This is a genomic window from Chryseobacterium ginsengisoli, from assembly GCF_039542325.1.
Classification (GTDB): domain Bacteria; phylum Bacteroidota; class Bacteroidia; order Flavobacteriales; family Weeksellaceae; genus Chryseobacterium; species Chryseobacterium ginsengisoli.
Genome location: NZ_BAABHX010000010.1, coordinates 1 through 115,343 on the forward strand (window position 1 = coordinate 1; position 115,343 = coordinate 115,343).

The following is a 115,343-nucleotide window of genomic DNA, read 5'->3' on the forward strand; positions in this document are numbered from 1 at the left end:
TGGTGACAGGCTCTAAATAAGTCCTGCTTTGGATATAATTTTCTGTGGAACTCAGCTGAGCGTGAACCAAACCTGATATAAGCAAAGTTCCTATGGGGATTAATATCTTTTTCATCGTTTTTAGTTTATAGGGAAAATGATTTCATAATTATAAGAGGTATTATTAGCTGGAGCTGTTGACTGTGACCTTAAAATAATATCTCCATTTGTTTTAATTGTATAGTATACCTGTCCATTATAGCCAGAATATTCTGTTGTCGGTAAACAACTTCCGTTTATAGTGGCTATTTTAACTCCTGTTGTCGTCCAAGGTAGGTTAGTTGAGTTTGATCCAGAAGAAAAACCAAAAGTTATTTTATAATAAGGGTTGGATTGAACTGAAACATTTCCTCCTCCACTTATGCCAATTGATGTATTGAAAGAAAGATTACAAGTAAAAGGAGTACAGGTTCCATATATATTCGCTGCATTTTGCCCATTAATAGTAATATCATTAAGCGCTTGCTGTTCAGCATCTACCATACTGATCGTAGAAGTATATTGCTCCGCAGGCACAGTGTATGTATAAGCTCCACCTATAGCACCTGAACCACAATTATTTCTAACAAACGGTTGGCTTTGGGTCGAATTCTTAAATACCATAGGCGTGTAATTATATTTAAATTCTTTCAACAAAGTATTATTAACGTCAATAATCTTCTCAAGTCTATTTGAGGAATCATACTTGTAATTTTCTCTTATCCCCGAAGGAGGTGTAATACTTCTTACTCCTATTAATGGATCATAAGTATACGTAGTTATTAAATATTTTGATAAAGAAGTATCTTTTCTAAAATTATCTAAGATTAATAAGAATAAAGATTCATCTGATAAAAGAGGTGCCGAATTATCAACATCTGAAGCATTAACAATATCCGTAATTAAAGAAGTTGAAATATCAGTCAATTGTGCTCCTTCTATTTTGGCTATGGGTTTAGTTTGGTTATAGCCCCAAATTATCGTAGTAGCAACACCATCTTTTGAAGTATACTGTTGAATATTTCCTTTTGTATCATATTTATCAAAAGTTACTTCTGTTGAAGCATTACCACTTTGAAGATCATATATAGATTTTGATGTAGGATTGAAATGGCTTATATTATCAAATTGAGTGCTTTCATGGAAAATTTCTTTACCGTTTTTATAAATCTTTTTATCAATATTATTTGATAAGATATTAGCTTGTGAAAATCTAGGAATAAGTGACGAATAAGAATAAGATTCCGATATTTGAGTGGCTGTTGGCATTAAAGTTGACTTCTGACTTAAGAAATTATATCCGTTATAAGCATAATCTGTATTAGTAAACATCTCTGCTCCATTAAAGTATTCTTTAGTCTGAGTATTAGCAAGTAAACTTTCCTTTGAATAAATGGGATAATACCCAAAAACTGCAATTGGGTGATCTGCTAATATTTTATTAGTACAATCACCAGGAAAGGCACATGGATTTCCTTTTCTCGCGGAATTACTTAGGATCACTGATGATCCATAAAAGAATTTAGAATATTTATAATCGTATGTATTTATTGTTTCTTTAATTAAATTATCGGAGGAATCATATATTTTAACATTTTTAATTAAACCATTCTCCGGAGCCTTAGAAGCTCTATTGGGCATGTATAAAGGAATATTATCATCTTTATATTGAAAACTAATATCTGGATTATTATAAAATGTGGTAATTATTTTTCCTGTTGAATTATTTATATTATCTAATTTCTTTTTGGTTACCATCGAATAACCTATAAAATTTCCAGAGGATAATGGAGATGCGGTAATATCAGAAACAGCCAGAGTTGATAATACTAAATTAAAACGATTAATACTCGCAGTACCACCTATTCCTGATGCAAATTTATATTGATACTTTTTAAAAAGGTCGAGTGGGTTTATGGCTATTCCCCCTCCATATTCGTAGACTGTTTTATCACTAATATTATCATTATTGTCATAATTAATTTGCTCCTTAATTCTTAGCCCATTACCACTATTGATTGTAGTAGAAAAATCATTATTATAGAAAAGGTTCTCCCCCCCATTAAGTTCATAATTAAAAACCGAATACCCTTTTGTAGGATATATTATTTTTTCTAGAATACCTGCTTTCATGTAGTTAATGTTTGCCGTTTTTAAATTATTATTTTTATCGTTTAGAGGAATTCCTGTATTATTAAAATCATTAGGATTTGCAAAAAGTGTCTTATTTGTAATACCACCATTATAATACCCCCAATAATCTACAGCAAATGAATCTTTATCAACTATTGGTGTGGAATTATATTTAAAAAAATATTGCTCATTACCATCAATTATCACGGCATCTAATTTTAATCTTTTAGATAAATAATCTTGTGTAATTGAGGTGGGATAGCTGTTGATTATATTTAATAATGGTTTTTGATCACGCAGGGTAATACTATTTTGAGAATTAAAATATGAGTAATTGAAGACAATATTTTTTACTACATTCGATAAAGGAGCTGTGACAGTAACATTGTCTAGTTTCTTGTTATCAGTGTAATCTACTCTACTCGAATAATTAAAGTTTACTTTCCCAAAATCTCCACTTATTTCTTTTATTATCAGTAATTTATCATATGTGAAACCATTCGTGTAGGCACTTGGTACAAAAAAAGTATTTGCAGGGATATTTGCTCCATAAGGAGCCAAACTTTGAGTACCATCTCCTAATTTAAATTCATCTCCCTGACTCCCAGTATAAAGGTTACATGTGGAAGGGTCAATACTGTTGGGAGGGAAACTATTAAAACTTGTATTGTAGCTATCATATGATTGAGTATAATTCAAACTTTGTGCATAAAATGGAATAGTTGACACGTTTGTCACTTCATCATAGGTGAAGTTTACATTTCTATTGTTTTTATCAACGATTTTGGTTATTACATAATTTCTGCTACTTGCATTGCTTCCAAAAACCGTTCCTGTACCAGAAGTGCTATAAGTTTCAGTTTTGCCAAAGTAATACTTGATACCCCGAGTATCTGTGATCACAAAAAAGTCTGTAGTATTAAAACTAATTTTATATCCTTTTTTATTTAAACATTCAAATGTTGGATTAAATGTTTGAGTCGGATTAATTGTTTGAAAATTAGAGGTTACGAAAATTAATTTTTCACCAAACAGATTACATGTAAAAATATCTGGGGATGTATCATAATCTGTAATACTGGTATTATAATTTTTGAAAGATCCATCTACTGGTAATAGATTCCAATTTATTTTGAAAAATGTAAGTTTATCTTCATTAGGTTCTGTCATATACTGTGAAGGAACAGCAGTATTCTCACAGACAGCAAACCAATTTCTGATTACCGGAGGCGTAGAATCATATAAAAAATTAAGTTTAACTTTTCTATCAAAAAATAAATCATCATAACCGCCTAATACTTCTTGTGAAATATTCGCCAAAGGCATTCCCCACCCTAATCCAACATTTGAGGCTTCATCTCTAACCTTAATTCCATTTCCTGAAATATATTTTAATATTAGAGGGACTTTTATATCTCCTTCTTCTAAGTTAAATAATGGTATTAGTGGGCTATTTGCTCCTGTATATTCAGAATTATTATCATCTCCATATTTCATAAAAAGTTTCGCCGAAGGTGATTTAGGCAAACCTTCAAAATAATAAGAACTATTTTGATTTTGTTGTGCTTTACTACTGATTACAATTAGTGTAAATAGAAGTAAAATTTTTTTATTAATCATGATATATTTGTTTATTTCTTAATCAATTTCGCATTCGCAGTTTTATTCGTATCCGTTTTAATAACAATCAGATAAGCTCCCTGAATCAAATTTTGGGTATTCATCTTTATTATCTTATTCTTGGTTTTCAAACTCTGCAGCTGCCTTCCTCCCATGTCATACATTATAATTTCAGCATCCTTAAAATCAAAACCAATTTCTACGTAAGTATAATCCGATACCGGATTCGGATAGATCTTAATATCCTGTTTCTCGATCAGCTGATCGAGTTGTTTATCTCCCAGTTTTACAATCTTCCAGTTCTCTTTTCCGAGTTCTTCTGTACTTGTTCCGGCAAGAATAATCGAACCGTCTCTGTTCAGTTTAATATCAGAAAGCCTTTCTTCACGTTTCCTTGATTCTCCTTTCACATGTTTTCTCCACTGTTCATTACCATTCTGATCCAGATAAAGCATCCAGAAAGTTTCATCATCAGTCTCAATTCTTCCTTCTGCCTGAGTGTAACCACCCAGTAAAATGCCTTTGGTTGATGGTTGATTGTTGTTGGTTGACGGATTGTGAATCACACTCATTCCCATTAAAACGTCCCTGTTTTTGAAGTTATAAGATTTCTGCCAGATTTCTTCACCTCTTTCATTCAAAGAAATTAACCAAAGATCAGTACCTTCTTCAATGCCAGCGGTTTTGTTTCCCGATCTTTCCGATCTTGATTCTCCTCCGATTAAATATCCCGTTGAAGTTAAAGCCAGTGTTCTCAAATGATCATCTCCTTTACCTCCAAAGTTCTTTTCCCATTCTACTTTGCCGTCTTTAGAAAGCTTGATGATCCAGTAATCGCCTTCTCCGTAATTGTCAGTTTTCTTTGAACCATCTGCATTGCTTCTTGAATAAACTCCCAATAAAGCTCCTCCGTCTTTTGTAGGGATCATTTTCTCAACTTCATCGAGTCCTTTTCCACCTAAAACAATCTGAGATAATTCTTTCCCGTTCTTATCCAGTCTTACAATCAAAACATCTTTGGAACCAAATCCTTTTGAACCCTGAGGCTCTCGAAGGGTGGTGTTTCCCGCAACAAAATATCCGAAATCGGTCGTTTGGATCACGCTTCTTGCTTCTTCATCACCTGTAGAGCCAATCGTTTTCTGCCACAGTTCATCCCCGAATTCGTTAATTCTGATGAGCCAAATGTCAGAACCGCCTTTGGATTCTTCCTTTTTATCCAATCCTTTCCCCGAATAGGAAGTTCCGGCAAGTAAAAATCCTCCTTCCTGTGTATTTATCGTTGCCGAAAGAAAATCATGGTTCTTTCCCGAGAAGTATTTCTCCCAGACTTCATCGCCTTGTTGATTCAGTTTGACCAAATGGAAATCGTAACCATTATTCTGCTTACTGCCTGCTGCCTGAAGCGTACTGCTTTGAATACTGCTGCCTGTAATTAAATACTGTCCGTCAATTGTTGTGGTGACCTGGGAAAGGAAATCCTGCGTTGAGGATTTGATGTCCTTTTGCCAGACCACCTGTGTTTCCTGAGCGTGAATACTCAGAACCGTGCACATGGAAAGTGCAGTTACATAGAGTCTTTTCATTCTTAGTGTTAAGTTTTTAGTTATTATTTGTGTCCGAAATTATGAAGAGTTTTTCGTTAGAAAATAGGGGAGACCCCATTCTTAAAGAATTGTTATTGTTGCTGATGGAAATTATCCGAAAATCATTTGTGTTGATCATGGTTTTGTTTTTTTAGTTTTTATTATTAAAAAATATTACCGTTAATTTTTTCCCCTATTTGGCAAAATTAATCCGCATAGACGACAAACTGTGTCGTATTATATACAGATGCAGTTTTTTTACTTTAGGTTGGAAAAATTATTTAAAAAATAAGAAAGCGTGGAACTATATCTACTGTCTTGGAGGTACTGGTATACCTAGCAACAAATAAACAAGCCCACGCCAAGCGTAGACATTGATTATTCTTGTTGCTATGAAAATTACCAGTTTACCAAGACAAGAAAGCCAATGCTTTATATTTTTTCGTTAAAATCTTCGGCGAAGATATATAAAATTATAATCTTCTCTTATATTTTCTACAAATTTTTAAACATAGAAAATATTAAATTCTATTAAGAAGGCGTTCCTCCTTTAGAATCTTCTTTACCGTTTCCTCGCGTTACATGCACCATTGCAATAAGGTTGTCAATTGTATATTCCGAAGCTTTCTGCTCCCCCTGAAATATAATTTTTCCCATTTTTGCAACTTCACTTACATAAACATACAGCTCCTTATACAGATCTTTATTGGCAGAAGTAAATGCTTTACGCTGCTGTTGGAAACCTGTCTGCTCATTGCTTTTAGCCGTTATATTATTAAATGCATTTTCCAGCATTGTTTCGGTATCTGCTTTCATACCGTTTGCAATCAATAAGGCAGATTGTGCAGAAATTACCTGTTTCAATGACTTAAGTGACAGTAAAGCTCCTTCGAAATTTCGTTTCCTGATTTTCCTTAGAACATCACTTGCCAAGGTAGTTTTTACATTCGCTTTACTTAATACCAAATTCAGAAGCTTTATTGGTTTATTCAATTCATTTCCCAATAAATAGAGATCCTGAGTGGTCTGTTTTTGCTGTACAAGCACGGCATCCCCGGTTTCTTTTGCTCTTACCTCATCTGTTTTATTTTGCATTGCTGACAGATAAGCAGAATTGAACAAATGATTTTCTGATTGGAAGATGTCCAGATCTCTAGTTAGACTTCTTAGTAATGCATCCGCGATCGGTACATACTCTTCTTTTTGTATTCCCATAGTGTTTTATTTTAAAAAATAACGGGGATAAATATATAATATTGTTTTTATTTATTTCACTTTTTAACATTTTTATCTATTGTATTAGGGATTTGTTTTACTTTCCTAAGTGTCTATCAGAGTACACTATATTTTAGGTCTACTGTACTACAATTTCATAATAGTACAGTCTGTTTTTGTCTCAGTGCAGTAGTTTTTTATTGTAGTTTACTGCATTTTTACTTTAGTACTCTTGGTTTTTATTCCAGTGCACTACATTTTTGCTCTAGTACACTGGATTCAAAATAATAAAATGTGATTATTTGTCCAAAATTCCTCTTATTTTATTCGCATTAGAAATCAGCTCTCCCAAATATTCAAAATTTTCTTTTTCCAAAGCTGCTTTGAATTTTCTTAACTGCGCGATATGTTCATTCAAAACATCCAGAACGTTTTCTTTATTTTGTTTAAAGATCGGAACCCACATTTCGGGATGAGACTTTGCCAAACGAACAGTGCTTGAAAAACCCGAACTCGCCAATTGGAAAATCGTTTCTTCTTCGCGCTCTTTTTCCAGAACTGTGTTGGCTAAAGCGTAAGATGTAATATGTGAAATATGCGAAATGTAAGCCGTGTGAACATCATGATCTTCTGCATTCATGTAAATCAAATGCATGTCTAAACTTTCAACGATTTTCTCAACCAATTGTAAGGCATCGTCTGCAGATTCTTCTTTATTGCAGATCACTCCAGCTTTTCCTGAAAAACTTTCTGAAACAGCCGATTTCGGACCATTGTTTTCGGTTCCCCACATCGGGTGGAAAGCTACAAATCTTGATCTTTTCGGATGATCTTTTACCGCATTTACGATTCCTGCTTTCGTAGATCCTGCATCCATTACAGTTTGATTGTCTGAAATTAAATCCAATACATTTGGTAATAATTTTCTCGCGGCATCTACAGGAATGGCAAGAATAATTAAATCAGAATTTTTGATTCCGTATTCGAGATCTACTTTTGCGTCGATTATTTTTAATTCTAATGCTTCGTTCAGATGTTCATTGCTGTTATCAATTCCATAGATGAAATCTGCGATTCCTTTTTTTCTTAATTTTAATGCAATCGAACCACCAATTAATCCTACACCTATAATACTTATTTTCATCTTCTTAATTTTTAAAATAAAAAACCCCGCCCAAGGACGAGGTTGATGTTATCTATATAAGAAATCCTTATCCCATTTTTGAGTTAAAAATTCCGTAATAATATGCTTTGTTGTTTGTAATCACCAAACGAAGGTATGAATTTTTTTTTAATTGAAATAAAAAGTGAAAAGTGAATTTCGCAGCCAGGTTTAATTTTTTTGAATGTGAAATTAACGTATTGTCGAATAAAATTTGATGTTTCACCTGATTTACAAAATTCACAATCCACTCTTTCTAAAAACAAATTTCATTATGGGTTTGAGATAATCAATGTCGAAGGAATATCCGATAACCAAAGGCTTTTCGTGTCGATCAGGTTTTTCCAGCTTTTGCTGCTGATCAACATTAAATCCTGAGAATTAAGAAATTCTTTCTCGATTTTTTTCTCGTTATATAGGGTGATATGGTTTGGTGCAACTTGTTCGATACTTCTGATGAGTTCTTTTACCTCAATATTATTTCTGATCTGTCCTGCAACGTCCAGAATTATGATTTGAGAATTGTTATTATTGATCAGTCTTTTCGCATATTCAAGCAAATAAAAATCACTTAAATTAAATATAGGAACAAAAACTCTGTCCGCAGAAGTAAAGTTTTTTTCGACCAAAACTCCGACAGGAATCGTTGCTTTATCTAAAACCTGCAACGTCGCATCGTCGAAAGGAGAGTTGTTGAAAATATTTCCTTTTCCTTTTACGGTGTTTAACAGTTTTTCAGGATTAATGATCTTTGTGGTAAAACCTAATAATCTTCCCAATAAACTTCCTTCATACATCGATTTTCCAAGCATGATCAAAAGAAGGTCGTAATTTCCTTTGTTGGTAATATTTGTAAGGTCATTTTCGACATCCGTCGAAGCCTTGAAAAGGGTAGTGACTTCAAGCTTAAGCTCATGCGAAGTTTCAATAACATTTTTGAACTGTTCTTTTTCAAAATCATCTATATCAAAGGCGTGAAGTTCGTCTACAGGAGCAATATTCATTGCTGTCACGCTTTTATTTCCGTTCATTTTATGAGTAAGGTTATTCGCAAGTTTCAACAGTGTACTTCCGGATTTTGCGGTTTCGAAAGATACAAGAACTCGATATTTTGCGTCATTATCATCATCCTGATCATCTTCTATCATTGATTTTTTTCCTTTAAAAAGATAATTAATAAGATCAAGGCAAGGTCCCGTCATGAAAGTTGTAAAAAGTGCCATTATAACGAGCATTGCGAATAATTCAGGTCCTAAAACTCCCAAATCATAGCCGATATTTAAAACAATAAGTTCCGTAAGACCTCTTGTATTCATCAATGCTCCAATGGTAAGACTGTCTTTCCAGCTTAATTTTAAAAATTTTGCTGCAAGTGCGCTTCCCACAAATTTTCCTGTAACGGCAGTTAAGATTATAAATCCTCCTATTTTCCAAAGATGAGGATCATTTAATAATCCGATTTGAGTTCTTAATCCTGTAAATACAAAGAAAAGAGGAAGTAATAAAACCAACGCCACATCTTCGATTTTTTCAATAAAAAGATTTCTGAATTTTACATTATCAGGCATGATCGCACCTGCCATAAATGCCCCGAAAAGTGCATGAATTCCGATAACTTCTGTTGCGTATGATGAGATAATCAATATTAAGAAAAATACGGCAACCAATGCTTTGCTGATGAAACCTTTTCCTTTTTGAGATTCTGCAATTCTGATCAGGAATGGTCTTACCGCTTTTATCATAATGAAAACATAAAGAATTGCCATCAAAATAACAAAAACCGACCCCGAAAAAGATCCAGCTTTTACAACAGCAATAACTGCTGCCAAAATACACCAAGCTGTAATGTCATCTGCAGCAGCACAGGTAATTACAACGGTGCCTATTTTTGTTTTGTGAAGGTTTCTTTCCTGAACAATTCTAGCCAAAACAGGAAATGCAGTAATACTCATAGCAATCGCTATAAACAGAGCAAACGAACTGAATTGAATTCCGTCCGGAGCAAATTCTTTATAAATAAAATAAGAAAGTCCTACACCTAAAGCAAAAGGAATAATAATACTTGCGTGACTGATCACAACTGCATCGTGTGCCTTTTTTCTTAAAACACTTAGATCCAGCTCCATTCCTACGATATACATGAAAAGTATTAACCCAATCTGACTTAAAAACTGCAAATTCGGGAGCGATTCTTTTGGAAAGATAAATGCCGAAAGTTCAGGAAAATACAAACCGAAAAGTGATGGTCCTAAAACAATACCTGCAATCATTTCGCCAATTACTGAAGGCTGTTTAAGCTTTACACAAATCCACCCAAAAAGCTTCGCCACCATAATGATGGTAACAATCTGAGCGAGAAGAAGCGCCAAAGGATGATGAAGATTCGTCAGAAATGAATCGACAAAATTCTCCCACATTGTAGATCCTGTAGCTTTACTTGGAGCAATATTTTCTCCTATTTCCAATGTTTTTCCTTCAATAAAAAACCAATACATTAAGCATGAAAAAAATGCAATTGTACTGATGTAAAAAATGATATTTTTATATTTCCCCAAGTTCATAATCCCTAAGTTTTTGCAAAGTTGATAAGAATATAATTATGATAAATATGTTTATTTCTAAAATGTAATCAATGTGACAAATAATGTAACGAAAATCTACCTGAAAGAATATCCAAGTCCGATTCCCATTTTCCATGCTCCGTTTTGTACAGAAGTTTTGGTGTTGTAGTAAAACGGAACCTGTAATGCGATTTTTTTGTAAACCACCGTTAAACCCGCTCCAAGATTTGGCATGATCGCGCTGTTTTTTGTTCCTTCAGATTTATCTTCTTTGATTCTGAGCGAAGGAAGCATTCCCAAAATGAATTTCAGATCCTTGTTTTTGTAGCTGATATTCGGTCCTGTAAAGTTGATAAAAGCTCCATGATCCACATATCCGGCAACTGCAATTCCATCAAAAAAAGATGCCTTAATTTTCGAATCTGTTTCCTGAGAAAAGCAAAGTCCGGATATGAGAATTCCGCCTGCATAAAGAAGTTTTTTCATTATAAATCATTTATTCAGGTGCAAAAATACGTTGACCAAATGTTTTAAAAAGGATGGATGTAATAAAGGCGATGAATTTTGTAATGAAACCGAAAACCTTTGAAAGATCTATTTTCCAAACATTTCCATTAATGAATTTTTATAAGCTTCTCCGATATGTAACTTTAAAAAATTCTCGTTTTCTGTAGGAATGGTTGTAATAATTTCGTTGGTTGAAAATATTTTAATGGAAGATAGAGCAATGATCTCTTTTTTATTTACCTGCGCAAAATCTTTTGCAGGAAGCATTTCCAGAAGGTTTTTAAAGTTTAGATTCTTCAAAACAATGCTTGTTCCGTCATTCAGGATAATATCTTTGTCGCGGCTGTCGATCTCAGAAGTTTTGATATAAGCAATTTGTTCTGTAAAAATCACGGTTTTACCGATGTTGGTATTCCACTCGATGAAATCTTTTTTGTTTGATTTTTGAAGTAATTCCGTTGCTTTTTCGAAAGCTTGGGTTAATCTTTCTTTTTTGATAGGTTTTCTCACGTAATCGACAACATTTAGGTCAAATGCTTCTGCTGCATATTCTTTGTAAGCGGTAGTGAAGATAATTTTCTTGGAACCAGAGATAAGCTCGGCAACCTGTAAACCGTTCATTCCAGGCATTTCGATGTCTAAAATACAGACGTTACAGTCAATATTTTCAATTTCGTTTAAAAATATTTTAGGATCATTAAAAGCTTTTACAACTTCCACGTTGTCAATTTGTTCGCACAGAAGTTTTAAATAGCTGATTGCCAGTAATTCGTCATCAAGAATAACGCATTTTATCATAGAATTCTCCTAAATTGATTGTTAATTCTGCCGTGAAGATACCGTTTTTTGAACTTTTTTGAAGCGAATAATAATTATTGTAAATCATCTTCAATCGTTGATCTAAAGACTGACTTCCGAAACCGCTTTTCTCTTTTTCCAGAATATTTTTTAATGAAGCTTTGTTGCTGACCTTCATAATGAAAATCCTGTCTTCTAACTCCATTTGGATGGAAATAAATGAATCCTGTGCCAGAAAATCCGTATGTTTAAAAGCATTTTCAATCAGATCAACAGAAATTAACGGAGCAAAAACTTTTTCTTCGTAAATTTCGTCTGATTTATCAATCTTCGACTTAATTCTAAAATCAAAAAGTGGATTTATCTTAATTTTATTAATCTCAATAAGACTTAAAGCGAAATTTAATTCTTCTTTTGGACTTACAAATTTGTTGTTGCTTTCGTATAAAATATAATCTAAAACATTTGCCAGTTTATCCAGTGACATGTATGTTTGATAAGCATGTGACTGAACGGAATTTAAAATATTTTTGAATAAATGTGGATTCAGTTTTGTACCAATATGTTCAAGCTGAACTTCGTTTAATCTTTGCTGAATTATTTTGTTAGCTTCTGAAATTCTGGCATTTTTTATCTTGAATTTCTGATTTTGGCTAAATAAATAAATGCTTACCGTTAAAAAAAAGAAAATAGCAAATACTCCAATGAATATCAGATAATCTTGAATCATGTAGTAATTGCCTTCCATTGCTTGAAATTATTTCAATTTCTTCAAAGAATTCAACGTTACCGTCTCCTCACATTTTTCGTAAGTAATTTCGTAAGTCGGATTGTTTTCAGGATAAATCAAAACGTAATCAGGACAAGGTTTTTTCTGCGCGTGACTTTTATCAAAATCTACTTTTCCTTTGGTAATGATGCTGTCTTTTAAGAATTTTTCGTTGATTTTTAATGTATTCATTTCTGTTTTAAAACTTTCAGAATACTTAAAATCTTTAGACAGGGTTTCTGCAATAACACGGCTGTTTGGAAGATAACCGCTGCAGCTTGCACCTTTTTTATTTAATACAAAAAATACAATGATAAGTCCCGGAACAAGACCGATTGCAAAGAATTTGAGTTTTTTCATTAGAAAATTAAAAGATTGATATCATGATAAGTAAGTCCGAAACGGTCGCAGATGATTTTCTTTGTGTGTCTGCCTTTATACATGTAAAGACTCTGTTTCATTTCATTTTTGCGAACCAGCATGTTTTCGAAACCGCCTTCTTCGTCATAGTTTAAAATGTAGGATAAAAAGAAATTGGAGATAGCTTTTGTCGTTGTTCTCGGCATTCTTGAAGTAAGATTCGGAAGTCCGCAATGGATTACACCGTGTTTGATGATGTAAGGATCTTCCATTGTTGTAAGCTCGGAAGTTTCGATTACTTTTCCGTTATCGATGGTAATATCGATGATGACACTGCCTTTTTTCATTTTCACAACCATTTCTTCGGTCACGATTGGTGTCATATTTAATCTTGGAAGTGCTCCGATAACAACATCAGCTCTTCTGAGTGCTTTTTTTAGTTCTTTAGGATCGATGATCGAAGTAGGAACTCGGCTGTCAACCAAAGTATGAAGTCTTCTTAATTTTGAAAGTGAATTATCAAAAACTCTTACACTTGCTCCTAAACCTATAGCCGCTTTTGTGGCAAATTCTCCGACGATTCCTGCTCCTAAAATGACAACTTCTGCAGGTCTTACTCCTGTGATTCCGCCTAACATCAAACCGTTCGATAAAGCTAATAGTTCGGAAGCGTAAAGAACTGAAACTGTTCCTGCGATTTCGCCTATCAATCTTACCAGAGCGAGTTGTTTATATTCATCAACAATGAATTCGAATGCGATGGCGTTGACTTTTTTCTCTGCAAGTTTTAGAAAATAATCTTTATCCCTTAAGTTAATCTGAAGCGCTGAAACCAGATAAGTATTTGGTTTCATATAATCGATTTCTTCTTCTGTAGGAGGGTTTACTTTTAAAATTAAATCCTGCCCGAAAGCTTCTTTTGGATCGTTTGTAATTTTCGCTCCTGATTCAGAATACAACAAATCTGAAAAAAATGAACCTTGTCCGGCTCCCGATTCTATAATGATTTCGTGCCCATGTTCTATCAAAACCTGTACTGCATCAGGTGTAATGCAAGCTCTTCTTTCATTCAGGCTGGTTTCTTTAGGGATTCCTATGCTGAATTGTTTTCCTTTTTTAATGACCTCCAGTTTTTCTTCTTTCGGCATCAGTTCCTCTTCGGTAAAAGGAGTAAAAATATTTGTAGTACTCATCCTTACATTTAAATTAGGTTCTTACAGATAGTTATTTTACATTCAAATTCAAGAGCAAAGATACATAATATTTACTCGAATGAAATCTCTCTGTTTTCTCCTGTGTTAAGAATGCTCATTTCGTGGAACTTAAGTCCGTAAAGTTCTTCTTCATACACTTCCGGCCATTCAATAATACAAAGAAAAGCGTTGTCGAGATATTCTTCAATACCAATATCATAAACTTCTTCTATATTTTTTAAACGGTAAAGATCAAAGTGATAAATTTTTCCTTTCGGTGTATTGTATTCATTAACAATTGAATAGGTAGGCGAATTAACCTCATCTGTACTTCCTAAATTTTTAAGTAAAAATTGTGTAAAAGTGGTTTTTCCTGCGCCTAGATTTCCCTTTAATAAAAGAATATTGTGCTGTAATTGTGAAATGACGGTTTCTGCGATGTTTTGCCAGTCGTCAATATGATAAATAGTGAACTGCATTTTTAAGCAAAGATAATTATTTACGTTAAATTTTTTATAGTAATTAAAACAAAACCGGCTGAAGAAAATTCTCCAACCGGTTTTCACAATAGATATGATAGACGATTATTTTTTAATCACTTTCTGTGTGAAAGTCTGATTATTTTCCAGTGTTACTTTAAGAATATAAAGTCCTGAATTAAAGCTTTCCAAAGATATTTCCTGAACCTGACCTCCTTTGCTGATCAATTGTCCTGAAATATTATAAAGTTCAAATGATCTTACTTTTTCTTTAGAATCAATTTTTACAAAAGAAGTTGTAGGATTTGGATAAATTTTAATGTTATCTTTTGAAACTTCGTTTGTTGCAAGAATTACAGTGTCTTTAATTTCGAAATTATCAAATGAAAGATCGAAATCTCCTGCAGTTCTGTTAGCAACGATTTTTACCTGCACAAACTGACCTTGATATCCTGAAAGAGAATATGTTTTTTTAATATAATTTCCTGTTCCGGCTTCGTTATTCACAGTTCCGACTGTTGTCCAAGTTGTTCCGAAGTCAGTTGAGATCTGTACATCAAAATTTCCCCAATCTGTTAATGCTGCGTAAGGACTGTTGTAGTTACTTTGCTTATAATAGAAACTTAATTCATAAGTATTTGTAGTTAAAGGTCCTACTGCAATAGTATTGAAAGATCCTGTTGAAAGGCTTCCGTATAGATTTTTATATAGATTCGTTGCAGAATTTCCATTTCCTGTTGCTCCTCTTGCTGTTCCTAGTGTGAAAGGATTTCCTCCGTTTACCCAGCCTTGAGGAAAAGTTGATGTTAAAAATTCTTCTTTCCAAGGAGCCGGAGTAGTGGGAATTGTCGTGAATGTAACAGATTTCCAAGGGCTTTTTTCTGTTGAAGAACACAATCTTCTGATCCAGAAATAATACGTTCCGTTTGTAAGTGACGAAAGATTTACTGAATTTGTTCCTGAAGCTAAATTTACAAAAGTTGCTGTGTTTGCAGGAGGAGTATTCGTTGTTGTCACAATATATTCGTATCCGCTTGCAGGTTGTTGATTGGCAACATTCGTCCACGAAATATTGGCTCCGTTATAACTTACAGAATTTAAAGTAAGTGAAGAAAGTTCCGGACAAGACGGAATTGGCTCCCAAATCACATCATCTACATACATATATGAATATGAACTTCCGTCCACTCTTCTGATTCCCAAATAGTTTCCAAAACCTGTATAACCGTTTAAATAAACCGTATATTCCTGATAAGTGGTTGTAAGAGGAATCGTTTCAATAATATCTACGTTTGCAGAAGCTGTGTTTCCTGTTAATGCAACGATCTGAAGTTTTGTATCTGCAGAAGTTCTTCTTGCTTTAATTCTTAATCTGTGAGTTCCTGCATTTAAGTTTGTTAATTCAGGGCTTACCAAAATAACTTTTGTAGCTGCGTCTGTCATTGTTGCTCCGTTTCCGTAAAAACTGATGTTGTTCGGTGCAGAAAAAGTATCAGTTGTTGTTAAACTGATGGTAGGAATTGAACTGTTATTCGATGTTAGAATTTTTCCCCAACAGTTTGGAAGGTTTGTTCCTGTTACCGCATCAAAATTTTCACTAAGCGTTGTTGTAGGAACACAGGCTGTATACAAACTCGCTGTACTCGAATAAGCACTTTGGCATTGCGTACTTACATTTTTTCCTCTGATAAAATATTGTGTATTCGGCTGAATTCCTGTGATATTCTGGGAAGTGGAAGAAGTGCTCAAAGTAAATGGAGAACCCGTAATCTGATTTGTAAAATTGCTGTCTATTGCTACTTCAATAATCGTATTGATAGGATTTGCATTTCCGTTTTCAGAAGCAGACCAACTAATATTGAAAGAATTTGATGTTATGTTTGAAGCTGCAATCCCATTTACCGTAATCGGACAGTTTGTGATAGAACTTGTCAATGGATTTTGCACATTATACAAAGGTCCATTTGTACAGTTTGAATTGACCGAATAAATGGTGTAAGTATATTGATTATTTCCTTTAATTCCGTGGTTGTAATTGTTTTCAAATGTTGTATTGGCACCGTAATAAGCTACATAACTGTTTAATGAAACATTTTCTCCCGTCGAATAAATTGTTCCGTTGACAGGCGCAATTGGCGTCGTTCCGTTTAGGTTTCTTAAAATCAAATATTTATCCGCTGCAGGAGAACTCGGTGTGAAACTTCCGTTAATGATAATTCCTGTATTGGTTAAATTTAAATTGGAAGGTTGCGAAGATGGCGTTGTACAAGCAGTTGGCGCAGTCCATGTGAAAGTCAGACCCTGCGAAGGAAGATAGCTGTAATTGCTCGCGATTCCACTGGATGAGCTCGTTCCCTGAGTAGAATTGCTCCAATTGCTTGTTGCATTTCCTGATGCAGTTCTGTTGGTGTAGTCGCTGCTTGTTGTACCTCTTAATCCTACTTTTGTATTTGTTGCAGTCGGATTTCCAACGGCAGTCATGTTGTAAACATATTTTATGCTTCCGTTTTCATGAAGTCTTGCCTGAAAATTCCAGTCGTGATAAGCCGAAGAGCTCTGAGAAGATGAGTAAGGTCTGAAATGGCTCCATTGTACCACAAATTCTCGGTTTGGAGCACTTCCTACAACCGAATAATCGATAGAACTTGATACTCCGTTGATATTATAAAAAGAAGAAAGATCTGCCGCTAAAGGAGAAATCACTCCTGAATAAGCATTTCCTGAACTTATTGGATCAGAAGTGGAAGTTGCTGTCGTTCCAAAGCTAATAAATCCGTTTGCATAAACTTTTACAGAATTAAAACTTGTTCCGTTAAAAGGAAATGAAAAAGGAATCACATTATCTAAAGTATACACATTTTCGTCCAAAAATCCTGTTCCTGAAACCGCTGTTGCTGTTACAATATTAGTTGGATTTGAAAGTGAAGTATATGTTCCCTGACTTTGTGCGAAAGAATAGTAGGAAACTATCTGCGCATTTGAAATATTCCAGCTTGACAGAACCAAAGCTCCGATCAGGCTTAACCTATTTCCGGTTAATTTTTTAAAAAATCGATTTAAAATCATGCTTAGTGGGTATATTTACTACAAACATATTATTTTTAATTAGAACTAATAAAAATAAATAACATGATTTAAATCAACCCCACAAATGTATGATTTATCTTTTAATAATGAATGTTTAATAGTGTTTGTGAATGAAAATTAAAACTGAAATTGGATTGATTAAAATGTACTTAATTGCCATTTTCCATGAGAAATTAATTCTTGTCCTTTAAATTCTTCAGATATAAATTATAAGAATATTCAGCTCTCGCTTTAAAACTGCTACGATATAATTAAAATCCGCCTGAAATATTTCATAATCAAAAGGTAATGGTTATAATTTTATTTCAAAAATAATTAAAATAAAGTCATTTATAGGATTTAAGATTTGAAGTCTGTTTTCAATGCTAAAATTTACATTAAATGCCTATTTTTGCAACATGATTTCCAAACAGACCATAGATAAAATATTCTCAACGATCAGGGTAGAAGAGATCGTTGGAGAATATGTGCAGTTGAAAAGGGCAGGGTCTAATTATAAAGGACTCAGTCCGTTCCATGATGAGAAATCACCTAGTTTTGTGGTTTCGCCAAGCAAACAGATTTGGAAAGATTTCTCGACAGGAAAAGGAGGAACTGCGATTTCTTTTTTAATGGAAATCGAAAATTTCACGTATCCTGAAGCGCTTCGTCACGCCGCAAAAAAATACGGAATTGAGATCGAAGAAGATCAGAAAGACTTTTCCGAAGAAGCAAAAAATGCACAGTCGGAAAGGGATATTTTATATAAAATTCATGAAATTGCCAATGACTTTTTTCAGAATTTTCTTTGGGAAGTAGAGGAAGGAAAGGCAATTGGTTTATCCTATTTCAAAGAACGTGAACTTCGTGACGATATTATCAAAAAATTCCAGCTTGGATATTCTCCCGAAAAGAAAAATGCTTTTACGGAATATGCTTTAGAAAAAGGATATTCAAAAGAAATTTTGGAGAAATCAGGCTTGTCAATATTCCCTGAAAATTCACCAGCCGGAATTGACCGTTTCCGTGAAAGGGTAATGTTTCCAATACACAGTTTTTCGGGAAGAGTGCTTGGTTTTGGAGCCAGAATTCTTAAAAATAATGTCAAAACGGCAAAATATCTCAATTCGCCGGAGACAGAAATTTATCATAAATCAAATGTTCTTTACGGATTAAATCAAAGTAAACAGGCAATTTCGAGAAAAAACATTTGTCTTTTGGTGGAAGGTTATATGGACGTGATTTCACTTCATATGTCAGGAATTGAAAACGTTGTTGCGAGCTCCGGAACTTCCTTAACGACGGAACAGATTAAGTTAATAAAAAGACTTACCGAAAACGTAACTATTCTTTTCGACGGAGATAATGCAGGAATTAAAGCCAGTTTCCGAAGTATTGATATGCTGTTGACGGAAGGAATGAACATTCGTGTTCTTCTGTTTCCCGATGGTGACGATCCCGATTCTTTTGCAAGAAAACATCCGCAGGAATATGTTGAAAAATTCATCGAAAATCAAGCGATGGATTTTATTGATTTTAAAGCTGAAATCCTTTTAAAAGACATTGGAGATGATCCTATAAAAAGAGCCGAGGCTATTCGAGATATTGTAAAATCGGTTGGTTTTGTTCAAAATGCTTTAAAAAGAGAGGTTTACCTTAAACAGGTTTCCAATAAATTTGGTTTGTCTGAGCAGAGTTTGTTTAATGAATTAGATGTTCAGCGACAGGTTAATCAAAATCAGACGCAGCACGTTCAGCAGCAAAAAGAAAACGCGGCTCCTGTAAAAATGGAAATTGTGCCTTTGGATGAAGAGAAGGGCGATCCGTTTTTATTTGAAGTTTTGTTTATGGAAAATAAATTGGTGGATCACATGTTGATGTTTGGCGATATTGTTTTGAAGAGAAAAGATGAAAAAGATGAAGAATATCAAATCACTGTTATTGAAGAAATTCTGCATCATTTCGATGAAGAGCAATATGAATTTTTGGTAAAAGGAAACGAAATTATCATCAGTCAGGTAAAAGAAGGAATTCAGAATGATGAACTGAGAAGTGGAAATTTCTTTGTGACCTTCATGGATGAGGATATTACTACGAAAGTTGTGGATGCATTACTTCCTTTGGATGATCTTGAAAATTGGGCTTCCAGAAATATATTTCCTCCAAATTATGGAGATAAAATTGCAGAGCAGGTAAAAGGCGATGTTTTGCTTCATAAATACAGGTATATCGATTATTTAATAACAGAAACTGCGAAAGAGCTGGAACAATACAGAGATTCTGATGTGGCGAAATATTTTGAACTGATACAGAAAATAACATTGTTAAAACAAGCTTCAATGCGATTGAGCGAAATCATCGAATATTCTCCTATTAAAGGAATCTATGCCAATAGAAGAAAATAATTCTATGACAAAAAGTCCTATAAATTTTTAGGAATAAAAGTTGTAATTTACACTTTGTAAAATTTAATATACACAATAGAAATATGGACATTAAAAAAGATTTCAGAGACTTCTCTGTAAAACACTTGGGAAATAGCGGTTTAGCTACCGATCAGTATATGGGAATGTATGGTCCGACAGGTCTTACACCATACATTATGGAAGAAAGAAGATTAAACGTTGCACAGATGGACGTTTTCTCTCGTTTGATGATGGATAGAATTATTTTCTTGGGAACAGGTATTGATGATCAGGTTGCTAATATTGTAACTGCTCAGCTTTTGTTCTTAGAAAGTGCAGATCCTTCAAAAGACATCCAGATTTACATCAATTCTCCTGGTGGAAGTGTTTACGCAGGATTGGGAATTTATGACACAATGCAGATCATCAAGCCGGACGTAGCAACAATCTGTACAGGTATTGCGGCTTCAATGGGAGCTGTATTATTGGTTGCAGGTGAAAAAGGCAAGCGTTCTGCTTTGAAGCACTCAAGAGTTATGATTCACCAACCTTCAGGAGGTGCACAAGGTGTTGCTTCTGACATGGAGATCAACTTAAGAGAGATGTTGAAGTTGAAAAAAGAATTGTATGACATTATTTCAGATCATTCTGGACAAACTTACGAATGGGTAGAAAAAGCGTCTGACAGAGATTATTGGATGACTTCAACTGAAGCGAAAGATTTCGGAATGGTTGATGAAGTATTACAGAGATCAAAAGACAAAAAATAATTTCTTTTTTAAAGAAATAACGAAGCGCATCAATTTATTTTGGTGCGTTTTTTATTTGAAAAATGCGAATAAAAAATCCTTTACAATTTATCAGTCATGATTTATAATTTTTTAGGAGCTTTTTCCGGCTTTCCGTACTCGCTATTTTCTCAGGATTTCGGTTTCGGCGAGCCTTTGGCTCGCCGAAACCGAAATCCTGAGAAAATGAGCTCAAACAATTGCTGCAATCCGGGCTAGGATTTTAGTATGTAATATTAAATTTAGTCATAACCATCATCAAAGCATCTTTTTAGTTTAAATTATTAATCAAAAAATAATATTTAACAAATTTTATCAACTTTAAAAACAAAAACGGCATTATTTTTCTACTTAAGAAGTCACAACACTTAAATCATAAAATTATGTCAAAGAAAATCGCAATTTTAGCTACAAACGGCTTCGAAGAAAGCGAATTAAAATCACCAAAAGAACATTTAGAACAGCAAGGCTGGACAGCACATATCGTAAGTCCGGAATCTGGAACGATAAAAGCTTGGGCAGAAAAAGACTGGGGAAAAGAATATGATGTTGATAAAACTTTAGATGAGGTTCATGCTTCGGACTATGATGCTTTGGTTTTACCGGGTGGAGTTATCAATCCGGATCAATTGAGAACCAATGAAAGTGCCTTATCATTTGTAAGAGCTTTTTTTCAACAGCAGAAACCTGTAGCGGCAATTTGTCATGGACCTCAGATCTTGATCAATGCAGAAGTTGTTGAGGGGAAAAATATGACTTCAGTAAATTCCATCAGCAAAGATTTGAAAAATGCAGGCGCAAACTGGGAAGATAGTGAGGTTGTTGTTGATCATGGTTTGGTAACAAGCCGTACTCCAAAAGATCTTCCGGCTTTTAATGCCAAAATGGTTGAGGAAATCAAGGAAGGAAAACATGAAGAACAAACTTTATAATTTTTACATAAAATTGATAATATATAAAGGCTTAGATTTTATCTAAGTCTTTTTTGTTGAATTAAATTTAAAATACAATTATCATTGCATTCAAGATAAGTTTACAATCAATATTTACTTTCGCATCCAATAAAAGTAAACATGAAAAAATTCTTATTACCTGTACTTGCTTTCATTTCTTTGACGGCTTGTAATAGTGATGATAACACAAGCAATCAGGATATCAATTATTCTAAACTTCCACAGGAATTTCCATTCTCAAGCTTAATGACTTTAAATGGAGTAAATGTTATCAATGGAGGTTTCGGTTCAGGAGCAACGGCGCATCCAACCAGAAAAGGAGAATTTTATGTAATCACAGATCGTGGTCCGAATGTAGCCTATTCAAATGGAATTAAAATCCTGGTTCCCAATTTTACACCGACAATTATGCATTTCAAAATTAATGCAGACGGAAATATTGAAGTAATTAAATATATCAAACTTAAAAATCCTTCAGGACAGCCAATTACAGGTCTTCCAAATCCAGCGGGAATGGGAAGTACAGGAGAAATTGCTTACGATGCAAACGGAAATGTTTTAGGTACAGATAATTACGGATTAGACAGTGAAAGTATCGTTGCAGCTTTAGACGGAACTTTCTGGGTTTCTGATGAGTACGGTCCTCATATCGTTCATTACAATGCAGATGGAGTTGAAATGGAAAGAATCAGTCCGATTGGAGTGAATACGGGAACAAGAAAATTGCCCGCCGTTTTCGCGAAAAGAAGACCAAATCGTGGAATGGAAGGAATGTGTATGACACCAGACGGAAAAATGTTAGTTGGTACGATACAATCAACAATGTATGTACCTTCAAAAGCTTTGGCAACAAATACAACTTTAACAAGAATTGTAACTTTTGATTTGGCAACGGGACAGACGAAGCAGTATTTATATAAACAGGATGGAGGAGCTTCTGATTCTGTTTGTGATATTACACCAATTAGCAATACTGAGTTTTTGGTGATCGAAAGAGATGGAAATTTCGGTTCTGTTGGTGGACTTAAAAAAGTTTACAGAATCAATCTTTCGGGAGCTTCTGACGTTTCAGGAACAGATTTAACTGCAGTTGACGGAATGAAAATCAACGGAAAAACGCTTGAACAATCTACCTGGGCTGAATTGAGCGCAGCGGGAATTACTCCGGTTTCTAAAACTTTAGCTGTTGACTTAGTTGCTAAAATTGGTTATGAACACGACAAGTTTGAAGGAATTGTTTATTTAGGAAATAACAAGCTTGCCGTTTTCAATGATGATGATTTCGGGGTTGCAGATGACGGAAACGGAAACCCAAAAACAAAAATTCTTCCAAAAACAGGAAAACAGGATAAAGGAACTATGTATATAGTGGATATTCAATAGATAATTGTTATCAAAAGATAGATTATTTATTTTCAATTTATAGTAAAAAATAAACAGCTTGGAAAATAGCTGTTTATTTTTAATTCAAATTCCTGTATTCATTAGGCGCTACGCCAGTTTTTTGCTTAAAAAGTCTGGAAAAGTGCTGAGGATACTTAAAGCCCAGTTCGTAAGCGATTTCACTGAGAGATTTATCGGCGTCAAAAATTCTTTCTTTGGCAACCTCAATTACTTTTGCTTGTATATATTCCTGAGCGGTTTTACCGGTTTCTTTTTTAATTAAATCTCCAAAATAATTGGTGGACAAATGCAATTCTTCGGCACAGGATGACACAGATGGAAGACCTTTATGTAAAGGTTTGTCAGATAAGAAATAAGAATTCAGAAAATCTTCGAATTTTTCTAAAATTCCTTTGTTAGCATTATCTCTTGTGATAAACTGGCGGTCATAAAATCGGGTACAGTAGTTCAGAAATAACTCGATATTTGATACAATTAATTGCTTGCTGTGTTTATCGATAGAATGTTTCAGTTCATATTCAATTTTACTAATGCAGTCCATTATGATGATTCTTTCCTGTTCCGACAAATGCAATGCTTCGTTTACTGCGTAAGAAAAAAACTGATAATCGTGGATGTTTTTAGCTAAAGAAGTTCCTGTAATCAAATCGGGGTGAAAAACCAATGCAATTCCCTGAGGCTGATAATAATCTTCGCTGTAGCTGCCAATAATTTGTCCCGGTGCCAAGAATATCAAGGTGCCTTCTTCATAATCATAATTATTCAAGCCGTAACGCAGATCTCCACAGTGGATTTTCTTTAAGAAAACAGTATAAAATTCATAACGCAGACGACGCCCCTGTCGCGGATCAGCTTTATCCAGATCTACAACACTGACTAATGGATGAAGCGTTTCCTGATTATTAAATGCATTGTATTGTTTTATATTGTTAAAATTAATGATATCCTCCATTACATTCTTTTTTACTTAAACAGGTACAAATCTACTTAATTCATTAATAGGTTTTTAACTTCGCAGATCCTAATCGGTGATATTGGTTAGTAATTCAGTGATTGGTATACATTCACAATCTGTTTTACGTCGGAAATTTGCAGTATCAAATTACAGATTATAAAAAATAATTATGAAATATAAAAGATATTGCTTAGCCGTCTTATTATTTACGCTCGCCTCAAGTTATGCTTTTTCTCAAAATATGAAAAAGCAACCCCCTTTGATAATTGAAAAGCAGGGAACATTTTCTGCAGGCGGAACTGTAATTAAAAGTGATGGCACTTTCGATGCATTAAAACCTTGGAATGAACCGCAGGGCGGACAAACTCGCCACGGCGACCACGCAGATGTATGGTATCAGATTCCTGTAAATCATAAACGGAAATCAATGGTATTCTTGCATGGTTATGGACAATCCCGTCGCAGTTGGCAGACTACAGCCGATGGTAGAGAAGGTTTTGCAGATATTTTTCTAAGAAAAGGATATGGTATTTATCTTGTTGATCAGCCAGGTCGTGGCGATGCAGGACAAACTACCAAGCCGGCTCAGATTACGGCAATTCCGGATGATCAGACTTGGTTTACTCAGTTTCGTATTGGTTTATATCCGAATTTTAATGAAGGTGTTCAATTTCCGAAAGATGAAAAATCATTAGATAATTTCTTTAGGATGATGACACCAAATACAGGAAATATTGATGAAGAAACAATTGTCAATTCGATGTCTGCCATTTTTGATAAATCAGGAGACGGAATTCTTTTTACACATTCAGCGGGTGGTTCTCCGGGCTGGAAGACTGCAATAAAAAGCAATAAGGTAAAAGCTATTGTGGCTATTGAGGCGGGAGGTTTTACTTTTCCGGAGGGCGAGGTGCCGGAAGGAAATCGTGGTGGAAAAGGCATTCCCATGGAAGAATTTATGAAGCTCACAAAAATTCCTATCGTGGTTTATTTTGGTGATTATATTCCGAAAGAAGAAACCAAGGCTGCATCACTCAATTTTTGGCGCAGCGTATTGGCTACAGCAAAGCAATGGGCAAAAGTAGTGAACAATCACGGAGGTGATGTTACCATTATACATCTCCCTGAAATCGGGATTAAAGGAAATACACATTTCATAATGTCTGATCTTAATAATCAGGAAATAGCAACGATTATTAACAAATGGCTTCAGGAAAAAGGCTTGGATAATTAATTGAAAAATATAATGAGGCAACTAAAATTTCTAAGTTTTATAACAGTAATGATTAGCATTTCGCTGTTTAATAATCTTCTAAAAGCACAAGAAATGATAACATCAAATGAACAATTAAGTATAAAAGATAAAAGCATAATTACTATTTCGTCTTACACAGCGCAAGGGAAACTGACAAATCTAAAAACGGAACTAAATAAAGGTCTTGAAGCGGGATTAACCATAAATGAAATAAAAGAAATAATAATACATTCCTATGCTTATTGCGGTTTTCCGAGAAGCATCAGAGGGTTGCAGACTTTTATGGAAGTTCTTGAAGAAAGAAAAGCAAAAGGAATAACCGATAAACAAGGAGCCGAATCTTCCCCAATTGCAAGTGAAAACAGTAAATACGAAAGAGGTAAAAAAATATTAGGGAAACTCACAGGAATACCACAGCCAGATAAGCTTTCCGGTTATTCGGCTTTTGCACCAACAATTGATACTTTTTTAAAAGAACATTTATTCGCAGATATTTTTGAACGAGATGTATTGACTTATGCTCAAAGAGAATTGGTCACTATTTCGGTAATCGCTGCCATTGGCAATGCAGAGCCGATGCTTCAGGGACATTTAGGAATTTCACTCAATGTAGGTTGGTCACAAAAACAATTAGAAGAGTTTATCAAAGTTATTTCGACAACCATAAGTAAACAAAAAAGCGGTGCAACTGGTTTAGTTTTAAAAAAAGTCCTTGAAAGCACACATTAAATATAAAATATATCATATGAAAAATATAATAGTTTCAGCATTTACCTTAATAACAGGAGCATGGACGATTACAACCAATGCTCAAACTTTAAAAAATCAAAAATCAACAACAAAAAAAATGGAAAATACAGAAAAACCAAAATACGAAACCAATCCTTTTACACTCGTTTACGAAGGTGCTATTACGGAAAATATACCGGGAAAAGTGAATATTCATCCCGTTACTTATAAAATCAAAAATATAAATATTGTTGCCAATGTTTACACGCCACCGAATTACGATGCAACCAAAAAATATCCGACTGTCGTAATTGCTCATCCAAATGGAGGTGTGAAAGAACAAACGGCAGGATTATATGCACAACGTTTAGCTGAACAAGGTTTCATCACGATAACTGCCGATGCGGCTTATCAGGGAGGAAGTGGCGGTACACCGAGATATATAGATATTCCGGCAAACCGGATCGAAGATATTCACGGAATGGCAGATTATATTTTGCAGTACAAAGGGGTTGATCCTTCAAAATTAGCTTTGTTAGGAATTTGTGGTGGCGGTGGCTACTCACTGAAAACGGCAGAGTCAGACAAAAGATTCAAAGTTGTGGCAACGATAAGTATGTTTAATTCCGGATTGGTGCGTAGAAATGGATTTTTAAATTCACAGGTTTCTACGATTCAGGAAAGATTAAAGCAGGCATCGGACGCACGTACTCAGGAAGCTGCAGGTGGAAAGGTTTTATATATCGGAGGAAATGCAAAGCCTTTGACCGATGAAGAAATTGCGAAAATTCCGTTTGATTTTTACAGAGAAGGTTATATTTATTACAGCAAAACGCACGCACATCCCAATTCTTTTGGAAAATATACAACAAGCAGTCTGTTAGATTTAATGACTTGGGATGCGACAGATAATCTGGATTTGATCGAACAGCCTTTATTAATGATAGCAGGAAGTAAAGCACAAACACTTTATATGACCGAAGAAGCCTTTCCTAAGGCGACCAACTCAAAAAATAAAGAATTATTTCTTATCGATGGCGCAACACACATTGAAACCTATTGGAAACCAGAATATGTAAATCAGGCAGTTGATAAATTATTACAATTCTATTCAAAATCTTTGTAAATCAAAATTCTGTTTAATGACATACACGAAATTTTTATTTATTTTCATTTTTACACTAAATAATAGCTTTGCGCAAATCCAAAAGAAATATAGTGTGGACGCAGAGACTGTTTTTGATAAAGGTGAAAAAATCAATAACGATAATTTTACAGGAACGGCTTATCTCAAAATGCTGACAACACACGATAAAGAAAATCCAACAGCAATAGGTAATGTAACTTTCGAACCTGAAGCAAGGACAAAATGGCATTTACATCCTGCCGGACAAATTCTTTTAGTTACTGATGGAATAGGATATTATCAGGAAAAGGGGCAGTCAAAAAAAATACTTTACAAAGGTGACGTTATCAAGTGTCCCGCAAATGTTGAACATTGGCACGGAGCAAGTGACGATAGTTATTTTGTCCAGATTGCAGTGACCAATAATGATAAAGGTTCTGCGGTTTGGCTGCAAGCTGTGAGCGATGAGGAATATAATAAATAAATATTCTGAAGAACTTTTTGGAAGACAAATACTAAAAAAGTATACTTAAGCGAAGTTATTCCAAAAGATAAATTGATAATAAAAAAGACTGATGCAATATCAGTCTTTTTTTATAAATTATCTAGATTCAGTTTTTATTCAAAATTCCTCCAGACTTTCTTCCAAATTGTTACAGATCATCGATCAGATTGAATAGTTCATCAATTGATAACTATTTTTTGTCTATTGCGAATAATTCAGAATTTCTACAAAATCACATCTAATCTTTACAGCATAATTAACAGATTATGGATACTTTACGTACATATCTCATTCGTAGTTTATTGTTTTCGATGCTGTTTTTCAGTTGTTTTAAAATAAATGCGCAGTCCAATACTTTGTCTTATTTTCTTGCGACGGCTCAATCCAACAGTCCGCTTTTAAACGATTACAACAATCAGGTTATTTCCAATAAAATTGACAGTTTAAAACTAAAAGCAACTTATGGATTTATCATTACCGGAGAAGGAAGTGCGGGTTACTCTCCCAATGTAAAAGGTTGGGGATACGACAGTGCTCTTACAAACGGACAATCTCTTTTCGCAGGTGTTCGTGTTGCCAAAGAATTTATCAGCCGAAATAATTTAAATACAAGACTTGCCGGAATCAATGCAAGTATTTCGCAGGTTTTAGCGCAGAAAAATATAAGCCTTCAAACGCTGAAAAAACAGATTACCGATCAATATATTGCCACTTACGCAAGTCAGCAACAGTATAATTTAAGTAAAGAAATCATTCATTTACTCAATCAGGAAGATGTTGTTTTGAAAAAGCTTACCCAATCTGCGGTTTTTAAACAAACGGATTACCTTACTTTTAAAGTTACCCTTCAACAAAATGAATTAACCTTAGAACAGCAAAAAGCCGACTGGCAAAATAATTATTCGCTGTTAAAATATCTGTCAGGAATCGTTGATGATACTTTTGAACCTGTAGAAAAACCTTCTTTTATTGAAACATTGAATCCAACTTCTTTTGATGAAAGTATGTACGCAAAAGCTTTTCAGGCAGACAGTTTAAAGTTGAAAAATGACGCCAAAATAATCCAATACGATTATAAACCTAAAATCACAGCTTTTTCAGATAGTGGTTACCAGTCTTCATTTGCATTAACTCCTTACAAAAATTTCGGAATGAGTGTGGGAGTTGGCGTAACGATCCCTATTTACGATGGTCATCAGAAAAAAATGCTGTTGCAGCAAAATCAATTATCACTTGATACTCGAAAGAAATATCTCGAACAAACCCAAAGACAATATCAACAACAGATTCTTCAGATTAATAACCAAATGGATCAATATGATAAAATGATTAATACTGCCAATCAGCAAATTACTTATGCAAAAACTTTGGTTGAAGCCAATGCAAAACAGCTTCCGACAGGGGATGTAAGAATGGTGGATTTTATTTTATCCATTAATAATTTACTGAGTCTTAAAGGAAATATCATTCAGTACAATACAACATTATTCAACCTGAAAAATCAAATGCAATATTTAATCATTCAATAAATTATGAGAAAAATAATCACCCTCATTATAGTTTCTATAGTTGTTTTCAGTTGTAAGAAAACTGCTGATTCGGCTCCTGCAGACGTTACTGCATCAGATGCAAAGCTCAAAACATTAGTTACTGTAGCTTATCCTTCTGATACAGCTCAACTCAATAATATGATTACGCTGAATGCAACAGCAACTTACCTGTTAAAATCTGATGTAAAAGCCAACAGCAATGGTTATATCACAAAAATGACTATCAAACTAGCCGATCGTGTTGGTAAAGGTTCGGTACTTTTCGGTTTACAGACCAAAGAAGCAAGAGCATTAGGAAATACCATCAATAAATTGGATAAATCTTTCCGTTTTAATGGCGCAACGACGGTAGTAAGTCCTGCAACAGGTTACGTCGCAATGCTGAATCATCAGATTGGAGATTATGTTCAGGATGGGGAAGTTTTGGCAAACATTACAGATGCAAGCAGTTTCGGTTTTGTAGTTGATGTTCCTTACGAATACCTCCAAATCATCAAAAGTAAAGGTTCTTTACCGATTACTTTACCCGACAATACGGTTTTGCAGGGAAGAATCGCAAAAGTGATGCCTTCTGTTGATGCAGTTTCCCAAACCGTGAAAGTGCTTTTACAAGTTCCCAATAACAATATTCCTGAAAATCTGATTGGTACGATTAGCTTTTCCAAAACTTCAGCTTATGGACTTTCCGTTCCTAAAATGGCGGTAGTAAGTGATGAAACACAATCTTCCTTTTGGGTGATGAAATTAATCAATGATACGACAGCCGTAAAAACAGAGATCACAAAAGGAGTTGAAACCGATAAATATATCCAGATAAAATCAGGGAATTTGACAACGAAAGACCGAGTAATTATCTCAGGAAATTTCGGATTGAGTGATACTGCAACTGTGAAAATACAAAAACCTTAATCTCATGAAATGAGCCATCGAAATCTCGTCAACTGATAACAAAATTTACTTTGGCGAATTCTATTTGGCAATTTTAAAAAATATACAACTACAAATGAAAAAATCATTTTTTGTAACCTATAAAAGTCCTTTGCTGGTATTGATTTTCCTGATTCTGGCGAGCGGAATTTATTCTTATACCAAAATTCAATCGGCTTTATTTCCTCAGATTACTTTTCCGAAAATAAAAATCATAGCCGATGCAGGACAACAGCCTGTCAATCAAATGACAGTCGGTGTCACTAAAGTCTTGGAAGATGCTGTGAAAAGAGTTCCCGATTTACAGGTTTTAAAAAGTACCACCAGCCGGGGAAGCTGCGAAATTTCCGCTTTTATGGATTGGAATGTGAATGTAGATTTAGCCAAACAGCAGATTGAAAGCAGTGTGAATGAAGTTCGAAACCAATTACCACCCGACATCAATATTTCCGTTGAAAAAATGAATCCGTCGATTCTTCCGGTCATGGGATATTCGTTAAATTCGACTTCAAAAGATCCGATTGAACTGAAACAGTTGGCGCTTTATACCATCAAACCTTTTCTTTCACAGGTTGCGGGAGTGAGTGAAGTGAGAATTATCGGAGGACAGGACAAAGAATTTCGTGTGGTAATGAATCAGGCGATGATGGCGAGATTGGGTGTTACGCCCGCATCGGTACAACAGGCGATTAATAATAGTAATTTTATTAAATCTAATGGTTATTCCTCAGATTTCAGATATTTATATTTAACCCTTACCGATGCTCAGATTCGCAATGAAAGTCAGCTTAAAAATCTGGTAGTAAGCAATAACGGCAACCGAATCGTTTTGTTGAGTGATATTGCTCAAATCAATGTTCATAATGCCAAACAATATATAAAGGTAAATGCTAACGGACAGGAAAGTATTCTGATTGCTATTATCCAGCAACCCAATGCGAATGTGGTAGATTTAAGCAAAGCGATGGAAGCAAAAATTGCGGAACTGCAAAAAGCCTTACCCAAAGATATTATCTTAAAACCTTATTATGTTCAGGCAGATTTTGTAAACGATTCCATTAAAAGTGTTACTGATGCTTTATGGATAGGGTTGGTTTTAGCAATTATCGTGGCGATTATTTTCCTTCGTTCATGGAAGGCGAGTGCGGTTATTTTAATCACAATTCCGATTACATTAAGTCTTACAATGCTTGTCCTTTATACGATGGGACAGACGTTTAATATTATGACTTTGGGAGCAATTGCCGCTGCGATAGGATTAATCATTGATGATGCCATTGTTGTGGTTGAACAAATTCACAGAACGCATGAGGAACATCCCGAAGAGTCTTCAAAAACGCTGGTGCAAAAAGCCATTAATTATCTGTTAAAAGCAATGGTTGGTTCTTCGCTCAGTACGATTGTGATTTTCTTGCCTTTTATGTTGATGAGCGGTATTGCAGGAGCTTATTTTAAAGTCATGACAGACACGATGATTATCACGTTGATCTGTTCATTTTTTGCAACATGGATCTTATTACCCATCGTTTATTTATTATTGTCATCAGGGAAGAAAAAAGAAAAAAATCTCCAGCATCACGATGTAAAAGAAAGAAAATGGGTAGGATTTTTTATTAGAAAACCTTTATTCAGTTATGGTTTTATTGTAGTGTTGATTATTGCGACAGCAATTATTCTTCCCAATATCAGTACCGGATTTTTGCCTGATATGGATGAAGGAAGTATTGTTTTAGATTACAATTCTCCTCCGGGAACTTCACTCGAAGAAACCGACAGAGAATTGAAAGAAGTCGAGAAAATTATCACTTCAACACCGGAAGTTGCAGCATACAGCCGAAGAACAGGGACTCAGATGGGATTTTTCATTACGGAACCAAACCGGGGTGATTATTTAATTCAGTTAAAGAAAAACAGAAGCAAAACGACGAATGAAGTTACCGACGATATCCGGGCGAAAATTGATGCTTCAGGTTTGCCGTTGACTGTAGATTTCGGACAGGTGATTACCGATATGCTCGGAGATTTGATGAGCAGTGTTCAGCCTATTGAAATTAAAGTTTTCGGAACCGACCAGAAAGTCATTGAAGATTATTCTCAGAAAATAGCCGGAATTGTGGAGAAAGTCAACGGAACAGCCGATGTATTCGACGGAATTGTAATTGCAGGACCATCGATGGTTGTTACTCCGAAACTACCTGTTTTAGCGCAATACAATATTTCGTTACCCGATTTTCAGAATCAGTTGCAGGCAAATTTAGATGGAAATGTAGCCGGAAATATTTTTGATAATGTCCAATATACGCCGATTCGATTATTGTACAACGAAAAAAGTAATCAGTCTTTAAGCGACATCAACAACAGTATGATTGCTTTACCCAACGGAACTTTAAAACTTTTGAGTGAATTTGCAACCGTAAGTGTAGTAACAGGTTCAGCCGAAGTCAACAGAGAAGATTTGCAGACGTTGGGAATTGTAACGGCAAGACTTGATAATGGAAATCTGGGCGGAACAATTCAGGAAATTCAGAAGCAGATCAATCAGAAAATAAAACTGCCAAGCGGATATTCTGTGGTGTACGGCGGTGCATATGCAGAACAGCAACAATCGTTTAAAGAATTATTAATTATTCTGGTTGTTTCCAGCTTATTGGTTTTTTCGGTGATGCTGTTTTTGTTCAGAAATGTTTTAGTTGCTTTTATTATCTTATTTGTTTCGGTTTTAGGACTTTCAGGAGGGATTTTATTATTGTATTTCACAAATACACCTCTGAATGTCGGAAGTTATACAGGACTCATTATGATGGTCGGAATCATAGGAGAAAACGCCATTTTCACCTACCTGCAATTCCACGAAAGTTTAGCGACGAAAACCAAAGAGGAAGCTGTGATTTATGCCATCAGCACAAGACTTCGTCCAAAATTAATGACCGCTTTGGGAGCAATTATCGCCTTAATGCCTTTAGCATTGGGAATCGGAACGGGAGCACAAATGCATCAACCTTTAGCCATTGCTGTTATTGGCGGGTTTATTGTTGCATTGCCGCTTTTACTAATTGTTTTGCCGACATTATTGAGCAAAATACATTTTAAATAAAAGTATACATTAATAATTATAATGGGGTTGACGATAAGAAATATTCAGAATTTATTCAGAATCAGGTTTTTATTTTGTTGATATAAAATCTTTAATATGAAATCAATTTCTTTTCAATCTAAGGAAATAATACCATTTGTGTATGGCATTTTTACAGTGCTTATCATGATATTTCTATTTTTGAGCTTATATGTCATAACAGAACCTCCTCAATATCTGGATATACATATTTCAAAGGAAATACAGGAAAATCAAAGTTCAGGATTGAATCATTTTATGATCTGGGTGAGTTGGTTTGGAAGAACATCTGTGTCCGGAATAATAGTGGTTTCTTTTTCGATCATTTTATTTTTATTACACTATAAAAGACAGGCAGTTTTAATAATATGCACCTTATTCTCAGGTGCAATAGGATTGTTTTTCAAAGTAATAATCAACAGACCACGCCCATAGGCAAAGCTTGTGACATTGCTTGAAGACACCAAATATCAAAGTTTTCCCAGCGGGCATGTCTTATTTTACACAGTTTTCTTTGGTTCTTTAATTCTCATGGCAATAAATACAACCAAATTGAATTTAAAAATAAAAATAACGCTCATAATAACTTGCCTTGCAATGATATTTTTGGGTGCAGTATCGAGAGTTTACTTAGGAGCTCACTGGTTTACCGATGTTTTGGGAGGTTTTATTCTCGGGTGTATTCTTCTGTTTGCCACAGGATATTTTTATTTGAATAATCCAAAAATATCCTTCAATAATAAAAAAATAAAATAAAAATATGAAAATACTTATTATTGAAGATGAATTGGCTTTAAGTAAAAGCATTGTAAGCTATTTAAATTCTGAAAATTATCTGTGTGAAGTTGCCCATAATTTTAATGAAGCCATCGAAAAGGCAGATTCTTATGATTACGATTGTGTTCTTTTGGATATTTCGTTGCCCGATGGAAATGGTTTATCAGTTTTAAAACTTTTAAAAGAAAATAATAAAACGGAAGGAGTAATCATTATTTCTGCAAAAAATTCAATTGAAGATAAAATTGAGGGACTGAAATTGGGAGCGGATGATTATCTGCCGAAACCTTTTCATTTGTCAGAGCTTAGTGCCAGAATCGCCGCAGTAATCCGCAGAAGGAGATTCAATGGGGATAATATTCTGATTCATAATGAAATTACGATTGATACATTGGCGAAAATAGTCACAGTTAATAATGCTTCTGTTGATTTAACAAGAACTGAATACGATCTCTTATTGTATTTTTCAGTAAATAAAAATCGGGTACTTTCCAAAGCTGCCATTGCAGAACATTTGTCGGGTGAAGAAATATATCTATATGATAATTATGACTTTATATATGCACACATCAAAAATATGAAGAAGAAACTTACCAAATCAGGTTGTAATGATTACTTGAAATCGGTATACGGAATGGGCTATAAATTTGAAATTTAATCCGTCATGAAGCTGATCCATTATATTTCCAAAAGGTATATTATTTACTCTGCAATCATATCAATTATCGCAATTCCATTATTTTATTTGTCATTACAACGCTTATTATTAAGGGGTTTGGATGAAGAAATGAAACAACAGAAAAACTGGATCGAGCAAAGGTTGCACACGGTTTCTCCAAAAAATTTTATGTCTTTTGAAAATAATATTACAGTTGTTCCTTCGAATAGTTCAAAAATATCAGATTTATTTTCCGACGAACCTATTTTTGTTAAAGCTGACCAAGAAGTTGTGATGCATCGCGTTTTAATTTCCAATATTACTGTAAATGGGAATAATTACAAAATTCGTATTCAGAAATCGATGATCGAAGATGAAGATCTTCTTCAAAACATATTGCTGCTTCAGTTTGTTTTTATATTCGTGCTGATCGTAGGTTTAGGACTCATCAATTTTTTTATATCCAAAAAGATTTGGCTGCCCTTTAATGATATTGTCGAAAAAATGAAGAATTATCGGGTTGATTCTTCTGATACACTAAGTTTTATGCCCAGCAAAATTGTTGAATTTAAAGATTTACGAAATTCAATAAGCGAGTTGATACATAGAAATGAAAAGTTGTATAAAGCTCAAAAAGAGTTTACTGAAAATGCCTCACACGAGTTGCAGACACCAATTGCCGTTTTCCATAGTAATCTGGAATTATTGATGCAGACAAATCCCATTTCTGAGGAACAGGCAGAATTAATAGAGGAAATATTTTCGTCCGGAAAAAAGATGCAGAGGATTAATAAAACTTTATTGCTGTTAACAAAAATTGAAAATAATCAGTTTCCGAATACAGAAAAGATAAATGTCAACAGTACATTTCACAACCTTATAAGACAATATAAGACGAGACAAATTATAAAAAATCATGAGGTAAATAAGATTCTTGCAGATGAAATAGAAATTACGGCAAATCCAATCCTTATTGATATTTTATTTGGAAATCTGTTGTCTAATGCATTTAAATATACAGACGATAATCAACAGATAAATATCGAAATCTCGAATAAATCGGTTTGTGTAAGCAATGAAACACAGCAAAATACAGGAAGATTGAATGAAGGGGAATTGTTTCAACGTTTCAAGAAGCAATCGAACGATAATCGAAGCCTTGGATTAGGATTGGAGATATGTAAAAAGATATGTTTCTTATATAATTACAAAATCACTTACGATTTTAAAGATCAAAAGCATTTTTTTACAATTTATTTTGAATAATTTTTACTTGTACTCCAAAAATTCAGCATCTCTACAGATTTGGTTTGCAGCTTTACCATGTTAATTAAAAATCATATTTAAAAATGAAAAAAATAATTTTAGTAATGGCAGCAATGTGTATTGGTTCTTTAGCATATTCGCAAGAGAAGAACGACAAGGAAGAAGGTACAGAAGTGCCGGAAATTGTAGAAAAAGCATTTCAAAAAGCTTATCCGAATGTAAAAGCAGAATGGGAAAATGAAAACGGAAAGTATGAAGGTTCTTTTAAATATAAAGGACAAGAGATGAGTGTTTTATATAATGCTCAGGGAATTTTGGAAGAAAGAGAAACTGAAATTAAGGTTAATGAGCTTCCATTAAAAATTCCGGTTTACATAACAAAAAATAAACTGGGAAAAATTAAAGAAGCAGCAAAGATTGTAAAAGCCGACGGTACTGTAAATTATGAAGCAGAAATAGATGGTGGTGATGCCTTATTAAGTATTTAAGAGGATTGATTATTAGTGGAGGCTACTAAATTTTAGAAGCTTCCATTTTTTTTGTTCAATCGCTATGTCTGATTTTCAAAATTCTAAATTTCTTCTAAATCATTACTGATTATTGTATAAAAATTAAATGTAATGAATAGAATCAGATTATCGCTTTTCAAGAAAAATCCAAAAAAATAGATTTGTCTACACAAGTGATGATTGTTAGGAAATGCAGATAATCAGACTAGGATACAATTACAAGTTTTAAAATACGACGGTCATGAATAATTTAATAGAAGCTGTAAGCAATTATGTAATATTATTTCTTTCAAAGAATCTTTCGGATCAGCTTACATTTCACAATATCGGTCATACCTATGATGTTGTTGGTGCAGTGCGCGAAATTGGTCTTCAAACCCATCTTTCCGAAAAAGAACTGTATGCTGTACAGGTTGCTGCATGGTTTCATGACTGCGGATATGCGAATAGATATGTCGGTCATGAGGAAGAAAGTAAGAAAATAGCAGGGAATTTCTTAGAAAATTTCGGATGCGAAAAAGATTTTATTGAAACTGTTTCAAACTGCATCGAATCTACAAAATATCCTCAACGTCCAACATGCTTAACCGATCAGGTGATGTGCGATGCAGATATGTTTCATTTAACAAAAACCAATTACCCTAAATATGAAAAAGCTTTAAGACTGGAGTTCGAAAAATACCTTGGGCTCATTTTCACCGATGAAGAATGGAAGATGGAGAATAGTGATTTTTTTAGAAATCATCAATATTTTACAGAGTATGGGCAAAATGTCCTCGCAAAATTTAAAGAGGTTAATTTCCGGCTCATGAATTATTCCAACAAATTTTAATACCCCAAAAAGAAATGTCAAATTATCGTCATAAAGCTGTAGTTGGTCTTTTCATTTTAGCATCAGTCTTCGGAAAAGCTCAAAATAATGATACCATTCAGGTTCAGGAAACTAAAAAAGACAGCGCAGTTAGAGTAAGCACAGAAAAAAATACGCTGAATTATAAAAAATTAATTATTCCCACTGCATTTATAGGATACGGAGTTGCAAGCTTAAGTGTAAAAGGCTTAAAACAACTGAATTTCTCAACCAGAGATGAAATTAATGAACACAAACCCGATCACATAAGACTTGATAACTATACCCAATTTGCACCTGCAGTTTTGGTTTATGGTTTAAATGCTGTGGGTGTAGAAGGAAAACATAATTTTAGAGACAGATCTATTATTTACGGAACATCCATGTTGATCACCTCTGCAATCGTAGTTCCTTTAAAACACATTGTAAAAGAGGAAAGACCGGATCAATCTAATAATCTTTCTTTTCCGTCGGGACATACGGCAATAGCTTTTGCTTCCGCTCAGTTTATGTTCAGGGAATATAAGGACACGAATTTTCTGTTGGGAATTTCGGGATATTCTCTCGCAATTTTCACAGGAATTTACAGAATGCTGAATGATAAACATTGGGTAGGAGACGTTGTCGGCGGTGCAGGTTTTGGGATTCTTTCAACAGAATTGGCATATTGGTTATATCCTAAAATTAATAATTTATTAAGCGGTAAAAACAAAAATACAGCAACGATGGTAATGCCTTATTACCAAAATAAAACAGTAGGAATAGGTCTTGTTAAAAACTTTTAAATAATAAAAATGTGGTTCTATTATGCTTTATTATCGGCTTTATTTGCAGCATTTACGGCAATTTTTGCTAAAATAGGAGTGTCTAATATTAATTCTAATCTGGCGACAGGAATCAGAACTATTATTATTCTGATCTTGGTGTGGAGCATTGTGTTTATAAAAGGTGAAGCCAAAGACATTGGTTCATTATCCAGATTTAATATTATTTTTCTTGTGTTATCAGGAGTTGCAACGGGATTGTCGTGGCTGTTTTATTTTAAGGCTTTACAAATCGGGAAGGTTTCGCAGGTTGCAGCAGTTGATAAATTGAGTGTCGCCATAGCCATAATTTTTGCGGTACTGTTTTTCAAAGAAACGTTGACTTTAAAAACAGCAATCGGAGCTTTATTAATTATTAGCGGAACAATATTATTTGCCTTCAAATAAGCAACAATTATTATCTATTATTACAAGTTTTGATAAAGTTGATATTCAAGTAATCAGATTTATAAAAAGCGGTGATTTTGTTATTAAATCTCCGCTTTTTTTTTCTTTTAAACATGAAAAAAGACCGTCAAACTGACGATCTTTATATGAAATATTTTAATTCAGATTAATTAAATCCTTCAATTATTTTAGAGAAATCTTCCAGTTTTAAAGCTGCTCCTCCGATCAAACCACCGTCAATATCAGGCTGAGAGAAAATTTCTTTGGCATTATCAGGTTTTACAGAACCTCCATAAAGGATAGAAACTTCGTCAGCAACCTCTTGTCCATATTTTGCAGCGATGATGCTTCTGATGTGAGCGTGAATTTCCTGAGCCTGTTCAGGAGTTGCAGTTTCACCTGTTCCAATTGCCCAAACTGGTTCATAAGCGATCACTACTTTTTTGATTTCTTCTGCAGAAAGAGTGAAAAGAGCAACTTCAGTCTGGTTTTTCACTACCTCAAAATGCTGTCCTGCTTTTCTTTGCTCTAAAGTTTCTCCGTTACAGTAAACAGGAATTAAACCTTTATCTAAAGCCAATTTTACTTTTCTGTTACAGTGAGAATCTGTTTCACCATGATATTGTCTTCTTTCAGAGTGTCCTATTAACGAACCTGTTGCATCGATGGATTCCAGCATGTCTACAGAAATTTCTCCTGTATAAGCTCCGCTTTCGTGCTCGCTTATGTCCTGAGAAAATATTCCGATTTCGTCTTTTTCGAAAATATCTTTCGCCATCATTAAATATAAAGATGGAGGAGCGATCCAAACTTCACAATTCGTAGCATTATTATTTTTATAGCTAAGTAATTGAACCATTAATTGTTGAGCGTCAATTACATTTTTGTTCATTTTCCAGTTTCCTGCAACTATTTTTCTTCTCATAGATTTTTATTTAGAAGTTAGAGGTTAGACATTAGAAGTTAGAATTACAGTAAGTTTTAGACTAATTTCTAACTTCTAATATCTAATTTCTCAATTAATTAAATATTCCAAAGGTTTTTTAAAAGCGTGTAGAAAGTATGTTCTTCATCAGTTACTTTATTATCCGCTTTAATTAATGTTTTTGCAAATTGAATAAAACTTTTGCGTTCCTCTTCCGTAGAATCGTCTAAGAAACAGCTAGCGTGGAATTCAAAATGACCTTTCCATTCTTCCGGCTGAAGCAAAGCGATTACTTCAAGTTCATTATCCAAATCCACTTTAAAAGGAAATTCATCCGCTAAATATTGCTGAACAAGCATTCCTTCTTCAGGAGCAAATTCTCCGTCTACAGAAGAAAGAATCATCAATAGATGGTAACCGGCAATCGATTTATTTGATTTTTGCATTATATAAATGTATAGTTTGTTGATAGTTTATAGTCGAAGGTTGATTGTTAAAAATTGACAATTCAACATTCACAATTTTGTTATTTCAGGTAGTCTTTTGCAGGCTGTTTGTCTACAATTTTTCCGTTTTGTAAAATTAAAACAAACGGATTACTTCTCGCAATTGTTTTAATGGCAGTTCCGTCCATCATTGTATTTTTAATGGTTTTAAATGTATTAGGAAGTGTTGAAACTCCATAGATAACATTCGCTCCTTGTGTTTTAACTTTAGCTTCAAGCTGTTTCATTAATTCGGGGGAAACTTCCTTCGGCTGATAAGAGAAAACCAGGATTGCTTTAGGAGCAGTAATAATTTCTTCCGTTACCTCCAATCCTGTCGGATCTTCGATTTTGAATTTTGCAATTTCAGATTTGTACCCTTCTTTTATTAAAACAGATTCGTTTTTTCCTTCCTCGATTTTCCAGGGTGAACCTTCTGCCCAATATTTTGTTTCTTTAATATAATCGTCCTGATTTATTTTTAAAACTTCTCCCGTTTTTGAATTTTTAAGAGAATAGAACGTTTTGTATTCTGATGGATTTTTATTGATTTTTGCTTTCTCAGCTTTAAGATCTGTTCCGATTTTATAATCACGGAAATCGATAAGCGGTTCGTGAACGATTCCATGAGCTCCTACCAAGATCATTCCGATAGAAAATATCGCCAATAAAATATATTTAAATTTATTTCCCGTTTCTTTTTTAGAACTGTAGCTGTAAGCGTCTTTTTTCTTAAAGTCTTTTCTGTAAAGGATAAATACAACGATTAATCCTACCAAAAGCACAATATCTTTAATGAAACTTTGCCAAGGCGTAAATTTAATAGCATCTCCAAAACATCCGCAATCCGTTACTACATTAAAATAAGCCGAATAAAACGTAAGGAAACCAAAGAAGATACAAAGCGCAATTAATGCTGAAAGTGTGAATTTAAGTTTTAATTTAATCAAAAGCATAAATCCAAGAAGAAGTTCTAAAACCACTACAAATACTGAAAGTGGTAACGCAAATTTCTCAAAAAATGGCATGTCAAAAACATTCGGAGCAAAATATTCTTCCATTTTAAAGGAAAAACCTACCAAGTCCACAGCTTTTACGAAGCCCGAAAGGATGAATATAATTGCAATTAGGAAACGTAATAAACCTTTTATCATTTTAAATAGTTTTGGATTCGACGTTATTTTCTTTTTCAGAGAATTTTATTAAACAGAAAACGGCATAATTCAGCATATCAAAATAATTGGCATCTAAACCTTCTGAAACGATAGTAACACCTTGATTATCTTCAATTTGTTTTGTTCTTAAAACCTTTTGATAAATAAGATCTGTAATTGAAGAAATTCTCATATCTCTCCAAGCTTCGCCATAATCATGGTTTTTTCTTTCCATTAAATTTTTAGTTTCAGTGGAATATTTATCGTAAAGATTTAAAATCTCTTCTTTATTTTCGTTAAAATCATTAGAAAAACCTTTTTCAAGCTGAATCAGTCCGATGATCGAGTAGTTTACGATCGCGATGAATTCGTCCTCCTCACTTTCGTCCACCATTTTTTTATCGGTCATTTGTAACGTTCGGATTCTGTTGACTTTAATGTAAATCTGATCCGTAATCGAACTTGGTCTTAAAACTCTCCATGCTGCTCCGTAATCCTGTAGTTTTTTGCTGAATAATTCGCGGCACTGACCAATAACTTTCTCGAACTGTACTGATGTTTTTGACATAAACTCTCTTAATCTTTCAAATATACGAATTAGGTTTTAGGTAACAGGAATCAGGGCTTAGTTTTTTAGGGAGAAGTTAGTATTTTTGCGGTATGCAAAATCATTTATCATCTATCAATCATTCATTGAACTGTAACGGCAGATTAGTCGATCTTACGATTCCAAAAATCATGGGAATTCTGAATTTGACTCCGGATTCTTTTTCTGACGGTGGAAAATTCAACAATGAAAGATCCGCGTTAGAACAAACTGAAAAAATGTTGAAAGATGGAGCTGAAATTATTGATATTGGACCACAATCCACAAGACCAAATGCAGAATTTCTAAGCGCTAAGGAAGAGATTGATAGAATCGGGAATATGATTTCTTTAATTAAAAAAGAGTTTCCGGAAGCCTTGATTTCTCTGGATACTTTTTATTCTGAAACGGTGAAATTTGGTTTTAATGAGGGAATAGATATTATTAATGATATTTCGGGAGGTCATTATGATGATAAAATGTTTGATACAGCTGCAGAAACAAAGCTTCCATATATTTTAATGCACGTAAATCCTTCATACGAAACAATGCATGACAAAATAAAATTTGAAGATATTATTCTTTCGGTAAATCAATATTTTTCTGAAAAAACGACTGAATTATTAGAAAAAGGAGTGAATGATATTATCATTGATCCAGGTTTCGGATTTGGAAAAATGGTAGAAGATCAAATGAAAATGATCGATGAGGTAAAATATTTAGGTTTCGGAAAATTTCCTTTGTTAATTGGAATTTCAAGAAAATCTTTTATCTATAAACCTTTGGGAAAATCCCCGTTAGATATTAATGAAGAAACACAAAAATTGCATTTGAAAGTTTTACAACAGGGAGCAAGAATCCTGAGAGTTCATGATGTTGCAGAAGCCAAGAAAACGGTTGATGAGTTTTTGAAATAATCGTTTAATTTATACAATAATGTCATTCTGACGAAGGAAGAATCTGTTTTACAGCATGCTTCGAGAACCTCAGCATGACTTTCTAATACTAATCCTTTTATTTGTAGTAATGTCATGCTGAGATTTTCGAAGCATTATTGATTACACGAACAAAAAAAGTTGAGCAAAAACTCAACTTTATATTAATTTATATTCGATAATTTATCGGCAAACTGTTTCGAAAATTCTTTTCTGTCTTCTTCCAGTTTTTCTTTTTCCGACGGAAGAATGTAGTTGAAAAGTATTTTATCTTCGTTGTCTAAAAAGATAATTTCTTTTTCATTTCCGTCCATCATCTGAGCGAAAATTTCCCACATCGAAGTGTCTTTTAGTTTTAATAATTCGAAGAATTGATCTGCCTTTATTTCGATTTTTTGCATTGTTTATTAATTTTTAAAATTCTAATAGTTTTAATTTAAACTGAATGGCAAAGTTCTGCATAAAATTCGGAGTTGTATAATATCCGACTCTGTAAAATAATCCCAAATTGAAGTAACTTGACAGGAAATTATTCCACTCCAAGCCAACTTCCTGATACAAATGATTCAACGGACGGAATCTGAACTGATGATATTCAGGATACTTCATATTTCCAACAGTTCCTCTTAACACAAAGTCAAAACTTGAAATATTCTGCCCAAAACTTTTAAAATAAAAAGGAACTTTATGAGTGAAATAATAGGCAACAAATCGATCATTGTAATATTTTCCTCCTTCCAAAGTTGCAAAACCAAGAAATGAAGTGAGGTTAAAATTAAAATCTCTTCTTGGCGAAGCAAGCCCGTTCATTGTGAAATTCTTCCAGATCGGCGCATCTCCGAAAACCATTCCGCCATACAATCTGAAGCCTGTAGTTCCGAATAATGATTTGAAATTGTGTACAAAAAGCGCATCAAATCGGGTATAATTAAAATCTCCGCCAAAAAATTTATAACTCTGTTCGTAGTTAAAGTACACCTCAGGATATTTTTGATCGATCAGCGATTTTCCCTGTGGCGTCATGATATTTGTAGAATTCGGAGAATATTTTAACGTAAATAATGTGTTGAAATTATCAAAAGCAGGACCTCTGTTTCTGAAAGAATAATCAAACATAGCCTCTTCAAAACTTCTTTTTGCTGCAAAAACCAGCGTCAAACCGTTTGTGACATCATTTAAGTAAGAAACGGAAGCTCCTTTGTAGCGATAATAACGGTCATTATTCAAATTATTCCCATAGTTTGCCGTTCTCATTTTAAAACTCCATAGTCTTCTGTAAAATTCTCCGGAAGCTGTCACATCATCGTAATAATCAACCCTGAAATAGGAGTCTTTTTCCAAAGTTGTTTTTATATCCAGACCGATTCTGTATTTCCATTTATCATCTTTGAAGCCGTAAGCAAATGTATAATCCGGTGAAAAATAAGGACTGAAATTTTCATTAAGTTTAGCTTTTAAACCAACTCTGAAACCTTCGTACGAATTATAATTTACAATTTCATCCACTGCAAAATCCACAACACCTACTTTTATCTGTCCATTCAATAATAAACCACTTAAAACCTTTGCTTTACGGTCTATATTATATTTTTTTCCAAGGCTGTCGATGGTTTTATAAGTATTCTTTTCACGCTCTGTCAAAGGATCGGTACGATATTGATCCAATGTTTTTCCCTGAATATTTTTTACAGAAAATGTATAGCCGTTGAAATCACTTTTATTGTTCTCTGTAGGCGATTTGTAATCAAAATATCTTGAAGTTAAAAAGGCATAAGTTCCAAAGCTCTGTTTCTTTTTTTTCTCACTTTTGTCATCAGGATGTTCTTTGTCTTCTTCTTCCATCGCCATGTTGCTCATCTTCAGTTTTACTGTTTCATGAGCCAAAAACCACTTGTTGTTGAAGTAGATCCAGGTACTTGTAATGATTCCGTCGTTTTTGTTTTTGCTGAAATTCTCGATTTTTTTAATTCCGAAAGTTTCAGTATCTACATAAATCGCTCCGTTGTATTTCCTTTTCTTATCAGGTTTTTTATAATTTACCTCTCTGAAACGAATGACGAAATTTTTTCTTCCATCCATTTCTATCGTGTCAGTCAAAAAGAATCTGTAAAGACCTCTGTTTTCCTGTTTCAGTTGATCAGGAAGTTTGTCTCTGTTGCTCTGTTGCAGGGCAATCATTTCGTAGATGGGCTGTTTCAGTCCTGAAATTCTATTGTCTAGAATATTGATCTTTTCACCGTATTTTTTTGAGTATAAAAATTCCTGGGCTCTTTCCCAAAGAAATAATTTGCTCTTTGAAAATATTTGTCTTGCGGATTTGTTGTTCAGTGAATCTTTTTCTCTCTTTTTTTTGAATATTCCCGTTTCTTCAAAAAACTTGTTGAACTGAGAAATGCTGTCTTCATCGATATCCAATGAAATTTTTTCGTACGATTTGTAAGAATAAGAATCCAGTGTTTTGGGAGAATTTTCGTGGAATAGCTGATTGACCTTGTTGAGAATTTTCAAAGCTTTCGGATCGCTTTTATCTTCTATCACAACTCCTTCAATAGATGTAACTTTTGATTGTGAATAACCAAAAATAGATGTGATAAAAAATATAAACAGTAAAATCCTTTTCATAGAAAACTTGCCAAAATTAATAATATTTATTGTCCTGGAAAAGTTTTATTAATTGATATTAATAAGAGTTGTGATTGGAAGTATCTTTTAGGTTTAAAATAAAAAAAATCCCGAACAATCCGGGATCTTATTTATTTCGATATTTGAGTTATAAAAGTGATTGCTTTGGCTTGAAGTTCTTCTTTTGAAAGTTTGCTGTTTTCAAATTCAAAAGATGTGAATTGTCCGCTTTCTGTCGCCAACAAAGCACAGCCATTATATTTTTTTCCTTTATATTGATAAGTGTAACTTACAAATTTGGAATCGGGATCATCAACTTTTACCTTTATATTCTCGATATTTCTTTTTTGTTTTACAGCTTTAAAGTTGTTCATAATATCTTCTTTTGAACTGTAAGAATGAAGAAATATGCTTGTGTTATCGGGAAGTTTCACTGCTATCTGAAGAGAATCATCATGATTTTTCTGAATAAAGCTTTTTGGTTCAACATTTATTTTTGAGGTGATATCTATTGGAACTAAAGTATCGCTTTTCACTTTTACCACACGAAAAATTGCCTTTTGTGCATCATTGAGTTTGTTGATACTGTCGTAGTTTTCGTAAAACAAATCATTCGATTTACTGTCATTTCCTTGAATATCCTTACTATTATTACCGTAACGCTCGAAAATAGAATTTGTATTCTGATAGCTCGTGTCTGAATATGAAGATCTATCGGATGATTTACTGCATGTAATTGCAAGCCTTATAACTGCCAGTAAACAAACTGCGACGCTTAAAATGGTTTTCCAAACCGGTTTGTCGTTCATTATTTTAGGTCTTCTTTGGTAATGGTAATTTCTTTTATTGTTGTTCCTTTTGCGTCTGTGTATCGATATTTAAGATTTTTTACTCCTAAAGCATCTGTTTTAGTAAAAATCTGCTGAACTTGAGGTGATCTCAACATTTCATCTTTTAAAATCTGCTCAGAACCTTCTGTCTTTAGCATTTCTTTAAGATCGTCGGGAACTTGTGCCGTATATACAATATTATTTTCCTCATCTGCTTTAATGCTCATAATTTTTATTCCTGTTGCTTTGTCTTCGGAAGGAAGATTTTTATTGAAAACTTCAAGAACAGTATTTAGCTGAGAAGCTCCTGCATTTCCTTGTGAGATCGATTTCAGTTCTTTGGCAGCATCACCTTTTAGACTTTTATTGTCAATAACCTCATCTGCAATTAAGTGTGCACCAATACCATAAATTTTAATATTAAATTTTACACCGCTGTTGAGAAGTTCCTGTCCTTCCGGTTCGCTTTTAATAGCTTGCCCGATGAGTTCGGGAAGAGAAGATTTAATGAGTGCACTTTCCATTTCATCTCCTGCCTGACTTGATGTATTCACTTCAATCGTAATTTCATCATGACCGGAATCGATGGCTTTTGTGGATTTTATCATATAGCTTGTCATCATAGAAGATGAACGGTTGTACATATCTACAAAGTCTCTTATTTTGTCACTTTTTGTTTGGCAGGCTGTAAGTAATATTGCGGTAAAACAGGCAATAAGTATGTTTTTCATGGTAATTTTTTTGAAAGATAATAAAAAAACAGAAACTATAAGGTTTCTGTTGATATTTTCGTTGTTTCTGTGGTATAACTTTAGTTTAATTTAAAAGGTTAAATCTTAGCTTAATTCCAAAATTATCCTTGAATTCGGAAGTTTGGTAATGTCCTAATCTGTAAGAAAAGCCAACACCAAAATTTCTTCCTAAAAATCTGTTCCAGATAAATCCGACTTCCTGATAATAATGATCCAACACCTGAAATTGAAACTGATGATCCGTTCTGTTTTTCATATTGCCGATAGCTGATTGATATTCAAGCTCGATATTGGAATATCTTTGACCAAAAGTTTTGAATCTGAAAGGTAAATATTGTGAAACTTTAAAAGCAATAAATTTATCTGCAAAGAAAGTTCCCGAAGGCATTGTTGTAAATCCTAAATTGGAAGGAGTACTTATATTTGAATACCATTTGTCAACATTGCTGTCGCTTTGCCCTGCAATTTCAAAATTCTTCCAGATCGGAGCATTTCCTGAAGATATTCCCCCGAAAAGTTTGATGTTTGTATACCCCAATTTGGATCTGAACTGATGAATGATCAAAGCATCCAATCTGTGATAATCCAAATCTCCACCCAACGTTTCAAAGCCTTTTTCATAATTCATAAAAATCTGAGGATAGCCTTTTTCATAAGTGTATTTTCCACTTGGTGTCATGATATTTTTATCATTCGGTGCAAATTTTAAAGATAATGTTGCACTTGTATTGTCGAAACTGTTGCCTAAATTCTTATACTGATAATCGAAACGCGCCTGTTGTTTTTCTTTATTCACGGCAATTTTCATGCTCAATGAATTGGAAATATCATAAAGGAATGAAGCTCCCCATTTCTGATTTTTATAAAAAGTTCCGTTGTGAAGATCCAGATTAATATCCGAAATTTTCATCATCATATCCCACATATTATTGCTGAATCTTCCTGCAGCAAAAACATCGTCTACATAATCAATACGGAAAACTGAAGTTCTTTTATCAGATAATTTTACATCTAAACCTAAACCATATTTCCAGGTGTGATCTTTAAATCCATATCCAAAATATCCGTCGGGAGAAAATGTTTTGCTGAATTTTTCATTTAACTTCACTCCGGCTCCCAAACGTAAACCTTGATATTTATCGTAACTGAAGATTTTAGTAATGTCAAAATCAATCATTTTGTAGCGTAGATTTCCTCGCATCAATTGAGTTAAAGTATTCAGTTTTTTCTCAAAATCATTTTTTTGGACAAAACTGTCAATTTTTGTGTACGTTGCACTTTCTCTTGTAGTAAGACTGTCGGTTCTGTATTTATCCAAAAGGCTTCCGTCTGAGTTTTTCATTTCCAGGGAATAGCCTTTAAAATCAGATGCTTTTTGAGCTTCATTGAGTTTAAAATCAAAGAAACGGTTTTTTACATACAGATAATTTCCGAACTTCTTTTTGTTATATTTTGCCTTTTCACCCGGTTTTAAACTGTCTTTTTTTGAAGTATCAAAACTCTGGCTTCCCATTTTTAATTTAATGTCTTCATAATCCAAAAACCATTTTCCGTCAATCGGTTTCCAGACAGAAACAATATCACCTTCGTTTTGTTTTTTGTTGACGCTTTCAAACTTTTTCAACGCATAAGTTTCAGAATCGACATATATTTTTCCATTGAATTTTCTCGGATTTTGTTTCTTTTTGTCTGTAATTTCTTTGAATTTAATGACATACGTTTTTCTGCCATCAAGTTGTAACGTATCAGAAAGATAAAAATTAAAAAGCTTTCTGTTTTCAGGACGGATTTGTCTCGGAACTCTGTCCAAATGAGAAATGTTTATAGCCAATGCCTCGTAAATAGGATTTTTAAAACCCGACATTCTGTTGTCGATGATATTAGTTTTTTCTCCAAAACTTTTAGAATATTTGTATTCAGTAGCTTTTTCCCAAAGAAACATCTGGCTTTCTTCTGTCGCACTAATGAAATCTTCTGCAGTTAATGAATCCTTCTTATCTTTTTCTGTTTGTTTAAGGTCTTTTTTATCAACCTTTGAAAGAGAATCTTTTCTAACTGCTAAGAAATTTTTATAAGTGTCAACAGAATCTTTATCTACATCGATAGAGAATTTAGCATATGATTTAAAATTGTAAGAATCTAAGGATTTCGGAGAATTTTCTTTGGCTTTTTTGTTTACCTCATCCAAAATTCTCAATGCTCTCGGATCGCTTTTATCCTGAATAACAACTCTGTCGATATTGTCCATTTTCTCAGATAAAGGCTGCATCGAAATTTCCATTGATTTTCTTACATCTACCAAAACATCCTGAAAATTACTGGCGAGAATTTCTACCTTTTTACATTTGGTTTTAAAAGATAAATTGCCGCTAAAATCTGTTTTTCCAAGAAGTTCGTCATCACAATACGCCGCCGCATTATGAATAGGCTGTTTATTGGTTTTATTGAGAACTTTTACCTGATTCTGGGCAAAAAATAATACTGTAAAAAATAAAAATAATGGAGATAAAAATTTTGTCATTAGTTTTTTTATAGATAAGACAAAACTATTGATAAGAAGGTTACAAAACGATACGAAAAAATATAATCTTTTGTTAAAAATAAAATAAGCTGTATTTCAATTTGATACAGATGTTTTTTATGTTGTTCAATTCTCTTAATGATGAAAAATGAATTTTTATTTAAGAATTTTTAAGGCTTTTTATTTCGTGAGTTCAAGTAAGAACTATTAAAAAAATAGAACATAGAAACTTCAGCTTTTTTCATTTAAGCAAATAAAATTGCTTTGTGTATGGATATTATTTATTTTTAACAAAGTTATAGTTCGAATTGAGCAATGTATAAATTTAATTGTTAGCTGCAATTACAAAAAAATGAAAAAAACGATCTTTCTATTTATTTTAGTGACACTTATGATTAATTCTTGTAACTCGCAAGAAAAAAAATATTCTGAATTAAAATTTGTCTATTCTGATTTAGTTGAAGCACTTAAAAGTAAAGATGATAATGTTCTTAAGAATTTTTGCTATAAAATTGCACCGGATCAGACTACTATTGAATACATGACAAAAAATAATCTTTGTTATCGGGGAATACCATGTCAATTGAATTCTAGAAACATGAATATTAAATCTATTGGCGATGTTTTTTATCCGGCATTCTTAGAATTTAGAAACCGTTTAGACAATGATAAACTGCTTGAAAAGTTAGAACATGTAGATTCAACTATTTATAAGTTTGATACTGATACAATAACTATTTATATTGACAAAAAATCAAAAAATCCAATATCTGAATTCGAATATACTACATTGCGCATGCAACATAAAAACATACATGATTATGTTGAAGTTAAAAAGTACGGAATTAAAGGTACTGAAATGGACGTTGTATTAAAATCAGGAAATAAAATTATAAACTATCATATTGGCGAGATGATCTTCATAAACAATAAATGGAATTTATTTACAAAACCTTCTGATGGTTACAATTTTATAGATCAGTAACTGCAGCCAATGTTGAAACATAACAAAAAATTTCTGCATACTCTTGAGAATGAAAAATTCAGTTGTCATTCTGTAATTTATGAATATTTGATCAGGATAATAAAATATTCTGCTAAAAATAAAAGGCAGCTGCTAAAAAACAACTGCCTTATATATATTTAAATTTAATTAGAATTAAATATTTAAAGCTTTTTGGTAAGCATTTTCCAAACCGTCAAGATTTTTTCCTCCTGCTGTTGCAAAGCCAGGATTTCCACCGCCGCCGCCTTGGATTTCTTTTGCTAGATCTTTAATAAGTGCTCCAGCCTGATAAATTCCTGCCAAATCATCTGAAACTCCAACGGTAATCATTGGTTTTCCGTCTGCGTCAGAAAGGATAATTGTTATAGAAGTTGGGATTTCTCTCTTCAACTGGAAGACGATATCTTTCACTGAACCAGCATCCAAAGAAGTTCTTTTAACTAAAAGTAATTTATCGCCTTTTTGCTCATAAGAACCTTTCCAGTCGCCGATTTCACCTTTTGCTTTTTCTTTTTTGAATGCTTCAACTTCCGCTTTCAATGATGCATTTTCATCGATTAATTTTTCGATAGAACGTACAACATCCTTAGATTTTAATAATTGAGAAAGTTCAGTAATCTGCTTTTCTAAATTTTTAAAATATTCCTCAGATTTATCTCCTGAAATAGCCTCAATTCTTCTGATTCCTGCAGCTGCAGAACTTTCAGAAGTGATTTTGAAATGACCGATTTCGCTTGTATTTTTCACGTGAGTTCCACCGCAAAGTTCCATTGAAGTTCCAAACTGGATCATTCTCACATTGTTACCGTATTTTTCTCCAAATAGAGCCATTGCTCCCTTTTCAATCGCTTCTTTAATTGGGATATTTCTAAATTCCTGTAAAGCAATACTATCTTTGATTTTTTGATTTACTTTTCCTTCAACCAAAGCTAGTTCTTCCTCAGTCATTTTATTGAAATGAGAGAAGTCAAAACGCAGATAATTAGGATCTACATAAGAACTTTTTTGTTCAACATGAGTTCCAAAAACATCTCTCAATGCTTCATGCAAAAGGTGGGTCACGGAGTGATTTGCCTGAGAATTTTTTCTGTCTGTCGCGTTTACTTTAGCATAAAAAAGTGCTCCTGCATCTTTCGGAAGACCGTTGATTAAAGAAACAATCAGTCCGTTTTCTTTTTTTGTATCTAAAACTTCGAAACTTTCAGTAGCATTTTCAAGGACACCTTTGTCACCAACTTGTCCACCACCTTCCGGATAGAAAGGAGAGTTACTTAATACAACCTGATAAAATTCGCCGTCTTTATTTTCTACTTTTCTGTATCTTGTAATATATGTTTCAGCTTCGATTTGGTCATAACCGACGAAATTTTCGTCTCTTTCTTCCAGTGTTACCCAATCGTAAACCTTCTGAGCTGAATCATCTTTAGAACGTTTTCTCTGTTTTTCTCTTTCAGCCTTGAAACCTTCTTCATCGATTGTCAAACCTTTTTCTTCCGCAATAATTCTCGTTAAATCATCCGGAAAACCATAAGTATCATACAATTCGAAAACTTCTTCACTTGGTAAAACCTTTAAATTGTTATCAATCGTCTGTTGAATTAATTTTTCAACTCTGATTAATCCGTTTTCAATCGTTTTTAAGAAAGATTCTTCTTCACTTTTGATTACTTCAGTAACTAAAGTTCCTTGTTTTTCAAGTTCAGGGAAGAATTTACCCATTTGTTCCTGAAGAACAGCAACTAATTTGTAAAGGAAAGGTTCTTTCATGTCTAAGAATCTGTAAGAATAAGAAATTCCTCTTCTTAAAATTCTTCTGATCACATAACCCGCGCCTCCGCTTGAAGGCAACTGTCCGTCTGCAATTGCAAAAGCAACAGCTCTGATGTGATCCACTACAACACGAATTGCAATATCTTTTTCGTCCTCTAAAATTCCTGTATATTTTTTACCTGAAAGTTCTTCAACTTTAGAAATTAAAGGTGTGAAAACATCTGTATCGTAGTTTGATGATTTTCCTTGAAGTGCCATACAAAGACGCTCAAAGCCCATTCCTGTGTCAACATGTTGCGCAGGAAGTTTTTCCAACGATTTGTCAGCTTTTCTGTTGAATTCCATGAAAACCAGATTCCAGACTTCCACAACTTGTGGGTGATCGTTATTTACCAATTCCAATCCTGAAACTTTAGCTTTCTCTTCTTCAGATCTGATGTCGATATGGATTTCTGAACATGGTCCGCAAGGTCCGCTTTCACCCATTTCCCAGAAATTATCTTTTTTGTTTCCGTTGATAATTCTATCTTCAGAAATATGAGATTTCCAGAAATCATAAGCATCCTGATCTCTTTCAAGGTTTTCGGAAGCATCTCCTTCAAAAATAGTCACATAAAGGTTTTCTTTCGGAATTCCATAAACTTCCGTCAACAATTCCCAGGCAAAAGCAATAGCATCTTTTTTAAAATAATCACCAAAAGACCAATTCCCCAACATTTCAAACATGGTGTGGTGGTAAGTATCTCTACCTACATCATCCAAATCATTATGCTTCCCTGAAACTCTCAGACATTTCTGTGTATCGGCAATTCTTGGGGCGGTAGGCGTTTTGTAGCCTAAGAAAAAATCCTTGAACTGCGTCATTCCTGAGTTGGAAAACATTAGAGTAGGGTCGTCTTTCAGCACGATAGGCGCAGAAGGAACGATAAGGTGGTCTTTACTTTTAAAATAATCTAAAAATTTCTGACGGATCTCTTGTGATGTCATCATGATATATATTGCTTTGCTTTTTACAAATTTTTGATAAGATGCAAATTTAAGATTTTTAAAGTAATGTAAAAGAATAGTTTTATGTTTTAAGCTTATAGCTCGAACATTGTCAATTCGACGAAGGAGAAATCTATTATTTAATTATATAAACGACTATCATTAAACTTGAAATTTTCTTTTTTAGAAGCTATTTCCCGCTTTCCGCACTCGCTATTTTTTTGATTTTGGTTTCGGCGAGCCAAAGGCTCGCCGAAACCAAAATCAAAAAAATGAGCTCAAACAAATGCTGCAATCGGGGCTAGGAAAAGGTTATCGTTGAAAATTACCCAAGCAATTTAATTTTTTTATTACCTTTCTAAAAAATAAATAAAATTGAAAACTAAAGCACAAATATTGGGTGAATGGGTGATTGGAATTACAATTGCTTATCCCGTTTTGATGTTATTGATCTATTTTTTGAGAGACTTTATTCCTGAGTCCATTCTAGTTTTTAGCGTTTATCTTATAATTCCAATACTTATAACTAACTGGATTTTATCAATTTGGAGCTTAAGACTTGAAAGAAGGATGATTGGATTTTGGGCATTACTTTTTACAATAATATATACATTTATTTTCAGTGTACTATTTTATTTATTTACAACTGTAAAAATGTGCTGATATTTTTAGTAATTTTAAAGTAAATGACAAAGAACGAAACACTGAAAAACTGGATAGAACAATATTCCGAACCATTACTGAGAAGAGCAATTTATATGCTTTCGGATAAAGTTGAGGCGGAAGATATTGTTCAGGAAGTTTTTATTTCGGCTTTTTCGTCGTATGATTCTTTTGAAGGGAAAAGTCAGCCGTTGACTTGGCTTATGACTATTTTGAACAGAAAAGTTGCCGATTTTTATCGCAAAAAATATAAAACCGAACCACATATAAAACTAGACCATTTTTTTGAAGAAAACGGTTCGTGGAAAAATGATGATGTTCTTAATGATTGGGATGTTTACAACAAAGAAACCGAGCTTTTGGATGACAAAGATTTTAATAAAACTTTGGAAGATTGTATAGAAGATTTGCCTTCCAGATGGAAGATTCCGATGAAAATGTATTATCTTGAAGAAAAAAAAGCCTCCGAAGTGAGTCAGGAATTGAATATTTCTACGACTAATCTTTGGAAGGTTTTACAAAGGAGTCGAATGCAACTCAGAGAATGTCTGGAATTTAACTGGTTTGCGAAACAGTAATGAATTTTAAAATGTTAGCTAAAATTATACATCTCATTTTTTTACCATGCAGTGAAGCGACTTTACTGATGGAAAAACGCAATGCAGAAAACATTTCTTTAAAAGAGAACTGGAAACTTAATCTGCATCTGAAAATCTGTAAATGGTGCAGAGCGTACAAACAAAAACTGGAAATTTTAGATGATATTTTAAAAAGAAAACTTGCTCAGGAAGAAAAAACTGAAATTAATGAATCTGAAATTCAATCGTTTAAAGAAAAAGTATTTAAAAATTTAGATATTTAATAAAAATCTTGTCAGGATTTTGAATTTGTTCCGACTATACTTTTGAAAATAATAAAGTATTAATTCAAAATCACTAAAAATGAACGGAACTATCTTAAAAATCAATTCAAAAAATCGGAGTGAAAAACAAATCAATTCTTCGATTTCATTATTTGGAATTACAGCAATTCCGCTTAGATCAGAAACTTCAAGTTTAAAGTATCGGAGACTAATAAAATTAAAACCATTTTCCAATATTTTTCGTATATAATTGTGTGGATAAATCATATGTATTGTCCGATCATTCCGATAGAAAGTATCACTGAACAGGCATCATATTTAGTCCGAAATTTGCAATAAGAATTTGCAGATTTTTAATTGAGAAAAAGAATTAAAAATGAATAAAAAGATAAAAATGAAAAACATATTAATATTACTCGGAATGATTCTGGGAATAGGAGTATTTGCAACAAGCTGTGGAGATTCTAAAAAAATGAAATCCACTGAAACTAAAAAAGAAAATGAGACCATTATGGACAGTAAAAATGTAAAAGAAGTTTATTTTGCAGGTGGATGTTTTTGGGGAACAGAACACTTTTTTCAACAAATTCGTGGTGTTGTAGGAACTGAAGTTGGCTACGCAAACGGAAATAAGACAAATCCGACTTATGAAGAAGTTGTAAGTCACAGTACGGGTTTTGCTGAAACAGTAAAAGTGAAATATGATCCTGAACAGGTTGATCTGAAACTTCTGATTGATTTATATTTTAAAACGATTGATCCTACAAGTTTAAATAAGCAAGGAAACGATAGAGGAGATCAATACAGAACAGGAATTTATTCTACGGATAAAGCTACGGAAGCGATTATAAAAGAAGAAGTTCAGAAGTTGGCTAAAAATTTTGACAAACCTGTTTTAGTAGAAACAATTCCTTTGAAAAATTTCTACAAAGCGGAAGATTATCATCAGGATTATCTGGACAAAAATCCGGGAGGTTACTGTCACATCGAGCCGGGACTTTTTGAAATGGCAAGAAATGCAAATCCACTTCCAAAGAAAAGTGATACAAAATATCAAAAACAGGATAAAAAAGTTTTAAAGGAAAAATTGACTGCAGAGCAATATCAAGTAACGCAGGAAAATGCAACGGAAATGCCTCATACTAATAAATATGACAAAGAATTTCGTGAAGGAATTTATGTGGATATTACAACAGGTGAGCCGTTATTTATCTCAACAGATAAATTTGAATCTGGTTGTGGATGGCCAAGTTTTTCGAAACCAATTTCTAAAAAATTAGTTGATGAAAAATTAGACAAATCAGCTGGAATGACAAGAGTAGAAGTAAGAAGTAAAACCGGAGATGCCCATTTGGGACACGTTTTCAATGACGGACCTGCAGAAAAAGGAGGACTTCGTTACTGTATCAACAGTGCTTCATTGAAGTTTGTTCCAAAAGCTGAAATGCAAAAGGAAGGTTATGGAGAATATATTTCTCTGTTAGATAAAAAATAAGTGTATTATTAAGTGAGGTGATTGAAAGGACTGTCGAAAGGCAGTCTTTTTTTGTAATAAATTTTGTGCATTGTCATTCAGAACGAAACGAAGTGGAGTGAAGAATCTAAATTATTTAGGTTATTGCAATTGAAATCTTTCTTTAATGCTTAACATTGAAATATTAATCAAGAATAAAAACCCGAAAAGAATATAATAACCTTCTTTTGGAAGTTTGAGAAAAAAATCATTCAAAATTTCATAGATGTTGGGTTGGTAGATGATTCCGGTTGTGATGGAGCCTGCATCGATTGGAATAAAATCATTACATAACAGACATTCTTCTGCATTTGGATTCTTATAAGTTACCGGAACCCAGAAGTTACCTGTTTTTTCCATATCCAATGCATATTCTTCATGTTTTGCAATTGCCATATCATTTATTAAAGATGCTAAATCTCCATAAGTATTGTTTTTATCTAAAATAAATTCAATTGCTGTATTTTTCTCATTTCTTTTTTGAAGATTTTTAACTTCCGAAACATATAATCCCGAGTTTTCTTTTGCTTTGCCGGGATCTACTTTTATTTTTTTGAAATTCCAGATTCTTAATGGTTCAAGACTCGAATTTATATTATTTTTATCTAATTTGGAAGGAATGGAAAAATCCATTACTGTAGTTCTTAATTCTTCAAGTTTCTGATTTCCGTAATACCAAAACAAAATCGGAATCAGCAAAGCACTGATCAATCCCGGAACATAATAAATTTTCTTCATGGCAATTATTTTGTCAGAACCGAATGAAAATTTTAAGCCAAAAAATAAAAAAAGTGATCCGAAACCGAACCACTTTCAAAAAATAATCTGAATATTTTAGTGTTTGTAATGTTTAATTTTAATTTATAAATAATTACCAGTCTCTTTTTCTTAAGATCCAATACGATCCGAAAATGAAAATAGCACACCAAACCAGACAGGCAATCATACTTTCTGTAGGGTAGTGGAATTCGTATTTCATTCCCATCATTTTTGCCATATTTAATCTCATCATCGGGTTTGGAATAAGGCTGGACATACTTTCCAACGGCAAAAGATGTGTGATGAAAAAGTCGCTTTGCAATACTTGATTTCTTTGTTCGCCCTGCATTCCGCTTACTTTTGTGAAAACTTCTACAGCTGATAAAATTCCTTCAACAACCCAGAACACAAAAAGCGCAAGAAAAACAAAAACAGATTTTCTCAGCAAAATAGAAAGAAACATCAGGAAACAGAAGAATGTGAACAGTTTTACAAAGTAATTTCCGATGAAGAAAACCTCTTCAAAAACCTTTGCAGAATCAGTCACTTTAGAATATTGATATCCTAAAAACATTGTGATTCCAAATACAATTACTGTAGAAACAATTGTGAAAATACTTATCGTTAATAATTTTGAAGTGATAAATTCTTTTCTGCTTAATCCATCAATCGTATTTTGTTTAAACATTCGGTTGCTGAATTCTTGCGAAATAGAGAAAACAATGATTAATCCTAAGAAAATCTTCAGAATGGCAACAATCCATGTTGTGAAATTCCAGATTTCCGGAAAATTATAAATTCCCTGTTCTTTTAAATTAATTGTTCCTCCGAAAAGATCAAAATCAATCAATCCAACAAATAGCAATGCAATAAGAATCGCAAAATAAAGTATTGTGAAAACCTTGAATGGTCTGTAATTCAGGTTTTTGTAATATTCTAGTTTTAATAATTTTATCATGATTATTTCGTGTTTTTTACAAGTTCAAGGAATTGAGATTCTAGAGACAGTTTTTTCTTCGTTAAATGTGATAAGAAAATCCCTTTTTCAGCCAGTTTCTGATTCAGAGCTGAAGCCGAAATTGAAGCATCATCACGAATTTGGGCTTTCAACAGATCACCATCCTGTTTTACTGAAGTAAACCATTGAAGTTCTTCCAAAGCACCTAAAAGTAAAGGATTATTATCTGCTTTTAATTCGAAATAGCCATTATTTGCCGTTATTTCGTCCACTCTTCCACAATATAAAGAAGTTCCTTCTTTTAAAACAATTACGTGGCTGCATATTTTTTCGATCTCATCCAAAAGGTGACTCGCGATAATGATCGTAATGCCTTGTTTTGCAATATTATTGATGATTTCACGGATCTGGATGATTCCTTCCGGATCAAGTCCGTTGGTCGGCTCATCAAGAATCATAACTTCAGGATTATTCAGCATTGCAGATGCGATCGCCAAACGTTGTTTCATTCCCAAAGAAAAGGTTTTGAAGGTGTCTTTTTTTCTTTCAAAAAGATTAACGGTTTTCAATACCTCGTCAATTCTTGCATAAGGAGCACCTTTAATTTCAGCAACGATTTTTAAGTTCGTTTCGGCGCTCAGATAAGGATAAAAATTCGGCTGTTCGATAATTGCCCCGATTTTTTTCAATGTATCGGGATCGGTTCCTTTTTTTCCAAACCAATACCATTCACCGCTTGTAGGATTTATTGTTGAAAGCAACATTCCGAAAGTTGTGGATTTTCCGCTTCCGTTCGGTCCCAAAAGTCCGTAAACGTTTCCTTTTTCGACGTCAAAAGAAATATTGTCTACCACAACTCTTTTGAATTTTTTCGTCAGATTCTTTACTGATAAAATCTTTTCCATGTAATTTGTTTTACATAGTAGTAGTCTATATAATTTAAAAATTGTTACAGATTATATCATATATCAATAAAATTTAATAATTTAAAATATTAAATTTGATAGAATTAATCGGTCATTATGAAGTTAATCGAACTGGCAAAAGAACTTAATGTTTCTGCCGAAGCTATAAAACAATTTATTCAGGATTTTGATCTTGAATTGGTGGAATGTGTAAGTACAAATTTCGAAATAAAAAAAGATTTTGAAAAATTCGCCCGCGAAAATATTGATTTTCTAAGGTTGTATGAAAAAGATCTCGATGAAACCAAAACAGTCGAACAAATCGCAGAAACCATCAACCAGCCAAAAGATAAAGTAGAAAAGGCAATCAAAGAAGCAACTCCGAATATTTTCGATAACGGATTTTTTAAATCTTCTATTTCCAGCTACGGAATTGATAATAAATTAGGCGGAAATTATAAATTCGTCTACGATTATTTTGGAAACAAAACGAGTCTGCAACATAGAGATTTTATCGGATACAGAGATTTATTTTTCTATATTTCAAGCGTTTTGGAACCATTTTTAAATCCTCAGCAAATTAAAGATTGGGGAATTAATAAACCTGCCGGAATTATTCTGTACGGACCTCCGGGAAGCGGTAAAATTTTCTGGGCTAATAAAATTGCTGAGATTATTGGCTATAAATTCAAGGAAGTTAAAAAGCATTCTCTCGGAACATCTTTTGTGGATGGAAATCAGAAAAATTTCAATGATTTTTTAGTTTCAATCATGAAAGAAGACAAAATTCTGATGTTTTTAGAAGATTTTGATGAAATTATGATGGCGAGAAAAGCCGAAAACAATGTTGCTTCATGCAATCTTGAAACGCAGGAAATTATCCTTCATTATATTTCAAAATTCGAACAGGAAGAGCTATTGATGGTTGGTTCTGCAAATTCTGTGGCAGAAATTGATGAGGAAATTCTGGCTCCGGGAAGATTTGATGTGATGATTCCTGTTTTTCCTCCGAATCTTGCTGAAAGATCAGAAATTATCCTGTATGCAATGACTAAAAATTTGGAGAAAGATTCGCTTTTATTTAAAATTTTAAAGAACAATAAAGCCGATAAAGTTCCTTTCTGGCACGGCGTTTCTTCACAGATGAAAGTTTTCAGCAATACAATGCTGATCGATTTTACCCAAAGCTTAAAAAAGAGAATCAAAAATCTGTATCAAAGAACCAAAAATGAAAATCTTAAGATCGATCAAACCCTTTTACACGGAGCTTTGAGAGATGCAGCCGGAAAACTTACCGAAGAATATCTGGATCAGGTTGCAAGATTTTTAGGTGATGTTATCATCAATAATTTCGATCAGTTTCAATATAGAGTTCAAAGTTTAAAAACTGAACTGGATTCTTATAAAGTTGTCGAAGAACCGAGAAGAGAGATCGGTTTTCATCACAATGAAGAGGGTGGAGAAGAAGGAAAAAGTCAAGGATAATTTTAAAGATAATTAACTATTACTCATGAACAGTGTTTGGGAGCTTGAAACATTTTACAGAAAACGGGATATTATCATTATTGGAGCTGGTTTTACAGGACTTTGGGCAGCGATTTCCATTAAAGAAAAATATCCTGAAAAATCAGTTTTAATAATTGAAAGAAATTCAGTTCCGTTAGGAGCTTCGACGAGAAATGCGGGTTTTGCCTGTTTCGGAAGCTTAACTGAAATTATTGCCGATTCCGAAAATATGGGTTGGGAAAAAACATTGGATCTCGTGAAAATGAGGTTTGACGGATTACAGAAAATTCAAACATACTTTAAAAATTCAGAAATTGATTTTGAACTAAACGGAGGTTTTGAAATTCTTAATAATGATGAGCCTTTACAAAGAATTGATGAGGTTAATAAAAAACTGAAATCGATCACTGGAACTGAAAAAACATACTTTTTAAATCAAGATAAAATCAAAGAATTCGGACTTGGGAAATCTGAATATTTAATTGAAAATCCGTTTGAAGGAAGTCTACATTCCGGAAAATTATTACAAAAATTATTAGAGAAATGTCATGAATTAAAAGTTGAATTTCTCTTCGGAACAGAAGTCGAAAATATTATTGAAAATTCAGATGAAATTGAAGTTCAGTTTTCTAAAAATGTTTCTATTAAGTCAAATCAATTGATTCATTGTACAAACGCTTTTGCTTCAAAATTTTTAGATAAAGAAGAAATTATTCCGGCTCGCGGACAAATTATTTTAACCGAACCGATTGAAAATTTACCATTAAAAGGAACTTTTCATTACGATGAAGGTTTTTATTATTTCAGAAATCTTGGAAACAGAATTTTATTGGGAGGTGGAAGAAATCAGGATTTTAAAACCGAAGAAACAACTGCTTTTGAAACCACCGAATTTCTGCAGAATCATTTGGAGAACTTTTTAAAAGAAGTCATTTTACCAAATCAAAATTTTGAAATTTCTCTGCGTTGGTCGGGAATTATGGCGATGGGAACAGAAAAAACTCCGATTGTGAAACAACTTTCAGAAAGACAGTTTTGTGCAGTCCGACTTTCAGGAATGGGAGTTGCACTGGCTCCGAAAATTGGAGAAATTGTTAAAGAAATGATTTAAATAAAATTCACAAATGAAATATTTACCTTTTGAACATTTAATTTATAAAACGGATTTATCCGAAAAAGAAGCCATAAAAAAACTCTCTGATTGCATTGAGACTAAAAAAAGACGTTTTGGCAATGCGTCGAATAAAGAATACGAAGGCTTTATTAATGAAAATAGCTTCGAAATTAATAGAATTATCAGATATAGAAATTCTTTTCTTCCTCAAATAACAGGTACAGTTCAGCGTAATAATTCTGAAACAGAGATTGAAATTAAAATGAGGCTGAATTTGCTTGTCCTTGTCTTTATGATATTTTGGTGTTCGTTTGTGATCTTCTTTTTAATAGCTGTTCTTACTCAAGCAGAAAAAATATCAGTAGCTATCTTTATTCCGTTTTTTATGTTGTCTTTTGCCTATCTTTTAACGATGTTTGGATTCAAAAGTGAAAGCAAAAAGTCAAAAGAAGATTTAAAGAAAATTTTTGAAGCAAAATAGAGCTGAATAATTAAATAAATTCTAACTAAAGTCTATGCAGCTTCGCGAAATCTATGGTTATAAAACAAATATCCGTATTTTTGCAAAAAATAAACATTCGTGATCAACAACGACCATATAAAAGATATTCAATCAAGAATTGAAGACCTTCATAAATATCTTCAGATCGATAAAAAGAAGATAGAAATAGCTAATGATGATGAAAAAACAGCTGCACCGGAATTTTGGGATAATCCTAAAACGGCAGAAGTATTTTTGAAACAGCTTCGTTCCAAGAAAAAATGGGTAGAAGCTTATGATGAAATCAACACGCAGTTTGAAGATTTACAGGTTTTAATGGAATTTGCCAAAGAAGATCCGGATTCTGAGAAAGAGCTGGATGCAAGTTTTCCTCAATTACTCGAAAAAATTGAAGACCTTGAGTTTAAAAATATGCTTTCAAATGAAGGTGATGAACTTTCTGCGGTACTTCAAATCACTGCAGGAGCAGGAGGTACAGAAAGTTGTGACTGGGCTGCAATGTTAATGAGAATGTATACGATGTGGTCTGAAAAACAAGGCTATAAAATCCGTGAACTGAATTTTCAGGAAGGTGATGTTGCAGGAGTAAAAACCGTGACATTGGAAATCGATGGAGAATTTGCGTTTGGTTATTTAAGAGGAGAAAACGGCGTTCACAGACTGGTAAGAATTTCGCCTTTCGATTCTAATGCAAAACGTCATACGAGTTTCGTATCGGTATATGTTTATCCTTTGGTGGATGATACGATTGAAATCAATATCAATCCTGCCGATATTTCATTTGAAACAATGAGGTCTTCCGGAGCGGGAGGTCAGAACGTAAATAAGGTGGAAACTGCGGTTCGTCTTCGTCACGCACCGACAGGAATTATCATTGAAAACTCAGAATCGCGTTCTCAGCTTCAGAATAAGGAAAAAGCGATGCAATTGCTTCGTTCAAGACTATATGAAATGGAATTGGAAGAACGTCTGAAAGCCCGTAATGAAATTGAAGCCAATAAGATGAAAATCGAGTGGGGAAGCCAGATCCGAAATTATGTGATGCATCCTTATAAATTGGTAAAAGATGTACGTTCAGGACACGAAACATCGGATGTAGATGCCGTGATGAACGGAAATCTTACACCGTTCCTAAAAGCTTTTCTAATGGCGGATGGAACGGCAGTTTCGGATGATGACATGGACTTATAAGTCAACTTTAAAATTTAGTTAAAATAGCATAATAAATTTCGGATTGACGTTTATTAATCCTATTTTTGTTACTTATCAAAATGTATGGAAGATTTCAATAGCTGGAAAGATTTATTAAATCCTGAGTTTTATATAAAATTGGGTGGATTTTGGCTTATTTTATTTATTATTTTTGCCGAAACAGGTCTTTTTGTAGGATTTTTTTTACCGGGAGATTCATTGCTTTTTGTTTCGGGAATTTATTCTATCGATATTATCAAAGCGACTTTCGGATCTACAGGAAGTGATTTTTTTGATACATTTATTTTAGCTTCATCTGTAGCTATAGCGGCGATTATCGGAAATGAAGTTGGATATTATTTTGGAAGAAGAGCCGGTTCTGCTTTGTATAAGAAGCAGGATACATGGTTGTTTAAAAAGAAATATCTTTATCAGGCTCATGATTTCTTCGAAAAGAACGGAGCTTTGGCAATTATCATGGCGAGATTTCTTCCGGTTGTAAGAACTTTTACGCCAATTGTTGCCGGAATCGTAAAAATGGATAAAAAAGATTTCCTCAGAGATAATATTATCGGAGCGGTTCTTTGGTCATTCTTATTGATTTTTGCAGGACATTATCTTGATAAATTATTCATCGACCAATTTGGTATTGATCTTAAAAAGAAGCTGGAATTGATTATCATTGTCATTGTTTTAGTAACAACAGTACCTGTGATCATTAAGTTTTTATTCGGAAAGAAACAGGATTTCTCAAAATATGAAAATCACGATTTCGACGAAGAAAATAAATAGAATTAATTCAATAAATTATATTATAACCCGCTTTTTGGAGCGGGTTATTTTTTTACTGAAAATTGAGACTTATTTATAATTCAATCCGAGATCGTTTACAAAAATATTTTTCCACTGCTCCCACGCAGAATTTCTTCCTCGTTCGGCGTAGAGTATCTTCGTCACTCGAAGAAGGGTGGCTTCTTCGAGCGATGAAGAGTATCTTCACAGTAGTAGCAATAGAGGGTTTTCTACTTTATCTTTACTCTCTACCTTATTGTAAGAATTATTTTAAATGTAATAAAATGCTGAGACCCCTGTTTGGTACGCTCAGATTGATGAACTGGGTGGGAAATATAGTGTGTGTTAAAAATATTATTTGTTTTTAATCCAACTTAAAATATTAGGATAAATAATACTGTCTCTTTTTCTTTTACTGAAAAATCTCGGAGCATGTCCTGTTTTTTCCATGTAAATAAATTTATGAGGAATATTATTTGCCGTTAAAGCAGAATCTAAAGCCAAACCTTGCTTCTGATTGACCAAAAAATCCTGATTTCCCTGAAAAAGTAAAGTAGGGACATTAGAAACATTCGCAATCGGACTCGCTTTTCTGAATTCTTCAGACAAATGATCACGATTAAATTTTGTACCCACCACTTTCTGAATCGTTGGAGAAGAATATTTTGAATAGAAAGAATGTAAATATTCAGGGGAATAAAAGTCTGTAGGACCGCTTAATGAAATGATTTTTTTGATCTGATCAGGATTTTGATAGCCATACAATAGAGCTAAATGACCACCTGCACTTTCACCCAAAAGAATGTAATTATTGGGCTGAAGTTCAGCTTTTCCAGCCAGTTCGTTGAACTTTATGATGGCAGAATTAATATCTTCCAACTGCTCTCTATAAGTGATTTTCTTTGATTTTGAAACCAGCCTGTAATTCATATTAATACTAGGAATATTATTCTTAAAAAGCATTTTCTGAATCTGAATCATGTGTTCTTTTTTGCCTAAAGTCCATGCTCCGCCATGAACAATTAAAACGACGGGCGAATTTTCGGGATAATCAGACGGAAGAAAAACATCCATCTTTTGTCTTTTGTGTTCGCCGTATTTTAGATTATAGATTTTCTGCTCGTTATTCGTTCCTACCCAAACTTTGAATTTTCGGGTATTACATGAGCTTAGAACCAAGCCAATTAACCCTAAAACGAAGAAATGGTATTGAAGAATCAGCTTTTTCATAGAATAAATGTACAGAAAATTAGGTTTAAAATTCAAATTTTGAAGATGATTTTTACCATTGCTGGATCACAATTCCGATCTGTTCATCCATTAAGGCAAACTCTTTTGCAGTCCAAGGTCGTAAGGTAATTTCTTTTAAATTGGGATGTAGAAGTTCAGGAAATTTTGTGCTTACTTTTTCGTAAACTTCTTCAATATTTTCAGTAACCAAACGGAATTCCGGATGATCCTTCTCTGCAAATTCTGCATTTTGAAATAAATTGATTCTCAAGCCGTCTTTTTCAAGAACGCAAAATGGTTGATGAGCATCCAACTCACTGTAGCCGATTTCAAATTCAAGGCAGTCAACGAAAATTTTTAATCCTTTGTTGATGTCTTTGTAAAAAACATTTGGGACAAGTTTTGTGAAGTTCATAATTCTTTTTTATTCTAGAATGTATTCCTGTTGACATTTATTGTTTAACCAAAACTCTATTTTTGTAACATATCCTTCTTTACAGTTGCAGGTTTTATCATGATCAGTGAATCTGGATTCTTTTAAAAATGGACGGTTTTTCCTGTCAAACTGATAAGATTCCGATATAATATGCTGTGTTATTGTACTTTCTTCAATTCCATCTTCATAAAATGTTGATGATTCTTTCCAGAGAGCACCATTTTTGTACGCGATAAAATTATTATCTTTTTCATATTCATAAGTGTATTCATCAAACTCATTTCCTCTTTGGTGAAATGTATAGACATGTCCTGTACCTGAACCATAGTAATTGTAAGTTACTTCATAGTTATCGTCTTTCTCGTACTCTTTATTATATAAAAGAAGGTATTTCTTCGGATCATTCAGATTAATTCTCTTTATATCTTTTATGTTCTGTGTTCCCTTATAACTTAATTTTTTTTCATAAATATCATCACTGTAGAGATAATAAAATTTCCTTTCATCATTTTTTCCCTGAGCATAAAAGATATCATTTTTATCATCGTAAAGAACATTTTCATTACAGTTGAAATCGATTTTGTTTTGTTTGAAATTTCTAACACTAAAAACTTTTTGCAAGTCTTCCAGTCTTCCGTAGATCTTTTCAATGATTGCAGGACTGTAGCCTTCAGGAATATATTTATATTTTACCTCCGAAATCGTTTTAGAACTTTCAAGACAGGTTGTTTTGAACGATTTTACATTACAGCCGATCATATCCAGATCCTTCTGACCAAAAATAATGATGGGAAAAAAGAGTAAAAATATTTTTTTCATTTTCTAATACTTGTGCTTTTCTGTATTAATTAATTTCCATTGATTATCAACATATTTATAGGTATAAAAATACTCATCACGTAATCTGGAAAATTTAGCAACGACTTCATCGTTCGCATCATAATGTGAAAAATTAACAACTAATCTTGTATCTGATCCATCAAACTTTGGCTTTTGTTTGTTTCTTGGATAGTACAGACCTGATCTTTCATATGCTTTGACTTTCGGAAAATTTAGCATAAAACCATAATAGCCGTCTTTTTTTAATTCATTAATAAAATCTTTATTAATAGTTCTTGTTGCATTCAGACCAAATGTTGGGACAATATTCTTATTAAGCTTCTTGGCAACATACTCAAATGTCTCTTTCGACCAGAATAATTGATCCAAAAATAACTGTTTATCATGATACAGAGTAGATCTCGAAGAACACTGGAAAGTAATATTCTCATTAATAAAGGTATCAACGTAAATACTTACAAACATACTCTCGCCAGCTAAAAATTCTTTTGAAACATTATTAAAAATAATTTTTCTTAAAGCAATGAATTTCGCTTTATCATTATTGTTTTTTTCTTTGAAATTAATTAATTCCTGTTTTTCTTTTTCAAAATATTCTTTACAGTCGCCTCTTCTCGGACAGCCATTTTCTTCCGGAACTCCGGGTAGAGTAGGACAGGCGTCATCTTTGTCGAGAATTCCATCACCATCAATATCATACCATGGACAACCATTGTTGTCTATCTCACCCTTTTCTTTCGGACAGGCGTCATCTTTATCAATAATTCCGTCGTCATCCGTGTCGGGGAAAGGACATCCAAAATTTTCGGCAGGACCGTTTTCTTTTGGGCATTTATCCAGATAAAAAAGAATTGAATCTTTATCATCATCAGAAAGACAAATTTTCTTTGAGAATTCTTTTTTGCATTTTTTGAATTCTTCTTTATTGATTATTTGTTGTGAATGTAGGTTGAGGAATAGAAATAATAAAAAGATGAAATATTTTTTCATGTAGTTTTTAGTTTAAATTTTCAGCCTAGGAGTTCCATTCCATATATCCGAAAACGAAATGATCTTCATTACAAACAAGCGTTTTTCCACCTGAAGCAAATAAACTTTCTCCTTGAGACCATGTTTTATAGGTAATCTCGTTAGGAAAATATTCTGTCCTGCATTTGCTACAAAATATAGAATGAAACTCATTATGCATAATTACCTTGATTGAAAACGATGAAATATATTGATCTTTTTCTCCAAAATCTATATCCGTTTCTGTTTCTGAAAGAATTTTTTTTAATCTTACAAGATTCTTATATTCTGTATGTCTCGGTGCATCTTTAGGTAAGTTTTTGCAATATTTATGATAGTTTTTTATTTCTTCATTGTAAACTTTAATAAGTTTATCTGTCTCAATTTTAATTTTTGAAACAGCCTCATCATTATTGATTACCGTAAAAGTATAATAGTGCATACAAGTTATTTCGAATAGCTTACAAGATATACATTTTTATCTTTTTAATAATTTAATCTCAAGAATTTGTTATCCTTTTTTAATCTCTTATACAAATTATTCTATTTTACAACCGCCATTGTAATTCCATCCGGTCTTCCACCAACATCAAGTTTTTTCACAACTTCCATTGTATTCAAATCAATCACAGAAACGGAATTATTCGGAGTGCAAGACATAAAAAGCCTGTTTTTTTCTTTATCCATATACATTGCCGCGCCTTGTCCTGCATCGATTTTTTTAATTTCTTTTTTTGTTTTAGCATCATAAAAAAGCAATTCTCCTGTTTTTACACTCACAATACAAACATATTTCCCGTCTGGCGTAAATTTTAGACGATGAAGTCCCAAAACTTTTGCATCAATATCGTTTTTAACTTCTCTTTTTTCCAGATCAACAATAATGATGTGACCATCTGGTCTTGCTGTCCACAATTCCTTTCCATCCTGTGAAACATCAAAACCTTCCGCACCTTTTCCGACATTAACTAAAGTCTGAATCCAGTCCCAACGCGGTTTTGCATTCGGAGGTAAAACTCCCGTCGGCGGAACTGTCGGCTGCAACAAAACATGATCGAAAATACTCACCGTTCCGGAATCAACATTTGTTGTATAAAAATGCTCCGAATCCGGAGTTACATACAAAAGATGTGTAATATTTTGTCCTGTTCCCATCGACCATTCGAGCTTGTCTTCCTTTACATCGTATCTTCCGACAGCTTTTGAACCTTGAGCGGTGAACCATAATTTATCATTCAAATAAGCCAATCCGTGGGAACCATACAAAGGTCTTGTATCAATATTTTTAATAGGTTTTAAATTTTTCAGATCAATAACATTAATTTCATGAGCCGTCCCATTTACAGTATTGGCAATATAAGCGACAGATCCATCGTCAGAAGTTACAACTTCATGCGGATCTTCACCTACAGGGATTTTAGAAATAATTTCCAGTGAATTATAGTCTAAAACCACCATTTTATGATCTGTTTTTGACAAAGCTAAAATATATTTTGTCTGCGCAAACGTGAAATTTGAAGTTAAAATGAAAAGAAATAAAGCGATAAATCTCATGTAAAAATTGTTTAGGGTCTTTTTTTGATGAAATAATAAACCCAATGTTAAATGAAGCCTTTATTAATAAGGAAATTCTAGTTACAATTTTTTTACTTAAACCTCGAAGTTTGTAATTTGAGACATTTTATATCAATGAAAGAACTTTATAAAGTATAATTTAGTCAGATTAAACAATAAAGTTATTTTAAACCTTCCCGAATCATACAATAAAACCGAATTAAATAATTATTTTTGCTCTTTAACAACTATTAAAAAAAAATTAAAATGGCGTCTGGTTTTTTTGCGATCTTGGATGATATTGCAGCTTTGATGGATGATGTTGCTGTTACGAGTAAAATAGCAACCCAAAAAACAGCGGGAATTTTGGGCGATGATCTTGCCGTAAATGCTGAAAAAGCTACAGGTTTCCTTTCTTCAAGGGAGATTCCTGTATTGTGGGCGATCACAAAAGGTTCATTCATCAACAAATTGATCATTCTGCCAATTGTTTTTTTACTCAACTGGCTGTATGCTCCGGCAATTAATTATGTATTGATCTTGGGAGGATTGTATTTATCTTTTGAAGGGGTTGAAAAAATTATAGAATTTCTTTTTCACCGTGACAAAGAAGGTCATGAAGTGGTGGAAGAGATTGAAGAAGACGAAAAAAGTCCTGAAGATATAGAAAAAGCAAAGGTAAAATCGGCAATTACGACAGATTTTATTTTGTCTATCGAGATTGTAATTATTGCTTTGGGAACAGTTTTAGAAGAAAGCCATCCTTTTATTACGCAGATTCTTGTGACGAGTTTAGTTGCATTTATTGCTACTGTTGGAGTTTATGGAATTGTGGCTTTGATCGTAAGAATGGATGATGCAGGTTTCAAATTAATTAAAAAAAGTAATGACAAAGGGTTCTTCGGAAAACTTGGGCATTTATTGGTAAAAGCTCTGCCAATTGTTATTAAAGCTTTGGGAGTAATCGGAACAATTGCTTTGATTATGGTAGCTGGTGGAATTTTTGCACACAGAGTAGAGTTTCTTCACCATTTTTTAGAGTCTTGGTCTTCGAATGAAATTCTTACTATTTTAAAAGAAATTATTCTTGGACTTGCAGGCGGATTGATCGCAGTTGCACTTTTCACGGTTGGAAAAGGAGCTGTTTCTTTGGTGAAGAAAAAATAAATTTGTTTAAATTTGAAATATATAGAAAGCTTATGAATATCAATCATAAGCTTTTTTGATAAAATTATGAGAAGTCTGTCGATCGACATATTAAAAATTGTACTGGCATTTTTTGTTGTTTGCTTACATATGCATGTTTTGCGGGATTCTGATCCGTCGTTGAGCTATGTTTTGGTAAACGGGCTTTTCAGGATTGGTGTTCCTGTTTTTTTAATTATTTCCGGTTACTTTTTTTACTTTGTTGATGACATTTCGAGATTAAAAAAATGGTCGGTGAGAATCCTTTTGTTGTATGGTATTTGGTCGATTATTTATTTCCCGCTTTGGAAAGAAGATGATAATTATACTTTAAATATTCTCTTTGGTTATCATCATTTATGGTATCTTATCGGAACTTTTTTTTCGGGATTATTGTTATTTACGCTAAGGAAAATTTCACCTAAAGTATTGTTTTTCGCTATTTTATTCTTTTTCTGTTGTGGCTATATCATTCAGTTTTTGGGGAATTCTCATTATTTTGAAGAAAAGTATGAAATAGATTCTTTACTAAATTTGTTTCCTACCTACAGAAATTTTCTTTTTGTATGTTTTCCGTTTTTGGGAATAGGATTTTTAATTAAGAAATTAGAGATTGATGTAAAACGTAAACCGTCACTTTGGGTGGTGATAATCTCTGTTTTAATGGTGATTTTTGAAGCTTTTTTAAATTATAAAGTTTTTAATTTAAGCCAGAAAGAAAGTATCGATTTATTATTTTCTTTATTAATTGCCTGTCCATTGCTGTTTTTATATTGTAAAAATATTACGGTTAAAACAGATTCTAAAATATTGGCAAGTATTTCCACAGCGATCTATCTTATTCATCCTTTATTGATGGAATTTGTTTACAAATCGCCTTATATTACTTCATATCAGAATGTAATTTTTACAGTTGTTTTGCTGATTGCTAGTTTGATGCTGGTTTTTATTAATAGAAAATTAAAGTATTTATTATAACTAATTCTGTCATTCGTCAACAGGATGAGAATAAAAAAAGAGACTTAAAAATAAGTCTCTCTATAATAATATAAGATTAATTTAAATCATAATTGATAATCACCAATCTCAAAATAAAATGCACCAGATTCTGGTCTGCATCATTTCTGCTGATGAGTTTATTTTTATACTCGTAAGATCCGATAATTTTCAGTAAACTTTTATAAGTTTCAAGATCATTATCTTTAATTTTTACTCTTACATTTCCATCTTTTCTGTTTACGATCTTGTCGTCTAACGTTCTCACCTTAAATAAAACCTCACATGATTTTGGGGCAGGACCAAAATATCTTTCAACAATATTTACTTTGAAGGCATCAAAGAAAATCGTATTGAAAATAAGATTAGGAGTAGATTCTGGTGTACGGAGTTGAAGCTTGTAGTTCATGTGAAATTTTTACAATAGCGTAAAACGCAGGTATTTTTAATTAAAAAGATAGGGTTATATTTATAATCTGCAAAGTTAAAAAAGAGACTTTAAAAAAAGCCTCTTTTTTTAATATTTAGTTGAATAAATCTTTTACTTTATCAAAGAATGTCTTTTCTTTTCCGGATGGTTCTGCAACCATTTCCCCGCTGCTCATTTGCTTTTCGAAGAAATCTTTTTGCTCTTTTGTAAGCTTTTGCGGCGTCCAGACGTTGATATGGATAAACATATCACCTTTTCCATAGCTGTCGATACTTGGAAGACCTTTTCCTGCTAATCTTAAGATTTTTCCGGATTGAGTTCCTGTATCTACAGTGATTTTTACTTTTCCGCCAACAGTCGGAACTTCTTTTTTCGTTCCCAAAGCAGCTTCAGCAAACGAAATGTATAATTCCTGATGAAGGTTATCGCCTTCTCTTTTGATTACTTTATCTACTTCTTCTTCAATGATAACCAAAAGATCTCCCGGAACACCGCCGAAAGGAGCATCATTACCTTTTCCTCTTACATTAAGCTGAATTCCGTCTCTTGCTCCCGCAGGAATGTTGATTGAAATTTCTTCCTCATCTTTAATCAAACCTTGAGCATTTGCTCCAGCAGGAATTTTGTCTGCAACTTTCCCGATTCCCTGACAAGTTCCACAAGTTGTCTGAGTCTGCATTTGACCAAACATTGTGTTCATTACTTTCATCTGAACTCCGGAACCGTTACAGGTAGGACATGTTTTTGAAGTGGCACCTTCCGCCATCTTCATTTTTTTAACTTTAATGGTTTTTTGAGTTCCGTTTACCATTTCTTCAAGGTTCAGCTTGATTCTGATTCTTAAATTAGAACCTTTCACTTGCTGACGACCACCGCCGCCACCGCCAAAACCACCGAATCCGCCACCGAAAATATCTCCAAATTGGCTGAAAATATCTTCCATGTTCATTCCGCCGCCGAAACCGCCGCCTCCAAAGCCGCCGTTTCCGCCCATTCCTGCGTGACCGAACTGGTCGTATCTTGCACGTTTTTGTTCGTCGCTCAGAACTTCGTAAGCTTCTGCTGCTTCTTTAAATTTTTCTTCAGCTTCCTTGTCACCCGGATTTTTGTCTGGGTGAAATTTGATAGCCATTTTTCGGTATGCTTTCTTTATTTCGTCGGCCGATGCAGATTTGCTGATCTCAAGAACCTCGTAATAATCTTTTTTTGACATGATATATTATAATTGATTTTCGATAAATGATAAAAGATATTAAGAATGATGTTGAAACTATCAATTACCACTCATCATTTATCATTTATTATTTAGTTACCCGTAACTACTTTTGCAAAACGAATCACTTTATCACCTAAAGTATATCCTGTTTCGATTACATCTACGATTTTCCCTTTCAGATCCTCTGAAGGTGCAGGAATCTGAGTGATAGCCTCATGGAAATCTACGTTGAAACTGTCTCCAGCTCTTACTTCCATTATTTTCAGTCCTTTTTCAGTCAGTTTACTTTTGAATTTATTATAAATTAATTCAACACCTTGTAGATCGGCAGGATTTCCATTTTTAGCGATTTCTTTGATAGCTCTTTCAAAATCATCCAAAACGCCAAGCATAGAAACCATCATATCCTGATTGGCATATTGGAAGAATTCCATCTTCTCTTTGCTTGTTCTTTTTTTATAATTTTCGAATTCAGCGTACAATCTGATGTAACGGTCTTTTTCTTCTGCCAAAAGTTCTTCTGGAGTTGGTTTTGCTGTCACATTTTCTTCCGTTGTAGCTTCGTTTTGAATATTCGTATCTTGTTGATTATTGATGCTTTCTTCGTTAATATCCTGATTTTCCATAATTCAATATTTATTTTCCTTATTATTGACAAACACTTTGCCAAAGAAAAAAGCATGACATTTAGGCAGAAATTGTAATTTATTATAAATAATGAGTCTTCGTCATTGCGAGGAGCGAAGCGACGAAGCAATCTTTATAAAAACATTAAATTAAGTCGTCATTCATCAAGTTTGCCATTCTGGAAGAATCTTAACAATGATTTTCAAAATTTGATCTCTACAAAATGAGCCTGAATTTATACGAAATGATAACCTTTGCGGTTATTCAGGAATGTTGAGAAATGGACAAAAATCTTAGCCCCGATTGCAGTGGAAATCCTTTTTTGAAAAAAAAGATTGCAACGGAAAGCGGGAAATAGCTCCTAAAAAAATATAAAGTTTACATCAAACTATTTTCCAAAAAATGTTTGATACAAAAGATAAAGGTTCAAAATAATAATGACGAATGAAATGATCCAGACACAGGTTTTAAGAAATGGTTTATTTACAAATTCGCCCATTTTGGCTTTATCACTTGTAAACATTACTAACGGAACGACGGCAAAACTTAACTGCATCGATAAAATTACCTGACTCAAGACCAATAATTCAGTTGTTCCTTCTTCACCGTAAAGAATAGCGACAATCAGGGCAGGAATTACAGCGATTAATCTTGTAATTAAACGTCTTAACCACGGTTTTAATCTGATATTTAAAAAACCTTCCATTACGATTTGTCCGGCAAGAGTTCCTGTTAATGTAGAATTTTGTCCGGAAGCCAATAAAGCAATTGCAAAAACAATACTCGCCATGGAAGCTCCCAAAATTGGAGTCAGCATCTTATAAGCATCGTTTATATCTGCAACGTGTTTGTTTCCTGTAACATGAAAAGTTGCGGCAGCTAAAATTAAAATAGCAGCATTAATGAAAAATGCCAACATCAAAGAAACAGTACTGTCTAAAGTTGCAAATTTTATTGCTTCCTTTTTACCTTCTCGATTGCGTTCATAATCTCTTGTCTGAACAATACTACTGTGTAAATATAAGTTGTGAGGCATTACTGTTGCTCCTAAAATTCCAATTGCAATATAAAGCATTGCCGGATTCTGAATGATTTCCTTTTGAGGAACCAATCCTCCTAAAAGTTCGTTTATTGCGGGTTGAGAAATCACCAATTCGTAAATAAAACACGCAAGGATAATGAAAATTAATCCGCCAACAATACTTTCGATCCATCGAAATCCTTTTGACTGAAGTAAAAGAATGACTAAAACATCTACTGTGGTAATCACGATTCCCCAAGTGAGAGGAATATGGAAAAGTAGGTTTAAAGCAATCGCAGAACCGATAACTTCGGCAAGATCACAAGCTGCAATTGCAATTTCACAGAAGATCCAAAGCATGAAATTGGTTTTCGGACCAAAATGATCTCTGCAAGCCTGCGCCAAATCTCTTTCTGCAACAACGCCCAATTTCACAGACAAATGCTGCAAAACCATTGCAAAAATATTGGAAATCAAAATCACGGAAAGCAGGGTATAGCCAAATTGTGCACCCCCGGCAATATCTGTAGCCCAATTCCCGGGATCCATATATCCGACTGCAACCATTAATCCGGGTCCTGCAAAAGCCAGATATTTTCTCCAAAAACTTGCATTTTTAGGAACTTTGACCGAAGAATAAACTTCTGATAAAGAGTGAGATGTTTTATCTTTTCGCCAGGCGTTTTTTAAATTCAAATTCATAAATGTTAGAAATGACTAACAAATGTAATTAAATAAATGAAAACCACAAAATCACAAAAAGAAAAATCCCGAAAAAATACTTCTCGGGATTCTGATTTTTATGTTGTTAAAGATTATTTTGTAAATCTTACAGCCATTTTTCTGTCAACTGCTCTTTCTGCATCAGATGCTTTCGCATCAACTGTTGCAAATTTACTTCCGTATCCGTCTGCTCCTGCAACCTGTGCACCTACACCTTGTTTGTCTAACCAAGATTTGATGAAGTTTGCTCTGTCTGCAGATAATTTTTGATTTTTAGCTTCGTCTCCTGTTTTATCAGTATATCCTCCGATTTTTACTTTTGTTTCAGGGAAAGCTTTTAAAATTGCGATTAAATTTTGTAATTGTCCTTCAGAACCTGCTTCTAATTCACTAGCACTACCTAATTTGAAGTTTACATGGTCAAAATTATACCAAGTATCTTTTAAAGCAGCATCATCTTTAGCATTTTTGTAACCTCCGGATTTTAGGAAAGTAATCATTTGATCTTCCATTCCGCCTTTATAACCTTTTAATGTTACACCGTTTAAATCAATATTTTCGTCAACTTTTGTAGTTGTTACAGTAGTTGCCATTGTATCGGCTGGTGAAACTGCATTTGCTGTATCAGTTACAACTTTACCTGAATCTGTTACAGATGTAGTCGTTGTAGTTTCTTTCTTCTCACATTGTTTCCAGATAAAATATGAGACAGCAATTAAAAGCAATAGAGGAAGCAACCATTTCCAGATAGAACCGCCTCCGTCATTATTGTTTCTTTCAGGGAAAGTCCCGTTAGGAGCTGTGCTTCTTGTAACCTGAATTTTCGGCTCTTCTGCAACGGGTGTTTTAATTGTATCATTATCGTTATCAAACTTGTATCCTTTAGCCCAGTCTCCAATATTTAGAGAAGCTAAAGAAAGTCCCGCAGGTAATAATGAAGAAACAATTCCTTTTTGGTCACTCAATAAACTTGAAATTCCTGATTTGTCTAAATTATTATCAGCTGCGTATTTTCCAATTGATCCAACTGTAGCTCCTGTAACCAAATTCAATAATGAACTGGAAGTGTTGTTACTTACTCCTGCAAAAGTCGCAATTGAGTTAACTAATCCACTCTGTTTATCACCAAAAAGCAATGACAATAAACTCGTAATCCATGAATTATTGGAAGAATTTCCCATCAGATTTCCTAAAATTCCATTTGAAGAAGCATTAGTAATGGCATCTAAAACAGCCGGATTGTCTGAATTATTTGCTAAACCTCCTACAATTGCAGGTAATAAACCTCCGATTGCTTTTGAAATACCTGATTCGCTTTCTCCGAACTGTGATGCAGCCTGAGATACTAAAGCGGGACCTAATTGTCCTTTAATTAAATCAATAACGTTTAAAGACATAATAAATTTATTTTAAAGATTAATGTTGGAATAAATTTAAACAAAAAACAGTCCAAATATCAATTTTCAAAAAAAATCTGCAAAAAATTCGTGAATTTTTGCAGATTTAATAATTTATTATGTTAAGTTTTTAGTACGCTTTTGCGAATAAAACTCGTCTTTTAGATGGTTTTCCTGATATTAATGATACACCTTCCTCAATGTCATGATCTAAAGGTATACATCTGATAGTAGCTTTAGTTTCGTCCTTAATTTGCTCTTCTTCTTCCGCTGTTCCATCCCAATGCGCATAGATAAATCCTCCTTTTTCTTCAAGGACAGTTTTAAATTCTTCATAAGTATCAACTTTTGTAATGTTGTCTTTTCTGAAGTTTACAGCTTTAGTATAAAGATCTTGCTGGATTGTTTTTAATAATTCTTCAATATAAGAATCCAAACCTTCGATAGCACGAACTTCTTTTGTCAAATTATCTCTTCTTGCAATTTCTACAGAATTGTTTTCCAAATCTCTTGGTCCCATTGCGATTCTTACAGGAACACCTTTCAATTCATATTCCGCGAATTTCCATCCCGGTTTGTTTTGAGTATCATTATCAAATTTCACAGAAATTCCTTTCGCTCTCAGTTTAGCCTGGATCTCCAAAGCAACCTGACTGATTTGTTCTAATTGTTCTTCACCTTTAAAGATAGGAACGATCACCACCTGGATAGGAGCCAAAGTCGGAGGCAATACCAATCCGAAATCATCAGAGTGAGTCATAATTAAAGCTCCCATCAAACGAGTTGAAGTTCCCCAAGATGTCGCCCAAGCGTGTTCTATTTTTCCTTCTTTATTAGTGAATTTTACATCAAATGCTTTTGCGAAATTCTGTCCAAGGAAGTGAGAAGTTCCAGCCTGAAGAGCTTTTCCATCCTGCATTAATGCTTCAATACAATAAGTTTCATCAGCTCCTGCAAATCTTTCAGACGGTGTTTTAAGCCCTTGAATTACCGGCATTGCCATAAAGTTTTCTGCAAAATCTGCATATACTTTGTTCATTTTTTCAGCTTCCTCAACTGCTTCCTCTTTTGTAGCATGAGCAGTATGACCTTCCTGCCATAAAAATTCTGCTGTTCTTAAGAAAAGACGCGTTCTCATCTCCCAACGAACAACATTTGCCCATTGATTGATTAATATAGGTAGATCTCTGTAAGATTGAATCCAGTTTTTATAAGTATTCCAGATAATTGCTTCCGAAGTAGGACGAACAATCAATTCTTCTTCCAATTTTGCATCGGGATCTACAATTAATTTTGATGGATTATTTGGATCTGTTTTTAATCTGTAATGAGTAACAACAGCACATTCTTTTGCAAAACCTTCTGCATTTTTTTCCTCAGCCTCAAATAAGCTCTTGGGCACAAAAAGCGGGAAATAAGCATTCACGTGACCTGTTTCTTTGAATTTTTTATCCATTTCGTCACGCATTTTCTCCCAGATTGCATAGCCATATGGTTTTATAACCATGCATCCTCTTACTCCTGAGTTTTCAGCTAAATCGGCTTTTACAACCAACTCATTATACCATTTGCTGTAATCTTCGCTTCTTGAGGTTAATTTTGCCATTATTTTTTTTAATTTTTTTAACTTTTTCCTATTATTGTTATCTAAAAATAAAAATCTATTTTTGATAGATTTTTGTACCGGTGCTTTGGTACATTTTTGGTACAGATTGCAAATATAATTTAAATTAAAAATTTTTACGTTATCATGAAAAGAAATATACATAAAAATTTGCTTGGTATGCTAAAGTCTAAAGGGATTTTAGCTATATCAGGTGGATTATTACTTGTGTCTTGCGGCGCTCAGATGGGCGGCTACAGCGAGACAGATGGCGTTTACTACGACCCAAATAAAGATACACTGCCTGAAGGAGTTGTTATTAATGACAGAGGAAACAGAGTAGGAGAAGATTACAATTACTATCAGGATGATTCAAACATTATCCAAAATGCGGAAGCTAACTCGAGAGAAGGCAGATACGATGATTGGAATAACTACAACTGGAATACCAATGCTACGGCAACAGATTCTGATTGGGGAAGCTATGCAGGAAATCAGACAAACTACTATGATAATTCATGGGGATGGGGCGGAATGTATGGCTATAATCCTTATTGGGGATATGGAGGCTATGGCGGTTACGGTTGGGGTCTTGGACTTTCATGGGGAAGCTCATGGGGTTGGGGCGGCGGCTGGAATGTGGGATGGGGTTACTCACCATATTGGGGCGGTTATAATCCATACTGGGGTTACGGCGGATATTACGGATATGGCTACGGATACCCTTATTGGGGTGGCTACGGCGGATACTATGGAGGCGGATATTATTATCCTAACTACAGAAGGAGTGGTGCAAACGGAAGAGGTTTCAATACTTACAACGGAAGTTTTGCGAATAAATATGGCATGAATTCCGGTGGTTTCAGAAGAAATAACAATAGTAATGGAGGGTTCAGACAAGGAAATACTGCAAATGGCGGCTTCAGAGGAAACAACGGTGGTGGTTTCAGACAAGGAAATGCTAACGGTGGATTCAGAGGTCAAAATAACCAAAGTGGAGTAAGACAGCAAGGTGGATTCCGTGGTCAAAGCCAAAATCAGCCAAGACCAAGCTATAATTATCCACAACAATCTCAGCCAAGAAATGACGGCGGTTTCAGAAACAACAGCGGTGGCTTCAACAATTCTAACAGCGGAGGCGGCTTCAGATCAGGAGGCGGTGGCTTCGGTGGAGGAAGCGGCGGCGGTGGCGGATTTAGATCCGGCGGCGGTGGAGGCGGTGGCTTCAGAGGTGGTAGATAATTTTAAAATTAATAACTATTCAAAAAAATAATGTTAAAAAAATCTTTAGCAATAATGAGCATTTCTGCAGCATTTTTTGCGCAGGCTCAAGATGTTTCTGTGATAAGAAATACTGTAGATGTTTATTCTAATGCTCCAAATGTAGGTTCTGCTAAGTTTAATGCAATGGCAGGTTCCAATGGAGCCTTAGGAGGTGATGCGAATTCATTACTTACCAACCCTGCCGGTTTGGGAGTTGCGATTTCAGGAGAAGTTTCAGGGACATTGTCTATTACAAACAATAAGAATACATCTTCTTACGCAGGTTCATCTTATGGATACAGCATTAATAAAGGAGATCTTGGAAATTTAGGAGGCGTAATGACTTTTCAATTAATGACTGAAAGTGCTTGGAAGTTTATCAATATTGGGGTAAACTATTCAAATCAGTCCATTGAAAACTATGTTGAAACTCCCGGAAATAGTAATCTTGTCTATGATTTTGATGCAACTAACAGTTCTTCTTTCGGAAGACATGCTTATGACAGATATGGTTATTTATCAAAAACAAGCTTTGGGGTAGGTGCAAATTATAACAATAATTTATACATTGGTGCAGGATTAAACTTCCTAAATTCATCAATAGATCAGTCTGATACGGCTATTTTCAATTCTTTGTCCAATGGTAGTTCAGAAACTTTCAGTAAACAGAATACACCTTTTTATGAAAAAGGGAACGGTTTCTCGGCTTCATTAGGGGTCATCGGGAAATTAAGTCCAAACTTCAGATTAGGGGCAGCTTTAGAAACTCCGACATTCTGGAATATCGATAGAAGTTACAATTTCTATAACGATCCTATTTACGGAGATGATTATGCAGTTGAAAACAGAAAATTAACTTCTCCACTAAAAGCAACTGTGAGTGCAGCTTTCATCGCTAGCAAAAGTTTTGCTTTGAACGTTGACTATACTCTTGGATTAACAAAGCCTAAGTATAAAGTATACGGAGATGCAGAAACAGAATTGAACGATTTCTTTAAAGATAATTATAAAAATTTATCAGAATTAAAGATTGGTGCGGAATATAGAGTGAAACAATTCAGATTGAGAGGAGGGTATTCTTATGCTTCAAGTCCTTTTGATGCATTAACAGTAAGCAGATACGATAATAATGGCGTTGCAGGTGATCAATCTTACAATAATCTGATCTTAAATGACAGAAATGCTTTGTCTTTCGGTCTTGGATATGATTTCAAATCATTCTATATCGATGCGTCTTATCAAAATATAACTTCAAAATATAGCAATCCGTTCTTGTACGGTACGGTTGACAGTAATTATGAAGCAGGATATTATTCACCAAACCGTCTGATCTCAAGCGATGCTTATGCAGTATCGGATGTGAAGAATGTCAGAAACAATTTCTTTCTTACGTTCGGTTGGAAATTTTAATTTCCCGAATGTGTAATAAGTGATTAAATGGAGGCTCCGAATTTTAGTTCGGAGCTTTTATTTTTTATATAATTGAATTAATGTTGATGTCCCACATGAGAATGGCTGTGGAAAAGATGCATGATTAATGCCAGAGAAACACCCAAAATCACCAGACCGATTTTTATCCAGTCGATGTTGTGATTCTTATTGCTTTCGAAAATAATCACAGAAGAAATATGTAAGAAAATACCTCCTACGATTGCTAAGAAATAAGGTTGTAGATCAGGATTAAAATAATTTCCTAACAACATTCCCATCGGTGAAGCCAGTGCAAATAAAGCGATGATCAATAACGACGGATAAGATGGTGTAGATTTGGATTCTCCATGTCTGTTAAACAGAAAAGCTCCCAAAATAAACGAAATAGGAAGGTTGTGAAATACAATTCCTAAAAGATAAGGTGAAAATTCATGTTCTTCATTTGCCAAAGGAATTCCTTCGATAAATGCATGAATGAAAAGTCCCACCATTAAAGCAACGGGAAGAATATTATGTTCGCTGTGATGATGAAAATGTCCGTGTTCGAATCCTTTGGTTAAAGCTTCCAAAATCATTTGAAGCAATACTCCGCCAATGACGAAAATCCCCAAATTGCTGCCAACTTCAGAATTATAAACCTCTGGAAATACTTCATTCAGACAGATCGTAATCAGAAATCCGGCACTTAGAATCAATAAATTTTTTGCCAGTTTTTCTTTTTTACCAAAATGTTTTCCCAGAAATACTCCTGTAACGACACTCAAAATCAGTAAAAGTACTGTTATCATTATTTTTTCTTAAATAAATTAATGCAACGTAAAGCTGTTTCTTTATTAAATTCATTCAGTTGATAGTCTCCCCAAATTTTTACTCTTTCGAAACCGCAGTCTGTTGCGTAAGAATTAATGGCTTCCAATGTATGAAGCTTCACTTTTTCGAAGAAATGATAAGATTTCCCATCCGCCTCGAATTGAATATCCTTAACGATATGTCTGCCTTCAATTTTTTTGCAAATTTTGAATTCTATATCTCCTCTTTTTACTAACGATTCAGGAACGATATTTTTTCTTACATATTCCTCATTAAGATAATCCAAAACAAAAAAACCTCCTGGTTTTAGCACATTGTAAACAGACTGAAAAACCTTTTTATCATCATTTTCATTGTCAAAATATCCGAAGCTTGTAAATAAATTGAAAACTGCATCCATCGGATCAGCGTCAATCGGGTTTCTCATATCATGAACATCGAAAAGTAAGGTCTGGTTTTCAAACTGTTTATCAAATTCTATACTTTGTCTCGAAAGATCAAGCCCTAAAACATCGTAACCTAGTTTATTTAGAAAAACGGAATGTCTTCCTTTTCCGCAAGCCAGATCAATTATTTTAGAATTCGGCGGAAGCTGCAGATCTGCAGTCAGTTTTGTAATGAAGTTTTCCGCTTCTGTATAGTCTCTGTTACTGTAAAGCAAGTGATAATAAGGTGTATCAAACCAAGATTCAAACCATTCCATGATGCAAAAATAGTGTTTTTTGACTGATAGTTCATCGTTGTTTGCCGATGGTTTTTATCAGTTGCCACGATTTCTATCAACTATAAACTGACAACCAACAATTAAAATTGTTTATTTTTGCAAAATGAATATAGAAAATATACAGATTCAGATAAAAACTTTCTTCGGATTAGAACAAATTTTGGCTGAAGAGATCAAAAAATTGGGCGGAAGAAATGTTGAGGTTAAAAATCGTGCGGTAAATTGCGAAGGTGATTTAGGCTTTCTTTATAAAATTAATTATTCTGCAAGAACGGCTTTAAAAATTTTAGTTCCGATTCATGAATTTAAGGCTTTCAATCAACATCAGTTTTATGACAGGCTTTTTAAAATGGAATGGGAACAGTTCATGGATGTTGACCAATCTTTTGCGATCGATGCAACGGTAAATTCTGAAACGTTCAAGCATTCACAATTCGTGACTTTGAAAATGAAAGATGCAATTGTTGATTATTTTCAGGATAAATTTAAAAGGCGTCCTAATGTAGAGCCGAGAAATCCGGATATCAAATTTCACCTTCATATCGATAGGGAATTGGTAACAATATCTTTGGATTCTTCGGGTGATGCTTTGTTTAAAAGAGGATACAGAAGAGAACAGGGAGAAGCACCTATTAACGAAGTTTTGGCGAGCGGAATGCTTCAACTGGCTGGTTGGGACGGAAAAGGTAACTTCCTTGACCCGATGTGCGGTTCCGGAACACTTTTGATCGAAGCAGCAATGATTGCACTGGATCTTCCGGCGCAGATTTTCAGAAGAGGATTTGCTTTCCAGAACTGGAAAAATTATGACGCTGATTTATTTAAAACAATTAAAGAATTCAGAATCAATCGTGTAAGAGAGTTTAACGGAAAAATCGTTGGTTACGATATCGATGGAAAAATGCTGAATGCTGCAAGAGCAAATATCGAAGCAGCTGAAATGGAAGATGTTATCGAGGTAACAAGACAGAATTTCTTTGATTCTAAAAAAGAACTTTTCCCGTTATTAATGGTTTTCAATCCGCCTTATGATGAGAGAATTTCTATTAATGATGATGATTTCTACAAGAAAATAGGAGATACCTTCAAAACTCATTATCCGAACACATTGGCTTGGCTGATTTCTTCTGATCTTGAAGCGGTGAAGAAAATTGGTCTTCGCCCGTCAAGAAAAATCAAGCTTTTCAATGGGAAATTGGAAACGAGATTTTTGCAGTATGAGATGTATGAGGGAACGAAGAAAGTACATAAGCTAGAAGAAAAATAATATCAAAACCTTCCTTTTTACGGAAGGTTTTTTATTTTTGTCAAAACTCAAATTATGTCTTGGAATGCATTCGACTTTATAGATATTATTCTTGATCTTTTAGATTTCATATTTTCTGGAGGATCTAATAAAAAAAGAGACAAATAAAGACTGCTTAATTTTGTAGCAGTCTTTATTTCTACTTCACAAGAGACGGTGCAAAACCATACTGTTTCTTAAAAGCAAAAGAAAAATGCGAAAGATCTTCAAAACCGACCTCCATAAAAACATCCGATGGTTTTTTATTTTTTTCAATTAAATGATAATAGGCTAATTCTAAACGTTTTTGAGTAAGCCAACGTTGAGGTGTCGTGAGAAAAATCTTCCGAAAATCTCTATTAAAAGTAGATAAACTTCTTCCCGTTAAATATCCGAATCTTTCCAAGGACATATTAAACATATAATTTTTCTCCATAAAATTCACCAGATCAATTTTTCCGGGTTCTTCAAAATCAGCCAAAACAGAATCTATATTTTTATCAATTTCCCTTAAAATACTTATTGCTTCTGTGATTTTTAAGGAAGCAATATTTTCCGGAAAAGAATCTTTCATATCAAAATAAGGAATCAAAGAAGCCAGACAACTTTCTAACAAAGGATGTTTGTCGAAACTGTGAATTTTGACTTCTTGATGAATATTTTTCTCCGGAATTTCGATATTTGAATAAAAATCCTTTAATTTTTCTTTCGTAAGGTGCATTACAACAGCTTTATGCGGAAGTCCGTTTTTAGGATAATTGATGATCGTCGCCAAATGATTTCTGGGAATTAGAAAAATATCTCCGGCTTTGAAAAGATAAGATTTATCAGCCTGAATAATTTTCGTCTCTCCGGAAATAAACCAAACCAGCATATGGAATTCAAAAACCGTTTCCGTTTTGAAGAGTTTATCATCGTAAGTGGAAAGTTTAATGTCCGGAGTGATATATTTAATATGAAAATCCATTATTGAATCATTTTCAAGGATAAATTTAACTAAAAGAAATTATTTCACGTCGAATTTTATACCAATCATTTCTTCGCTCAATTTCCAAAGGTTTTCTGCACTTTCAGCATCAATGGAATAAGGCTGAACTCCTCTGATTGTCGATGGTTCATCATATCTGTGCTCGATTTGCCCGTTGTCGATCTCTGCAATGTCGCAATTTTCACAATAGACTCCGCCAATGTTTTCAAGAAGCGGACTTGTCGCACACCAAACCGTTGTTGCCGCACCTTGTGGAATCGTTTTTAATTTGGCTTCTACTTCAGGCTTTATTTTTCCGTCTTTATCATGAGTTCCCATCTGAATATATAAATCGATCGGTTCTTCTCTCCCCAAATCTGTTCCGTAAACAGAACCGGGATGAAGAGAATAAGCTCTGATATTGAATTTTTTTGCTCTCTCATCCAAAGCAACAGAGAATAAATTACATGCTGTTTTTGATTGTCCGTAACCCGCCAAAGTCTGATATTCTCTGTTCTCAAAATTAAGATCTTCAAAATCAAAAGGCGACATCTGATGTCCGTAAGACGAAACACTGATTACTCTTGCGGTATCTGCTTTTTTCAGTGCCGGAAATAATTTTGCGGTAAGATGAAATTGTGATAAATAATTCGTTGCCAATTGTGACTCAATTCCGCGGCTGTCTCTTTGCAAAGGAACCCACATAATTCCGGCATTGTTAATTAATAAATCTAATTTTCTGCCCGAAGAAAGAAATTTTTCAGCAAAAGCATCGATAGATTTCGGATCAATTAGATCTAATTTTTCAATTTCAATGTTTTCAATTCCTTTAAGATTTTTCTTTGCCTTTTCAAGATCTCTTGCCGGAACGATCACGGTTGCTCCTGCTTTTGTCAAAGTTTTTGTAGTTTCAAGACCAATTCCTGCATAACCACCTGTAACGATTACTATTTTTCCCGAAAGATCAATTCCTTTGATAACATCCTGTGTTGTTGATTGTGCATTAAAACCTGAATTGATTGGCTGTTGTAATTGATTAAGTCTCATTTTTAAATTGTTTTAAAATTTTGCTGAGACAAAGTTAAAGTGGGTATCTATTTTTGATTTTGTTTAAAATGCCAAATTGTTTTGTTTAAAGTTTCAGTTTGAATTTAAATCGATTTATCCAATTATATTTAATTAAAATTTAGTATTAGCAATGTCATCCTGAGGTTCTCGAAGGATTGCGCAATAAGTATCAAAAAAGATAAATTTAAATTTCGGATATTATTTTCTTGTGCATTCCGTTTAATTATAGCAAAACAAGTTTGCGCATTCATCCGTGAATAAGTAATTTTGAAAAATTTTCAGATTTGAAACCTACAATTTCCATTATCGTTGCCATTTTTAATCGTAAAGACGAACTTTTCGAGCTTCTGACTTCTCTTACTGCACAGACGGATAAAGGGTTTGAAATCATTATTGTAGATGATGGTTCTTTAATCGATTTAAAACCTACGATTGCGAAATTTGAAGAATTTTTAACGATAAAATATTTCAGAAAAGATAATTCAGGACCTGGCTTGTCAAGAAATTACGGAGCCAGAAGAGCGCAAAATGAATGGTTGGTTTTTGTAGACAGCGACGTGATTGTAGAGAAAGATTATATCGGAAATATTAAAAAAGGCATTGTGGAAATCCCTTGTGATGCCTTTGGTGGTGCCGATAAAGCACATAAAGGTTTCAACCTGATGCAGAAAGCAATTTCCTATTCTATGACTTCGGTTTTCACAACAGGAGGAATCCGAGGAAATAAAAAAGCAGTTTCAAAATTTCAGCCCAGAAGTTTTAATATGGGTGTGAAAAAGGAGGTTTTCGAAAAAGTTGGTGGATTTTCTGAAATGAGAATAGGAGAGGATCCTGATTTATCAATGACCCTTTGGGAAAATGGCTTTACGACGGCATTTTTTGATACTATTGCAGTCTATCACAAACGCAGAGTAGATTTTGGAAAGTTTTCAAAACAAGTCTATCAGTTTGGTTGTGCAAGACCGATTTTGAATCAAAGACATCCAAATTATGTGAAAATTTCATTTGCATTTCCGACCTTATTTCTATTAGGATATGTAATGGGGTTTTTAGAATATTTTATTCTGGGAAAAGGAATTATTTTGGTTTTTTACGGATTGTACACTTTTATGGTGTTGTTCCACGCATTAATTATGACTAAAAACGCAAGTATTGCAGGAATGGCAGTAATTTCCACCTATATTCAAATGTTTTCTTATGGTTATGGTTTCTTAAAATCATGGATTTTATTAAATATTTTCAGAATGAAACCGGAAGATGCCTTCCCGAAGCATTTTCATAAAAATTAATGTAAAACAAAAGCTGTCGAATCACAACAGCTTTTATTAACAATAATTAGAATATAGAGATGGTTTCATGGTTGAGAACGCCTGTTTTTACCATGCATTCCTTCATCTTTTCGTAGGTTCGTATGATATCATGATCCAGACCAATTGAGAATCTGATCAATCCGTCGGAAATTCCCATTGTGGCACGTTCTTCTTCCGGAATTTCAGAAGATGTTGAGCTTCCTGAGCAAGAGAATAAAGTTTTGTAAAATCCTAAACTTACCGCTAAATAACCTAAGTTTTCCTGCTGCATCAATTCCATTAATTCATTGGCTTTGTCGGTCGTTCCTGCGTCTAAAGTTAATAATCCACCGAATCCGTATTCTTCATGCATCATACTTTTCATTAATTCGTGGTTTTTGTGGGATTTTAATCCGGGATAAGAAACCTTTAGTCCGTCCTGTTCAAATCTTTCCGCCAAATACATTGCGTTGTAGCTGTGTTGCTTCATTCTAATGTGAAGCGTTCTAAGATTTTTCAGAATACTTGCTGAACGAAAACTATCCATTGTCGGACCTAATAACATACAAGCTCCATTATTTACGTTTTTGGTATCATTAATAAATTCCTGAGTTCCACAGTAAACACCGCCTACCGTATCGCTGCTTCCGTTAATAAATTTCGTTAATGAATGGATTACAATATCCGCTCCCAACAAAGTCGGAGAGATGGAAAGTGGTGAGAAAGTATTATCAACGATCAGTTTTAAGTTGTGTTTTTTACAGATCTCTGATAACTTTCTCAAATCTGCAACCTCCAAAAGCGGGTTGCTTACACTTTCACAATATATAATTTTTGTGTTTTCATTGATTGAATTTTCGATAGATTCAAAATTATTGATATCTACGAAAGTTGTTTTGATATTAAATGGAGGAAGAAAATTTTTCATAAAAGCATACGTTCCACCGTAAATTGTTCTGCTGGAAATAATGTGATCTCCGCTTTTACAAACCTGCATAAGAACAGAAGTTATTGCTCCCATTCCCGATGCAGTAACGTTTGCAGTTTCTGTATTTTCCAGTTTGGCTAATGCCTGTGAAAGATACAGATTCATTGGGGATGAATGTCTTGAATATAAATAACATCCTTCTGCATTTCCTTCAAATGTATCAAACATTGTTTTTGCAGAAAGAAAAGTATATGTTGAACTGTCTGAAATTGATGGATTTACTCCACCAAATTCACCGAAATATATTTCGTTGGCTGCATTAAAGTCTTTCATATTGTACTTAGATTTTTCTGCGATAAATATGAATAAGTTTAATAATGATTACAACATAAAATTGATTTAATAGAATATAAATCTAGTTGAAATTAATTTAAAAGAATAAAAGTTTATTATATTTGAAAATCATAAACATTTAACAAAAATTTATCTATGAGCTTCGATGAAATTGATAAAAAACTGCTTCTTTTTTTGCAGGAAGATTCCAAACAAACTACCAAAGAACTGTCTTATAAGCTAGGTTTATCTGTTACTGCTGTTTATGAACGCATTAAAAAAATGGAAAATACAGGTGTGATTTCCAAATATGTTGCAATTCTCGACCGGCATAAAATCAACAGAGATTTTATTGTGCTTTGTCATGTGAAATTAACACAGCATAAAAAAGAATATGTTCTTCAATTTGAAAAAGAAGTGATGAATTTACAGGAAGTTACAGAGTGTTTTCATGTAAGTGGAGATTATGATTATATCTTAAAAATCGGGGTAAAAGATATGGAGGATTACCGCAATTTTATGTTGTCAAAATTGACGACTTTGCAGCATATTGCAAGTACCCACAGTTCTTTTATGATCTCTGAGGTTAAAAATACTACGGCGATTGTTTTGTAAATTTTACTGTTTTTGAATCCAACGATAATCATCGCCTTTGGTTGTCCATTGAAACTTCCACATTTCTCCATTTTCATCATTTATAAGATAAAACTGATACATACTCGTAAGAGGTTGAATTGTAAATTTATTAGTTTCAGTTTCAGAAAGTTCTTCGGCATTTATTATCCATGAAGATATATAATCGGATCCTTTTATGCTATATTGACATTGCCAAAGTTTTCCTGAAAATTGATCAACAAGTATATAAGTCCAAATATTTGTTGTTTTATATAATTTATATCTATTAGGTTTGTTATTATTTGGAGTAATCACTTCTTTAACTATAAAAGTTTGTCCATCATCTTGGACTTGATAAATTTCACCAGTTTTAGTATTTAGCTTTAATTGGTTATGAATGTTATCTGTTTGATATAGTTTATAAGTCTGAGAAAATATTTTTAAACTTATAAATATTAAAAAAATAGTTATTAATTTTTGCATAGTCCTTTTTTTAAACTAAAACTCCATTTTTAGAAGCAATCGGATCCGGAAGATCTGTTTCTCCTGCCATTTGTAAGAGATCAATTTCGATCGTTCTGCAGATAGAAAGTATCGGAACGTCAAACATTAATCCTGCAAATGGATTTTCTGAATAATCTCCAACCAATTCCATGATAATGTAAATCCAGCCGATTGTAATACAGAACGGGATAGAAGTCCAGATTCCCCAATCGCCCAATTTGGCAAATTCACTCACTAAACCAAGCGGAAGCAACATGATAAAAAGAACATTGAAAACAAAAGCTGTACTCGCAAACTGTCTAGGAGAAGGGAATTTCTTAATTCTTTCAGCCTGTCCCTGAAAACCGTAGAATTCATTCAAACAAGTCTGTAGTTGTGTCTGATTGAAATCCGAAATAGCTCCGATATTTTTTAAATCATTCACATCTTTTGCCTGCTGTGAAACTAAATAAGTTGCAAAATTTTTATAATGAGATTGAAGTTCAACTTCTTCTTCCGAAAGATATTTATTAAGGAAAATAGGTGTTCTTCCATAGTCCGGAAACCCTGCTTTAATCAATCTGTTTCGTTTGTGATTGATATGATGGGAATGCTCTTCTTCTGCTTTAATATGCTCCCATTCCGTAGGAACCAAAAGCTGTTCCCGAAATTGATAAAGCCACGCAATATGACGATATACAATTTTCTTTCTTCGGTCTTCAAGATCAAAAGCTCCGACTTCTTCATTTTTAGTATCAAAAGCGTAAATCATTGAAGCAAAAGCTCTGCTTGAATTCACAATTCCACCCCATATTTTTCTGGCTTCCCACAATCTGTCATACGCCTGATTATTTTTAAAACCGACTAAAAAAGCTTCCGCAGTACCGATCAATGCAACAGGAACCCAAGGAATGATCATCCATTCCCAATGAAAAAAGTGAAATAAAAATGTAATTAATGTACACCAGATGGAAATCCAGATCAAGTGAATTCCCGATAAGTTCAAAACTTGTTTGTAATTGATGTATTTTGTAGTAATCATGAGTGTTCCTGAAATTTGTAATCCAAGTTATTAAAAATTAACAAATAGACACAAAAAAAACCTCTAAAATATTTTAGAGGTCTTATTTATTTTTTGTCTGAATTAATATTTCAGCATTTCTTCAATTTTTGCAGAAAGTTTTTCAGCGTTCGGAAGCATTTCTTTTTCCAGAACTAAGTTGATAGGAACTGCAGGAGTATCCAAAGATCCTATAGTTTCTACCGGAGCATCAAGATATTTAAAACAATTCTTAGAAATTCTGTGCGCGAATGCTTCTGCAAATGAATTGTTCAATTGTTCCTCCGTTAGAACGATACATTTTCCATGAGCTTTTACTCTTTCGAAAACCAATTCTTCATCAAGAGGAATTAATGTTCTCAAGTCAATTACTTCAACTCTTCCGTTAAAGTTTTTTGCGGCTTCTTTTGCCCAATAAACGCCCATTCCATAAGTTACCACCAATAAAGTTCTGCCTTTTTCAGTTTCTTCTTTATCTGCTTCGATGATTACTTTTCCTTTTCCGAAAGGTAAAATATAATCTTCTGCTGGTTCAATCGTTTTTGCATCTTCCGTTCCTGGAACTTTGCTCCAATACAAACCTTTATGCTCCAACATTACAACCGGATTTGGATCGTAATAAGCTGCTTTCAATAAACCTTTAAAATCTGCTGCATTACTTGGATAAGCGATTTTTATACCTTTAATATTTGCTAAAATGCTTTCAACACTTCCGCTGTGGTAAGGTCCGCCGCCACCGTAAGCTCCGATCGGAACACGAATAATATTACTCACAGGGAATTTACCCTGACTTAAATAACTTGATTTTGAAATTTCCGTAATCAACTGATTGATTCCCGGATAAATATAATCTGCAAACTGTACTTCAACAATTGGTTTTAAACCAACTGCGCTCATGCCTGTCGTAGAACCAATAATATACGCTTCCTGAATTGCCGTATTGAAAACTCTCTTACTTCCGAATTTCTTTCCTAAAGTTACCGTTTCACGGAAAACTCCACCAATTCTTTCACCCACATCCTGTCCGTAAAGAAGTGCTTCCGGATGCTTCCACATGATCTCTTGAATTGCGTGAATGGCTGCATCAACCATTACAATTTTTTCTCCGCCTTCTGGTTCGCGTGTTCCAACTTCTTCCGTAATCGAAGTTGGAGCGAAAATATGTTGCATCACTGTTTCAGGCTTTGGATCTTCGGCTTTTTGAGCTCTTTCGAATGCTTCTTCAGCTTCAAGACGGGCTTTTTTAGTGATTTGCTTTAGTAATTCTTCATCAACTCCCGCATCAAGCAATTGATTTCTAAGGATTTCTCCCGGATCTTTTGCTCTGTGTTTGGTTAAATCTTCCTCGTCTCTGTAAAATTCTCTTCTTACCCCTGAAGTATGATGGCCAATTAAAACTGTTTTTGCACAAACAACCAAAGGTTTTCTTTCTGTTCGTACAAAATCAACAGCTTTTTTCATCACTTCGAAGCTTTCAATGAAATCTGTTCCGTCGACTCTCATTCTGCTTAAGCCTGTAAATCCAGCTACGAAATCGTAAGCATCACAAGTTCTTGCTTCTTCTTTTGTTACAGAAATTCCCCATTCATTATCCTGAACCAGGAAAATAATAGGAAGTTGGTGTAAAGCTGAAAACTGAAGTGCTTCACTCACTTCACCTTCCGTTACGGAATTGTCTCCAAGACTGCAAATTACAACCGGATTGTTTTCAAATTGCTGTAAATTAAAGTCCTGAATATATTTTATCCCTTGAGCAACTCCCGCCGTCGGAATGGTCTGCATTCCTGTTGCTGAACTTTGATGAATGATTTTTGGTTTGTCTTCATCTCTGCTCGAAGGGTGAGAATAATAAGATCTACCTCCTGAAAAAGGATCATCTGCTTTTGCCAATAACTGCAACATCAATTGATAAGGTTCGAAACCGATTCCCAAAAGTATACTTTCGTCTCTATAGTAAGGAGAAATCCAGTCTTCTTTTTTTAACTGATAAGCTGTCGCCAATTGAATAGCTTCGTGACCTCTTGATGTACTATGAACGTATTTTGTAACATTTCTGTTCTCTTCATAAATGTCTGCCATTGCCTTTGCAAGCATCATGTGGTTGTAGGCCTTTAGCAAAATATCCTGTGAAACTTTCTCGTGAAGTGTATTTTCCATAGGAAGCAAAGATAAACAAAAAAACAAAACACTAACAATTGTTAGTGTTTTTGGGTAATTTAATGATTATCATGTTGTTTTAATTGGGATTAAAATTAAAAACATAAATTATGCTTACCAAATATATATACTGTGATTAGGAGAGATTTATAAAAACTAATTTCAAAAGACAAAAAATTGAAGTAACTTTACATTCTCTTTTTAATTAAAAGCTAGAAAAAATTACATGTATTTAGTTTTTGACACAGAAACCACAGGTTTACCAAAGAATTTCAACGCTCCGCTTTCAGACTCTGATAACTGGCCAAGAATGGTACAGATTGCGTGGCAGTTGCATGATGATGACGGAACTTTAATAGAAAATCAGGATTACATTATAAAACCTGAAGGGTATGATATTCCCTTCAATGCCGCAAGAATTCACGGGATCACAACAAAAATTGCCAATGAGGAAGGTCGTGATCTTGAAGAAATTTTAAATGAATTTGCTAAAGTTTTAGAAAAAGTAAGAGTCGTTTCCGGGCACAATGTTGAGTTTGATTACAATATTGTCGGAGCCGAATTTTACCGAAAAAATATAAAAGACAATCTTCAGGAAAAACCAAGAGCCGATACCATGATTTTGGGAACGGATTATTGTAAGCTTGGAGGAGGTCGAGGCGGAAGATACAAGTCTCCGAAACTGGAAGAGTTGTATGAAAAATTATACGGTCATAAATTTGATGAAGCCCATAACGCTGCAGCCGATGTAAATGCAACGGCTCAAGTTTTCTTCGAAATGATGCGTATCGGAATCATTCCGGCTGAGGTTTTGAAAACTTCAGAAGATCAGTTGGCGTATTTTAAAACTCTTCATCCTGATCCGATAAAGCCTTTCAGTATTGTTATCAGAAGGCAGGTTGCTGATTTTAATAATAAGAAAAAACAAGCCGATGTCGGAAGTATTGATGATATCGATTTGGGAAGATATTTCAATTTTGATAATCACAGTGTTTTTTCAACGTTAACGGCGACTTCAAGCATTAATGATTTAATTAAAAAAGCAACTGATGATAATTTTCCAGCCGTCGGAATGGTAGATCTGGGAAATATGATGGGTGCTTTTAAATTCGTTTCTGCCATAGAAGGTGCAAACGGTGACCGTGCAAAAAAGCATAAAGAATATTTAGCTAAAAAACAGGAAGCAGAAGAAAACGGAACGGAATTTAATGAAGAAGAACCGGTTTCGGAACCGTTGATTCCTGTGGTTGGTTGTGAATTTTATATTTCAGACCGTTACGAGCAGAAACAGTTCACCAAAGATGATCCCGACAGAAGAACGCAGGTTGTTTTGCTGGCGAAGGATTTCAATGGATATAAAAATTTAGCAAAACTTTCGAGTATCGGTTTTCTTAAAGGATTTTATTTTGGAGTTCCAAGGATTAGTCGAGAGTTGATTGCTGAATATAAGGAAGGTTTAATTGCTTTGACTTCAGGAATTCTTGGGGATATTCCTGATGCAATTTTAAATACTGGTGAACAAAAAGGGGAGGAGCTTTTCAAATGGTGGAAAGATACTTTTGAGGATGATTTTTATGTTCAGATTCAAAACCATAAACTACCTGAGGAAGAGCATTTAAATGACGTTTTATTGCATTTTGCAGATAAATATAATGTTAAACTATTAGCACAAAACGAAACTTTTTATTCCAATAAAGATGATTCTAATATTCAGGATATTGTAAGCTGTATCAAAGACGGTGAAAAATTGACTACACCTGTAGGAAAAGGTTTTGGAAAGAGAAGAGGATTGGCAACCGGAGAATATTATATTAAAAATTCTCATGAAATAAAAGAAGCATTTCTGGCTTATCCTGATGCTTTTGATGCGTACGAAGAATTTACGGCAAAATTCAAACCTTATACTTTAAAAAGAGACGTTCTACTTCCAAAATTCGATATTCCGGAACAGTTTATTCATGCTGAAGATGAAATTGATGGTGGTAAACGTGGTGAAATGGCTTATTTGACTCATTTAACTTATGAAGGTGCGAAAAAAAGATATGAAGCGACAGGAATTACTCCTGAAATCAAAGAACGCCTTGATTTTGAGCTTGAAGTAGTTGCCAATACAGGTTATCCTGGTTACTTTTTGATTGTACAGGATTTTTGTAATGAAGCCAGAAAAATGGGCGTTTGGGTTGGTCCGGGACGTGGTTCTGCGGCAGGTTCTGCCGTTGCTTATTGTACAGGAATTACCAACGTTGACCCAATTAAATATGACCTCCTTTTCGAGAGATTTTTGAATCCTGAAAGGATTTCCATGCCCGATATTGATATCGATTTTGATGATGAAGGTCGTGATAAAATTATCAAGTGGGTAGTTGAAAAATATGGTAAAAATCAGGTTGCGCAGATTATTACATACTCAGTTTTGGGTGGTAAATCTGCTATTAAAGATGCGGGAAGAGTGTTGGATCTTCCGATTCCTGACACCAACAATATTGCTAAACTAATTCCTCCAAGTCCAGGGATGAATATTGCAAAAGCTTTAGCAAAATATGATAAGCTAAAACCTGAAGAACAGATGCTTGTCGATGAGATGAGGTATGTTCTTAATACGCCTGATGATGCGCGTCACGGAGTTTTGGCGAGTGCCAAAAAGATGGAAGGCTGTATCAGAAACACTGGAATTCATGCTTGTGGTGTAATTATTACTCCTGAAGACGTTAGTAATCTTGTACCGGTGACAATTGCGGCGAAAGATGCCGATATTTTGGTGTCTCAGTTTGATAACTCGGTGGCGGAAAGTGCGGGGCTTTTGAAGATGGACTTTTTGGGTCTTCGAACCTTGACCATTATTAAAGATGCTTTAAAATTAGTAAAAGTAAGGCATGGATTAGATATCGATCCAGATACAATTCCGCTGGATGATACTAAAACGTATCAATTATTTAAGGAAGGAAGAACGGTTGGGATTTTCCAATATGAAAGTCCGGGAATGCAAAAGTACATGAGAGAGCTTAAGCCAACGGTTTTTGCCGATCTTATTGCCATGAACGCCCTTTATCGACCAGGTCCGATTAAATATATTCCGAACTTTATTAACAGAAAACACGGTATTGAAGAAATTGTTTACGATTTACCGGAAACAGAGGAATATTTAAAGGAAACTTACGGAATTACCGTTTATCAGGAGCAGGTAATGCTTTTGTCTCAAAAATTAGCCAACTTTACAAAAGGTGAAGCCGATACTTTGAGAAAAGCGATGGGTAAAAAGCAGATTGAGGTTCTGAATAAAATGTACCCGAAATTTATCGAAGGCGGAAGAAAAAATAATCTCGATGAAGGTCCTTTAGAAAAAATCTGGAATGACTGGAAAGCTTTTGCTGAATATGCTTTCAACAAATCTCACTCGACATGTTATGCATTTATTGCGTATCAAACAGCTTACTTAAAGGCTAATTATCCGGCAGAATATATGGCGAGTGTAATGAGTAACAACATTAACAATACCGAATCGATTACCATGTTCATGGAAGATTGTAAAAGTATGGGGGTTGATGTTTTGGGACCGGATGTGAATGAATCTCAATATAAATTCTCGGTAAACGAAAAAGGACAGATCCGTTTTGGTTTGGGAGCTATCAAAGGAATTGGTGAAGGTCCGAGTGAAGGTATTACAAGAGAAAGAGCCAACGGAAGGTTTAAAAATATTTATGATTTCTTTGAAAGAATTCTGCCTTCGCAAATGAATAAAAGAGTGGCGGAAAGTTTGGTTGTAGCAGGAGCTTTTGACGAATTGGATTCTTTCCACAGAGGTCAGTATTTCGATATTGATATGGCTGGAAGAACGAATTTGGAAAGACTGATTCGATACGGACAAAGCTTCCAGGAAAGTAAAAATGAAATGGAGCATTCTCTTTTTGCTGATTTTGCGGAAGAAGTTCAGATCGAACAGCCAAAATTGGCGCCTTGTCCGGAATGGCCAAATATGCATAAACTTAATAAGGAAAAAGAAACCATCGGATTCTATCTTTCTGCGCATCCGTTGGATGAATTTAAGTATCAATTTCAATTCATGCAGGGAAGTCTTTCTAAGAAAAACGTGTTAGAGAAGGATCAGGAAGAAAAAATAATTGTAGATGAAGTTCCGCTTTTGGAGCAGGATGCAGTTGACGAAACAGCCGATCTGGTAGAAATTGTGTCTGATGATATAATTGCCGGCGAAGAAGTGGAAATTATAGAAGAGGTTACTAAAAGGGCGGAACCCAAAGGTGTTTTTCATTTTCTAAATCTGGATGAGGTTGATGCTTATAAAGAGCAGGCTTTTGCCAATAAACAGGAAGAATTGTTTGAAGAAAAGAAAAAGGACTGGAAAACACTTCAAAAAGAAAGAGAAAACGGCGGTGGCGGAAAAGAATATACGGTTGCCGGTCTGATTACGGAATATGTTGTGAAAGACGGTTTCAGGAGTGGTGAAAAAGTGGCTTTTGTAACGTTGGAAGATTATTCGGGATCATATTCTTTCAGATTGGGAGATCGTGATTATATGAAATTGAAAGAGAAGCTTGAGGTTCAGCGTTTTGTTATTCTGAAGATAAAATTTGCCCAAGTAAAAGACGGAAGAGTTTTTGTGAATGTGAATGAAGTGATTGAACTTCAGGAGGCATTTGAAAGATTTGCAAAAAGTATTTCTTTGGTGATGGATGTGATGGATTTCCGACCGGAAGATCTTACTTTCTTCAGAACAGTTTTAGAAAGAAATCAAGGGAATCAAAAGCTGAAATTTTATATTAAAAATCTTGATGATGATTTGAATAATGAGCATCTCGAAGTACAATCGATGAAGCATTCTGTGAATCTGAACGGAGATTTGATTAAAGAAATTCAATTGTTGAATAAATATGAGTTTTATTTGAATTAAAAATATTATTACATATTCATATATTGTAAGGTGGCTTTAAAGTCACCTTACTTTTTTATTTAGATAGAAAAGTAATTTTCAATCTGTTTTTTTTTTTTAATTTCCTTGATAGTCTCATCTTAAGACCTTTTTTAATGATAAGACTTTCAATTTATGTCAGATTTTTGATATAAATAAGGTATAAAGTTTTTATTAAAGCCTTTTTCTTTATTTTTTTTTACAAAACCAGAAATATTTTTTTATGTTAAGTTTTCAAAATTATATTATTTCCTTTTATTGTGATTTTTTATTAAATATTTGATATTCAATTGTTTTTGATTTTTTTTATAAATTGTTGTATTATTGATAAAATCAAATGTTTGTTTATTTTTATTTGTTTTATTTCCTCTTTATTTAGTGAAATAATATAATTTTATAACATTTTAACTTTTTTGTTTACTTAATTGGTATCTTTATAGCCCTAATTTTAATTTTTACTATACTATGAAGAAAACCTATCTTTGGCTCTTATTGTTCTGTGGTTCTGCAACAATAACGGCTCAAACCACGTATTATTCTAAAGCTTCGGCTACGGATTTTACAAATGTGGTTTCGTGGGGAACTAATACTGATGGAACAGGAACATCGCCTGGTTCTATTAGTAACGCGGACAATTTTGTTATTCAAAATGCTTCTGCTATGACGCTTCCCGGTAACGCTTCTGTAAGGCAGCTTACTATTAATTCAGGAAGTTTAACTGTTGCAGCAAATACGCTTACGGTAAGTAAAGCCGGAACATTTGATTCAACACTGGCGCTTTCCGGTGGAACTTTAACAGTTTCTGGCGGAAATGTAACTGTCAATGGAAACTTTAACCTTACAACAGGAGGAAAGTTAACTCAAAGTGGAGGAACAATTTCCGTAGATGGAAACAATGCTGGTTCTGCGACAGGAAGTGTTGCTTCTGGTACATATATTGTAAATTTTGCTCCAACAGCAAATACAGATATTAATCTTACCGGAGGAAATTTTGTTATTGTAGATCCTCATTACACGACCACTTATACTTTTCAAGTAACAGCTCCTACAGCCGGAGCAATTTCGGCTACAGGAACACATACTTTTAAATTTGGCGATGGTATTTCTACAGATAATGGAAGTACGAATGGTTTTAATTTTTACAGTTGGAATGGAACTGGTATTTTTAAATTTAAGAATGTTATTTTAGATACTGTTACTGGAGGAACGAATAGATTTTTTTATGTAAGCAGTACATATTTTAACACTGTCATTACTGGAGATTTAACCATTAATTCTGGTGCAGAATTTAGAAATTCAGGGACGAGTACTACAACTGGAGCTAGCTATTTTACAGGAAATATTATAAATAATGGAACCTTTACAAGCTCAGGAGCAGTACTTTTTGCAGATGCTACGTCTGCTACAGCTACATCTTTAACTGTTTCTGAATCAACGAATTCTCAGACTATTTCAGGGAATGGTGTTTTTAGAAATGCAACAACTTCACCTACTGCTAACTTTGCAGGTTTAACAATTAATAACTCAAGTGCTGGAGGAGTAAATTTCTCTAATGCAAATTCATTATTAAGTGGAAGCAATACTGGTACAGCATCAGGAACTTTGACATTTACTAACGGAGTTGTAAATACTGGTTCTAACACTTTTGTATTAGGAGTTAGTGGAAGTACACTAGGAGCACTATCTTATACAGCGGGTGGATTCGGTTCGGGTTCTACATTTAGTAGATGGTATGGAACAACAGGATCAGGAACGACAATAGCTGCATCAACTATACCTACAGCAGGTGCAGGTACTTATCCTTTCGTAATGGGAAATCCTACAACTGGACTATCAGCTGATCATTTTCACAGAGCTACTGCAGCGTTAACTACAGCAGGTCAATTGGCTGTTAAATTTAATGGTGTAGCAGGAACTTCTGCAATCACTCCAATAACAGAAGGTTCTTTTACTTATGACAGACAAACTAACGCCAATTGGGTAGTTACAGCTTTGGCAGGTTATGCTTCGTCTGCAACGCATAATTTTGCTATTCAAGGACAAGGTACATATACAGCAGTTTCTCCTAATGTTGTAGTTTTAAATAATAGTGCGTTAATTGGCACAGCACAAGCAGGTACTAGTCAACCAATGGGGGAAAGAATAAGTATTCCTGCAGCTAATGTTGCAGCTACTTATACGCTGGGAGCTATTGCATCCGAATTTCCAATAGAGTCAGCACAATCAGGTCCTTGGGGAAGTGCAAGTACATGGGTAGGAGGTGTAGTGCCAAGTTGTGCTAATGCAGCTATTTTATCAGGTCATACAGTGACTGTGGGCGCTTCAACGACAGCAACGCCTAGTAATGTTATTATTAATACAGGAGGTAATTTATCTGTAACCGGAGGATCTATTACAGTAGGTTGTACTAATAAAAATAACTATGTTAATAACAATGGTACTTTATCAGTATCTGGAGGAAACTTAGCTGTAAATGGAAATATTAACAATGCTTCTGGTTCTACTTTTGCTCAAACGGGTGGAAATATAAATGTGGATGGAAATGATGCAGGAGCTACTGCAACAAGTGTAGCTTCGGGTACAAACATAGTGAATATAGCTACCGGAAATGTAACACTTACTGGTGGAACTATGACCGTAGTAGACCCTCATGCAGCTAGTAGTACGACTTCATACGCATTTTCCTATTCTGGTGGAACTGCTATTGATAATACAGCAGGCTGGACTTTAAAGTTTGGGGACGGATCTTCTACCGATGCAGGAGGAACTACTGCGACTGCTTCAGCTGCAGGAGGATTTATTTGGAACAATGCAGGAAGCAAAATATATTATGACAATGTTATAATAGATGGAGCTTCAGGTACAAATAGATATGTATCAAATTCATCTACAACAATTGGTATTAATACATTAACTATTAATTCAAATGGAGAATTTAGAATGCCAACATCTGGAGTAAGTATTGCAGGTAACTTTACCAATAATGGTACATTTACGCATACTGCTTCTACTTTGAGTTTCCAAAATTTCAAAAGTGCAACTGCTTCAGCTTCTACGACACCGCAGACCATTTCAGGAACTGGTGTGTATAGAAATAATATTGTTACAGCAAGCTCTACTGCCAATTTTAGTTCAATTACGATTAATAATAGTTCTTCAACGGGAGTTACATTTGCAGACGCAAATTCTTTGTTAAACGGAGCAAATACAGGTACTGCATCAGGAACATTAACCTTGACAACAGGATTTGTAAATACAGGAGCTAATACTTTTATTTTAGGAACTTCAGCTACTTCAAACGGAACTTTATCTTATTCCGCAGGTGGCTTTAGCACAGGTAGTACTTTTACAAGATGGTGGCCAACTACCACGGCTACTGGTGCATCTATTACTGCATCAACAACGACAACAGCAACGGGAAGTGGAGTTTATCCATTTGCAACAGGAACAAGTACTGCATTTTTAGCTAGAAATATGTATTTGTATCAAAGTGCTGCTGCTACAACTGGTGGAAAAATTGCAGTAAAATATAATGATCTTGCAGGAACAAATGCTGTAAGCATTGTAGATGGTGCCTATACTGTAGATACACAAACAAAATCCAATTGGATTGTTTCTCAATCAGGAATTACGGGAACGCCTACTTATAGTATGGCAATAAACGGACAAAGCATTTATGGAGCAGCTAATGGAAACAGTAGAATAACTTTAGCATCAGCTCCAGCTTTGGGAACACATCAAACAGGAACAAGTTATGTAAATGCACAAAGAACAGTAGTGCCATTGGCTAATTTGGCTGATACTTATTATTTAGGTATTGCAGCTTCTGATATTCCTTTTGTATCTATTGCAAATGGAAATTGGAGTAGTGCTGCTACATGGAACAAAGGAACAGTACCTACTTGTACAGATATAGTACAAATTGCGACTGGTACTACAGTAACAGTAAACTCAGCGGCAAGTAGTGCTAAAAATGTAACCATTGCATCAACAGGTACATTAGTTAATGCTTCAGGGGATTTAACAGTAGGTTGTACATTAAACAATAATTTCCTTACAAACAACGGAACACTAACAGTTTCTGGAGGAGTATTAAATATTAATGGAAATCTAATGAACAATTCAGGCTCTACTTTTAATCAAAGTGGGGGTAATATTAATGTAGATGGTAGTGATGGTACAACAGCTAATAGTGTTGCTACAGGAACTCCTTTAGTAAGAGTAACTGCTACAGCGGCATCTAATGTTAATCTTACAGGAGGTACTTTGACGATAATAGATCCGCATGCTGGTACTAGTACAAGTGACTATGCACTAAGTATAAGTGTTCCTTCTGGTGGGGCGGTAGCTAGTACTAATCATACAGTTAAGTTTGGTGATGGAATTTCTACCACAGCGGGTGGTAATACTCGTGGTTTTGGTATTTATCTATTTCCAGGATCGGGTTACTATAGTTTAGGTAATGTATTGGTAGATGCACCTACAGGAACCAACCGTTTTGTATCAACTCTTAGTACTATTGGTATTTTAGGTAATTTAGTTATTAATCAAGGTGAATATCAAACGGCATCATCAACTACCTATATAGCAGGTAATATCACTAATAATGGTACACTTACAGCTGCTAGTACAATAAACTTTGCTACTTGGACTAATGATTCTTCTTCGGCTACAACTACTGCTCAAACTATTAGTGGTACTGGTGTGTTCCGTAACTTGACAGCTACTTCTACTGCTAATTTAACTTCTTTAACTGTTAATAATACAAACGCAGGTGGAGTTACATTGAATGTGCCATTATCAGTAAGTGGAACATTAACACTTACAGCAGGTAAAGTAAATACAACTTCTGCTAATTTATTGACATTAGGAACAGCAACAGCTGCTGGAACTTTATCAGGTGGATCAAGTACAGCATATATCGTTGGACCATTTGCCAGAACTATTGCTAATGCAAATACTGCTTCAACTTATATTCACTATCCTGTTGGTAAGGCTGCTTATGCACCAATTTGGTTAGCTCCGGTAACTACTTCTGTTGCTAATATGAAAGCAGAGGCATTTGATACTAACTCAGGAACAACATCTTCTACAATCCAAAATTTATCTATGACAAGAAGATGGGAAGCTCCTTTAGTATCTGGTACCTTCTCAACAATTAATGTAAGATTAGGAGATAATGCAATTACAAATGCTAATTTCCCTGTAATTGCACCAATTGCAAGTGGAGTGTATGATAGTTTATTTGGTACTACAGGTACTTATGCTGCTGGTACACCAAATACTACACAATCTACTACAGCATTAGCAACTGCTAATTATACAGGTTTCCTATCTTATGCAGAAATGGCTGCTGTGCTTGGTACGAGCGAAGTAATATCTAATAAAGGAATAAAAGTATATCCAAATCCATTTGCTGAGGTATTAAATATTTCAGATGTGAAAGATGTAAAATCAATTTCAATTGTTGATATCGCTGGAAGATTAGTAAAAACTATTGAAAAACCAAGTTTAACACTTCATTTAGAAGAATTGAACTCAGGAATGTATATGGTTATTTTAAATATGAATGATGGTTCTAAGCAAACAATCAAAACAATTAAGAGGTAATTTTAATTAATATTGAAATAAGGATAGCGGCTAATAAATTAGCCGCTATTTTTTTTATTATGCAATGAATAGTTAATTTTTCAATCGAGGAATTATTCCACCTTAAAATAAAGGATAATTCCTCTCATATTGATAAATTTTTAAGTACTTGATTTATATAGTTTTAAAAAAGATAATTTGAATTATTGTTTTTTCAATGAAATGTGAATTTTTGTAAATTTTATTTATTCAAAAATTTTTTGTGTTTATTTAAGTTTAATTATTTGTGAATTTTTAAGATTTTAATGAAAATTGATTTGTAAATTTATAATCCTAATTTTATTTAACTAAAGAATGAAAAAATTTTTACTAGCGTGTATGATGGCTTTTGGAATAGGAGCATCAGCGCAGATTTCTTACACCTACGGGTGGGATGTTTCGGGCTTAGGCTCTTGGACTACAAGTGGTTCGGGATCTTTTAGCAGAAGCACTACAACACCTTGTAACGGAGCAGGAAGTGTAAGGGCTAATAATTATTATGCCGGATCCTCTTACCTTGTTTCACCAGCACTTACAGGAACTAACGGAGGTGATCTTACGGTTGGTTTTTCTTATAAAGTCACGCAGTATTCTGCTAATACAACAGGAGCGGCTTCTGCAGATTTTGGAGTGATTAATTTGCAATGGTCAACCTCTGCTTCCGGTCCTTGGACGAATGCCTATACAATTGATAGCAGTACCCATGTTGTTTCTGCATCTTGTGCTACTAAAACAGCTACCATTTCCGGATTGCCTGCATCGGGGAATGTTTATATTAGATTAGAAGCCAAGTCTGGATTATCTACTTCAGATAATTATATTTATTTTGATGATGTAACGGTTTCTCAGGGTGCAGCACCTTCATGTCTGCCGCCTTCAATTCCTACAGCATCAAATATTACTTTAGCTACAGCTGATGTTTCTTGGACGGCACCAACTTCGGTACCGGGTTCAGGATACGAATATTATTTGTCAACATCCAGCACAAGCCCAACTGCAACAACACCTGCAACGGGAACTTCTGCTACGACAACTAAAAGTTTAAGCGGTTTAACGGGGAATACTTTATATTATATTTGGGTAAGATCTGTTTGTTCTACAACTGATAAAAGTTCTTGGTCTCAAGGTGGAAACTTTGTTACAGGATATTGTTTCCCAACAGGTGGAACAGGTTCTACATCTTATTATCTGAAAACAATCAGCACAACCGGAGCTGTTACGAACTTGTCGTATTCAGCGACTTCTTATTCGGCTTATGTGAATAATTCAGCAACTACTTTCTCAAGTTATCCAGGAGGAACATTTAACTATTCTATTACAAACTCTAACTCATCAACATGTTATTTCTACATCTGGATAGATTGGAATAATGATTTGGATTTTGATGATGCGGGAGAAGCTGTATTGGCAACAACTACTTATTCTGCAGCAAATTCCGGAACGATTGTAATTCCTTCTGGTCAGGCTTTAGGAGCTTACAGAGTGAGATTTGGTGAATCAGAATCAGGAACGATTACAAGCTGTGGTCCTTCTTCGTACGGAAATTATGTAGATTATACGCTTAACATAGCTGCGGCTCCAAGCTGTGTAGCTCCTTCAACGGGTACAATTACCAATATCACGACAAGTGGAGCAGATGTTTCATGGACGGCACCTGCAACAGTACCTGCAAATGGTTATGATCTTTATTACAGTACAAGCAGCACAACGCCTACTTCTACAAGTAATCCTAATTATTCTAATATTAGCGGAACTTCTAAAACATTGTCGGGTCTTACATCATCTACATCATATTATGTTTGGGTAAGATCAAACTGTAGCACTACTGATAAAAGTGCTTGGGGAGGTCCATTCTTGTTCTCTACAAGTATTACAAATGACAATTGTGGTTCTCCTTTACCATTAACAGTAGGGGGTTCATTTGCTTCAAATGCAGTAGTAGCTACAAATATTGGATCTACAATAGACGAAACACCATTGTCTTGTCAGACAAATGCAAACAATAACGTTTGGTATTCGGTTGTAGTTCCACCTTCAGGAAACCTTACTATCGAAACTAAAGCTGTTGCGGGTTCTCCTTATACGGATTCTGTTATCAATGCATTTTCAGGAAGCTGTGGTAATTTAACGGGTGTGGGTTGTGACGACGATAGCGGAGATGATGCTTTCTCTAAATTAGTTTTAACAGGGCAAACTCCGGGAGCTACATTATTAGTAAGCGTTTGGAGATGGAGTAATAGCAGTGTATTTGATGGTCAATTCCAGGTTTCTGCTTACGATTCAAGTCTTTTATTAGCAACAAACGAAGTAAAAGATGCTAAAAACAACATCAAGATTTATCCAAATCCATTCTCTGATGTATTGAATATCTCAGATGCTTCTAATGTTAAAAATGTTTTAGTAACTGATGTTTCCGGAAGACTATTGAAAACTATTACAAATCCTTCTTCAACGCTTCAATTAGGAGAATTGAAACAAGGAATGTATTTAGTGACTTTAGAAATGAAAGATGGTTCTAAACAAACGATCAAAACAATTAAAAAATAATTTTTAATAAGTATTATAAGTTATGATAGCGACTAATTTATTAGTCGCTATTTTTTTTGTTAAAAAATAAAAATATTAACATTAGTATTTAAATATTATTGTTAATTTAGTATTCCATCAGCAAAATATAATAGTTTATGACAAAATTTCTACTTTCATGCTTATTGTTCATAAGTATGACCCTTCCTGCACAAATAAATTTGGGCGCAGGAAGTACAGACGTTGGAGTTGCTCCAATTAGTACCTATTACGGATACTCTTATGTACAACAGATTTTCACACGACAGGAGATCAATGCCAATGCAGCGGGAAACATTACCGGACTCAAATTTTATCTCGATCCGGCTATGTCTATCGCTAATTCTTCACAATGGGTGGTGTATTTAGGGCAAACAACAAAAACATCATTCACATCAGATTCAGATTGGGTTCCTGCTTCTCAACTAACGCAAGTGTTTACGGGAACAGTTACTAGCGTAAACGGCGTCATTTCAATTATTTTTCCGACACCATTTCCTTATAGTAATACTTCCAATTTAGTTATAGCTGCAGAAGAAAACTCTGCCGGATATGACGAAAATGATTATGATGAAGCGATGTATGTGTATCCAGGTGCGCAAAACTCTACGCTTTATTATAAAAATGATTATACGAACCCAGATCCTTTTTCGCCGCCTCCAACGGATGGATATTTACAGGATTATAAATCTGTGGTTACTTTTGAAGGTTTAGCGCCAAATCCTATTCCAGCTTGTCCGTTAATTACTTACCCAAGTAACAATGCTACATTTGTTCCTTTAACTTCTACATTTACGTGGAATAATACGTCGGGAGCAACAAGCTATAAAGTTTCTATAGGAACAGCTCCAGGAGGAACAGATGTTGCCAATCAGGTTTCTGTGAGTACAAATAGTTATACTCCTTCAACACCGTTTGCTCCGGGTATAAATCATTATTTAAGAGTAACAGCAGTTGGTCCCGGAGGTGAATCTATGGGTTGTAATGAACTCATGTTTGAAACTGCGCCGCCATTACCGACCAATGATGAATGCGCAACAGCAATTGCTTTAACAGTAAACCCTGATCTAAATTGTGGAACAGTGACTGCAGGATACACAATAGGCGCAACAGATTCAGGAATGGTACCTGATCCTTGCTATGGAACTCCGGATGATGATGTTTGGTTCAAATTTACTGCAACAGCTACCAGTCATAAAATTTCTCTTTTAAATATTATGTCTGTAGGAACTACACAAGGTGATACCGATACTTATTTTCAAATATTTAGTGGAGGTTGTGGAGCTTTATCCAGTATTTTATGTTCAGATCCTGAGTCGGGAATTGTAACGGGACTTACAGTTGGAGAAACTTATTGGATAAGAGTTTACAGTTATTACGACACGGGAAGCAACCAAAGCTTTGATATTTGTATAGGAACATTCCCTCCGCCGCCAGTAAATGATGACTGCTTTAATGCAATATCGGCAAGTAATTTTCCATATACATATTTGCAGAACGATGGAGGAGGAGCTACCAATAACGGAGGATTTGTAACAGCTTGCAGCGATGAGATGAATGATGGAACTTGGTTTAAATTTATAGGAGACGGTGATACATTTAATGTTACTGTAACAATGCCTGCAGGAAGTGATTTTGATCCTCAGATTGGGGTTTACAGTGGGAGCTGTTCTGCGTTATCCTGCGAAGGAACTGCTGACAACGGTGGACAAGGTGGTACAGAAACATTATCTATTCCTACACTTAATGGAAATACATACTATGTAAATGTAGGAAATTACAGTGGTTGGTCGGATGAAATGGAAGGAACTTTTACAGTTAATATTACAAAAGGAGTATTGGCAACTTCAGATGTTAAGGTTAATAAAAATAGTGTTAAGCTATATCCGAATCCATTTACAGATGTATTGAATATCTCAGATGCAACGAATGTGAAATCTGTTTCTGTTTCTGATGTTTCAGGAAGATTGATAAGAGTAATTGATAATCCTTCGTCAGAACTTCATTTAAGTGAATTAAGACAAGGTATGTATTTAGTAACACTTACAATGAAAGATGGTTCTAAACAGACGATCAAAACAATTAAAAAATAATTAAAAATTATAACAAAATGAAAGGCGGTCTTTTTTAAGATCGCCTTTTTATTTTAGGTTAATTAAAAGAAATTAATCCAATAATTCTATTTGTTAGGAACAGGTTGTATATCCCCTGTATTCATGTGATCAAAAATAGTTGGAAAAAACATTGCAAGGATAAAATAAATAATGATCATTAGTACAACTAAAGCAAAAAGTATAATGACTAAACTATTCGGCTTATTTTTCTTTTTTGGTTCCATGATTTTGTGATATTTAGTTAATAGATTATAGTGATATAAAATACTAAGCTAATTTCTTGCCACACTGTTTGCAATACCTTGCATCATCATCAATATCTTCATTTCCGCATCGGTCGCATATCTTTTCCATATTTTGTCTTTTGTTTCGCATTTCGGCAGTCACGATCCCGGTCGGAACCGCAATAATAGAATAACCAGCCAACATTAAGACCACCGCAAAAAATTTCCCCATCGGTGTAATCGGCGAAACATCACCATAGCCAACCGTCGTTACTGTAACAACAGCCCAATAAATTGACTGAGGAATAGTTTCAAATCCGGGTCTTCCGCCTTCCACCATAAACATCAGTGAGCCGACGATCACAGAGAAAATAATTAAGAATAAAAGGAAAATATAAATCTTTCGCGAACTGTTTTTTAATGCTCTCACGATAACAGTTCCGTCATTCATGAAATCCATTAAATTAAAAACCCTGAAAACTCTCAGCATTCTCAACATTCTGAAGATCAGGAAATATTTAGTCACAGGAAATATAAAACTGAGATAAAAAGGAATCAACGCGAGAAAATCAATAATTCCGAAAAAACTGAAAATGTAATGTTTTTTGTTTTTAATAACAGCAATTCTCGAAAAATATTCTGCGGAAAAAAATATCGAGATGATCCATTCTAAAATAATGAAGGTATAATGAAATCTCTTATCAAGTTTCGGAACACTTTCCATCATGATAATAAAAGTGCTGATAAGAATTAAGGATAATAAAATAATATCAAATAATTGCCCCAGTTTAGTGTCGGAACGATAGATGATTCGGTAAAGATGCCTTTTCCAGAGTGAATCTCCCGGAACAAGATTGTGCTCTTTTTCCATTTTTAATGTTTTTCTAAAATTAATAAATTATCCCTATTTTCGTAACAAACATACAGAATAAAATGACAATAAGTAAAGTAATTGCAAAAATAGAAGAGCGTATTCCGCTGCAGCAGGCAGAAGATTTTGATAATGTAGGATTGTTGTGCGGAGTTCCTTCAAGAAATGTTTCAGGAATTTTGGTTTGCCATGATGCATTGGAAAATGTTGTAGATGAAGCGATTGAAAGAAACTGTAATTTAATTGTATGTTTTCATCCGATTATTTTTTCAGGATTAAAATCTTTAACGGGGAAAAATTATGTTGAAAGAGCTGTTTTAAAAGCTATTGAAAACAAAATTGCCATTTATGCCATTCATACGGCTTTTGATAATGATTTTTTTGGAGTAAACAGAGGAATTTGCGATCATTTAGGATTAAAAAATTTAAAAATTCTTCAGCCTAAAAAGAATAATTTAAAGCAATTGACCGTTTTTGTCCCAAAAGATTATTCCGAAAAAGTAAAAGAAGCACTTTTCAATGCGGGAGCTGGAAATATTGGTTTTTATGACGAATGTAGTTTTATGGTTAACGGGAACGGCACTTTCCGACCGATTGAAGGCTCAAATCCTTTTTCCGGGCAGCAAAATATCCGCGAAAATGCCGATGAAGATATGATTTCTGTAATTTTTGAAGATTATAAGCAAGGACAAATCGTAAATGCCATGAAAACTGCGCATCCTTACGAAGAAGTGGCGCATCAGATTTATAGTCTGGAAAATACGAATCATTACAGCGGTTTGGGAATGTATGGTGATCTTGAAGAACCGATGAATGAAAAAGATTTCCTGAAATTTGTAAAAGAAAAATTCAATCTGGAAATGATAAGACATTCTGATTTTAATAATAAAAAAATTAAAAGAGTCGGAGTTTTGGGCGGTTCCGGAGCAAGCGGAATACGATCTGCAATTTCCAAAAAATGTGATGCTTATCTTACGGGAGATGTAAAATATCACGATTTTTTCCTTGCGGAATCCAAAATGATGATTTGTGATATAGGTCATTTTGAATCAGAACAATTTGTGACTCAACAATTATTTGAAATTTTATCACAAAAATTTAGTACATTTGCAATCTCAAAATCTATTGAGAAAACAAACCCGGTAAATTATTTCATTTAAAATATGGCAAAAACCAACGATATTTCAGTTGAAGAGAAGTTAAGAGCTTTATACGATTTGCAGATCATTGATTCTAGATTGGACGAAATCCGAAATACAAGAGGAGAGTTGCCAATCGAAGTAGAGGATCTTGAGATTGAAATCGAAGGTCTTGAAAAAAGAGCTGAAAAATTTCATGCAGATATCAAAGAGCAGGATGATCAAATTAAAACTAAGCATGAAGTAATCAACCATGCGAAAACTTTAATTGAAAAATACAAATCTCAGCAGGATAGTGTAAGAAACAACAAAGAGTTTGAAGCATTAGGTAAAGAGATGGAATATCAGGAGCTTGAAATTCAGCTTTCTGAAAAGAGAATTAAAGAATTCAGTGCTAAAATTGCTCACAAAAACGAAACTTTAGACGAATTGAATTCAAAAATCGATGATCTGAAGAATCACCTTAAATTCAAAAAAGAAGAATTGGAAGGTCTTGTTTCTGAAACTCAGAAAGAAGAGGAGTATTTAATAGAGCAGTCTAAAGAATATGCTGGTAAAATCGACGAGAGATTATTGGCTTCTTACAACAGAATCAGAACAAATTCTCCAAACGGTCTTGCAGTAGTAGGATTAGAAAGAGGAGCTCCAAAAGGATCTTTCTTTACAATTCCACCTCAAAAGCAAATGGAGATAGCTCAGAGAAAGAAAATCATTATTGATGAGCATTCAGGGAAAATCCTTGTTGACGACGAGTTGGTAATGGAAGAAAACGAAAGAATGAAAACTGTGATTAAATTTTAATTACAATTTTTAAAATATAAAAGCTGTTTCAATTTTTGAAGCAGCTTTTTTTGTGGGTCATTGCGAGGAGCGAAGCGACGAAGCAATCTCTTATTTAATATATAAAATTTTCATTCAATAGGGATGGGTTTTTAGCCCTTTTTTATAAAAATATTTTCGATTAAATTGGCTTTAGCCAAAACTTACAATTTAGTTTTAGCTAAAGCCTTTTCGCTATATTCAATAAAACCAGAAAAAAGCGTGAATTTTGTCATTCCGCAGGAATCCAGGTAATGATTAAATATAAAATAAATAGATTCTTCACTTCGCTACGCTCCGTTCTGAATGACAAAAATGCAGTTAATTAAAATAAAAAACCGCCTCAAATGAAGCGGTTTAATATTATTCATGATGCTCATACATCTTATTATAAAGATCAATAAACTTTTCTTTAATAGCCTTCCTTTTGAGCTTCAAAGTAGGAGTTAAAAGTCCCGCATCAATACTCCAGACTTCCGGCGTCAATTCAATTTTTTTGATTTGTTCCCAGTTTCCTAAATGTTCGTTGATACCGTCGATCTCTTTTTTAATCCTTTCTTTCAATTCAGGGCTCTTTGCAATTTCCTGCGGAGTAGAACCAATATTTAAATTATTTCTCATTGCCCAGCTTTTTGCAAATTCAAAATCAGGCTGAATGAAGGCACAAGGCATTTTTTCACCGTCACCTACAACCATGATCTGTTCTATGAATTTTGAAGCTTTTGCCAGGTTTTCAATGGTTTGAGGAGCAATATATTTTCCACCGGAAGTTTTAAACATTTCTTTTTTACGGTCGGTGATTTGTAAAAATCCGTCACTGTCGATATGTCCAATGTCGCCGGTTCTGAAATAGCCATCGTTTGTAAAGGCTTCTTTCGTCATTTCGTCATTTTTAAAATAACCTTTGAAAATTGAAGGACCTTTTACGGTAATTTCGCCATCTTCCTGAATTTTAACATCAAGATTGTCAAGAGGTAAGCCCACCGTTCCGATTTTTATTTTATCAAAACTGTTTACAGAAATTACGGGCGACGTTTCTGTTAATCCATAACCTTCCAAAATAGGAATTCCTGCATTTTGGAACATTAAATTTAATCTTGTAGACAATGCCGCAGAACCTGAAACCAATGTGATAATTTCACCTCCTAAACCTTCTCTCCATTTTTTGAATACGAGCTTATCTGCAATGATTTCTTTTAATCCTGATGGTTTTGAAACGGTTTTCTTTTTGGAAATTAAATCTAATGCCCAGAAGAATATTTTTTGTTTTAAACCTCCTGCAGAAGAGCCTGTTGCATAGATTTTATCGTAAACTTTTTCAACCAATCTCGGAACTACGCTCATGTAGTGAGGTTTTACTTCTTTTACGTTTTCTCCCATTTTATCGATGCTTTCTGCAAAATAGATCGAAAAACCATTATATTGGAAAAGATAGAAAAGCATTCTTTCAAAAATATGACAGATCGGAAGGAAACTCAATACTCTCGTGTCTTTATAGTCAAGGCTTTTCTTTCTTGGAATTCTTGGAATTGAGCCTAAAACATTCGATACGATATTATGGTGCGTCAACATTACCCCTTTCGGTTTTCCTGTTGTTCCGGATGTATAGATTATTGTTGCAAGATCTTCAGTATTAATGGTATTCGCAAGATCTTCCACTTCAATCTGGGTAGAATCATCTTCTCCAAGATCAAGAATTTCTTTCCAGTTTGCCGCTCCGCTGATGTTATCAAAAGTGAAAATTCCCTGCAAAGATGGGATATTGTGTTTTACTTTTACAACTTTATTCAAAAGATCCTTATCGGAAACAAAACAATACTTAATTTCCGCATTGGTGAAGATAAATTCATAATCTTCGGGAGAAATACTCGGATAAACAGGAACCGAAACCACGCCAATCTGGGAAAGTCCGAGATCCATAATTGCCCATTCTGTGCGGGAATTTGTAGTGATTAAAGCGATCTTATCACCCGGTTTTATCCCAAGCTTTAAAAGTCCCCTTGAAATTTTATTTGCTTCATTAATAAACTCTTGCGTAGAAGTTTTTTTCCATTCTCCATGATATTTCGTCACGAACATATCCGACTTGGGATATTTTTCTAAAGCATAGTGAGGTATATCGAATAATCTTTTGATTGCCATGATCCTTTAAGTATAATTTTAATTAATTTAAATATAAGCATTTTTTTTAATTGGGGAAATCATAAGTGATTAATTAGAAATTATTAAAATGTATGCCATATTATATTTAATAATTCAAATTAAATTTATTTATAATGAATATTTAAAAATAAGGATAATTGAATGATTTACTCTTATTTGTGATTCTATTTTCAGATTTGCTCAAAAAGTGTAAATTAGCGACCATCTAATTATTAATTTTTATGGACTTTAATTTATCAGAAGAACAGCTGATGATTCAGCAGGCAGCAAGAGATTTCGCACAAACCGAACTTTTACCGGAAGTAATCGAGAGGGACCGCGACCAGAAATTTCCTGCAGAACAGGTAAAGAAAATGGGAGAAATGGGACTTTTGGGAATGATGGTAGATCCTAAATACGGTGGTGCAGGAATGGACAGTGTTTCTTACGTTTTGGCAATGGAAGAGATCGCAAAAATTGATGCTTCTGCAGCTGTTGTAATGTCTGTAAATAATTCATTGGTTTGTGCCGGACTTGAAAAATTTGCTTCTGAAGAGCAAAAAGTAAAATATCTTACTCCTCTTGCAAGCGGACAGGTAATCGGAGCTTTTGCTTTGTCTGAGCCTGAAGCTGGTTCTGATGCAACTTCTCAGAAAACTACTGCTGAAGATAAGGGAGATTATTATCTTTTGAATGGTATCAAAAACTGGATCACGAATGGTGGAACAGCTACTTATTATATCGTAATTGCACAAACTGATCCTGAGAAAAAGCATAAAGGAATCAACGCATTTATCGTTGAAAGAGGTTGGGAAGGTTTTGAGATCGGAACAAAAGAAGACAAATTGGGAATCAGAGGAAGTGATACGCATTCTTTGATCTTCAACAACGTAAAAGTACCGAAAGAAAACAGGATCGGTGAAGACGGTTTCGGATTTAATTTTGCGATGGCTGTTTTGAATGGTGGTAGAATCGGGATTGCTTCTCAGGCTTTAGGAATTGCTTCAGGAGCTTATGAATTGGCTTTGAAATATGCTAAAACAAGAAAGGCTTTCAAAACTGAAATTATCAATCACCAGGCGATTGCTTTCAAATTGGCGGATATGGCAACTCAGATCACGGCGGCAAGAATGCTTTGCTTCAAAGCGGCTGTAGAAAAAGATGCAGGAAAAGATATTTCTGAAAGTGGAGCTATGGCAAAACTATATTCTTCTCAGGTTGCGATGGATACTACGATTGAAGCTGTGCAGATCCACGGTGGATACGGATATGTAAAAGAATATCACGTTGAAAGAATGATGAGAGATGCAAAAATCACTCAGATCTACGAAGGAACTTCTGAAATTCAGAAGATCGTTATCTCAAGAAGCATTGCAAAGTAATTGCTTAATTATAAATGAAATAGTAAAAGGCTCTCAGATTTGGGAGCCTTTTTACTTTCACACGAACCACAAAATATTAATAATATATTTTAATTTTTATTACTTAATCTATCTATTTGATTGGAATTTGATACTTAAGTTAAATTAATTTTAGATATTTTAATGTTATTCTTTTTTATTAAAGTAAAATTAAGAATAAGAATTTTTCAAAAAACGGAAATTTGATTAAAATATTATTAAAATCAAAAATCCATCACAAGGATGGACTTCAAAACTTAGTTAGAATCATTGTTGGGTGTGTTTTTACCTCTCTTTTTATAAAAATAATATCCAATTCCAGCGATTAACAATAAAGGCCAAAGCGGAAGAATAAACAGGAAAATGGAAGTAATGACATTCCAGCCTGAAGAAATTGCTGCAAAAGATTTATCACCGAAAGTTTTAGGCTCATCATCTTTTACGTAAGCTCCATCTTTTCCGTAAAGTGTAATGTCAACTTCACACATGGTGTTTTGTACAAAATCCTGTCCGGAAAGCTCTATGCTTTTGTTTTCTACCTCTCCAAGATTAGAACTTAGATCATCCATTAAGTAATCAAATTTTTGAATCGGAACCTTGATTTTTAAATAAGCTATTTTCTTTTCATTGTTATTTAAAGAAATATTTTCACTTCTTACAAAACCGTCATATTTTGAAACCTCTTCTTTTACAATTTCTTTTGCGGTTTCTGCATTATCAACAGTTAATTCGAGAACTCCGGTTTTTACTAATTTGTTTTTCGAAATATTTAATTCGAAATTTTCTTTTTTAGGTTTGTCTTTATAAACGATTTTCGTTTCCTTAATCACTTTGGGAGCCTGAACATTTACGACAACTTTTTCTTCTTTTTTTGCGGAATCTTTCTTTTCAATTTTTGATTCCAGTTTTGCAGATGAGATTTTGTCAGATAAAGAATCTACCATTTTTGAAGTGTTTTCAATTTTGTCTTTCACTTCATTTTTTGCATTTTCAAAATCTTTGATCTTCACATTGGCGGAATCCAGAGCCGCGCTTGCCTGATCGCTCACATTA

92 protein-coding genes (1 of these 92 running past the window's edge) are annotated in these 115,343 nt (G+C 34.1%); 43 read left to right on the forward strand and 49 right to left on the reverse strand.

Annotated elements, in window-relative coordinates; all coding sequences use genetic code 11:
• Positions 1-120: 120 nt before the first annotated feature.
• The 12 genes from ABD940_RS21190 to ABD940_RS21245 all read right to left on the reverse strand — a co-directional run bounded on the left by ABD940_RS21190 (position 121) and on the right by ABD940_RS21245 (position 17,467).
• A complete protein-coding gene (locus ABD940_RS21190; RefSeq protein ID WP_345208277.1) occupies positions 121-3,771 on the reverse strand; it encodes a DUF5977 domain-containing protein in 3,651 nt (1,216 codons plus the stop codon).
• Positions 3,772-3,782: 11 nt separating this feature from the next.
• Positions 3,783-5,357 (reverse strand): T9SS type A sorting domain-containing protein, encoded by a 1,575-nt coding sequence (locus ABD940_RS21195; RefSeq protein ID WP_345208279.1) that lies wholly within the window; start codon positions 5,355-5,357, stop codon positions 3,783-3,785.
• Positions 5,358-5,888: 531 nt separating this feature from the next.
• Positions 5,889-6,572, reverse strand: coding sequence for a hypothetical protein (locus ABD940_RS21200; RefSeq protein ID WP_345208281.1), 684 nt, complete (start codon positions 6,570-6,572; stop codon positions 5,889-5,891).
• A 298-nt stretch (positions 6,573-6,870) separates the two neighbouring features.
• Positions 6,871-7,716: a prephenate dehydrogenase gene (locus ABD940_RS21205; RefSeq protein ID WP_345208283.1), complete on the reverse strand. Its 846-nt coding sequence runs from the start codon at positions 7,714-7,716 to the stop codon at positions 6,871-6,873.
• A 290-nt stretch (positions 7,717-8,006) separates the two neighbouring features.
• Positions 8,007-10,295: a cation:proton antiporter gene (locus tag ABD940_RS21210; RefSeq protein ID WP_345208285.1), complete on the reverse strand. Its 2,289-nt coding sequence runs from the start codon at positions 10,293-10,295 to the stop codon at positions 8,007-8,009.
• Between the two features lie 96 nt (positions 10,296-10,391).
• The gene (locus ABD940_RS21215) at positions 10,392-10,781 is read right to left on the reverse strand and encodes a hypothetical protein (RefSeq protein ID WP_345208287.1); all 390 of its coding nucleotides are present in this window, start codon (positions 10,779-10,781) and stop codon (positions 10,392-10,394) included.
• A 108-nt stretch (positions 10,782-10,889) separates the two neighbouring features.
• The gene (locus ABD940_RS21220; protein ID WP_345208289.1) at positions 10,890-11,600 is read right to left on the reverse strand and encodes a LytR/AlgR family response regulator transcription factor; all 711 of its coding nucleotides are present in this window, start codon (positions 11,598-11,600) and stop codon (positions 10,890-10,892) included.
• A complete protein-coding gene (locus ABD940_RS21225; protein ID WP_345208291.1) occupies positions 11,578-12,348 on the reverse strand; it encodes a histidine kinase in 771 nt (256 codons plus the stop codon). Before ABD940_RS21225 ends, ABD940_RS21220 begins: the two co-directional genes overlap by 23 nt.
• Positions 12,349-12,357: 9 nt before the next feature.
• Entirely contained in the window at positions 12,358-12,729 is a 372-nt protein-coding gene (locus ABD940_RS21230) for a hypothetical protein (protein WP_345208293.1), read from the reverse strand.
• Positions 12,729-13,922: an alanine dehydrogenase gene (locus ABD940_RS21235; RefSeq protein WP_345208295.1), complete on the reverse strand. Its 1,194-nt coding sequence runs from the start codon at positions 13,920-13,922 to the stop codon at positions 12,729-12,731. The genes ABD940_RS21230 and ABD940_RS21235 overlap by 1 nt, the downstream gene beginning before the upstream one ends.
• Positions 13,923-13,993: 71 nt before the next feature.
• Positions 13,994-14,401 carry a tRNA (adenosine(37)-N6)-threonylcarbamoyltransferase complex ATPase subunit type 1 TsaE gene (gene tsaE, locus ABD940_RS21240; protein WP_345208297.1) on the reverse strand — a complete coding sequence of 136 codons (408 nt, stop codon included), beginning with the start codon at positions 14,399-14,401 and terminating at the stop codon, positions 13,994-13,996.
• 105 nt (positions 14,402-14,506) lie between these two features.
• Complete coding sequence (locus ABD940_RS21245; protein ID WP_345208299.1) at positions 14,507-17,467, reverse strand: T9SS type A sorting domain-containing protein; 2,961 nt, start codon at positions 17,465-17,467, stop codon at positions 14,507-14,509.
• A 419-nt stretch (positions 17,468-17,886) separates the two neighbouring features.
• Here ABD940_RS21245 and dnaG point away from each other — a divergent pair, with 419 nt between their 5' ends.
• The 4 genes from dnaG (at position 17,887) to ABD940_RS21265 (ending at position 22,996) form a co-directional block, all read left to right on the forward strand.
• Positions 17,887-19,872: a DNA primase gene (gene dnaG / locus ABD940_RS21250; RefSeq protein WP_345208301.1), complete on the forward strand. Its 1,986-nt coding sequence runs from the start codon at positions 17,887-17,889 to the stop codon at positions 19,870-19,872.
• 83 nt (positions 19,873-19,955) lie between these two features.
• Positions 19,956-20,642: an ATP-dependent Clp endopeptidase proteolytic subunit ClpP gene (gene clpP, locus ABD940_RS21255; RefSeq protein ID WP_345208303.1), complete on the forward strand. Its 687-nt coding sequence runs from the start codon at positions 19,956-19,958 to the stop codon at positions 20,640-20,642.
• Positions 20,643-21,043: 401 nt separating this feature from the next.
• The gene (locus ABD940_RS21260) at positions 21,044-21,592 is read left to right on the forward strand and encodes a type 1 glutamine amidotransferase domain-containing protein (protein ID WP_345208305.1); all 549 of its coding nucleotides are present in this window, start codon (positions 21,044-21,046) and stop codon (positions 21,590-21,592) included.
• A gap of 141 nt (positions 21,593-21,733) precedes the next feature.
• A complete protein-coding gene (locus tag ABD940_RS21265) occupies positions 21,734-22,996 on the forward strand; it encodes an esterase-like activity of phytase family protein (protein ID WP_345208307.1) in 1,263 nt (420 codons plus the stop codon).
• Positions 22,997-23,075: 79 nt separating this feature from the next.
• Here the strand turns inward: ABD940_RS21265 and ABD940_RS21270 are convergent, their stop codons facing one another.
• Positions 23,076-23,969: a helix-turn-helix domain-containing protein gene (locus ABD940_RS21270; RefSeq protein ID WP_345208309.1), complete on the reverse strand. Its 894-nt coding sequence runs from the start codon at positions 23,967-23,969 to the stop codon at positions 23,076-23,078.
• 244 nt (positions 23,970-24,213) lie between these two features.
• Between ABD940_RS21270 and ABD940_RS21275 the strand changes: the two genes are divergently transcribed.
• The 15 genes from ABD940_RS21275 to ABD940_RS21345 all read left to right on the forward strand — a co-directional run bounded on the left by ABD940_RS21275 (position 24,214) and on the right by ABD940_RS21345 (position 38,447).
• A complete protein-coding gene (locus ABD940_RS21275; protein WP_345208311.1) occupies positions 24,214-25,206 on the forward strand; it encodes an alpha/beta hydrolase in 993 nt (330 codons plus the stop codon).
• Positions 25,207-25,299: 93 nt separating this feature from the next.
• Entirely contained in the window at positions 25,300-25,956 is a 657-nt protein-coding gene (locus ABD940_RS21280; protein ID WP_345208313.1) for a carboxymuconolactone decarboxylase family protein, read from the forward strand.
• A 16-nt stretch (positions 25,957-25,972) separates the two neighbouring features.
• Positions 25,973-27,082, forward strand: coding sequence for an alpha/beta hydrolase (locus ABD940_RS21285; protein WP_345208315.1), 1,110 nt, complete (start codon positions 25,973-25,975; stop codon positions 27,080-27,082).
• Between the two features lie 94 nt (positions 27,083-27,176).
• On the forward strand, positions 27,177-27,566 hold the full coding sequence (locus ABD940_RS21290; RefSeq protein ID WP_345208317.1) for a cupin domain-containing protein: 390 nt from the start codon (positions 27,177-27,179) through the stop codon (positions 27,564-27,566).
• 287 nt (positions 27,567-27,853) lie between these two features.
• Positions 27,854-29,116 (forward strand): TolC family protein, encoded by a 1,263-nt coding sequence (locus ABD940_RS21295; protein ID WP_345208319.1) that lies wholly within the window; start codon positions 27,854-27,856, stop codon positions 29,114-29,116.
• Between the two features lie 3 nt (positions 29,117-29,119).
• Entirely contained in the window at positions 29,120-30,046 is a 927-nt protein-coding gene (locus ABD940_RS21300; protein WP_345208321.1) for an efflux RND transporter periplasmic adaptor subunit, read from the forward strand.
• 94 nt (positions 30,047-30,140) lie between these two features.
• Positions 30,141-33,158 carry an efflux RND transporter permease subunit gene (locus ABD940_RS21305; RefSeq protein ID WP_345208323.1) on the forward strand — a complete coding sequence of 1,006 codons (3,018 nt, stop codon included), beginning with the start codon at positions 30,141-30,143 and terminating at the stop codon, positions 33,156-33,158.
• A 165-nt stretch (positions 33,159-33,323) separates the two neighbouring features.
• On the forward strand, positions 33,324-33,611 hold the full coding sequence (locus ABD940_RS21310; protein ID WP_345208325.1) for a hypothetical protein: 288 nt from the start codon (positions 33,324-33,326) through the stop codon (positions 33,609-33,611).
• Positions 33,612-33,620: 9 nt separating this feature from the next.
• Positions 33,621-33,932, forward strand: a complete 312-nt coding sequence (locus tag ABD940_RS21315; protein WP_345208327.1) for a phosphatase PAP2 family protein — start codon at positions 33,621-33,623, stop codon at positions 33,930-33,932.
• Between the two features lie 4 nt (positions 33,933-33,936).
• Entirely contained in the window at positions 33,937-34,611 is a 675-nt protein-coding gene (locus tag ABD940_RS21320) for a response regulator transcription factor (protein ID WP_345208329.1), read from the forward strand.
• A 6-nt stretch (positions 34,612-34,617) separates the two neighbouring features.
• Entirely contained in the window at positions 34,618-35,877 is a 1,260-nt protein-coding gene (gene porY / locus ABD940_RS21325) for a PorY family sensor histidine kinase (RefSeq protein WP_486303708.1), read from the forward strand.
• A gap of 83 nt (positions 35,878-35,960) precedes the next feature.
• On the forward strand, positions 35,961-36,365 hold the full coding sequence (locus ABD940_RS21330; RefSeq protein ID WP_345208333.1) for a hypothetical protein: 405 nt from the start codon (positions 35,961-35,963) through the stop codon (positions 36,363-36,365).
• Between the two features lie 262 nt (positions 36,366-36,627).
• Positions 36,628-37,218, forward strand: coding sequence for an HD domain-containing protein (locus ABD940_RS21335; protein ID WP_345208335.1), 591 nt, complete (start codon positions 36,628-36,630; stop codon positions 37,216-37,218).
• A 14-nt stretch (positions 37,219-37,232) separates the two neighbouring features.
• The gene (locus ABD940_RS21340; protein ID WP_345208337.1) at positions 37,233-38,021 is read left to right on the forward strand and encodes a phosphatase PAP2 family protein; all 789 of its coding nucleotides are present in this window, start codon (positions 37,233-37,235) and stop codon (positions 38,019-38,021) included.
• A gap of 9 nt (positions 38,022-38,030) precedes the next feature.
• Positions 38,031-38,447 (forward strand): EamA family transporter, encoded by a 417-nt coding sequence (locus tag ABD940_RS21345; protein WP_345208339.1) that lies wholly within the window; start codon positions 38,031-38,033, stop codon positions 38,445-38,447.
• A gap of 166 nt (positions 38,448-38,613) precedes the next feature.
• Here the strand turns inward: ABD940_RS21345 and tpiA are convergent, their stop codons facing one another.
• The 4 genes from tpiA to ABD940_RS21365 all read right to left on the reverse strand — a co-directional run bounded on the left by tpiA (position 38,614) and on the right by ABD940_RS21365 (position 41,579).
• Positions 38,614-39,372, reverse strand: a complete 759-nt coding sequence (tpiA, locus tag ABD940_RS21350) for a triose-phosphate isomerase (RefSeq protein WP_345208341.1) — start codon at positions 39,370-39,372, stop codon at positions 38,614-38,616.
• A 98-nt stretch (positions 39,373-39,470) separates the two neighbouring features.
• On the reverse strand, positions 39,471-39,818 hold the full coding sequence (locus ABD940_RS21355; protein WP_345208343.1) for a tellurite resistance TerB family protein: 348 nt from the start codon (positions 39,816-39,818) through the stop codon (positions 39,471-39,473).
• Between the two features lie 80 nt (positions 39,819-39,898).
• Entirely contained in the window at positions 39,899-41,011 is a 1,113-nt protein-coding gene (locus ABD940_RS21360; RefSeq protein WP_345208345.1) for a BT_3928 family protein, read from the reverse strand.
• A gap of 1 nt (position 41,012) precedes the next feature.
• Positions 41,013-41,579 (reverse strand): DUF1599 domain-containing protein, encoded by a 567-nt coding sequence (locus ABD940_RS21365; protein ID WP_345208349.1) that lies wholly within the window; start codon positions 41,577-41,579, stop codon positions 41,013-41,015.
• A gap of 92 nt (positions 41,580-41,671) precedes the next feature.
• Here ABD940_RS21365 and folP point away from each other — a divergent pair, with 92 nt between their 5' ends.
• Complete coding sequence (folP, locus tag ABD940_RS21370) at positions 41,672-42,514, forward strand: dihydropteroate synthase (protein WP_345208352.1); 843 nt, start codon at positions 41,672-41,674, stop codon at positions 42,512-42,514.
• 182 nt (positions 42,515-42,696) lie between these two features.
• Here the strand turns inward: folP and ABD940_RS21375 are convergent, their stop codons facing one another.
• The 5 genes from ABD940_RS21375 to ABD940_RS21395 all read right to left on the reverse strand — a co-directional run bounded on the left by ABD940_RS21375 (position 42,697) and on the right by ABD940_RS21395 (position 49,257).
• On the reverse strand, positions 42,697-42,933 hold the full coding sequence (locus tag ABD940_RS21375) for a hypothetical protein (RefSeq protein WP_345208354.1): 237 nt from the start codon (positions 42,931-42,933) through the stop codon (positions 42,697-42,699).
• A gap of 13 nt (positions 42,934-42,946) precedes the next feature.
• Positions 42,947-45,154 (reverse strand): hypothetical protein, encoded by a 2,208-nt coding sequence (locus ABD940_RS21380; RefSeq protein ID WP_345208356.1) that lies wholly within the window; start codon positions 45,152-45,154, stop codon positions 42,947-42,949.
• 131 nt (positions 45,155-45,285) lie between these two features.
• Positions 45,286-45,963 carry a hypothetical protein gene (locus tag ABD940_RS21385; RefSeq protein WP_345208358.1) on the reverse strand — a complete coding sequence of 226 codons (678 nt, stop codon included), beginning with the start codon at positions 45,961-45,963 and terminating at the stop codon, positions 45,286-45,288.
• Positions 45,963-46,715 (reverse strand): hypothetical protein, encoded by a 753-nt coding sequence (locus ABD940_RS21390; RefSeq protein WP_345208360.1) that lies wholly within the window; start codon positions 46,713-46,715, stop codon positions 45,963-45,965. Before ABD940_RS21390 ends, ABD940_RS21385 begins: the two co-directional genes overlap by 1 nt.
• Before the next feature lie 85 nt (positions 46,716-46,800).
• Positions 46,801-49,257, reverse strand: coding sequence for a DUF5686 family protein (locus ABD940_RS21395; protein ID WP_345208362.1), 2,457 nt, complete (start codon positions 49,255-49,257; stop codon positions 46,801-46,803).
• Between the two features lie 352 nt (positions 49,258-49,609).
• On the opposite strand from ABD940_RS21395, the gene ABD940_RS21400 reads away from it, so the two are divergent.
• Positions 49,610-50,242 carry a hypothetical protein gene (locus tag ABD940_RS21400; RefSeq protein WP_345208364.1) on the forward strand — a complete coding sequence of 211 codons (633 nt, stop codon included), beginning with the start codon at positions 49,610-49,612 and terminating at the stop codon, positions 50,240-50,242.
• Positions 50,243-50,416: 174 nt separating this feature from the next.
• Here the strand turns inward: ABD940_RS21400 and alaS are convergent, their stop codons facing one another.
• Complete coding sequence (gene alaS, locus ABD940_RS21405) at positions 50,417-53,020, reverse strand: alanine--tRNA ligase (protein WP_345208498.1); 2,604 nt, start codon at positions 53,018-53,020, stop codon at positions 50,417-50,419.
• Positions 53,021-53,706: 686 nt separating this feature from the next.
• Between alaS and ABD940_RS21410 the strand changes: the two genes are divergently transcribed.
• The 3 genes from ABD940_RS21410 (at position 53,707) to msrB (ending at position 56,040) form a co-directional block, all read left to right on the forward strand.
• Entirely contained in the window at positions 53,707-54,261 is a 555-nt protein-coding gene (locus ABD940_RS21410) for a sigma-70 family RNA polymerase sigma factor (RefSeq protein ID WP_345208366.1), read from the forward strand.
• Between the two features lie 68 nt (positions 54,262-54,329).
• Positions 54,330-54,545 (forward strand): hypothetical protein, encoded by a 216-nt coding sequence (locus ABD940_RS21415; protein WP_345208368.1) that lies wholly within the window; start codon positions 54,330-54,332, stop codon positions 54,543-54,545.
• 394 nt (positions 54,546-54,939) lie between these two features.
• Positions 54,940-56,040: a peptide-methionine (R)-S-oxide reductase MsrB gene (gene msrB / locus ABD940_RS21420; RefSeq protein ID WP_345208370.1), complete on the forward strand. Its 1,101-nt coding sequence runs from the start codon at positions 54,940-54,942 to the stop codon at positions 56,038-56,040.
• Between the two features lie 120 nt (positions 56,041-56,160).
• On the opposite strand, the gene ABD940_RS21425 is transcribed toward msrB, so the two are convergent.
• The 3 genes from ABD940_RS21425 to ABD940_RS21435 form a co-directional block, all read right to left on the reverse strand.
• The gene (locus ABD940_RS21425) at positions 56,161-56,796 is read right to left on the reverse strand and encodes a hypothetical protein (protein ID WP_345208372.1); all 636 of its coding nucleotides are present in this window, start codon (positions 56,794-56,796) and stop codon (positions 56,161-56,163) included.
• A gap of 133 nt (positions 56,797-56,929) precedes the next feature.
• Positions 56,930-57,775 (reverse strand): ABC transporter permease, encoded by an 846-nt coding sequence (locus tag ABD940_RS21430; RefSeq protein ID WP_345208374.1) that lies wholly within the window; start codon positions 57,773-57,775, stop codon positions 56,930-56,932.
• A 2-nt stretch (positions 57,776-57,777) separates the two neighbouring features.
• Complete coding sequence (locus tag ABD940_RS21435) at positions 57,778-58,680, reverse strand: ABC transporter ATP-binding protein (RefSeq protein ID WP_345208376.1); 903 nt, start codon at positions 58,678-58,680, stop codon at positions 57,778-57,780.
• A gap of 117 nt (positions 58,681-58,797) precedes the next feature.
• Here ABD940_RS21435 and ABD940_RS21440 point away from each other — a divergent pair, with 117 nt between their 5' ends.
• From ABD940_RS21440 to ABD940_RS21460, 5 genes are all read left to right on the forward strand, one after another.
• Positions 58,798-60,165 (forward strand): ATP-binding protein, encoded by a 1,368-nt coding sequence (locus tag ABD940_RS21440; RefSeq protein WP_345208378.1) that lies wholly within the window; start codon positions 58,798-58,800, stop codon positions 60,163-60,165.
• A gap of 25 nt (positions 60,166-60,190) precedes the next feature.
• Complete coding sequence (locus ABD940_RS21445) at positions 60,191-61,297, forward strand: NAD(P)/FAD-dependent oxidoreductase (RefSeq protein WP_345208381.1); 1,107 nt, start codon at positions 60,191-60,193, stop codon at positions 61,295-61,297.
• A gap of 13 nt (positions 61,298-61,310) precedes the next feature.
• Positions 61,311-61,781 (forward strand): hypothetical protein, encoded by a 471-nt coding sequence (locus tag ABD940_RS21450; RefSeq protein WP_345208383.1) that lies wholly within the window; start codon positions 61,311-61,313, stop codon positions 61,779-61,781.
• A gap of 99 nt (positions 61,782-61,880) precedes the next feature.
• A complete protein-coding gene (gene prfB, locus ABD940_RS21455; RefSeq protein ID WP_345208385.1) occupies positions 61,881-62,993 on the forward strand; it encodes a peptide chain release factor 2 in 1,113 nt (370 codons plus the stop codon).
• Between the two features lie 84 nt (positions 62,994-63,077).
• Positions 63,078-63,785, forward strand: a complete 708-nt coding sequence (locus ABD940_RS21460) for a DedA family protein (protein ID WP_345208387.1) — start codon at positions 63,078-63,080, stop codon at positions 63,783-63,785.
• Positions 63,786-64,139: 354 nt separating this feature from the next.
• Here ABD940_RS21460 and ABD940_RS21465 read toward each other — a convergent pair whose 3' ends face one another.
• From ABD940_RS21465 to ABD940_RS21490, 6 genes are all read right to left on the reverse strand, one after another.
• Positions 64,140-65,015, reverse strand: coding sequence for an alpha/beta hydrolase (locus ABD940_RS21465; protein ID WP_345208390.1), 876 nt, complete (start codon positions 65,013-65,015; stop codon positions 64,140-64,142).
• Positions 65,016-65,067: 52 nt separating this feature from the next.
• The gene (locus tag ABD940_RS21470; protein WP_345208392.1) at positions 65,068-65,430 is read right to left on the reverse strand and encodes a VOC family protein; all 363 of its coding nucleotides are present in this window, start codon (positions 65,428-65,430) and stop codon (positions 65,068-65,070) included.
• A 9-nt stretch (positions 65,431-65,439) separates the two neighbouring features.
• Positions 65,440-66,270: a hypothetical protein gene (locus ABD940_RS21475; RefSeq protein ID WP_345208394.1), complete on the reverse strand. Its 831-nt coding sequence runs from the start codon at positions 66,268-66,270 to the stop codon at positions 65,440-65,442.
• A gap of 3 nt (positions 66,271-66,273) precedes the next feature.
• Positions 66,274-67,281, reverse strand: coding sequence for a thrombospondin type 3 repeat-containing protein (locus ABD940_RS22925; protein ID WP_425550378.1), 1,008 nt, complete (start codon positions 67,279-67,281; stop codon positions 66,274-66,276).
• Positions 67,282-67,306: 25 nt separating this feature from the next.
• Positions 67,307-67,741, reverse strand: a complete 435-nt coding sequence (locus ABD940_RS21485) for a hypothetical protein (RefSeq protein ID WP_345208396.1) — start codon at positions 67,739-67,741, stop codon at positions 67,307-67,309.
• 101 nt (positions 67,742-67,842) lie between these two features.
• A complete protein-coding gene (locus tag ABD940_RS21490; RefSeq protein ID WP_345208398.1) occupies positions 67,843-68,853 on the reverse strand; it encodes a beta-propeller fold lactonase family protein in 1,011 nt (336 codons plus the stop codon).
• A 267-nt stretch (positions 68,854-69,120) separates the two neighbouring features.
• On the opposite strand from ABD940_RS21490, the gene ABD940_RS21495 reads away from it, so the two are divergent.
• Both ABD940_RS21495 and ABD940_RS21500 read left to right on the forward strand, forming a co-directional pair.
• Complete coding sequence (locus tag ABD940_RS21495) at positions 69,121-70,020, forward strand: DUF808 domain-containing protein (protein WP_345208400.1); 900 nt, start codon at positions 69,121-69,123, stop codon at positions 70,018-70,020.
• Between the two features lie 66 nt (positions 70,021-70,086).
• Positions 70,087-71,016: an acyltransferase family protein gene (locus tag ABD940_RS21500; protein ID WP_345208402.1), complete on the forward strand. Its 930-nt coding sequence runs from the start codon at positions 70,087-70,089 to the stop codon at positions 71,014-71,016.
• Positions 71,017-71,092: 76 nt separating this feature from the next.
• Here ABD940_RS21500 and ABD940_RS21505 read toward each other — a convergent pair whose 3' ends face one another.
• The 6 genes from ABD940_RS21505 to proS all read right to left on the reverse strand — a co-directional run bounded on the left by ABD940_RS21505 (position 71,093) and on the right by proS (position 78,054).
• Complete coding sequence (locus ABD940_RS21505) at positions 71,093-71,443, reverse strand: prevent-host-death protein (RefSeq protein ID WP_345208404.1); 351 nt, start codon at positions 71,441-71,443, stop codon at positions 71,093-71,095.
• Positions 71,444-71,558: 115 nt separating this feature from the next.
• Positions 71,559-72,677: a molecular chaperone DnaJ gene (gene dnaJ, locus ABD940_RS21510; RefSeq protein WP_345208406.1), complete on the reverse strand. Its 1,119-nt coding sequence runs from the start codon at positions 72,675-72,677 to the stop codon at positions 71,559-71,561.
• 92 nt (positions 72,678-72,769) lie between these two features.
• A complete protein-coding gene (locus ABD940_RS21515) occupies positions 72,770-73,306 on the reverse strand; it encodes a nucleotide exchange factor GrpE (RefSeq protein ID WP_425550379.1) in 537 nt (178 codons plus the stop codon).
• Between the two features lie 389 nt (positions 73,307-73,695).
• On the reverse strand, positions 73,696-75,030 hold the full coding sequence (locus ABD940_RS21520) for an Nramp family divalent metal transporter (protein ID WP_345208408.1): 1,335 nt from the start codon (positions 75,028-75,030) through the stop codon (positions 73,696-73,698).
• Positions 75,031-75,143: 113 nt separating this feature from the next.
• Positions 75,144-76,448 carry an OmpA family protein gene (locus ABD940_RS21525; protein WP_345208410.1) on the reverse strand — a complete coding sequence of 435 codons (1,305 nt, stop codon included), beginning with the start codon at positions 76,446-76,448 and terminating at the stop codon, positions 75,144-75,146.
• Positions 76,449-76,578: 130 nt separating this feature from the next.
• Positions 76,579-78,054 carry a proline--tRNA ligase gene (proS, locus tag ABD940_RS21530; protein WP_345208412.1) on the reverse strand — a complete coding sequence of 492 codons (1,476 nt, stop codon included), beginning with the start codon at positions 78,052-78,054 and terminating at the stop codon, positions 76,579-76,581.
• A gap of 144 nt (positions 78,055-78,198) precedes the next feature.
• On the opposite strand from proS, the gene ABD940_RS21535 reads away from it, so the two are divergent.
• Positions 78,199-79,293 (forward strand): prolyl-tRNA synthetase, encoded by a 1,095-nt coding sequence (locus ABD940_RS21535; RefSeq protein ID WP_345208414.1) that lies wholly within the window; start codon positions 78,199-78,201, stop codon positions 79,291-79,293.
• A gap of 54 nt (positions 79,294-79,347) precedes the next feature.
• Positions 79,348-80,724, forward strand: coding sequence for an OmpP1/FadL family transporter (locus tag ABD940_RS21540; RefSeq protein ID WP_345208416.1), 1,377 nt, complete (start codon positions 79,348-79,350; stop codon positions 80,722-80,724).
• A 77-nt stretch (positions 80,725-80,801) separates the two neighbouring features.
• Here ABD940_RS21540 and ABD940_RS21545 read toward each other — a convergent pair whose 3' ends face one another.
• Together ABD940_RS21545 and ABD940_RS21550 are read right to left on the reverse strand one after the other, a co-directional pair.
• Positions 80,802-81,530 carry a ZIP family metal transporter gene (locus ABD940_RS21545; RefSeq protein ID WP_345208501.1) on the reverse strand — a complete coding sequence of 243 codons (729 nt, stop codon included), beginning with the start codon at positions 81,528-81,530 and terminating at the stop codon, positions 80,802-80,804.
• Positions 81,531-81,532: 2 nt separating this feature from the next.
• Positions 81,533-82,258, reverse strand: coding sequence for an SAM-dependent methyltransferase (locus tag ABD940_RS21550; protein ID WP_345208418.1), 726 nt, complete (start codon positions 82,256-82,258; stop codon positions 81,533-81,535).
• 124 nt (positions 82,259-82,382) lie between these two features.
• On the opposite strand from ABD940_RS21550, the gene ABD940_RS21555 reads away from it, so the two are divergent.
• A complete protein-coding gene (locus ABD940_RS21555) occupies positions 82,383-83,546 on the forward strand; it encodes a THUMP domain-containing class I SAM-dependent RNA methyltransferase (RefSeq protein WP_345208420.1) in 1,164 nt (387 codons plus the stop codon).
• Positions 83,547-83,724: 178 nt separating this feature from the next.
• Here the strand turns inward: ABD940_RS21555 and ABD940_RS21560 are convergent, their stop codons facing one another.
• Positions 83,725-84,531, reverse strand: a complete 807-nt coding sequence (locus tag ABD940_RS21560) for a helix-turn-helix domain-containing protein (protein ID WP_345208421.1) — start codon at positions 84,529-84,531, stop codon at positions 83,725-83,727.
• Positions 84,532-84,570: 39 nt separating this feature from the next.
• Positions 84,571-85,578 (reverse strand): SDR family NAD(P)-dependent oxidoreductase, encoded by a 1,008-nt coding sequence (locus tag ABD940_RS21565; protein WP_345208423.1) that lies wholly within the window; start codon positions 85,576-85,578, stop codon positions 84,571-84,573.
• Positions 85,579-85,883: 305 nt separating this feature from the next.
• Between ABD940_RS21565 and ABD940_RS21570 the strand changes: the two genes are divergently transcribed.
• Positions 85,884-86,888, forward strand: a complete 1,005-nt coding sequence (locus ABD940_RS21570; protein WP_345208425.1) for a glycosyltransferase family 2 protein — start codon at positions 85,884-85,886, stop codon at positions 86,886-86,888.
• 46 nt (positions 86,889-86,934) lie between these two features.
• Here the strand turns inward: ABD940_RS21570 and ABD940_RS21575 are convergent, their stop codons facing one another.
• Entirely contained in the window at positions 86,935-88,149 is a 1,215-nt protein-coding gene (locus tag ABD940_RS21575) for an aminotransferase class I/II-fold pyridoxal phosphate-dependent enzyme (RefSeq protein WP_345208427.1), read from the reverse strand.
• 156 nt (positions 88,150-88,305) lie between these two features.
• Between ABD940_RS21575 and ABD940_RS21580 the strand changes: the two genes are divergently transcribed.
• Positions 88,306-88,764, forward strand: a complete 459-nt coding sequence (locus tag ABD940_RS21580; protein WP_345208429.1) for an Lrp/AsnC family transcriptional regulator — start codon at positions 88,306-88,308, stop codon at positions 88,762-88,764.
• Positions 88,765-88,767: 3 nt separating this feature from the next.
• On the opposite strand, the gene ABD940_RS21585 is transcribed toward ABD940_RS21580, so the two are convergent.
• The 3 genes from ABD940_RS21585 to ABD940_RS21595 form a co-directional block, all read right to left on the reverse strand.
• A complete protein-coding gene (locus ABD940_RS21585; RefSeq protein WP_345208431.1) occupies positions 88,768-89,247 on the reverse strand; it encodes a hypothetical protein in 480 nt (159 codons plus the stop codon).
• 10 nt (positions 89,248-89,257) lie between these two features.
• Entirely contained in the window at positions 89,258-90,289 is a 1,032-nt protein-coding gene (locus ABD940_RS21590; RefSeq protein WP_345208433.1) for a bestrophin family protein, read from the reverse strand.
• 102 nt (positions 90,290-90,391) lie between these two features.
• Entirely contained in the window at positions 90,392-92,464 is a 2,073-nt protein-coding gene (locus tag ABD940_RS21595; protein ID WP_345208435.1) for an alpha-ketoacid dehydrogenase subunit alpha/beta, read from the reverse strand.
• 226 nt (positions 92,465-92,690) lie between these two features.
• Here ABD940_RS21595 and dnaE point away from each other — a divergent pair, with 226 nt between their 5' ends.
• The 4 genes from dnaE (at position 92,691) to ABD940_RS21615 (ending at position 107,674) form a co-directional block, all read left to right on the forward strand.
• Entirely contained in the window at positions 92,691-97,370 is a 4,680-nt protein-coding gene (gene dnaE / locus ABD940_RS21600) for a DNA polymerase III subunit alpha (protein WP_345208437.1), read from the forward strand.
• A 483-nt stretch (positions 97,371-97,853) separates the two neighbouring features.
• Positions 97,854-102,998: a T9SS type A sorting domain-containing protein gene (locus tag ABD940_RS21605; RefSeq protein WP_345208439.1), complete on the forward strand. Its 5,145-nt coding sequence runs from the start codon at positions 97,854-97,856 to the stop codon at positions 102,996-102,998.
• 333 nt (positions 102,999-103,331) lie between these two features.
• Positions 103,332-105,563 (forward strand): GEVED domain-containing protein, encoded by a 2,232-nt coding sequence (locus ABD940_RS21610; RefSeq protein WP_345208441.1) that lies wholly within the window; start codon positions 103,332-103,334, stop codon positions 105,561-105,563.
• 137 nt (positions 105,564-105,700) lie between these two features.
• Positions 105,701-107,674 carry a T9SS type A sorting domain-containing protein gene (locus tag ABD940_RS21615; protein WP_345208443.1) on the forward strand — a complete coding sequence of 658 codons (1,974 nt, stop codon included), beginning with the start codon at positions 105,701-105,703 and terminating at the stop codon, positions 107,672-107,674.
• Between the two features lie 288 nt (positions 107,675-107,962).
• Here ABD940_RS21615 and ABD940_RS21620 read toward each other — a convergent pair whose 3' ends face one another.
• Positions 107,963-108,790, reverse strand: a complete 828-nt coding sequence (locus ABD940_RS21620; RefSeq protein WP_345208445.1) for an ion transporter — start codon at positions 108,788-108,790, stop codon at positions 107,963-107,965.
• A 62-nt stretch (positions 108,791-108,852) separates the two neighbouring features.
• Between ABD940_RS21620 and ABD940_RS21625 the strand changes: the two genes are divergently transcribed.
• Positions 108,853-109,950 carry a Nif3-like dinuclear metal center hexameric protein gene (locus tag ABD940_RS21625; protein WP_345208447.1) on the forward strand — a complete coding sequence of 366 codons (1,098 nt, stop codon included), beginning with the start codon at positions 108,853-108,855 and terminating at the stop codon, positions 109,948-109,950.
• A gap of 3 nt (positions 109,951-109,953) precedes the next feature.
• On the forward strand, positions 109,954-110,730 hold the full coding sequence (locus ABD940_RS21630; protein ID WP_345208449.1) for a zinc ribbon domain-containing protein: 777 nt from the start codon (positions 109,954-109,956) through the stop codon (positions 110,728-110,730).
• 381 nt (positions 110,731-111,111) lie between these two features.
• On the opposite strand, the gene ABD940_RS21635 is transcribed toward ABD940_RS21630, so the two are convergent.
• A complete protein-coding gene (locus tag ABD940_RS21635) occupies positions 111,112-112,890 on the reverse strand; it encodes an AMP-dependent synthetase/ligase (protein ID WP_345208451.1) in 1,779 nt (592 codons plus the stop codon).
• 242 nt (positions 112,891-113,132) lie between these two features.
• Between ABD940_RS21635 and ABD940_RS21640 the strand changes: the two genes are divergently transcribed.
• Complete coding sequence (locus ABD940_RS21640) at positions 113,133-114,272, forward strand: acyl-CoA dehydrogenase family protein (RefSeq protein WP_345208453.1); 1,140 nt, start codon at positions 113,133-113,135, stop codon at positions 114,270-114,272.
• Positions 114,273-114,547: 275 nt separating this feature from the next.
• On the opposite strand, the gene ABD940_RS21645 is transcribed toward ABD940_RS21640, so the two are convergent.
• A protein-coding gene (locus tag ABD940_RS21645; protein ID WP_345208455.1) for a DUF4349 domain-containing protein crosses the window boundary here: on the reverse strand, positions 114,548-115,343 show its 3' portion. It continues 137 nt past the right edge of the window; 796 of the gene's 933 nt are visible here — the last part of the coding sequence; its start codon lies beyond the right edge, outside the window — the gene reads right to left on this strand; its stop codon occupies positions 114,548-114,550.

Excerpts from the sequence above, each read along its gene's own strand:
- ABD940_RS21615 (WP_345208443.1), top strand. The coding sequence starts at position 105,701 with ATGACAAAATTTCTACTTTCATGCTTATTGTTCATAAGTATGACCCTT.
- tsaE (WP_345208297.1), bottom strand. The coding sequence starts at position 14,401 with ATGCAGTTCACTATTTATCATATTGACGACTGGCAAAACATCGCAGAA.
- ABD940_RS21625 (WP_345208447.1), top strand. The coding sequence starts at position 108,853 with ATGACAATAAGTAAAGTAATTGCAAAAATAGAAGAGCGTATTCCGCTG.
- msrB (WP_345208370.1), top strand. The coding sequence starts at position 54,940 with ATGAAAAACATATTAATATTACTCGGAATGATTCTGGGAATAGGAGTA.
- ABD940_RS21555 (WP_345208420.1), top strand. The coding sequence starts at position 82,383 with ATGAATATAGAAAATATACAGATTCAGATAAAAACTTTCTTCGGATTA.
- ABD940_RS21335 (WP_345208335.1), top strand. The coding sequence starts at position 36,628 with ATGAATAATTTAATAGAAGCTGTAAGCAATTATGTAATATTATTTCTT.
- ABD940_RS21630 (WP_345208449.1), top strand. The coding sequence starts at position 109,954 with ATGGCAAAAACCAACGATATTTCAGTTGAAGAGAAGTTAAGAGCTTTA.
- ABD940_RS21490 (WP_345208398.1), bottom strand. The coding sequence starts at position 68,853 with ATGAGATTTATCGCTTTATTTCTTTTCATTTTAACTTCAAATTTCACG.
- ABD940_RS21310 (WP_345208325.1), top strand. The coding sequence starts at position 33,324 with ATGATATTTCTATTTTTGAGCTTATATGTCATAACAGAACCTCCTCAA.
- ABD940_RS21565 (WP_345208423.1), bottom strand. The coding sequence starts at position 85,578 with ATGAGACTTAATCAATTACAACAGCCAATCAATTCAGGTTTTAATGCA.
- ABD940_RS21205 (WP_345208283.1), bottom strand. The coding sequence starts at position 7,716 with ATGAAAATAAGTATTATAGGTGTAGGATTAATTGGTGGTTCGATTGCA.
- ABD940_RS21500 (WP_345208402.1), top strand. The coding sequence starts at position 70,087 with ATGAGAAGTCTGTCGATCGACATATTAAAAATTGTACTGGCATTTTTT.
- ABD940_RS21610 (WP_345208441.1), top strand. The coding sequence starts at position 103,332 with ATGAAAAAATTTTTACTAGCGTGTATGATGGCTTTTGGAATAGGAGCA.
- ABD940_RS21285 (WP_345208315.1), top strand. The coding sequence starts at position 25,973 with ATGAAAAATATAATAGTTTCAGCATTTACCTTAATAACAGGAGCATGG.
- ABD940_RS21225 (WP_345208291.1), bottom strand. The coding sequence starts at position 12,348 with ATGGAAGGCAATTACTACATGATTCAAGATTATCTGATATTCATTGGA.
- ABD940_RS21245 (WP_345208299.1), bottom strand. The coding sequence starts at position 17,467 with ATGATTTTAAATCGATTTTTTAAAAAATTAACCGGAAATAGGTTAAGC.
- ABD940_RS21475 (WP_345208394.1), bottom strand. The coding sequence starts at position 66,270 with ATGAAAAAAATATTTTTACTCTTTTTTCCCATCATTATTTTTGGTCAG.
- ABD940_RS21330 (WP_345208333.1), top strand. The coding sequence starts at position 35,961 with ATGAAAAAAATAATTTTAGTAATGGCAGCAATGTGTATTGGTTCTTTA.
- ABD940_RS21235 (WP_345208295.1), bottom strand. The coding sequence starts at position 13,922 with ATGAGTACTACAAATATTTTTACTCCTTTTACCGAAGAGGAACTGATG.
- ABD940_RS21300 (WP_345208321.1), top strand. The coding sequence starts at position 29,120 with ATGAGAAAAATAATCACCCTCATTATAGTTTCTATAGTTGTTTTCAGT.
- alaS (WP_345208498.1), bottom strand. The coding sequence starts at position 53,020 with ATGACATCACAAGAGATCCGTCAGAAATTTTTAGATTATTTTAAAAGT.
- ABD940_RS21390 (WP_345208360.1), bottom strand. The coding sequence starts at position 46,715 with ATGAAAAACATACTTATTGCCTGTTTTACCGCAATATTACTTACAGCC.
- ABD940_RS21265 (WP_345208307.1), top strand. The coding sequence starts at position 21,734 with ATGAAAAAATTCTTATTACCTGTACTTGCTTTCATTTCTTTGACGGCT.
- tpiA (WP_345208341.1), bottom strand. The coding sequence starts at position 39,372 with ATGAGAAGAAAAATAGTTGCAGGAAACTGGAAAATGAACAAAAATGTA.
- ABD940_RS21280 (WP_345208313.1), top strand. The coding sequence starts at position 25,300 with ATGATAACATCAAATGAACAATTAAGTATAAAAGATAAAAGCATAATT.
- ABD940_RS21550 (WP_345208418.1), bottom strand. The coding sequence starts at position 82,258 with ATGGAATGGTTTGAATCTTGGTTTGATACACCTTATTATCACTTGCTT.
- ABD940_RS21195 (WP_345208279.1), bottom strand. The coding sequence starts at position 5,357 with ATGAAAAGACTCTATGTAACTGCACTTTCCATGTGCACGGTTCTGAGT.
- dnaE (WP_345208437.1), top strand. The coding sequence starts at position 92,691 with ATGTATTTAGTTTTTGACACAGAAACCACAGGTTTACCAAAGAATTTC.
- ABD940_RS21470 (WP_345208392.1), bottom strand. The coding sequence starts at position 65,430 with ATGAACTTCACAAAACTTGTCCCAAATGTTTTTTACAAAGACATCAAC.
- ABD940_RS21215 (WP_345208287.1), bottom strand. The coding sequence starts at position 10,781 with ATGAAAAAACTTCTTTATGCAGGCGGAATTCTCATATCCGGACTTTGC.
- ABD940_RS21385 (WP_345208358.1), bottom strand. The coding sequence starts at position 45,963 with ATGAACGACAAACCGGTTTGGAAAACCATTTTAAGCGTCGCAGTTTGT.
- ABD940_RS21305 (WP_345208323.1), top strand. The coding sequence starts at position 30,141 with ATGAAAAAATCATTTTTTGTAACCTATAAAAGTCCTTTGCTGGTATTG.
- ABD940_RS21445 (WP_345208381.1), top strand. The coding sequence starts at position 60,191 with ATGAACAGTGTTTGGGAGCTTGAAACATTTTACAGAAAACGGGATATT.
- ABD940_RS21190 (WP_345208277.1), bottom strand. The coding sequence starts at position 3,771 with ATGATTAATAAAAAAATTTTACTTCTATTTACACTAATTGTAATCAGT.
- ABD940_RS21345 (WP_345208339.1), top strand. The coding sequence starts at position 38,031 with ATGTGGTTCTATTATGCTTTATTATCGGCTTTATTTGCAGCATTTACG.
- ABD940_RS21360 (WP_345208345.1), bottom strand. The coding sequence starts at position 41,011 with ATGATAAAAGGTTTATTACGTTTCCTAATTGCAATTATATTCATCCTT.
- proS (WP_345208412.1), bottom strand. The coding sequence starts at position 78,054 with ATGGCAAAATTAACCTCAAGAAGCGAAGATTACAGCAAATGGTATAAT.
- ABD940_RS21595 (WP_345208435.1), bottom strand. The coding sequence starts at position 92,464 with ATGGAAAATACACTTCACGAGAAAGTTTCACAGGATATTTTGCTAAAG.
- ABD940_RS21200 (WP_345208281.1), bottom strand. The coding sequence starts at position 6,572 with ATGGGAATACAAAAAGAAGAGTATGTACCGATCGCGGATGCATTACTA.
- ABD940_RS21395 (WP_345208362.1), bottom strand. The coding sequence starts at position 49,257 with ATGACAAAATTTTTATCTCCATTATTTTTATTTTTTACAGTATTATTT.
- ABD940_RS21495 (WP_345208400.1), top strand. The coding sequence starts at position 69,121 with ATGGCGTCTGGTTTTTTTGCGATCTTGGATGATATTGCAGCTTTGATG.
- porY (WP_486303708.1), top strand. The coding sequence starts at position 34,618 with ATGAAGCTGATCCATTATATTTCCAAAAGGTATATTATTTACTCTGCA.
- ABD940_RS21505 (WP_345208404.1), bottom strand. The coding sequence starts at position 71,443 with ATGAACTACAAGCTTCAACTCCGTACACCAGAATCTACTCCTAATCTT.
- ABD940_RS21540 (WP_345208416.1), top strand. The coding sequence starts at position 79,348 with ATGAGCATTTCTGCAGCATTTTTTGCGCAGGCTCAAGATGTTTCTGTG.
- ABD940_RS21380 (WP_345208356.1), bottom strand. The coding sequence starts at position 45,154 with ATGAAAAGGATTTTACTGTTTATATTTTTTATCACATCTATTTTTGGT.
- ABD940_RS21640 (WP_345208453.1), top strand. The coding sequence starts at position 113,133 with ATGGACTTTAATTTATCAGAAGAACAGCTGATGATTCAGCAGGCAGCA.
- ABD940_RS21295 (WP_345208319.1), top strand. The coding sequence starts at position 27,854 with ATGGATACTTTACGTACATATCTCATTCGTAGTTTATTGTTTTCGATG.
- ABD940_RS21560 (WP_345208421.1), bottom strand. The coding sequence starts at position 84,531 with ATGGATTTTCATATTAAATATATCACTCCGGACATTAAACTTTCCACT.
- ABD940_RS21590 (WP_345208433.1), bottom strand. The coding sequence starts at position 90,289 with ATGATTACTACAAAATACATCAATTACAAACAAGTTTTGAACTTATCG.
- ABD940_RS21520 (WP_345208408.1), bottom strand. The coding sequence starts at position 75,030 with ATGAATTTGAATTTAAAAAACGCCTGGCGAAAAGATAAAACATCTCAC.
- ABD940_RS21525 (WP_345208410.1), bottom strand. The coding sequence starts at position 76,448 with ATGTCTTTAAACGTTATTGATTTAATTAAAGGACAATTAGGTCCCGCT.
- ABD940_RS21435 (WP_345208376.1), bottom strand. The coding sequence starts at position 58,680 with ATGGAAAAGATTTTATCAGTAAAGAATCTGACGAAAAAATTCAAAAGA.
- ABD940_RS21365 (WP_345208349.1), bottom strand. The coding sequence starts at position 41,579 with ATGTCAAAAACATCAGTACAGTTCGAGAAAGTTATTGGTCAGTGCCGC.
- ABD940_RS21275 (WP_345208311.1), top strand. The coding sequence starts at position 24,214 with ATGAAAAAGCAACCCCCTTTGATAATTGAAAAGCAGGGAACATTTTCT.
- dnaG (WP_345208301.1), top strand. The coding sequence starts at position 17,887 with ATGATTTCCAAACAGACCATAGATAAAATATTCTCAACGATCAGGGTA.
- ABD940_RS21270 (WP_345208309.1), bottom strand. The coding sequence starts at position 23,969 with ATGGAGGATATCATTAATTTTAACAATATAAAACAATACAATGCATTT.
- ABD940_RS21585 (WP_345208431.1), bottom strand. The coding sequence starts at position 89,247 with ATGCAAAAATTAATAACTATTTTTTTAATATTTATAAGTTTAAAAATA.
- ABD940_RS21450 (WP_345208383.1), top strand. The coding sequence starts at position 61,311 with ATGAAATATTTACCTTTTGAACATTTAATTTATAAAACGGATTTATCC.
- ABD940_RS21485 (WP_345208396.1), bottom strand. The coding sequence starts at position 67,741 with ATGCACTATTATACTTTTACGGTAATCAATAATGATGAGGCTGTTTCA.
- ABD940_RS21430 (WP_345208374.1), bottom strand. The coding sequence starts at position 57,775 with ATGATAAAATTATTAAAACTAGAATATTACAAAAACCTGAATTACAGA.
- ABD940_RS21220 (WP_345208289.1), bottom strand. The coding sequence starts at position 11,600 with ATGATAAAATGCGTTATTCTTGATGACGAATTACTGGCAATCAGCTAT.
- ABD940_RS21320 (WP_345208329.1), top strand. The coding sequence starts at position 33,937 with ATGAAAATACTTATTATTGAAGATGAATTGGCTTTAAGTAAAAGCATT.
- clpP (WP_345208303.1), top strand. The coding sequence starts at position 19,956 with ATGGACATTAAAAAAGATTTCAGAGACTTCTCTGTAAAACACTTGGGA.
- ABD940_RS21260 (WP_345208305.1), top strand. The coding sequence starts at position 21,044 with ATGTCAAAGAAAATCGCAATTTTAGCTACAAACGGCTTCGAAGAAAGC.
- ABD940_RS21515 (WP_425550379.1), bottom strand. The coding sequence starts at position 73,306 with ATGGAAAATCAGGATATTAACGAAGAAAGCATCAATAATCAACAAGAT.
- ABD940_RS21400 (WP_345208364.1), top strand. The coding sequence starts at position 49,610 with ATGAAAAAAACGATCTTTCTATTTATTTTAGTGACACTTATGATTAAT.
- ABD940_RS21230 (WP_345208293.1), bottom strand. The coding sequence starts at position 12,729 with ATGAAAAAACTCAAATTCTTTGCAATCGGTCTTGTTCCGGGACTTATC.
- ABD940_RS22925 (WP_425550378.1), bottom strand. The coding sequence starts at position 67,281 with ATGAAAAAATATTTCATCTTTTTATTATTTCTATTCCTCAACCTACAT.
- ABD940_RS21440 (WP_345208378.1), top strand. The coding sequence starts at position 58,798 with ATGAAGTTAATCGAACTGGCAAAAGAACTTAATGTTTCTGCCGAAGCT.
- ABD940_RS21535 (WP_345208414.1), top strand. The coding sequence starts at position 78,199 with ATGAAAAGAAATATACATAAAAATTTGCTTGGTATGCTAAAGTCTAAA.
- ABD940_RS21635 (WP_345208451.1), bottom strand. The coding sequence starts at position 112,890 with ATGGCAATCAAAAGATTATTCGATATACCTCACTATGCTTTAGAAAAA.
- ABD940_RS21410 (WP_345208366.1), top strand. The coding sequence starts at position 53,707 with ATGACAAAGAACGAAACACTGAAAAACTGGATAGAACAATATTCCGAA.
- ABD940_RS21575 (WP_345208427.1), bottom strand. The coding sequence starts at position 88,149 with ATGAAAGACTTTAATGCAGCCAACGAAATATATTTCGGTGAATTTGGT.
- ABD940_RS21210 (WP_345208285.1), bottom strand. The coding sequence starts at position 10,295 with ATGAACTTGGGGAAATATAAAAATATCATTTTTTACATCAGTACAATT.
- ABD940_RS21580 (WP_345208429.1), top strand. The coding sequence starts at position 88,306 with ATGAGCTTCGATGAAATTGATAAAAAACTGCTTCTTTTTTTGCAGGAA.
- ABD940_RS21425 (WP_345208372.1), bottom strand. The coding sequence starts at position 56,796 with ATGAAGAAAATTTATTATGTTCCGGGATTGATCAGTGCTTTGCTGATT.
- ABD940_RS21465 (WP_345208390.1), bottom strand. The coding sequence starts at position 65,015 with ATGAAAAAGCTGATTCTTCAATACCATTTCTTCGTTTTAGGGTTAATT.
- ABD940_RS21605 (WP_345208439.1), top strand. The coding sequence starts at position 97,854 with ATGAAGAAAACCTATCTTTGGCTCTTATTGTTCTGTGGTTCTGCAACA.
- ABD940_RS21355 (WP_345208343.1), bottom strand. The coding sequence starts at position 39,818 with ATGCAAAAATCAAATAAATCGATTGCCGGTTACCATCTATTGATGATT.
- dnaJ (WP_345208406.1), bottom strand. The coding sequence starts at position 72,677 with ATGTCAAAAAAAGATTATTACGAGGTTCTTGAGATCAGCAAATCTGCA.
- ABD940_RS21340 (WP_345208337.1), top strand. The coding sequence starts at position 37,233 with ATGTCAAATTATCGTCATAAAGCTGTAGTTGGTCTTTTCATTTTAGCA.
- ABD940_RS21415 (WP_345208368.1), top strand. The coding sequence starts at position 54,330 with ATGGAAAAACGCAATGCAGAAAACATTTCTTTAAAAGAGAACTGGAAA.
- ABD940_RS21620 (WP_345208445.1), bottom strand. The coding sequence starts at position 108,790 with ATGGAAAAAGAGCACAATCTTGTTCCGGGAGATTCACTCTGGAAAAGG.
- ABD940_RS21460 (WP_345208387.1), top strand. The coding sequence starts at position 63,078 with ATGGAAGATTTCAATAGCTGGAAAGATTTATTAAATCCTGAGTTTTAT.
- ABD940_RS21375 (WP_345208354.1), bottom strand. The coding sequence starts at position 42,933 with ATGCAAAAAATCGAAATAAAGGCAGATCAATTCTTCGAATTATTAAAA.
- folP (WP_345208352.1), top strand. The coding sequence starts at position 41,672 with ATGCAAAATCATTTATCATCTATCAATCATTCATTGAACTGTAACGGC.